The sequence below is a fragment of the Pseudomonas sp. S32 genome (assembly GCF_016648095.1).
Lineage (GTDB): Bacteria > Pseudomonadota > Gammaproteobacteria > Pseudomonadales > Pseudomonadaceae > Aquipseudomonas > Aquipseudomonas parafulva.
On the sequence record NZ_JACVVF010000002.1, the window covers coordinates 1 to 112,464 of the forward strand.

Consider the following 112,464-nt stretch of genomic DNA (forward strand, 5'->3'; position numbering starts at 1 on the left):
CAGGTCGCGATGGGCTGCAACGCAGCCCCGGCGATATCAGCGTTGGGTCACGGGTTGCAGGGGGGCGCTGGGCGCCCCATCGCGAGCTGCGCTCGCTCCTACGGGGGGATGTGTACGCCGGCTACTGTAGGAGCGACCGCAGGTCGCGATGGGCTGCAACGCAGCCCCGGCGATATCAGCGTTGGGTCACAGGTTACAGGGGGTGCTGGGCGCCCTATCGCGAGCTGCGCTCGCTCCTACGGGGGGAATCAATAATACGTCCGGGGCTTCTCGTCGGCCTTGTTCAGCACCGTCCCCAGCAAGTTCACCGTCCCCAGGTGATGCAGGCAATCTTCGATTTCCTTCTTGTTGTTCATGCCATTGGCCACCACCAGCAGCACACAGTCGAACTTCGGCATCACGGTGATGGCGTCGTCCGAACTGAGCAACGGCGGCAGGTCGAAGATGCAAATGCGCGACTCATACCGGTTGCGCAACTCCCCGATCAAATGGTTCACCTTGGGCGAGCACAGCACTTCGGTGGACATCGGCACCGGCACGCGGGTGGGTAATACGACGAACCGGGGCAAGGTGGGGTTGACCAGGCAATCCTGCAGCGGTGCCTGATCGTTCAGAAACTCGTTGAGCGAACGCTCCATGGGCAACCCCAGCGTGCTGCCCACCTTGGGCCGACGCAGGTCGAAGTCCACCAGCAAGGCGGTCCTGGTGGTGTGGTGAGCGATGCTCATCGCCAGGTTGATCGCCAACACCGTCTTGCCCGCTTCCGGCGTGGGCGAGGTGATGGCCAACGTGCGCCAGCCGTTTTCTTCCATCGCCCTGAGCACCTGGGTGCGCAGCAGGTCAATGGGGCCGTTCATCACCGAGTTCTTGTTGTAGGCAACGATACGGTGGCGCTCCAGATGGTCTGCGCGCAACGCGACCACCTGGGTGTTCACGTAATCGAACTGCCCCGGCACCTCGGCCAGGGCGGTACCCGGTGGGGGTGTGATTGCCTGGGGTGTGCCGGGGGTGGCGGGATGCACGTCATTGCCAACAGCGGGCTTGATCCTGTCCATCACTGCTTCCCTATGCAAATTTGGACGTGAATTTGAGCAGCAGTACATCCAGTGGCATGTAGAACAGGTGTATCAGCACCAACAGGATAGCCGCCAGACCCAAGGCTGCCACGATCAGCCCGTTGCGCCAGCGCTTGCGCCGGGCAACGTCGGCCCGCGTATCGATGTATGGCAGGGCCACCAGCACACGCTTGCCCAACAGGTTTTCCAGGGCGCCGACGCCCCGCACCCGCTGGTTGAGCAGTTCAAGCAGCACCACCAACGCCCCACCCCCGGCAGGTGCCAGCACCAGGCCAAGTGCGGCGATTTTCTTGCGGTTGGGTTTGATCGGCTTCTCGGGCATCAGCGGCGGCTCCAGCAGCACGAAGCGCTCGGCCTTGTTTTCCTGCTCCAGGCTTTCGGTGATCTTGGCGCCCATTTCCTTGGCGCGGATTTCCTCGTACTTTTTGCGGGCGTTGTCGTGGTCGCGCATCAAGGTCACCAGCCCACGCTCAACCTGCGGAGCCTCCAGGATCTCAGCTTCGTAGCCTTCCATCTTCTTGGTCAGCTCGCGCTTCTGGTCAGCCAGCGACGTGATGCGCTCCTGAGCTGCGCTCATCTTGGCGCGCACCCGTGCAGCGTCAAGGCTCACAGTGGAGGCCACGGCAGTAGGGTTGCCGCTGGCCTCAAGGGCCTGGATCTTGCGCTTCACCGCCACCACGTCTGGGTGGGCCTCCTTGTAACGCGTCAGCAGGCGCGCGTATTCGGCTTTCAGGCTGGCAAGGTCCTGGGGCTGGTCGGCACTGGCGGGCCGGGCTGCATCACCGGTTTTGGTGGCAAGGCCGGCGTTGGCGGCCGACAGCTCCAGCTCCAGGTAGCGCAGTTCTTCTTGCGCAGCCTTGTAGTCGCGGTCCACTTCACGAAACTCCAGCTCTGAGCGGGACAACATGTTCATGCGCAGGGTCTGGTGTTCGGGCAGGGCATTGGCATGGGCCTGTTTGAAGTCGGCCAGCTGGTTTTCCAGGCTGGCGAGCTCAGCACCCAACTTGTCTGCCTCCTGGGTCAGAAACTCGGTGGTTTCATTGGCCCGCTCTGTGCGCTGCTTGAGGTTTTCGTTGAGGAACAGCGTCACCAGTTCGTCGGTGACCTGCTTGGCCACTTCGCGCTGGCGATGTTCGAAGGACACGTTGAACGCCACGGTGGCCTCGCCGCGCCCCCTCACGAAGGTGGTCAGGGGTTCCACCACAATTGCGTTGCGCAATTGGTCGATCTTGTCGCCTTCACTCAGGCGCTTGTCGGCGAACAGGCCGTACTTGTCGATGATGCGCAGCAGGTTTTCCCGTGTCATCACCCGCTGGCGGATCAACTCGATACGCTCATCGGCAAAGGTGGTGGTGTTGGTGGATACCAGCTCAGGCGAAATCTGCTGCGATTCGACCAGGATGGTGCCGGTCGACTGGTAGATCGGCGGCACCATCAACGCTACCGCTACGGTGGCAGCCAGAATGACCGCTGCACTCACCCCCAGCACCAGGGCCCGTTCCTTGATAATGGCGATGTAATCTCTGAGAGACAGCTCGTAGTCGGACTTCATGGGGCCACCTGCCATGGGTTCAGATGTCGGGGTACCTGTACGTCAACGTCAAACCAACGATCGTGGCGGTGGCATCACCCTGAAGGTCCTGCTGCCGCTCCTTGTACATCAACGATAGACGCAGGTCCCAATAGGGCGAGAATTGCCTGCTGGCCCACACGCTGTACATCTGCAAGGTGTTGGGGATCTGCCCCTTGCTGTCCTGCCAGGCGGCGTCGGCGCCCACCCGGGTCAATTCATCAAGCGCATAACTCCACACGCCTCGGACCTGGTCAAGCTGGGCAAAACCACCTTGGGCGCTGGCTACGGTACTGCGCTCCACCGTCAGGCTGGCGTCGGTCCGGGCGCCGGTATACAGCAGCGACACACCGCCCTCACCGCGGCGGCCGCCCTGAGGGCCGGACACCTTGTTCACGCCCAGGTGGGCATCGGCACTGAAGTTCTCGGAGATCCGGTACTTCACACCCACCGCCGGGCTGTAGCTGTTGGAGGCTGTGGCGGTGAGGTCCTGCTCAGGCTCGTAGCGCCGCACGCCAAAACGGGTATACACATCGGCCCGTTCGCTCCAGGCATACGTCCAGGTCGAAACGTTCGCCAGTTCGTCGTAGCCGGTCAGGCTGCTGATGTCGTAGCGAGCACGGTTGAAGGTGGTTTCGTTGCTGAGGGTGCTGCGCTCGGTGACGGCCTGGCTCCAGTTACCGCTCAGCGTGTAGAGCTTTTGCGTACCGTCGGTGGTCACCACACCGGTATCGAGCACCGTGCCCGACAAGGTGGAGCTTTCGTTGTAGCGGGCCAGTAACCCAAACTGCCCGCGCTCGGTAGTGCGCTGCCAGCCCAGGCTGATGTCCGGGTCCTCGCGGTTGTCGACCACGTTGGTGTTGGATGAGCGCAACACGTGCAGGCCCAGGCCGAATCTCAATTCGTCGCGGTCAAAGTTGCCGATCAAGGTGTAGTCGGGCGCGATGAGCGTGCGGGTCACGCCTTTCTCGCCGGAGGGCAACAATAACGGGTTGCTGTCGTATTCGACCGAGGTGGGTACAACTACGGTGGATTGCCAAGTTGCTGCCAGCGCGCTACCGGTAAGCGGCAACGCCAGGAGTGCCGTTGCAATGCGAGTTGTTTTTAGAAAAGGCATTGAATGTACTTATTTAAAGGCAGGATCAAGGAACGACCAGCGTGTCGCCAGCCTGAAGTTGGAAGTTGGTCGACATGTCACGACCCGACACCAGGTCCTTGTATCGCACGGGCAGGATCCTTTGGGAAGCACCGCTGCCGCGTACCACCTTTATTTCGCTTTCATCGGCAAACTTGTCCAGCCCGCCCGACATGCTCAGCGCCTGTAACACTGCCGTGGGCCCGGCCATCTGCACAGGGCCGGGTTTGATCACCTTGCCCTGTACATACACCAAGTTGCCGGCGATGCTTTTTACCACCACGCTCACATTCGGGTCTGGGAGGAATTTCTCGAGTTTGGTGGCGACCTGTTTTTCCACCGCCGTCACGTCCAGGCCGGCAACATCGATGCGACCGGCGAGGGGGAAGGTAATGCTGCCGTCCGGCAACACCGTGGCTTCCTGGCGCAGGCTGTCTTCCTGCCACACGGAGATCATCACCACATCGCCCGGGCTGAGCAGGTAGGCCGCCGCGCTTTGCGCCGCCATGCCCTGCCCCGACCACGCTACCAGCAAGCCTACGACGGCAATCAATGAACGCACCATGAGGGTCCCTCCGGCCAGATGGCCCGACTTAGAGCACTGAAGAGAACAACACACCGACTCTCGCTCCGCTTCGCGGGTCTACACCCCGCGACGGCCTGTATTTCGTCCTGAAGGCCCTTGCAATACCCTGCGTTACTTGCCCAGTGACCCTGGATTAGCCGGGGGTACTGGCAATATAGCAATGGTTGGCAAATTCACAAGCCAGGTGCCCCAGCACGCCAACCGTGAACATGCAGCCCCGGTACAGCTGTTCAAATCTTTCTTCTATTGGCCACCGCCACGAAGCCCACCACGGCAAAGGCAAAGAACCAGACCGCCGTTGAAACAGGAATGATACTGGTCTGATTAATATACGAATCGGCCGCCCTCGCCGCCCCGCTCAACAGCACCAGCAAGAAGAGAGATTTGATAATCAGTGTCGTGCGCATACGCCCCGTCCTTTTTAACAGGCTATTCAATGAGTTATTGGCGCGATGATGCGGGATTTGCTGCGGTGTTGATCTGAGCTTATGGGCAGGGTGCTATTACGTCAATGATCCGACACCATAATATAAATCAATGGAGGTTGAGCGAATTAGTCAAAAAAACGACACCCGCTTTCGGCGGCCCATGGGCATGGGCCACCTCGCCATCAGGCGTTTGTATCGGGGAGAGCTCAGGGCATTACAGGGGGCACGTATTGCAACGTAGCCCCCAACGCCCAGAGCAAAAACAGCACCAGCGGAACATGCACCAGCAACTGCACGAAGGAGAAACCGATCAGGTCACGTGCCTTTAGCCCCAGTACCCCGAGCAGCGGCAGCATGTAGAACGGGTTGATCAGGTTGGGCAGCGCTTCGGCCGCGTTGTAGATCTGTACCGCCCAGCCCAGGTGGTACTGCAGGTCATTGGCCACCAGCATCACGTAAGGCGCCTCGATGATCCACTTCCCACCCCCGGAAGGGATAAAGAAGCCCAACACCGCCGAATACACGCCCATCAGTACCGCATAGGTGTCGTGGGTGGCAATCTGGGTGAAGAACAGCGAAATGTGGTGGGCCAGGGTCTGCTCGTCCAGGCCTTTCACCTGCGTGAGTATCGCCGCGATTGAGCCATACAGCGGGAACTGGATCAGTACACCCGTGGTGGTGGGTACCGCCCGGGCAACAGCATCCAGGAAACTGCGCGGGCGCCAATGCAGCAGCGCGCCCACCATGATGAACAGCAGGTTATAGGTGTTCAGCCCGGAGATGGCGGTGATCGCCGGTTTGCTGGCGAACTCCTGGTACAGCCAGCCCGCGGCCAGCGCCACCAGCAGCAGAATCAGCAAGGGGCTGTGCTCCAGCCATTCACCCGGCCGGGTGCGCTGGGGGGCAGGCGGTGCGCTGAAGCTGGGGTCGACACCACAGTCGGCGGCGCTGCGGGCGCTGTTGGGGCCGGGCGCGGTGGCATAGGCGATTACCAGCGAGACCAGTACCAGCGCTGCCAGCATGACCCCGGACTGCCACAGGAAGATGGTTTCGGTGAACGGAATGACCCCAGTAATCGACAGGATCGACGGCGGCAGGCTGGCGGGGTTGGCCTGCAGTTGGGCCGCCGAAGATGACAGGCCGAGCGCCCAGACGGCACCCAGGCCCAGGTAGGCGGCGGCGCCTGCGGCTCGGTAGTCCATGTTCAGGTCGGTGCGCCTGGCCAGGGCACGCACCAGCAGCCCACCAAACACCAGTGACAGCCCCCAGTTGAGCAGCGACGCCAACATCGAGATCAGTGCGACCCAGCACACCGCCGTGCGGCCATTGCGCGGGATACGTGCCAACCGGTCGATCAGGCGGGCAGCAGGGGGTGAGCTGGCGACCACATACCCGCCTATCACCACGAAGGCCATCTGCATGGTGAAGGGGATCAGGCTCCAGAACCCGTCACCAAACGCCTTGGCGGTATCCAGTGGCTTGGCCCCCATGGCCAGGGCACCGATGCATACCAGCAATACCGCCAGCGCGGCGAATACCCAGGAGTCGGGGAACCAGCGTTCGGCCCAGTTGGAACAGCGCAAAGCAAAACGGGCGGAGCGGCTGTCTTGAATTTCAGCGGCCACAGTGTCGTTCCTTTTATTGGTTTTATCGGGGTGCAGCATTTTCAGCTAACAACAACCAAACCCCGCAGCAACAGGCGTGCCCGCGCATACACCGGTGCAAATGCCGGATCCTGCGCGGGTGGGCCTGCGGCTGCGGGGTTGCAGGATGTGGTTTAGAAGGTCATTTCCTTCACGTCATCGGCCACGATCAACTTGCCGGCGGTTTTCGCCACGATCTCTTCAACGCTCACGCCAGGCGCTGTCTCGCGCAGGATGAAGGCGCCGTCTTCGATCTCAAGATAGGCAAGGTCGGTGAGCACTTTGCGGATGCAACCCGCACCGGTCAGGGGCAGGCTGCACTGGGGCAGCAACTTGGACTCGCCATCTTTGGAGGCGTGGGTCATGGTGACGATGATGTTCTCGGCACCCGCCACCAGGTCCATGGCGCCGCCCATGCCTTTCACCAGCTTGCCGGGGATCATCCACGAGGCGATGTTGCCGTGCACATCCACCTCGAACGCGCCCAGCACCGTCAGGTCTACATGGCCGCCGCGAATCATGGCGAAGGACTGCGCCGAATCGAAGATCGACGCCCCTACCCTGGCGGTGACGGTTTGTTTGCCAGCGTTGATCATGTCGGCATCGAGCGTGCTCTCGGTGGGGAATTCGCCCATGCCCAGCAGGCCGTTCTCCGACTGCAGCATCACATCCATGTCTGCCGGTACGTAGTTGGCGACCAGGGTGGGGATGCCGATGCCCAGGTTTACGTAGTAGCCATCTTTCAGTTCACGGGCGACGCGTTGCGCCATTTGTTCGCGGGTCAGTGCCATGGTCAGGATCTCATTGTTGTTCTGGAGGGTGGCGCTCAGGCCTTGACGGTGCGCTTTTCGATACGTTTTTCGAAGGTACCGACAATGACCCGGTCCACGTAAATGCCTGGGGTATGGATTTCGCTGGGCAGCAGCACGCCAGGCTCGACGATCTCTTCCACTTCCACCACGGTGACCTTGCCAGCGGTGGCCGCCAGCGGGTTGAAGTTTTGCGCGGTGTTGCGGTACACCACGTTGCCGTAGTGATCGGCCTTCCAGCCTTTGACGATGGCGAAGTCACCGGTGATGGACGCTTCCAGGATGTACTTGCGGCCGTTGAATTCGCGCACCTCCTTACCTTCGGCAACTGGGGTGCCGTAGCCGGTGGCGGTGAAGAAGGCAGGGATGCCAGCGCCGCCGGCGCGCATTTTTTCGGCAAGGGTGCCCTGGGGGGTCAGCTCCACCTCCAGCTCGCCGCTAAGCAGTTGGCGTTCGAACTCGGCGTTTTCACCCACATAAGAGGCAATCATCTTGCGAATCTGATGGCCCTCGAGCAAAACACCCAGGCCAAAGCCATCCACACCGCAGTTGTTGGAAACCACGGTCAGGCCTTTGACGCCGCGGCGCTTGATTTCCTGGATAAGGTTTTCGGGAATACCGCACAGGCCAAACCCACCGGCCAGTACCGTCATGTCATCGGTCAGGCCTTCGAGGGCCTGTTCGTAAGTTGCAACGCGCTTGTCCAGTCCGGCCATGCTGATCCGCCTTTTGTAGTTGTAGAACCGACGAGGCTGTCGGTGAGCGTGTGTACACATCTTCACCGCAAGCAACTGATTTGTTAATTTTGTTTTCGTCATCGATTGATAACGTTTGCAAATCAAAGCATAGGCGAGCCCCATGAATGTCAAACAGCTGCGTGCCTTCGTCACCGTGGCCAAGTTCCAGAGCTTCGCCCAGGCCGGGGAGCACCTGCACATTTCACAACCGGCGCTGAGCCTTACCATCAAAGCCCTGGAAGAAAACCTGGGGGGCGCCCTGCTCACCCGCACCACGCGCAGCGTCAGCCTTACGGCCGAAGGCGAGGTGCTGCTGCCGCTGGCCCGGCGCCTGCTGGCCGACTGGGATGACACCGAAGAAATGCTCCGCCAGCGTTTCACCCTGCAACTGGGCCGGGTGTCCGTTGCGGCCATGCCCTCCTTTGCCGGCAACCTGCTGCCCCACTCCTTGAAGGTATTCCGCCAGCGTTACCCGAAAGTGAACGTGACCGTGCACGACGTGATCAACGAGCAGGTACAGGAACTGGTGCGCCATCGCCGCGTCGAACTGGGCATTGGCTTTGAACCCGACAATGTCGATGGGCTGAATTTCCACCCGCTGTACATGGACCGCTTCGTGGCGGTGGTGCCCGCCGAATCGCCGTTGGCCCGTTTGGCCCAGGTCAGTTGGGCGCAACTGATGGCGGAAGATTTCGTCGCCCTACAACGCCCGTCGGCGGTACGGCTGCTGATGGAGCAGAACGTGGCGGCGCAGCATGGCCGGTTGGCGGTGGCGTTTGAAAGCCACCAACTGTCTACCGTAGGGCGGATGGTGGCCAGCGGCCTGGGGGTGAGTGCGGTGCCGGCGCTGTGCATCAACCAGATGCAGGAGCTGGGCGCCTGTTGTGTGCCATTGGTGCAGCCCACGGTCGAGCGACGTATCGGCGTGATCGCCCTGAGCGAACACAAATTGTCTACCGCAGCGCAAGCGCTGCTCGAGGTGCTGCTTTCCACTACCCAAATACCGGAGGTGACATGCGTAACGTGACACTGGCAGGCCAACAGGTGCCCTGCATTGGCCAAGGCACTTGGTACATGGGGGAAGACCCGGCGCAGAAAACTGCAGAAGTGCGGGCCTTGCAGCAAGGCATCGACTTGGGCATGACCCTGATCGATACCGCTGAAATGTATGCCGAGGGCGGGGCCGAGCAGGTGGTCGGGCAGGCGCTGGTCGGCCGGCGCGACCAAGTGTTTCTGGTCAGCAAGGTGTACCCGCACAACGCCAGCAGGCGCGGCATGGCGGCAGCGTGCGAGCGCAGCCTGGCGCGGCTGGGCACTGACTGCATCGACCTGTACCTGCTGCACTGGGCAGGCCAGCACCCGCTGGAAGAAACGGTCGAAGCCTTCGAGCGCCTGCGCGAGCAAGGCAAGATCCGCCGTTGGGGCGTGTCCAACTTCGATATGAATGACCTTCAGGAACTGCACGGCACGGGCTGCGCTACTGATCAGGTGCTGTACAACCCGGCGCAGCGCGGCATCGAGTTCGACCTGCTGCCATGGTGCGCACAGCACGCCATGCCGATCATGGCCTACTGCCCCTTGGCCCAGGCCGGGCAATTGTTGCAGCACCCGGTACTGCGCCAGGTCGCTGAAAGGCACGGCGCCACACCCGCACAGGTGTGCCTGGCCTGGGTAACGCGGCACGACACGGTTGTGGCCATCCCCAAGGCGGTTGCGCCAGAGCACGTAAGGCTCAATGCCGGTGCCGGGCAACTCGCCTTGACCCAAGAGGATCTACAAGCGATTGACCAGGCCTTCCCGGGCCCGGTACGCAAACAGCGCCTGGCGATGGTGTGAACCCGCGTTGGCGGGCGGCCTGCAGTGGCGGTCAGTGGAAGTCGCGGCTGCGCACATCCAAGCCCTGCAGCAACTGGCTGACATCCTCCAGCCGCCGGGCGACCAGGTGCCGCACGCCATTTTCCTGCTCCAGCCGCCCGCTGACCTTGAGCAGCTGCGAGCCCACCAGGGCCCGCCGCTGCCGTTCGGCCAGGTCGCGCCATACCACCACATTGACCATGCCGTGTTCATCTTCCAGTGTAACGAATGTGACGCCGCTGGCGGTTTGCGGGCGCTGCCGGCCCACCACCAGCCCCGCCATGGCAATGGCATCACCGTGCTCCACACCCGCCAGCTCACCGGAGCTGCGACAGCCCAGTGCGCGTAGCCGTGAACGCAGCAGCGTCAGCGGGTGCGGGCCCAGGGTGGTGCCGAGGGCCTGGTAGTCTGCCACCAGGTCTTCGCCCACCGTTGGCGCGGGCAGCTCAACCCGCGCTTCCGGTGCTGCTTGCACGTTCGCGAACAGGGGTAACTGCGCCTGCACGGCGGCCACTTCCCAACGGGCCTGGTGCCGGTGGCGCGCCAGCGAGCGCAAGGCACCGGCGTCAGCCAGGTGCGCACGGGCGCGGCTGCCCAGTGCAGCGCGCAGGCACAGGTCCTCTACATCTCGCCAAGGTTGCTGTGCCCTCGCCTGCTCCAGCCTCAACGCATCGTCCTCGGCCAGGCCACGGACCAGGCGCAACCCCATGCGGATGGCCAACACGCCCTGCGGGCAAGGCTCAAGGCTGCAATCCCAGTGGCTGTGGCACACATCCACCGGGCGCACGTCGATCCCCTGGCGACGGGCCTCCTGCAGCAACTGGTCGGGGCTGTAGAAGCCCATCGGCCAGCTGTTGACCAGGGCACAGGTGAAAATGGCCGGCTCGTGGCACTTCAGCCAACTGCTGGCGTAACACAGCAGGGCGAAACTGGCGGCGTGGGACTCGGGGAAGCCGTAGCTGCCAAAGCCCTTGATCTGCTCGAAGATGCGTTCGGCAAAGGCCACCTCGTAACCGTTGCGCAACATGCCCTGCAGCAGGCGCTCACGGTGCGGTTCCAGGCCCCCATGGCGCTTCCAGGCGGCCATGCTGCGGCGTAACTGGTCTGCTTCGCCGGGGCTGTAGTCGGCGGCAACCATGGCCAGCTCCATCACCTGCTCCTGGAACAACGGCACACCCAGGGTTCGTTCGAACACTTCCTTCAACTTGGGCGATGGGTAGGTGACAGGCTCCTGTTGCAGCCTGCGGCGCAGGTAGGGGTGCACCATGTCGCCCTGGATCGGGCCGGGGCGCACGATGGCCACTTCGATGACCAGATCGTAGAACGTCTGTGGCCTCAGCCGCGGCAGCATCGCCATTTGCGCACGCGACTCGATCTGGAACACGCCCATGGTCTCCGCCCGGCTGATCATGGCGTAGGTGGCTGGGTCCTCCGGGGGGATGGTGGCCAGGGTAAGCGTGCGGCCCCTGTGCTGGTACAGCAGGTCGAAGCACCGGCGCAGGGCACTGAGCATGCCCAGGGCCAGCACGTCGACCTTGAGCAGGCCGACCATATCCAGGTCGTCCTTGTCCCACTGGATCACCGTGCGCTCGGCCATGGCTGCGTTTTCCACGGGCACCAGCTGGTGCAGTGGCTGCTGGGAGATCACGAAGCCGCCGGGGTGCTGCGACAGATGGCGAGGGAAGCCGATCAGCTCGCCGGCCAGTACCAGTACCCGGCGCAGCGACGGGCTGGCGGCATCGAAACCCGCCTCCGCCAGGCGTTGCGGGTCGGGGATGCGGTCGGTCCAGCGCCCGCAACACTTGGCCAGGGCATCCACCTGGTCGGCGGGCAACCCCAGCACCCGCGCCACATCCCGCACGGCACCGGCTGCATGATAGGTATTGACCACTGCCGTCAACGCCGCGCGGTGCCTGCCGTAGCGACGGAACACGTATTGGATCACTTCCTCGCGGCGGTCGTGCTCGAAATCCACATCGATGTCGGGCGGCTCGTTGCGCTCACGGGACAGGAACCGCTCGAACAGCAGGCGGTGTTCCATCGGGTCCAGCTCGGTGATGCCCAGTACGAAACACACCACCGAGTTGGCCGCCGAACCCCGGCCCTGGCAGAGGATGTGCTGGCTGCGGGCAAAGGCGACGATGTCGTGCACCGTAAGAAAGTAGCTTTCGTAGCCCAGTTCTTCGATCAGGCCCAGCTCCCGCTCCAGCACGGCCCGCACCTTGGCGGTCGGCCCTGTGGGCCAGCGCAGCGGCAAGCCCTGCTCGCACAGGTGGCGCAACCAGCTCGCCGGCGTATGGCCGCCTGGCACCAGTTCCTGGGGGTAGGTGTAGTGCAGTTCGCTCAAGTCAAAGTGGCAGCATTGCGCTATAGCCACGGTATGAGCGAGCAGATCGGCCGGATAGAGCTCAGTGAGCTGCTCTTGAGCACGCAAATGCCGTTCGCCGTTGGCGAATAGGAACCGCCCCGCTTCGGCAACGGTGCAGTGCTGCCGAATGGCCGTCATGCAGTCCTGCAACGCGCGCCGACCGCGTATGTGCATGTGCACATCACCGCAGGCAACCGCAGCGATGCCCAGCATGCGCGCCAGGGCTAGCAGGCGCTGCAGCCGCTGGGCATCGTCGTGGTCGCGGTGCATGTGCACGGCCAGCCACAGGCGCTGGTCGAACAAACCCTGGAGCCACTGCCCGGTGGCTGCGTCGCTGGTTTCATCAGGAACCCACAAGGCAAGCAGGCCGTAGGCGTGCGCTTGCAGGTCGTCACGCAACAGCTGGTACTGGCCTTTGGCGGCTCGCCGCCGCGCGCGTGTAATGAGGGCACACAGGTTCTGGTAGCCGGCCAGGTCCTGCACCAGCAACACCAGCTTGGGGCCGTCGTGCACCTGCACTTCACTCCCCACGATCAGCCGCAATTGATGCTGTTTGGCCGCCTGCCAGGCACGCACGATGCCCGCCAGCGTGCACTCATCGGTGATGGCCAGCGCCTCATAACCTAGCTCACGTGCACGCCTGAACAGCTCATCAGCACTGGAAGCCCCACGCTGGAAGCTGAAGTTGCTCAGGCAGTGCAGTTCGGCATACCCCGTGATGCTCATGCAAACCAGCCTTGCAGCCACAACGGGCCACCCTGGCTGAGGTCACGGTAGGCCCAGCCGCGCAGGCCTTCACGGGTTTCTATGCGGTAATAGTCGCGGCGCACGTCACCCCCATCCCACCAGCCGGACTCTATGCGCTCGGCCTGCCCCTGCACCTGATACGCCAGGCCGTCGAGCACCGTGGGCGTGGCCAGCAGCCAGCCCGGGCGACTGCCCGGTGCGACCGGCATGTTGCCCAGGGCCCCCTGCTCAACCGCCTGCCAGGCATGCTCGGGCCGGTGATCGGCGGCGGCAAGCAGCCCCTTGACGGCTTCATCGCCAAGGCGTGCACGCAGGCGCTCGCGCAGTTGCTCCCAAGGTTGTAGCTGCTGGGCACGGGGGGCGAACAAGGCCTGGTGCTGGGGCACAAATGGGGGTAGGTCATCTGCCACCAGGCGCAGGTTACGCACCGGGGCCGGCAGGCGCAGTGGCTCCAGGCGACCACGGGCCAGCTCCAGGAGCATGCCGGCGTCACGCTCGGCGGCCAGCAGGCCGACGTCGAGCTCGGTATCGGCGCCCTGGGCATGCTCCAGGTACACGCGAAAACGTTGCACACCGCAGTCACGCCCCGCCAGGAAGGCGGCCAGGTCATTGAGCATGCGCCGCAGGGGGAACAGCAGCGCCTGGTGTGACGCCACGTCGAAATTCAGCTCCAGCCGGGTTTCGAAGCGGTCTGGGGGCTGATAAAAGTCCAGCCCCAGGCTGCGCAGGCCCAGTAACTGGTCAAGGTGCAGTTGCACCTGGGCAGGAAAGCGCCTGGCCAGGGTGCTACGGGGCAGCGCCAACACCTGGCCCAGCTGCTTCAGGCCCATGCGGGCGAACGCTTCGGCGGCGTCGGCTGGCAGCCCAAGCCGTTGCACCGGCATGCTCAACAGCGCCATGCGCGTGGCGTCTGCATCGCTGACCGCCAGGCCATCATGAGCATTGGCCAGTATGCGCGCGGCGACCGGGTTGCTGGCCAGCACGATGCGCTGACGCAGGCCCAGCGCGGCCAGTTCCTCGCGCAAGCGTGCCTGAAACGCGGGCCAGGGGCCGAACAGCTTAAGGCTTGACCCCACCTCCAGCAGCAGTGCCCGGGGGTAATGCAGGCTGACCTGGGCGCTGAACCGATAGGCCCAGGCAGCCAGCAACTGCTGCAGGGCATCAATGCGTTTGGCATCCACCTCGAGGCAGGTGAAGGCCTCAGCCAAGGCCCGTGCCGCCGTCAGGGTTTGCCCCGCCCGCAGGCCCAGTGCAGCCGCTGCCGGGTTTACCGCTTGCAGTACCCGCCTTTGGGCGGGGCCGCCCAGCAGCACCAACGGCGTATCAGGGTCGTCGCGCTCGCGCAGGATGCTGTCCAGCGCCAATTGCGGGAACACGATGCAGGCCCAAAGCATGCGGCATCACCCCTGCCCGGGGCAGGCGATGGGCACGGCAGGCGGCATGCCCCCACGGCTTTTGATCACCCGCCATTGCGCTGGCCGTGTGTCGATGGCGATGCGCAAGGCAGCGGGCGATGCATTCAGCTGCGCCTGGTGCGGCCGGCAGGCAAACGCCAGTGCCTGGCCAGTTTCGGCCGCCACCTGCAGGCGCCGCAGGGCCCGATCATCAGCCCGCTCGGGCCAGCACACCACCGCCGCGCAGCTGCCTGAGCGCAGGCATTGTTCGGCCGCCCACAGGGTGTCTGCCTGCTCGGCATCTACCTGTACCAGCCAACGCAAATCAATGCCGGCCGCCTGCCAGGCCGGGGCAAACGGGATGAACGGCGGTGCCACCAACACCACACGCCCACCTTCGGCGGTGAGCCGTGCCATGGCGGGCCACATCAACTGCAACTCACCACAGCCGGGGCTGGCCAACAGCAGCTCGGTAAGGGCCGCAGCCGGCCAGCCACCTTCCGGTAGACGTTCGTCCAGCCGGGCATGCCCGGTTGGCTGCAATGCCCTGGGTTGTACCTGTGCCTGGCGCCCACGCCATACCCGACGCTGGTCGAGCAGCCGGTCCAGATCGACGACAGCGCCCATCAGTCGCGCCTCAGCAGGCCGCAGAAGATGCCTTCGATGAAGAACTCCTGGCCAGGCTGCACGTCGATTGGCGCATAGGCGGGGTTGCGGGGCAGCAGGCGATAGCCCTCACCCAGGCGCTGCAGGCGCTTGATGGTGACCTCGCCGTCCAGCCGGGCGACCACGATCTGCCCGTCGCGGGCGTCGCCCTGCTGGCGAATGCCAACCAGGTCGCCGTCAAAAATCCCGTCGCCGATCATCGAGTCGCCACGCACCTTGAGCAGGTAGTCGGGCGTGCGCCGGAACAGGCTCGGGTCCAGCAGCAGCTGCTCGTGGAAGCCAAGGTCCGGGCCAATGGGCGCACCCGCAGCCACCTGGCCCAATACCGGCAGCTCGAGGATTTCCGGGCGGCGTGCCGGCTGCGCCAGGCGGATGCCCCGGGCCTGGTTGGGGGTGACGTCGATGTAACCGGCCTGGCACAGGGCGGTTATGTGCTTGCGCGCGACACTGCGCGAGGCAAAACCGAAGTGCACGGCAATGTCCGCCAGGCTAGGCGGCTGGCCTTGTTCGGTGATGCGCGCCCGAATGAATTCGAAAATGGCGCGGCGTTTGGGGGTGAGATTGTCCATGGAGCACATTTGTACTCTTTTCGTAGCACACTGAACAGCCCCCTTCGTCGTCAGGTTTGGTTATGATCCTGAAGCTCATGCGTTCACCACTGGATTGCCCATGCTCACCGCCCTGCTGTTCGACCTCGACGGAACCCTGACCGACACCGACACCCTGCACTTGCAGGCTTTTCGCCAGTTGCTGAACGAGCACGATGGCCGCGAACTCACCCAGGCCCAGTTCGATGCCCAGGTCAGCGGCCGCGCCAACGGCCAGCTGTTCGCCGAATTGTTTGCCGGTGCCAGCCCTGAGCAATGCCAAGCGCTGGCCGACCGCAAGGAGGCCCTGTTCCGCAGCCTTTCGCCGGCGCTGCAACCCCTGCCTGGCTTGCTGCGCCTGCTGGATTACGCCAACACGTCAGGCATGGGCATCTGCGTGGTCACCAACGCACCCCGCCTGAATGCGCAGCACATGCTGGGGGCCATGGGCCTGGCCGAACGTTTCCAGCACGTGGTGGTGGCAGACGAACTGGCCCGCCCCAAACCCGACCCCCTGCCCTACCTCACCGGCTTGCAGCACCTGAACGCCGAAGCGGGTCAGGCTCTGGCCTTCGAAGACTCCCTGCCCGGGATCGCGGCGGCACATGCAGCAGGCATTTTCACGGTGGGGGTTGCGACCACGCAGACGCCGGAGCGGTTGATGGCTGCGGGTGCGGGGTTGGTGATTGACGATTTTGAAGCGCCAGCTTTGTGGGCGTTGTTGGCCAAACGCGTTGAGGCGAGCTGACGGATGCGCTGTCTGCCACGCCAAAGGGCCTACGCAAGTTGCCGAACCAGCTGATCGACATCAAGAGCGAGCATGCCAGCGAGCGTATTCTGGCGTTGACTGGCGGCAGTGCTGAAGACGTTGCCATTGAAGCAGTGCGTCACTGGGGCGCGGCATACCGTCAGTGAGTGGGAGCTGCGCAGCCACGCGCGCTCGAATCTCTTAACTGTACTGCGAGAATCCCATGAGTGAACGTGCCTCACCCGCCACCGCGCCACAGCCGCTACGTTTTCCGCCTGGACTGATAGTCGCGGTGCTGGCCATGGTGATCGTACTGTGCCTGCCACTGCCCGAAGCATTACCGGTCGCCGGGCAGCGGATGCTGGCAATACTGGCATTCGCGGTGACGGTGTGGGTGACCGAGGCGGTATCCTACGAAGCCAGTGCCATCATGATCACCTCACTCATGGCGGTCTTGATTGGCATGGCGCCGACCCTGCAGGACCCCACCGTCATCTATGGCTCATCGGCCGGCGTGTCGATGGCCTTGAGCGGTTTTTCCAACCCCGCCCTGGCGCTGGTGGTCGGCGCGCTGTTCATCGCGGCGGCCATGACCCACACAGGCCTGGACAAACGCATCGCCCTGGTCACCCTGACCAAGGTCGGCGCCAGCACCCGGCGCATTCTGTTCGGCGCCATGCTGGTGATCGTGCTGTTGAGCCTGGTGGTGCCCAGCGCAACGGCCCGCAGCGCCTGCGTAGTGCCCATCATGATGGGCGTCATCGCTGCCTTTGGCGTAGCCAAACGCTCGCACATCGCCGCCGGCCTGATGATCATCGTTGCCCAGGGCACCAGCATCTGGAACGTCGGCATTCAGACCGCCGCGGCGCAGAACCTGCTGACCGTAGGCTTCATGGACAAGATGCTCGGCCAGCGCGTGTCGTGGATTGACTGGCTGGTTGCCGGCGCACCCTGGGCAGTGATCATGTCGGTGGTGCTGATCGTGGTGGTGCTGAAACTGCTGCCGCCCGAGAGCGACAGCGTGCCAGGCGGCCTGGACGCCGTGAAACAGAGCCTGGCCGAGCTCGGCCCCATGACCGCCGCGCAGAAGCGCCTGGGCATGGTTTCGCTGCTGCTGTTGCTGGCCTGGGCCACTGAAGGCAGGTTGCATGCGCTGGACACCACGACCACCACCTATGCCGGGCTGGTTATCCTGCTGTTGCCCCGTTTTGGCGTGATGACCTGGAAAGACGTGCAGTCGCGCATCCCGTGGGGCACGGTGATCGTGTTCGGTGTAGGTATCAGCCTGGGCACCGCACTGCTGACCACGCAGGCCGGCCAGTGGCTCGGCGCACAAGTGGTCAGCCACACCGGGCTCGACAGCATTTCACCCCTGGGCGTGTTCGCGATACTCAGCGCCTTCCTGATCGTCATTCACCTGGGCTTTGCCAGCGCCACCGCACTCACCTCGGCGCTGCTGCCGATCCTCATGGCCGTGCTGCTTACACTACCCAGCGAATTCAGCCGGGTCGGCATGACCATGCTGCTCGGCTTTGCCGTGAGCTTTGGTTTCATCCTGCCGATCAACGCCCCGCAGAACATGGTCTGCCTGGGCACCGACACCTTTAACCCCAAGCAATTCGCCCGTGTCGGTATACTCGTCACCCTGGTTGGCTATGTGCTGTTGCTGGTGTTTGCCAGCACGTACTGGAGCTGGCTGGGTTGGATCTGAAGTTCAACGATCCCCTAACGGGTCACATTTCACACCTGGAGCCTTGTCATGAATTCGCTCAAACGCATCTTCGTCACCGTGGGCCTGTGCCTTCTGGCCGGATGCGCAACACCTTCCTCGATGATCCTCAAAGACGGTCGCGAGCTGCAAACACTGGATACGCCGAAGTACGACAAGCAGAGTGGCTTCTTTGAGTTCAAATTGCTGGATGGTAAGCCTCAGAAAATCAACCGGGATTCGGTGTTGACGATTCGCAACCTGAAGTAACCCCTGCATGCTTTAACAACGGCGCCCGCGAAGCCTCTTGCCATCGCGGGCGTTGTCGTATGCACCAACACCCACGAAGGCAAGGGCTGGTACGCGCTTAATCTGCGCAGGGTGGATGCTGTACTCCATCGACTTTACTGGTAACGTAAATTCACCTTACCGCCAAAGACTGCCCCGATGACACCACGCCCCCTCCCCCCTAGCGGTTTCATCCAGGTGCGCGGCGCCCGCGAGCACAACCTCAAGAACATTGATGTAGACATCCCACGTGACGCCCTGGTGGTGTTCACGGGCGTATCTGGCTCGGGCAAGTCGTCGCTGGCATTTTCCACGTTGTACGCCGAAGCCCAGCGCCGTTATTTCGAGTCCGTGGCGCCCTACGCCCGCCGCCTGATCGACCAGGTGGGTGTGCCGGACGTGGATGCCATCGACGGCCTGCCCCCGGCAGTTGCCCTGCAACAGCAACGCGGCACGCCCAGCGCACGGTCTTCGGTCGGCAGCGTGACCACCCTGTCCAGTTCCATCCGCATGCTCTATTCGCGGGCCGGGCAGTATCCGGCCGGGCAGCCGATGCTGTATGCCGAGGATTTTTCTGCCAACACACCCCAGGGCGCCTGCCCTGACTGCCATGGCCTCGGGCGGGTGTACGAGGTCAACGAAGCCACCCTGGTGCCGGACCCGTCGCTGACCATCCGCGAACGGGCCGTGGCCGCCTGGCCCATGGCGTGGCAAGGGCAGAACCTGCGCGACATCCTGGTGACCCTGGGTTATGACGTGGATGTGCCCTGGCGCGACCTGCCACAGGCGCAACGGGACTGGATACTGTTCACCGAAGAAACGCACACCGCGCCGGTGTACGCCGGCCTGACACCTGCACAGACCCGCGCGGCACTGGAACGCAAGCAGGAACCGAGCTACCAGGGCACGTTCATGGGCGCCCGGCGCTATGTGCTACATACGTTCATGCATTCCCAGAGCGCGCAAATGCGTAAACGCGTCGCCCGTTTCATGCGCCCAAGCCCCTGCCCTGCCTGTGGCGGCAAGCGTCTCAAGCGCGAGGCACTGGGTGTGACGTTCGCCGGGCTGGACATCGCCGAGCTGTCGCAACTGCCCTTGCAGGCACTGGCGCACCTGTTGCGCAAGGTGGCTGCGTCCGACTACCTGACACAACACGGCGAACTGACCGTAGAGAAGCGCCTGGCCGCGCAACGGATCGCCCATGAAGTGCTGGAGCGCATCGAAACCCTGCTCGACCTGGGGTTGGGCTACCTGGCACTGGAGCGCAGCACCCCCACGTTGTCGTCTGGCGAGCTGCAACGCCTGCGCCTGGCCACCCAGCTCAACTCACAGCTGTTCGGCGTGGTCTACGTACTGGACGAGCCCTCTGCGGGGTTGCACCCGGCCGACAGCGAAGCCTTGTTCGATGCCCTGGTGCGGCTCAAGCAGGCAGGCAACTCCGTGTATGTGGTAGAGCACGACCTGGATACCATGCGCCGCGCTGACTGGCTGGTGGATGTAGGCCCTGCGGCCGGGGAGAACGGCGGCAATATCCTGTACAGCGGCCCACCACAAGGGCTGGCACAGGTGAAGGCGTCGTGCACGGCGGCCTATCTGTTCGGCGAGCAGACCAAGGCCAGCCCTGAGCGCCGCCAGGCCAAGGACTGGCTGACCCTCGAAGGGGTGACCCGCAACAACCTTGCCGACCTGAGTGCAGCCTTCCCGCTGGGCTGTTTTACCTCGGTGACAGGTATTTCGGGCTCGGGCAAATCGAGCCTGGTGAGCCAGGCGTTGCTGGAGCTGGTGAGCGCACACCTGGGCCAGGGTGAACCTGCCGGCGCCCCCTCGGAACAGAGCCTGGAAGATGAACCGGAACAGGCCAGCAGCGGCCATGTGAGTGCAGGCCTTGGCAGCATCAAGCGCCTGGTGCAGGTGGACCAGAAACCCATCGGCCGCACACCCCGCTCCAACCTCGCGACGTACACCGGTTTGTTCGACAATGTGCGCAAGCTGTTCGCCGCCACTGAACAGGCCAAGGCGCAGGGGTTCGACGCCGGGCGGTTCTCCTTCAATGTGGCCAAGGGCCGTTGCCCCACATGCGAGGGGGAAGGTTTCGTCAGCGTCGAGCTGCTGTTCATGCCCAGCGTGTACGCGCCCTGCCCCACCTGCCATGGGGCCCGCTACAACCCCGAAACCCTGTCAGTGACCTGGCAGGGCATGAACATCGCCCAGGTGTTGCAACTGACGGTAGACCAGGCCCTGCAGGCGTTTGCCGAGCAGCCCCCCGTGCGGCGCTGCTTGCAGGTGTTGCAGGATATCGGCCTGGGCTATCTGCGCCTGGGCCAGCCAGCGACTGAGCTGTCCGGCGGGGAGGCCCAACGGATCAAGCTGGCCACCGAGCTGCAACGCACGGCACGCGGCGCGACGTTGTACGTGCTGGATGAGCCCACCAACGGCCTGCACCCGCAGGACAGCGACCGCCTACTGGTGCAGTTGAACCGGCTGGTGGACGGCGGGCATAGCGTGGTGGTGGTCGAGCATGACATGCGCGTGGTAGCGCAAAGCGATTGGGTGATCGATATCGGGCCGGGTGCCGGCGATGCTGGGGGCAAGGTGGTAGCGTGCGGCACGCCGCAGCACGTAGCCCGCTGCGACGGCAGCCGCACTGCAGCATTTCTGGCCAAGGCGCTGTAACACACCATGGACAAATACGCCCCTCGCGACTGGTTGCCCCACGAAAAGCCCGTGCTGCCCGGCTCGCCCTCCACCCCCCTGCACGCACCGGGCAAACGCCTGGCTTATGGCCTGGTGGGCCTGCTGGTAGCGATCACCGGTGGCCTGGGGAACGCCTTGGTCACCGCCAACCTGGTATTTCTGCAAGGTGCGCTGGGTGCGACCACCGCCGAGATGGCCTGGTTGCCGGCAGCCTATGTGATGACCACGGTGTCCATGAACCTGCTGCTGGTGAAATTTCGCCAGCAGTTCGGCCTGCGGGCATTCACCGAAGTGTTTCTGGTGCTTTATGCAGTGGTCACCTTCGCCCACCTGCTGGTCAACGACCTCAACTCGGCCATCGCCGTGCGGGCGGCCCACGGCATGGTGGGCGCGGCGCTCACCTCGCTGGGGCTGTACTACATGATTCAGGCCTTCCCGGCAAAGTGGCGGCTGAAGTCGATTGTGCTGGGGCTGGGCGCCTCGCAGCTGGCTTTGCCGCTGGCGCGCATCTTCTCGGAAGACCTGCTGCTGATTGGCGAATGGCGCGGGCTGTACCTGTTCGAGCTGGGCCTGGCGCTGGCCGCCCTGGGTTGTGTGCTGCTGTTGAAGCTGCCGCCGGGCGACCGCTTCAAAACCTTTGAACCCCTGGATTTCCTCACCTTTGCCCTGATGGCCAGTGGTACCGCCCTGCTCTGCGCCGCGCTGTCGTTGGGGCGTATCGACTGGTGGCTGGATGCACCGTGGATCGGCATGGCGCTGGCGGGTGCCATTGCCTTGATCTTCAGCGGGCTCGCCATCGAGCACAACCGCCAGAACCCGCTGCTGATGACCCGCTGGCTGGGCAGCGGCGCAATCATCCGCCTGGGGCTGTGCGTTATTCTGATCCGCATGGTCACGTCCGAGCAGTCCACCGGCGCGGTGGGTTTTCTGCAGATGCTCAACATGGGCAGCGAGCAGATGCGCACCCTGTACTGGATCATGCTGCTGGGGGCCGTAGCCGGGCTTGCCACCAGCGCCCTGACCATCTCGCCCAATCACTTGATACTGCCGCTTTTGATATCGCTGCTGGCGATGGCCATTGGCGCCTTCATGGACAGCTCATCCAGTAACCTCACACGGCCGGCACAGATGTATTTCAGCCAGTTCCTGCTGGCGTTCGGCAGTACGTTCTTCCTGGGGCCGTCCATGGTGCTGGGCATCAGCCATGTACGCGCCAACCCGCGCAACCTGGTGAGTTTTTCGGTGCTGTTCGGTATCTGCAACAACCTGGGTGGCCTGATTGGCGCCGCACTGCTGAGCACCTTCCAGATCTGGCGAGAAAAATTCCACTCCAGCCACCTCATGGACCACCTGAGCGCCGTGGAACCGCTGGTGAGCGCGCGGGTTCAAAGCGGTGGCGCCGCCTATGCGCACATCCTCGCCGACCCGGCCCTGCGCACCGAAGCCGGTTTGCGCCAGCTGGCCAGCGCCGCCACCCGTGAAGCCAATGTAATGGCCTACAACGATGTGTTCATGCTGATCGGCAGTATCGCTATTCTGACCATGGTCTGGATTTGCATCCGCGGCACCTGGCTGTGGTACAGCAAGCGCCAGGCCAGCCTTAACGACTCCACCTCCGGCGCAACCACCTGATGACCGACGATACCCGCACCACCACCACCACAGCCATCGCCGAAGCCCCGGAGGGCACCGCCCCGCCCAGTGAACCCACCAGCCCCGGGCGCTCGCGGCGGGTGCGGGTGATGTCGGCGGTTACCTTTGCCTGCGTGGCGCTGGCGGGCGTGCTGGTGGTGCTGTACGCCTGGCGCCTGCCGCCATTCAGCAGCGCCATCGAAAGCACCGAGAACGCCATGGTGCGTGGCCAGGTCACCCTCATCGGGCCACAACTGAGTGGTTACATCGTCGATGTGCCGGTGCAGGACTTCCAGCACGTGAAGGCCGGGCAGTTGCTGGTGCAACTGGACGACCGCATCTATATCCAGCGCCTGGCTCAAGCCATTGCGCAACAGCAGCAGCAAGAGGCGGCGCTGGCCAATAACGCCCAGCAACGCAAAAGTGCCGAAGCCACCATCGCCCAGCGCCAGGCGGCCATCGGCGATGCCGCAGCGCAGGTGACCAAGGCCCGGGCAGACCTTGCCCGCAACCAGGCGCTGGTGACGGATGGTTCGGTATCGCGCCGTGACCTGGACGTTACCCGTGCCAGCGAAGCGGCTGCGGTCGCCAGCCTGGCCCAAGCCAAGGCGGCCCTGGAAATCGCCCGGCAGGACCGCGAGACGGTGGTGGTCAACCGCGCCGCACTGGAGGCTGCGGTGGAAAATGCCAAGGCTGCTGTCGCCCTGGCGCGCATCGACCTGGACAACACCCGGGTCACCGCACCGCGGGACGGCCAGCTGGGGCAGATCGGCACACGGCTAGGGGCCTATGTGAACTCAGGGGCGCAACTGATGGCGCTGGTGCCGGACACCTTGTGGGTCATCGCCAACATGAAAGAAACCCAGATGGCCGACGTGCGTATCGGCCAACCGGCGAGCTTCACCGTCGATGCCTTGAACCACCTCAAGCTGCATGGCCACATCCAGCAGATCTCGCCAGCCACCGGTTCTGAATTCGCCTTGCTGCAGGCGGACAACGCCACCGGTAACTTCGTCAAGATCGCCCAGCGCATCCCGGTACGGATTACCGTCGACCCTGACCAGCCCCAGGCCCGGCACCTGCGCCCGGGCATGTCGGTTGTGGTCAGTATCGATACCAACGGCGACCAGTAGCGCCTACATCCACCAGGCGAGCACCGCCGGCAGCCAGGCAAAGGACAATACCGTGGAACACATCACCAGGTTGGCCACCTGCTCGGGCTCCCGGTTGGCGCGCACCGCCATCAGGTAATTGAACACGGCCACCGGCATGGCCGATTGCACCACCAGCACCGCTCGCTCCAGGCCTTGCAGCCCCAGCAGCGTACCCACCGCCCAACCCATGCCGGCGCCCAGCACGATCCGCAGGCCGCCCAACACCAGCCCGCTGCGCACATGCTGCAGGCGGATGCTGGCCAGCGATACCCCCAACGTGAGCAGCATCAGCGGGATGGTCATGCCACCGAGCAGGTCCGCGGTGTTGGCCAGCCAGCGCGGTAGCTCGACATCCAGAAAGATGATGGGCATTGCCCCCGCCAGGCTGATCACAATGGGGTTGCGCAGCAAGGCCTTGAGCGATGCGGCCGTGCCGGAAATGGCCATGCCGACGGTGAACTGCACGATCGACAAGGTGAGGAAGAAGGCCACCGCCAGCGCCAGGCCATGCTCACCGAAGGCATACAGGCTGATCGGCAGACCCATGTTGCCGGTATTGGGGAACATGAAGGCGGGCGTCAGCACCCGCCAGTGCATGCCAGATAACCGGCACACCAGCAGCGCGGCAATGGCCATGCCCAGTGTGCACAGCAGGCAGGCCAGGGCCATGCTGGTAAACGCGCCGGGGTCCAGTTCGGTGCGGCTAAGGGTGGACAACACCAGGGCCGGGGTACCGACCATCATCACAATGCGGGCGATGAAGGTGGTGGGGTATTCCAGGCCGGCGCGGGCCCAGGCGAAACCGATACCGGCAACGATGAACACCGGGGCCAGAACCGCGAACAGCGAAGCGAACATAAGGGCCTTCCTTGCAGGGGGTGCTGCATTATGCCGCAGCCCGGCAGGTTATCGGCGGCCCGTTAACGGCCGGCGGATGCCTGCCCAAGACATTGACGTGCCCAACCCAGCCTGCGGCATCTCGTCGCAGGCCCTGGCCCCTTGGGCAAAACCGCGCAAGCCCGTAGAATCGCGCTTCCTTTTCGCCCGTCGCCTTGAACGGTGGCAACCGGCAGCAAAGACCGAGTCCGTGCCTGACCACATGAACGCACATGTGAAATAGGCTCAACCCTCCCCGCCCAGCCTTCTCCCTGATGGCCAAGCGGTTGAGTCTTGCCCAGGTCCCATCCGTGCAGCCCTCGCCCCCTTTCGGGCCAGACCGTGCGCGCGTCCGCAAAGGCATACATTCCGCTTATCCAACCTGAGGTACCTATGTCTCCGCGTTTGCTGGCCATGGCGCTGGCGCCCCTGCTCGGGCTGTTCATCATTGCCCTGGGCAACGGCTTCATGTCTTCCCTGACCACCCTGCGGCTGGGCGATGCCGGCGAGTCCGCCACCACCATCGGTATTGTGTCGTCCACCTACTTCATCGGCCTGACCCTGGGCGCCATCTTCAACGACCGGCTGATCCTGCGCATTGGCCACATCCGCGCCTATACCAGCTTCGCCTCGCTGATCGGCGCGACCATCCTGCTGCAGGGCCTGTTCTACGATGTCACCTGGTGGTCGGTGTTGCGCCTGATCAACGGCTGGGCGGCCGTGGGCGTGTTTCTGGTGATTGAAAGCTGGCTGCTGCTGGCCGGTGACGCCAAGATCCGCGGCCGCCTGCTGGCCTTGTACATGATCGCGTTCTACGGGGCGGGCGTGCTGGCCCAGGCGGGGCTTGGCGAAATCACCCGCCTGGGTGACAGCGCACCGTTCATGCTGGCGGGGGTGCTGACTGCCCTGTCGGTGCTGCCTATCGTGATCCTGCCTCGGGTATCGCCGCTGTTGGACCAGGTGGAACCGCTCAAACCGCGGCAGCTGCTGGGTGTCGCGCCCTCCGGGTTGGTCGGCTGTTTTGGCTCTGGCGTGGCCATTGCAGGCATCTACACCCTGCTGCCGCTGTACCTGCAACGCATCGGCCTGGAGGTGGGCGAGGTCGGCAACATGATGGCCTGGGTGATCCTGGGTGCAATGTTGCTGCAGTACCCCGTCGGGCGCTGGTCCGACCGCAAGGATCGCCAGGATGTACTGATTGCCCTGGCAGGGCTGTGCGTAGTGCTGGCGCTGGTCACGGTGTTCCTCCCGTCGGACTCGTTCCTGCTGCCGGCCATGTTGTTCCTGTTGGGTGGCGGGGTGTTCACCCTGTACCCGGTGGCGGTCAGCCACGCCGCCGACCGCGCGCCGTCTGATGCGCTGGTACCCATGATCCAGGGCCTGCTGCTGATCAACTCGCTGGGCTCGGCCATGGCACCGGTGGCGATTTCGCCGATGATGACCGAATTTGGCGAAGCCGGCCTGTTCTGGGCCTTTGCCGTGGTCAACCTGTTCATGGTGGCGTTTTTCCTGTGGCGCCGTGGCAAACGGCCAGCCGCCGAGCATCCTGCCCCGTTCACGGCCTCGACCACCTTCTCGCCTACCGGCGCCGAGCTGCGTGTCACCGAAGACCTCATGCACGCCGCCCAGGAGCACCCACCGCTGGAGCCCGCCGAGGCTGCCCCCAGCGACGCCCGCTGATGCACTAGGGGCCGCAAGCCGGCCCCGCCTTCCACGACCATCCGTCGCCCAAGTGGCACCTCCTGTGCGCAGCCCTGCCCAAGCAAGGACAGATCATCCGCACAGGAGCTTTGCCATGATCCGCATCCGTAGCCTCTCGCTGTCCGTCGCCTTCGCCCTGGCCACCCTGGCCGGTACCAGCTACGCCGCGACCGAAAGCACCAATACCGACATGCACCCGAAAACCGATCAATCCGGTGGTAAAACCGCCGGTGAAGGCAGCAGCGTCAACACCCCCGGCAGCAGCCGCGACAACGACAGCAGCAACGCCGGCGTGCATGACGGCGCCAGTGGTGGCTCCAACAGCACCGGTGAAGCCACGGGGTCTGGTGCAGGCGCCAGCGGCGGTACCGCTGAAGATCAAGACAGCCACTAACCTTGTGCAGGCCGTGATCGTGACTGGCATTTCTACAACTGATCACGGCCATAGCATTTATCCATTGAATCAGCCGCGCCACCTGAAGTAAGCTCGGGCTCATTCACTGGAGCGCAACATGCCATCATCTACCTGCAATCACGCCAACCCCATGGGCCGCACCCTGCGCCCTGTGCTGGCTGTTGCCGGCTGTGTCGCACCTGCCAGCTATTACTTTGGGTATTGGTTTAGCCACTAGGCGCCGATACCCATACGGCGCCCACCTTCGAGGGGCCGCCGAACATGAGAACACTCAACCCCCGGTCGGCTTCCCGACCGGGGGTTTTGCTTTTCAGGCCCTTTTAAATCAGCGATTCACACAGGACAACCCCATGACCTACGTCACCTATTACCGCGCTTGCACCTACGCCTGGCGATTTAGCCATACCCGTTCGGGCCAGCCTGCCGCCTCCGACCGGTCCTGCACAGGTGGCGTCGCTACAGCCAACAACCTATCAACGATCTGTCGAACACCTCGATAGGGCCGACGGCGCGCGCGCCGTCCGCCCAAAGGAACCTACACCATGCAAGCCACCAGCCTCGCCCTGACCCAGCCACACGCCGCCAATACCACCGTCAGCAAGCGCCTGCCCAGCCCGCACCTGCTCAAACAGCAAATGCCGCTGGCCAACACCCTCGCCCAGCAAGTCCAGGCCCACCGCCAAGCCATCGGCGATATCCTGGAAGGCCATGATCAGCGCCTGCTGGTGATCGTCGGGCCCTGCTCCCTGCATGACCCTCGCGCAGCGCTCGAATACGCCGACCGGCTGGCCAACCTCAGCCGCCAGGTGGGCGACCAACTGCTGCTGGTAATGCGTGCGTACGTAGAAAAACCCCGCACCACAGTGGGCTGGAAAGGCCTGGCCTACGACCCGCACCTCGATGGCAGCGATGACATGCACGCCGGTATCGCGCTGTCTCGCGGGTTGATGCTGAGCATGATCGAACGCGGGCTACCGGTGGCCACCGAGTTGCTGCAACCCATGGCCGCCGGCTATTTCGAGGATGTGCTGGCGTGGGCAGCCATTGGTGCGCGCACTACCGAATCGCAGGTGCACCGGGAAATGGTCAGCGGGTTGGAACTGCCTGTGGGCTTCAAGAACGGCACCGATGGCGGCGTTGCTATCGCAACCGATGCCATGCGCAGCGCTGCGCACCCTCACCGCCACTTCGGCATGGACGCTCAAGGCTACCCCGCGATCATCGAGACGTTGGGCAATGCGCATACCCACCTGGTGCTGCGCGGCGGCCATCAAGGCCCCAACTACGATGCCCACAGTATCGCCCTGGCCCGTCAGGGGCTGGCGAAGGCCGGGCTGGCGGCACGCATCATGGTCGACTGCAGCCATGCCAACAGCGGCAAGGACCCGTCACGCCAGCCGGCCGTGTTCAACGATGTGCTGCAGCAACGCCTGGCAGGCGACCATTCGCTGATCGGCATGATGATCGAGGGGCACCTGTTCGACGGCTGCCAGGCACTGGGCAAGGGTGCGCTGAAATACGGCGTGTCGGTCACCGACGCCTGCCTTGGCTGGGCGTGCACCGAAACCCTGTTGCAACAGGCCGCACAGCAACTTCGTGAAACAACGGGCAAGGCTTGCGAGACACAGCCCGGACAAGTGCGCTAGGCTTGCGTTTTTTACCCCGAGGAGCAGTACCCATGGCCCGTGCAACCGCCCGCCACATCCTGGTCAGCAGCGAAGAAAAGTGCAACGAACTCAAGGCCCAGATCGAAGGCGGTGCCGACTTCGCCGAAATCGCCAAAGCCAACTCCACCTGCCCATCCAGCCGTCAGGGCGGTGACCTGGGTTCGTTCGGCCCGGGGCAGATGGTCAAGGAATTCGACACCGTCGTGTTCAGCGCTCCGGTCAATACCGTGCAGGGTCCGGTCAAGACCCAGTTCGGCTACCACCTGCTGGAAGTGACCAGCCGCCAGGACTGATCGCCAGGCGCTGATCATGTGCCCGGTGAAAGCGGGTTTGCCCAAGGCCAGGCCTGTGTCTGCAACCTCGTTGCGTATACAGGCTTGTTCTGGGGCAAACCCGCTTTTGCTTTTTCTGGGGGTCCTGCTGCTGTTGTGCGCAAGCCTTGCAGCGCAGGCCGCACCCAGCCATGCCCTTACCGTTTATGGCGAACCACCGCGTTACGGCGAAAGCTTCCAGCATTTTGACTACGTGAACCCGGAAGCCCCCAAAGGCGGCAGCTTGCGGCGTTCTGCCATCGAGATCGGGCAATTCGACCATATCCTGCCGTACATCGACAAAGGCACCGGCGTGAGCGAAGTCGATGGCTGGCTGTATGCGCCACTCGCCGTCCGCGCCTTCGATGAACCCTATACCGTTTATGGCCTGATCGCCCGGCGCATGGAACGCGGCCCCGCTGACGCCTGGCTGCGCTTCGAGATCGACCCTCGCGCCACCTTCGCGGACGGTAAACCCGTACGCGCCGAAGACGTACGCTTCACCTTCAATCTGCTCATGAGCAAGGGCAGCCTCAAGTACCGCACACAGTTCGCCGCGGTCACCGGCGTTACGGTCGAAGGGCCGCGCTTGGTGCGTTTTGATTTGCAGCCCGATCATGGCCGTACCCTGCCCCTGGACCTGGCCAGCCTGCCGGTACTGCCAGCCCATGACTGGCAGGCCCGCGACTTCGCCAGTGGCGCCGGCTTCGAAAAGCCCGTGGGCAGTGGGCCCTACCGTGTCGGTCGCATCGACAACGGGCGCAGTATCACCTTCGAACGGGACCCCGCCTGGTGGGCCCGCGACCTGCCGGTCAACCGGGGGCGCTACAACTTCGACCAGTTGCGCATCGAGTATTTCGGTGACACCGAAGTGGCCCGCCAGGTGCTCAAGGGTGGCGGTTACGACTACAACCGGGAGTTCTCCGCCACTGCCTACACCCTGGGCTACAACGGCGCCCAACTGGAGGACGGCCGCCTGCAGCGTGCCCATTTGGGCCCCGCCAAACCTCAGGTCGCCCAGGGGTTCGTGTTCAACCTTGACCAACCGCAGTTCCGTGACCGCCGGGTACGTCAGGCACTGGGCATGCTGTGGGACTTCGAATGGAGCAACCGGCAGATGATGCGCAACCTGTACATCCGCCAGCAGAGCTTCTTCTCCAATACCCCCTTGGCCGCCACGCAACTGCCCGACGCCGATGAGCTGAAACTGCTGGCTCCCCTGCGGGGGCAGGTACCTGACGAGGTGTTTACCACGGTCTTCACCGCCCCAGTGACCGACGCCAGTGGCATCGTCCGCAGCCAGCAGTTGCAAGCCTTGAAGCTGCTCGGGCAGGCAGGCTGGACCCCGCAGGGCGACCACCTGGTGAATGCGCAGGGCGTGCCCCTGGCATTCACCTTTCTCAATGGCCAGGCAGGCCTGGAGCGCCTGCTGCTGCCGTGGAAGCGCAACCTGGCGCAGATCGGCATCACCCTGAACATCCGCAACGTGGATGCGGCCCAGTACGTCAACCGGCTGATGGCCCGTGACTACGACATGATCGTGACCGGTTACCCGGTCAGCCTGTCACCCGGCGCTGAGCTCTACAGCTATTTCGGCTCTGCTGCCGCCCACGACCCGGGCTCGAATAACCTCATGGCGTTGCAGGACCCTGCCGTGGACCACCTGATCGATGGCCTGGTGCGTGCCGCTACTGAGGCCGACATGGTGCGGCACGCCCACGCGCTTGACCGTGTGTTGCAATGGAACCACTACTGGATCCCCAACTACTACCCGCCAGGCAGTTCAACCGCCTGGTGGAACCGTTTTGGCCTGCCCAAGGTTCAGGCAACCTATGACGAGGGGCTGGACACCTGGTGGGAGGTCAGCCCCACACCCCTTACCAATGCGCAGATGGCCGAGCGGCTGAGGGCGACACCGTGACCACCTACATCCTGCGCCGGCTATTGCTGATCGTGCCGACGCTGCTGGCCATCCTGCTGGTCAACTTCGCCATCGTCCAGGCGGCGCCGGGTGGGCCAGTGGAGCAGGCTGTGGCTCGCCTGCAGGGGCTGGGCGGTGGTGTACCCGGTGGCCGTGCCGAGGTGGTGAGCGGCGGCTCCCGCGCCACCCGTGGCCTGGACCCCAAGCTGATCGAAGAAATAAGACACCAGTACGGCTTCGACAAACCGGCACCTGAGCGTTTATGGCTGATGCTGAGCCAGTATGCGCGGCTGGACTTTGGCAACAGCTTTTTCCGGGGCGCCAAGGTGACTGACCTGATCGTGCAGAAGTTGCCGGTGACCTTGTCCCTGGGTTTCTGGGCCACGTTGATTACCTACCTGGTATCAATCCCGCTGGGCATCCGCAAGGCAGTGCGTCACGGCAGCCGCTTTGATACCTGGAGCAGCGCCTTGATCGTGATCGGCTACGCCCTGCCCTCGTTCCTGTTCGCCCTGTTGTTGATCGTACTGTTCGCGGGGGGTACCTCGCTTGCCTGGTTCCCGGTGCGGGGCCTGGTGTCGGACAACTTCGACAACCTCAGCCTGCTGGGCAAAGTGGCCGACTATTTCTGGCACCTGGTGTTGCCCGTCAGCGCGCTGGTGATCGGCGGTTTCGCCACCCTGACACTGCTCACCCGCAACGCCTTTCTCGACGAGATCTCCCGGCAGTACGTGGTTACGGCGCGGGCCAAGGGGCTGAGTGAGCACCGCGTGCTGTATGGCCATGTGTTGCGCAACGCCATGCTGCTGGTGGTGGCCGGGCTGCCGCAGGCATTGATTACCGTATTCTTCGCGGGCTCGTTGCTCATCGAGGTGATCTTCTCCCTCGACGGGCTGGGCCGCATGAGCTACGAAGCCGCGGTTTCACGTGATTACCCGGTGGTGTTCGGCACCTTGTTCATCTTCACTTTGGCGGGGCTGTTGATCCGCCTGTTGGGCGACCTGGCCTACACCCTGCTGGACCCGCGCATCGATTTTGACGCGAGGGCGCACTGATGCTGTCGCCGCTGCTACGCCGCCGCCTTCAGCGCTTTCGCCGCCACCGCCTGGGTTGGGTTTCGTTGTGGCTGTTCACCGCCCTGCTGCTGACCAGCCTGCTGGCAGAGCTGGTGGCTAACGACAAGCCACTGCTGTTGGGTTACAAGGGCGAGCTGTACGTGCCGGCACTCAAGCGCTATACCGAGCAGCAGTTTGGGGGCCAGTTGCCGTTTCAGCCCGACTACCGCAGTGCCTACGTGCGCCAGCTGATCGACCAGCAAGGGGGCTGGATGCTGTTCGCCCCCATTGCCTTCAGCGCTGACACACCCAACTACGACCTGCAAGTGCCCACGCCCAGCCCGCCGAGCGCCAGCAACTGGCTGGGCACCGACGATCAGGGCCGCGACGTACTGGCCCGGGTGCTGTACGGCACTCGTGTGTCGCTGCTGTTCGCCTTCGCGCTGACGGCAGCCAGTGTGCTGGTGGGGCTGGCAGCCGGTGCCTTGCAGGGCTATTACGGCGGCTGGGTAGACCTGTTGGGCCAGCGGTTGCTGGAGGTGTGGTCAGGGCTACCGGTGTTGTACCTGCTGATCATCCTCAGTGGCTTCGTCGAGCCTGACTTCTGGTGGTTGCTGGGCATCATGGCGCTGTTCTCCTGGCTGACACTGGTAGACGTGGTGCGCGCCGAGTTCCTGCGCGGGCGCAACCTGGAGTACGTCAAGGCCGCACGGGCGTTGGGGCTGCCGGACAGCCAGGTGATGTTGCGCCACATCCTGCCCAACGCACTGAATGCCACCCTTACCTACGTTCCCTTCATGCTCACCGGTGCGATCACCACCCTCACCGCCCTGGATTTTCTGGGCTTCGGCATGCCGGCAGGCAGCGCGTCGCTGGGGGAACTGGTGACGCAAGGCAAGCAGCACCTCGAGGCCCCCTGGCTAGGCTTTACTGCATTCTTTGCGCTGGCAGTGATCCTGTCGCTGCTGGTGTTCATCGGTGACGGCTTGCGCCAGGCACTTGACCCCAGAAGTTAGCTGCGCCTGGCCGTCGTCTTTTTTACGCAGCGCCCAAGGGGCTGCCAAGGAGTCTGCTATGCCACTCACAGGCAAAACCGCATTGGTCACCGGCTCTACCAGTGGTATCGGGCTTGGTATTGCGCACGTGCTGGCTCGGGCCGGGGCCAATATCGTGCTCAACGGCTTTGGCGAGCCCGCAGCGGCCATCGCCAGCATTGCCCGGCACGGCGTCGATGTAGTCCATCATGCGGCCGACCTGGCCGACGTGGCGCAGATCGAGGCGCTGATGGCCTTTGCCGAACGGCAACTGGGCCCGGTGGACATCCTGGTGAACAATGCCGGCATCCAGCATGTGGCCCCGGTTGAGCAGTTTCCGGTGGAAAGCTGGGACAAGATCATCGCCCTCAACCTGTCGGCGGTTTTCCACGGTACACGCCTGGTGCTGCCAGGCATGCGCGAACGCGACTGGGGGCGCATCGTCAATATCGCGTCGGTGCATGGCCTGGTGGGCTCGACCGGCAAGGCCGCCTACGTGGCGGCCAAGCATGGCGTGGTTGGCCTGACCAAAGTGGTAGGCCTGGAGACGGCCACCAGTAACGTGACCTGCAACGCCATCTGCCCAGGCTTCGTGTTGACGCCCCTGGTGCAGCAGCAGATCGACGCCCGTGCCGCTGCCGGCGTCGACACCCAGCAGGCACAACGCGAACTGCTGGTAGAAAAACAACCGTCACAGGCCTTCGTTACCCCGCAACACCTGGGTGAGCTGGTGCTGTTTCTGTGCAGCGAAGCCGGCAGCCAGGTGCGTGGCGCTGCCTGGAACATGGACGGGGGCTGGTTGGCCCAATGACTGGCGGCGGTTCAGTCGGGCATAATGAATCTTTTTTGCTGCTACACGCACAGGTACATCATGAAAGCCCAAGCTCGCCATATCCTGGTCAAGACCGCTGACGAAGCCGAGAAGCTCAAGCAGCGCATCGCCAACGGTGAAGCGTTCGATGTGCTCGCCAAAAAGTGCTCGATCTGCCCTTCCGGCAAACGCGGGGGCGACCTTGGCGAGGTTCGCCCCGGGCAAATGGTCGGGGCCATTGACCAGGTCATTTTCAAGAAGCCGCTGCGGGTGGTGCACGGGCCCATCAAGAGCAAGTTCGGCTACCACCTGGTGCAGACCTTCTACCGCGACTAACGCAATAGCATTTGGCCACCTAGCATTTTTGCCAGTTGTGCCGCTGATGACGGCTTGTATACAAACCTCCTGACCCTGCGCGGTAGTCAAGGCACGCGGGCAATCTCTGGAGGCTTTGCCGATGCGCCTGCACCTGATCCTCACCCTTGGCTCACTCCCTTTGCTGGGTGCTGCGCTTCCCGCCGCCCACGCCGCATGTGCCTTCACCCCTGGCCCCGGCAACGACAGTTTCGTCTGCGACAGCGGCACGGCCGACGCGCTGGTGGACACCGAGGGTGACAACAGCCTGGTGCTGCCCGCAGGTGGTACCGGCGCCATCACCGGTGACGTCAGCTTCGGCCCAGGGCGCGATCGCATCGACATGGCATCCGGCAGCATCGGCGGCAACGTCAACCAAGGTGCGGGCATCGATGACTTCGTCATGAGCGGCGGCGTTATCGAAGGCAACCTGAACCAGGGTGACGGCCTGGACACCTTCTACATGAACGGTGGCTGGATCAAGGGCACCTTCGACAGTGGCGACTATGCCGAGATGGATGCTGGGCGCATCGGCAACGTGAACATGCGCCTGGACAAGAACACCTTCATCATGCGCGGCGGCAGCGTCGACCGGAACGTCATCACCGCATTCGATACGGACTACATCGAAATCTTCGAGGGCACCATTGGCGGCAATATCAGTGTCAGCGGGGGTGACGACCAGGTGCTTATCCATGGTGGCGAAGTGGGCGGTGACGTGCTGTTGAGCACCGGCAACGACCGCTTCGTCTGGGATGGCGGCCGCATCGGCGGCAAAGTGGATGCAGGCCCTGGGGATGACACCGCCTTGCTTTCCGGGCTGGGGCCGGATGCACTGGTTATCACGCTGGACGGCGGCGAAGGTAACGACAGCCTCACGTTCAATGGCAGCCAGGCCGTGGGCGGGGCCAGTTACGTGAATTGGGAACGCGTGGCCTTGACCGACAGCAGTTCACTCGACCTGGATGACACGCTGGTGCTGGGTGATGCCACCAGCAACACCGGCAGCCTTAACCTCGACAGTAGCAGCACCCTCAGATCCCGGCAGGGAGTGATCACAGCGTTTGGCCCAGGGCAGCGCGCGACGGTGAGCAACGCCGGCACGCTCAACCTTACCGAGGGCAGCGATGCTCTGGGCCGCCTTATCATTCAAGGCAACTACACCGGCGAGAATGGCGTACTGCGCATCAACAGTGTGCTGGCCGGCGATAATGCCGCCTCTGACCGCTTGGTGGTCAGCGGCGGTGCCATCGATGGCTCGACCCGATTGCTGGTGAACAACCTCGGCGGTGCTGGTGCGGCCACCGCGCAAAATGGCATTCAGGTGGTGGAGGCCCGCGAAGGTACTGCCAGTACCTCCACCGCCTTCGTGCAAACCCAGACGCTTTCGGCGGGCGCCTACGACTATCGGTTGTTCAAAGGTGGGGTAACTGCCGGCAGCGAAAACAGCTGGTACTTGCGCTCCGCGCTGGTAGCACCGCCTGTTATCGCTCCGCCCTCCCCACCCACCGAGGTGCCTGAGCAGCCCGGCACACCGCCGGTCGTCACTCCCCCGGTGGCGGCGCCCGTTACGCCTCCCGTCGCGGCACCTGCACCCGGCCAGCCGGACTTGCCTACTCCGGTTCAAGGTACTGAAAGCCTGCCACTCTACCGCCCTGAAGTCCCGGTTTATGCCGCTGCCCCAAGAGGCGCAGCCATCATCGCCCGCCAGGCGCTGGGCACCTTCCACCAACGTCAGGGCGACCAGCAACTGATGGGCGGCGAAGGGGCACTGCCTGCCGCCTGGGGGCAGGCGTATGGCGGCACCCTGCGCCAGCAATGGAGCGGCACGGTCAACCCAAACCTGGATGGCGACCTGTACGGCTTCAAGGTAGGGCAAGACCTTTACGCCACTGTCAGTGAGCGTGGCTACCGCCAGCAAGTGGGCGTGTACGTGAGCCACGCGCGGTTGACTGCAGACGTGAAAGGCTTCGCCCTGGCCCAGCAAGACCGCCGTGTCGGTGACCTGAGGCTTGACGGCGATAGCGTGGGTGCCTACTGGACGCTGGTAGGGCCGCAAGGCGGTTACGTAGACGCTGTAGTCCAGTACACCCGGCTCGATGGCCGGGCCCGTTCTGATCGCGGTGACGCACTGGATATCGACGGCCACGCCTGGACAGGCTCGGTGGAGAGCGGCTACCCAATCGCCCTCTCCGACCGCTGGACCCTAGAGCCACAGGCACAGCTGATCGCGCAGAAGGTACAGCTCGACACGGCCAGCGATAGCGTGGCGCGGGTCAGCCATGATGCCCAAGTCGAGTTGACCGGGCGGGTTGGCCTGCGCCTCGAAGGTGCGTTCAAGGGCAGCAGCGGGCGCTTGCTGCAACCCTATGCCCAGGTGAACCTGTGGCATGGCGACGGGGGGCGCGACACTCTGGTTTTCGACGATACCGACAAGATCAAGACCGATTACCGCTACACCTCGGTGCAGGTTGAAGGCGGCGTGGTGGCGCAAATCAACCAGGCCTTGAGCCTGCACGGCGGCGTGCAGTACACCAGCAACCTGGACAGCCGCCAGCAACAAGCCAGCGGCGTGAACCTAGGTGTGCGCTGGCAATTCTAGCGGCGGGCGGCCAGCAGCCCGATACCGGCGCACCCCAGCAGTGACGCACTCACCCGGTTGAACAGCCGGCGTGGGCGCGGCTGGGCGAACCAGCGCTGCAGGTAGGTGCCCAAGCCCGCGTACAGTGCTATGGCCACCCACTCCAGAAGCAGAAACAACACCCCCAGCCACAGGAACTGTTCGCTCACCGGGGTGGTGCTGCCCACCGACACGAATTGCGGCAGGAAGGCGGTGAAGATCAGGATGGCCTTGGGGTTGCCGGCTGCTACCAGAAACTCCTGCCGTGCAAGCTGCCAGGTCCCCCGCGGCAGCTCAGCCGCTTCTGCCACCTGCCCGACCGGCGCGCGCCACAATTGCCAGGCGATGTAGAACAGGTAAGCGGCCCCGGCCACCTTGATTACCCAGAACAGGTACGCACTGGTATGCAGTACCACCGCCAGGCCCATGGCAGCCAACGCGATCATGGCGCTGAACGCCAGCAAGCGGCCGCCCCCGGCTACACAGGCGGTGCGCAAGCCATAGCGGCTGGCATTGTGCAGAGACAGCAGGTTGTTCGGCCCCGGCGCCATGTTCAGCGCAAAGCAGGCAGGGATGAAAAGCAGGAGGCTTGCAAGGTCCATTATTGTTGTCCTCTGGGTTTCGCCGGTATTGCGCCGCACTCCCCGCTTTCAGGTCAAGGTACAGCCAGCAACGACAACTGTACTGATGCGCGCCAACTGCTACTCTGCTGCGCAAAAGGAGGACTTCGCCATGCCCCGTGCACACACTGCCATCTGGCGCGACCCGGCGTTGCCGCAGGTAGAAAGCCGCCGCGCCTGCCATAGCCGCGCCTGCTACAAGCCCCACAGCCACCCTACTTTCTCCATCGGGGCTGTCGACGTTGGCCACAGCCGTTTCGAAGGGGCAGGCAAAGGCCAGGAGCGCCTTGGGCCCGGCACGCTGGTGATGGTACCGGCGCACAGGGTGCATGCCTGCAACCCTGACCCGGGGCAGGCGTGGAGCTATCAGATGCTGCATGTGGACGCCGGGTGGCTGGACGCCTTGCGCGAGGAGGCGGGGCTTGCAGGGTACGGCAGCGCAGAGCCTGCACGTATCTGCCGTGAGCCGGGGGTGTACCGCCAGTTCACCGCGCTCAATACGCTGCTGTTTTCCCAGGCCACACCTGCCGAAAAACAGGCGGCCTTGGTTGTCTTTCTGTGTGATATCGATGTGCGTGCGTATGCCCCGCTCACCCCCGCCCCGTCCCTCGGGGCGCCAACCCTTCACCGCTTGCTGGCAACGATTGAGGAACAAGGGCCGTCGCAGCTGAGCCTGGACGCCCTGGCCCAGGAGGCAGACCTGGGGCGTTACCAACTGATTCGCGCGTTCCGCGCAGCAACCGGCTTCACGCCCCATGCTTATTTGCTGAACGCCCGGGTTAACCGTGGTCGCCAACTGCTGGGAGAGGGGCAGCCGCTCGCGCAGGTGGCCTATCAGCTGGGTTTCGCTGACCAGAGCCATTTCCAGCGGGTGTTCAAGGCCCATGTGGGCGTTACCCCAGGCCAGTATCGCCAGGGCTGAGCAGCGCAACGCTGCAATATTGTTCAATACGCGCAGTGCAGCGAGGGGCAGACTGCGGCTTTCAACGTCGAGTCCACTGCCCCATGCAAGCGTTCGTGATCATTGCCCTGGCCCATTTTTTGGCCTTGTTGTCCCCCGGCCCGGACTTTTTCCTGGTAGCACGCACCTCCATCAACAGCGGCTGGCGCGTGGCCACAGGTGCGTGCCTGGGCATCGCACTGGCCAATGGTGCGTTCATAGTGCTGGCATTCACCGGCGTTTCCGTGTTGCGCGAGGGCACCCTGCTGTTCGATACCCTGCAACTGGTCGGTGCTGCGTACCTGATGTACATCGGCGTATTGTTCCTGCGGCACGCGGGCAGCACGCCTCTGGGCGCTGTGGCGGGCCGCAGTGCCGGCCACGGCTGGTGGCGCAGCCTGCTGATGGGTGGGTTGTCCGGTATTCTCAACCCTAAAAACGCACTGTTCTATGCCAGCCTGGCCAGCCTGGTGGCGGGCAGCAGTGTGGGTTGGAAGGCCGCCTACGCGCTGTGGATGTTCAGCGTGGTGCTGCTGTGGGACCTGTTGGTAGCGGTGGCAATAGGCAACCCACGGTTGCTGCGGCGCTTTGGGCGCAGCCTGCCATGGTTGGAACGCGCCTCTGGCATCATGTTGATGGCGGTGGCCACAGGGCTGCTGGTGCATGTGGCGCGGGGCTGACCACCTCGAAGGTGTGCATGTCCAGGAGGCTGAAATGGCCATTGGCCCAGCCCCCGGTATCCAGGTGCCAGACATTGCCCAGCTGCTTCACCTGCGGTACTGGCGTATGGCCGACCAGCAGCCCCCGCAAACCGTTCACAGGCCGTGTGTCACCTGCCTTCAGCCGCCGTCGCGACCATTGGCACACCTCCCGCACGTCGGGGTCGTCATCCAGCTCCAGCCACGTGCGCAAGACACCCCAGTCGTCGAATGGGCAGTCCGCATGCAGGAGCCCAATGGGCCCTGCAGCCGTCTCGACTTCCAGGGCGATAGGCAATTGCTCGAACTGCTCGACGAACCGCAGTTGTTCGTTGCGGGGCAACCCTATGAACCATGCCCCGCCTGCGGCGTGGTACATGGCCAGGTCCAGCCGCCCTCCACGCACAAGGGTGATCGCCAGCGCCTCATGGTTGCCCTGCACCGCGTGAAACCACGGTTGCGCCAGCCATTGCAGCACCGCCTGACTGTGCGGGCCGCGGTCTACCAGGTCGCCTACACTAAACAGGCGGTCCTGCTGCGGGTTGAACCCCACTGCGTCCAGGCTCAGTTGCAGGCGGTCGAAGTGGCCATGGATATCACCCACTGCCAGGTCCCGGCCAAGGGGGTTGGCAGCCATGCGTTCGAAACGCCCCATCATCCGGCCCTCTGAGCATGCAATAAATGGGTAACGTGGTTCACGTGGTTCACGTGCGCTCTCCTCTGCTCAGCATGGCACAACGTGCGTGCCGGTAGTATGCTCGGCCTTTCAACCTGCACCAAGGAAGGGCTGTCGATGCTGCTGTGCGCCGTTCAACTTGCGTCGCTCAAAGGTGATGTGCCGGGCAACGTCCAGCGCCATGTGGCCTGTATCGAACAGGCGGCGCACGTGGGCGCCCAACTCGTCGTGTTCCCTGAACTGTCGCTCACAGGTTACCAGCCGACCCTGGCGCGGCAGGCTGCCCTGCCGCTGTCCTCGACCCGCCTTGACCCGCTGCAGGCCGCCTGCGACAGGCTGGGCGTCACGGTGGCAGTGGGTTTGCCGCTGCCCACGCCAAATGGCATCCGCATCGGCATGCCCATCTTCAGCCCTTGCGCACCGCGCCAGGCATATGCCAAACGCCGCCTGCACGATGATGAACTGCCCTATTTCTGCCCTGGCGACGAGGGCCTGTTGCTGCACATAGCCGGGCACAGTGTTGCCCCTGCGATCTGCTTTGAGTCGATGTTCATGGCCCATGCCGCAGCCGCTCACAACCAAGGCGCCGACCTGTATCTGGTCAGTGTCGCCAAAACCGCCAAGGGTATACGCGAGGGCTACACCCACTACCCTCAAGTGGCTCGGGAGCTGGGGATGACCGTACTGATGGCCAATTGTGTTGGCCCTGCCGACACCTTCATCGGCGCAGGTGGCTCTGCAGCATGGGGCAGCGACGGGCGCCTGCTGGCGCACCTTGATGAGCAGCGTGAAGGGCTGCTTCTACTGGACACTGACGCCGCCAGCGCGTCGGTATTTGCCCTGGACACGTTTGCATGATCTACGGGTTTCTGGCCCTGTTGAGCTATGCCCTGACTTACTACGTGGTCGGGCTGCTGTTGAGCGGCCAGCTGGCGGACATTGCCGAAGGGCTGCGTCACCGCCCCGATGCCCCGCCCCCCGGCGAATACCTGCGTGCGGTGCACGTGCGCATGCGCCAGGCTCAAAAGCACTACACCCTCATTGCTGGCACGCCGCTAGCGGCACTGGCCTGCCTGGTGGTGCATTGGCTGGTTTGACACTCACAGGTCAAGTGCCAGGCTCTGGCGGCCCTCCAGCGCTAGCAGAAACTGCTTGGCCGGCAGGCCGCCGGCAAACCCGGTGAGGTGCCCCGACGCCCCAATTACCCGATGGCAGGGGGCGATAATCGAAATCGGGTTGCGGCCATTGGCAGCTCCTACTGCACGCACCGCGCTGGGGCTGCCGATCTGCCGCGCAATCTCGCTGTAACTGCGGGTTTCACCGAAAGGGATGGTCAGCAGCGCGCTCCACACCCGGCGCTGGAAATCGGTGCCAGCGAAGTCCAGTGGCAGCTCGAATCGCTGGCGTTGGCCGCTGAAATACTCGCCCAGCTGACGCGCTGTATCAATCAGTACAGGGCAGTCATCCTGCTGGACCAAGGGGCCCAGACGCACACGGTTTTCGCGTTCTTCTTCCCACAGCACAGCGGCCAGCCGCTGATTCCGGGACACCAGCATCAACTTGCCGACGGGCGAATGCATGTGTGTAAAAACGCTGGTCATTCCTGGGCTCCTGAAGGGCGTACAAGGCCAATGTACGCCAGTGTCGGCCAGTTAACGCGCACATTCTTGCGGCCACTATCCGAATGGCTGCTATTACCAACCGACTAACCCCAATTGAACTGAATTACTTTGATTACCACCCTGTCAACAATTATGAACGTAGCCAATATGACGAGGTGAATCATGACCATTGAAGCCAAGACACTGGCGGAGCTCGCCCAAGCGCTCAAGGCTCAGGGAGCGCGCCTGATCTCGGACCTGACGTTCATCCGAGCACCCTATCGCTGCGGTAAACGCTGGGTGTGCAATGTAGTCCGGCGCAAGGCCCGCAAGCCTGCACTGTTGCAATGACGCTCGGAACCCGCCAGCAGATTAGCGGCCCGGCACGCGGCGAAGGACCGCCTTCCCCTCCCCCTATCTAATTCCGCTACAGGTTGGTGTGATCTTATTGCCCTGAGGCCACGCTAAAACCGCATCAGTCCAGGCACTCTCTGGCCGCCTGCCGAAGTTTGTCTCCAGACAAGAAACTGCCTTTATAAAAGGTTGCCCGGCTACCGTCGCCCGACTCTATCACCTCAAGCACATCATCGGTGGCAACAGCGCTCGGCGCCGTCATGCGCACGCCATGGGGGATGGATTTCTGCGTAGCATTTGGCGTCAGGGCCTGCCATTTGGGCATGACACAGGCGGCATACTGTTGCGGGGATTTGCCGGTCAATTTGCTGGCCGTAGGTTTACCAGGCGTCGCACACCCCGCCAAGGCTAAGACTAACGCCCCGAAAAGCGCGTTACGAAAGATAGGCATATACAGGAGGCCCCTTGAAGTTTGCCGCATTCTACCCAGTGGTACCGAAGGTGGCTAATCAAACCAAAGCAGGGGTATACGCCGACAACTGACAGTTTTACCAGTAGCACGGTACTCACAGGGCTGCGACAGTGGCATTGACCACCCGCACTGATCCACACCCGACTGGGAGTTCGCACCATGCCTAAACAGGACAGCAGCACATTGTTTTTTTATCAAAACGGAAAACTCATCACCCTCAGGGTGGGGGAGCAAGGTCATCAAATCTTCCGACACGCAGAGATGCCCCTGGCTGAAATCAGCGCCCACGGGGGTACGGCGGGCGGGATACTGGCAACGGACGACAAAGGGTCGGTGCTGAACGTACAGGCACCGGACAACTGAGCCATTCGCCCCTCCTTACCCATAGCCGGCAAAGCACAAAATAGTTGCACTCCAGGCGGTACACCAGCGATGCTCTGGGTACCGCTGAAGCCACTATCAATGGAGTGCCTTGCCCTATGGAAACGCTTCACAGCATCAAAGCGGACCTGGTCAGAACCGCAGACCATCTGGATGGGCTGCGGCAGGCCATGAATGGGCACGCCAGGTTCATGCAGGCCCGTGGCAGTGCGCAAGAGCACCTCGATGTAAACGCACATATTGCGTCGATTAGCCACGTAGTGGATGAACTTCGCACCCTTGCGGCCAAACTCGAGGCGGCCGATGCGTTGCCTAACAGCGCTTGAGAGGTAGGGCCGGCAAATAATGGGGCCGGACTTGCTATTGCCGTCAGTCCCTCCGCCCCTCTTGCGGCTCTAGTGCGAAATGACTCATGAACGTTAATTGCTCAATGGCCTGCATATAGGGGGCAAATCGCATATCGCCGGCGTTGAACGCATCCGCTACGCGCCGTGCACTCTCCAGGCTGTCCCATACTGCCAGATCAGCAGATACACGGTCATCACTGATTGGGCAATACGCCCCGTACTGGATCAGCCCAGGGAACGCTTTCAGTACTTCCCTCAGCCCCGCGCGCAACGCGGGCATCTGCGACTCGAACTCCGCTTTGACGGTGAAAATGGCGACTTCCAGTACAGCGTCCGGATAGTACATGGCTTGGGTCCTTCTCAGTTATGGAGAAGGCACAGTGTCCGCCATGCCTACTGACAGCGTACTGTCAGTGAGTGTTTTGGCTTTCCACTGTTTTGCCTGGAACTGCATGTAAGCCTTGAGTCCGATGCCAGCGGGAAGCGCTGCTGGCTGATAGGCCAGCGAAACCGATTCGATGCAGTCCACCCGGAAATCACGATAAGCCGCTTTGCTGCAGCACCAACTGCCAACTGTCCATTTTCCGCCCCAATAAAACAGCCCCAGCGGGTAGATGTTTCGCTGCGAGACGAGGCCGTGCAAGCTCGTGTACACGATCTGCACCGGGCGCTGCTGTTCCGAGGCTGTGCGCAAATCGGCCAAGTGTGCGCGTGTTTTCAATGCCATACCGCCCAGTGCCCGCACCTTGGCATCTGCGGAGTCCATCTTGTGCTGGGTCAACGTTGCCCCCACCTTACTCAGGAGCATGTTCGCTGCTTGCGCCATGGCTGGGTCAGCCGTGCAGGCGAGCATTTCCATCCCCAGCATCAAGGCATCCACTTCCAGGCGATTCAGGGTCAACGGGGGCATCTCAAAATCGGCATCCAACGCGTAGCCAATACCTGGCGTGCCATAGATCGGGATGCCCGAAACGGATACATCGTCTACGTATCGGTAAACGGAACGCACTGAAACACCCATGCGCTCTGCAAGGCGCTCTGCGGAAATAGGCTGATGCACCCTGATCAGGTTCACAAGCTGAAACAGACGGTCAGCTTTACGCACCCTGGTGGCTCGCAGTCATAGGGCTGCCTCCAGCCAACGCGCCATCCTCAGCGAAACCTGAGCTTCACGACTTTGCTCAAGGCCCAGCCGCCGAAGACATAGAACGCGTCCAGGTAAAAGCGCCCTGCATAGTTGGGCAGTGGCTGCTGATTCATAAGCTGCTCTGGCCCGGGCGCTGGCGGCAGAAGCGCATAAATGCCATTGGGGGCCACGGCCAACGCAATCAGCAGCGCGTACGTGATGACCTGTATGAACTTGGCACGCCCCGCCGCTTTACCGGACCACTTGAGCCCATAAAACGCGACCAGGCCGGCAACGGGCAACACCCAGAAGTGCGTCGGTATCCCGATGAACATTTCGGCTACAACGCTTCGTGCCTGCACAACAACCACCTCCGTTAAAAGGGCCGATTATTGCGGGCGCGCAGGGCAAATGCAAAACCTGATCAGTTAGCCATCGCAGGGTGTGCAGCTGCGTTGTCGCGCAGCGCGCTGATTTCGCGAGTAAGCCACGCCCCCGGTGGGAGCGGGTTTACCCGCGAAGGTAACAGCGCGGTGTATGACACCGGCGCCGCCGGTGTTCGCGGCTGAAGCCACTCCCACAGGCCTCTGCTAAATCAACACATTACGTGCAGTTCTATGCCACTGCGGATTAAAGGTCCTTCTTGACCTCTTTATCAATATGCTTGCCCGCCTTATGGCGTTCTTTGTTCAGGTGGCTGGCGCCTTTATCTATTTCCTTGCCATCATGTTTAACGCCTTTGCTGATTTCCTTACCGGCGTGATCGGCGCCCTTATCCACTTCACGGACATCGTGGCGAACACCTTTCGCTACATCCCCTTCTGCTTGCGCGGCGGACATCGTCATGACGGCGGCGAAAGCAATGGCAACAGCGGCAACCGTTTTCTTGAGCATTTCAGCGCTTCCTTCAAAAGAGTGTGGAGGTTCCCACACCCCAAACATAGATGATGGCTTGCGGATAAACCACGATGTGAAAATAGTTTAACGCGCGGTTCGGCGCTGGGTTTGCATCCAGTGTGGATGCAATGCCAGTACCCCGCCTCACTCCAGCATAGTAGCGTTGGCCATTCGACGAACTGTCTCGGTCCGTTGCATCTGCCCACGGACCGGGCCTCTCACGAACTAGGAAGTCAAATGGAACATGTTCAAACCGTCAATCAAGAGGCACTAGACCACGCCCTGATAGCGTTTTCTCGCTACAAAATCGGTGAAATAAAGTTATTCGATTTGGAGTGCGCCATGAGTTTTGAGGCGGGCGAAGCCCTGTCGCGTAGCGGACTGGTGCGGTTCTCGATAAGCAAAATGCCGTCAGGACGCTACCGCATCAGTGACGAAGGTGAGAATGCGATCACCGAGGCGGGCCGCGCCCGCCTTCAAGTTATCAGAGGCTAACCACGTGCCCACGGCCAAATGAGGCGCAAGCAAAAAGGGCGGGCCAGTTCCGCCCCTTTTTCAGGCGCCCTGATTCCAGTGCACGGCGATCGCCAGCACGGTAAACACCAACACCGCTTCGACGACCAGATAAACCCCGTAAAAGTCTTCCGAAAACATGTGACTGAACCTGCTGGCAAGGGTCGATATTCTTTCACCCCGTGCTGGGCACGCGGTGCGAAGATCAGAGCAACTGCCGGGTGAAGAAGTTCACCCATGCTCGGGGGAAACAGGGCAGAAACGCTTCAGCCATCACTCGGCGCCGGGTGGAATACCGTCTTTGTTCTTGTCCTTCAGGCGTGCCTTCTCTTCTTCGGTCGAGTGGGCAGGCACCTGGTTGTCCTGCTGGTCACGTTTTGGCTCGGTCATGTCGCTCTCCTTGGGTTGATGAGCATTGGGCACCCTGGCAGCCCGGCAGTTCGCCAAATCTTCGCGTTCATTACGGGGTAGGCCAGTTCAGCCTCTGATGGTCCACAGCTGATCGATACGTGTCGTGTAAGACTGGCTCATCATTTCTCTTTTCATACCCCAGGCAGGTACCCGCGGCACGCTGGCAACCCGCAGCGTTCCCCTGCCCCACCGCTGATTGATGTCATCCATCACCTGCATCGCCCGGTCACGGGTCGGCGGCTGTCGCGCCGCGAACAGGTCACCTGAAAAGTCGCCAGGGGCTCGCAGGTCCATCAGCAGTACCTCGGCTTTGCTGTAACGAAACCCGGGCCTGAACACCCGCTCGACCGCCTGGCTGGCCAGCCGCGTCATCAACAAGGTGTCACAGGTAGGGTATGGCAGTTCAACCAGCGCGCCCTGTGCGTGATGCGCTTCATTGGGGTTGAACATGCCGGTGCGGATGCTCACGCGCATGCGCTTGCACAGCGAGCCCTGTGCCCGCAGCTTTTGCGCAGCGCGCCCCACATAAGTGGCCACTGCCTGCTTGATCGACGGCAGGTCGCTCAAGCGTTCACCAAACATACGGCTGCTGCAGATCTCATGCTTGGCCATCTCCACATCCTCCAGCTCCAGGCACGGTGTGCCCCCCAGTTCACGGGCGGTCTTTTCCACCACCACACTGAACTTCTGCCGCAGGGTACGGGCGTCGGCCCTGGCAAGGTCCATTGCCGTGTAGATGCCCATGGCCTCCAGGTGGGCGGTCATCTTGCGGCCAATACCCCACACATCACTGGCCTTGGAGTTACGCAACACCCAGTCACGCTTGACCGGGTCGGTGATGTCGATCACACCGTCCGTTTGGCTCAACAGCCTCTTGGCCATGTGATTGGCCAGCTTGGCAAGCGTCTTGGTACCGGCGATGCCTACGCCTACAGGGATGCCGGTGCATTGCAACACGCGAGTACGCAGGCTGTTACCGAACTGCGTGAGGCCTTGCTGAATACCTGACAGGTCGGCAAAGCACTCGTCGATGCTGTAAACCTCCAACGCCGGCACCATGCCCTCGATCAGCGTCATCACACGCTCGCTCATGTCCCCATACAAGGCATAGTTGCTGCTGAACGCGACAACGCCATGCCGACGAAGCTTTTCCCGCGCCTGAAAGTACGGCTCACCCATTTTCACGTAAGGCTTGGCGTCGTATGACCTGGCGATCACACAGCCATCGTTATTGCTCAGGACCACGATCGGCGTCTTGGCCAGGTCTGGCCTGAATACCCGTTCGCAGCTCGCATAGAATGCGTTGCAATCGATCAGTGCGAATACAGGCTCACTGCGCATGGTCGCGAACGCTGTAGCGCACTACGCCCCAGACCACCATATCATCCCCTTCTCCGACATGACGTGGCGGGTAGTTACTGTTCTCGGACTTGAGCATTATCACGCCGTCACGGCGATGAAGACGTTTGCACACCGGCTCGCTGTTCAGGGCGGCAATGACGATATCGCCGTGCTCCGGTTCACGCCCACGGTCCACGATAACGATATCGCCCGAATAGATACCCGCCCCTTGCATGCTGTCCCCTTCCACCCTCACCAGATACACATGAGGGGCGCGGATATCGAACAGCTCATCGAGGGAAATGTGCCCCTCCATATGATCTGCCGCAGGGGATGGAAAACCGGCGGGAACATGGAATGAGTAGAGCGGGAATGGGCCAGTGCTACCGAGCGGCCAACCCAGAAAAGTGATGCTCATGGAAAGAGGTCCAATGCGAACTGTATGCATATACAGTAAATCTCGCATCGGTAGCCTGGTCAATCTGGATAAGCGGATTTCGGACGGACGAGGTCGCGCCGATGGCGTTAACCTGCGAGCGGCAGTTTCAGGTGCGCAACAAGCCCCTCACGGCGCCAGTTCCAGGTGACCTCACCACCCGCGGCCCTGGCCAGCCGCTCGATCATCGTCGTGCCGAAGCCAGCCTCGCCGCTGTCTGCTGACACCTCCGGGCCCCCTGATTCGCGCCAGTGCACTTGCAGCACCTGCTCGTGTATCGACCACTGGAAATGTACCAAGCCCTCCATGGCCCCCAAGGCGCCATACTTGATGGAGTTAGTGGCGAGTTCGTGGATACACAGCGCAAGTGTGTTGCGCAAGCGCGCGGGCAACGGGTGCCCGGGCCCGCTGATTCGGCATTGGGCTACATAAGGGCTCAACACCGAGCCTGCCAAAAGCGCCATGTCGACCGCGGCCCCGTCAGGGTTGTCGAGTATCACGCCATAAGCCCGTGATAGCGCACCCAGCTTGGCATTGACGATGCTGGCGACACTGTCGGTGGCTGCCGTCGCCCTGGCCTCGCGGTCCGCCATGGATACCACAGCCTGCACCACCGACAGCAAGTTCTGGATGCGGTGAAGCATCTCGCGGGACAACAACTGTTCCCGCTCAAGGGCCAGGTCCAGTTCTTTGCGCAGCAAGGTCTGCTCAGTGACGTCCCTGGACACGCAGTGAACCGACACCACCTGCCCCTGCAGATCGGTTACAGGCGTAAGCAGGTTGTCCCAATGGAACACCCGCTGTGCAGAGGCGCTGTGGCCAGAAAACCTGGCTACCTGCCCGGCCAATGCCGCCTGCAAGGACGCTTGGGCGGATGGCTGCACGGGCACTGGCAACAAGGGAACCCACGGTAGGCCTTTAACCTGTTCAGCCGGTATTCCCAGTGCAGCGCAACCTGCCTTGTTCATTGCCAGCAAGGTGCCGTCAGGTGCCAGTATTTTCACGCAGTCGGGGGTTGCGTTGAGCATGGCAGTTTTCACGGCACGTTCGGCAGCGTTGTTACCGTCATCATCAAGTTGCAATTGATCCACCGCTGCGAGCCTGCCCTGTTTACCGGCAGGCTAGAGGAATGCCAAGGCGTTCACAATAGCGCGTTGAGCGCTGCACGGGACCACTCCGGCATGAGTGCGCTATGATTCGGCCATCATCGACGGCGCGTTTTCAAAAGGGGAATGCCATGAAACCATGGATGGGGTGCGCACTGGCAGTAGTGCTGAGCGGGTGCGGCACGGTCGCGACGGTATCCGACAAGTCCAAAGCGGTGGACAACCTGGCGAAGTGGGGATCGGAATGCCAGTCGATTCCCCAAGCCTATAGCGGCGTTGCTTACCAGTTCTGCAACCTGAACAGCCCCGAACGGTCGGGCCCTCACTGGTCGGCAGATACGGTTTTCGTGGACATGGGGTTATCGGCCTTGGCGGACACGCTCTTGCTTCCGTACACCGGTTACCAGCAGCTTCGCTGGGGGAGCACCCCGGTCAGACGGTTGGCGTACTAAGGCCTAGTTGTGGGCTTCGATAAGCTGGGATGAAGAATACGGGACTGTCCATTGCAACAACCGACAGACCGGGATATCGACTCCGCTTATGCAGCACAAATGCCGGCCTCTAGCATCGTCGCGATGATGAAGGGCCCCTTTCGCGCCAGGTACTCGGCCATCCCGCCTGTGTTGCTCGCCTCCAGCTCTAGCTTCAGCGCCTGATAGTGCTGCCGAATGACAACGTTACGTTTGAGCAAGTCTCTGAAACCGAGCATGTGGGCGATCGAAACGTGACCTTGCTCACAGACGTGGAGTTTGTGCGTACGAACACCCTTCACGTTGCGCCTGTAGAAATGGTGGCCCTCCGAGAGGTCACTGCCCCGAACGTATCCCAAACCCAACAATATTTCGTCCCGTGTAAGCACGTTGCGATGCTCGTCTACCTCGATGAGGACGTCGATTTCAGGTTTGGCGGCTAATCCCGGCATATCTGTACTGCCAACGTGATGGATAGCAATCAGTTCGTCGTAGAAAGCCGAAGCAATGAGTGGCTCGTCTTTCAGATATTGGGCTAGCCAGGAAAGGCTGTAGGGCATGATCTTGCTGGTCAGTGCCATGGAAAATCCTTGTTGGTGAAGTGTCGTCCGTGGGATTGGCCCATAGGATGCAAGCCTCCTATCAAGCTGATCCTCGTAGCCTAGGGGATGGTCGATCAGGTTCGCAACGGTTTGGCTATGATCCGCACGTGTAGGATTGGTATTTGTGTTCCAGTGGGCTAAAGGTGGGCTGTGGTTCGGCGAACCAAGTGTTACAATCCGCCGCTTACAAGCAGCATCACTGGCGCTGACTCCATGAACGCCGTCAGTATGAAACCCGCCACGCCCACGCGACCCCATGCCTTATGGCAGGCTGAATTCCGCACTCACGACGAAGCGTCGAGCAATTGCTCTCTATCTACGCGAAATGGATCAGCTCCTCCTCGGACTGGAGGGAGCTGGAGAAGCTGCCGCCACTCGTCGAATTGGCCCTGAATTGGCCTGACATGACGAGAGGGCCTAAATACACCTCTGGAACCCCCGCAGGACAAGCACTTGATCTCCACAGCTAACATCACCATGCAGTTCGGCTCCAAGCCGCTGTTCGAAAACGTTTCGGTAAAATTCAACAATGGCAACCGCTATGGCCTGATTGGCGCCAACGGTTGTGGCAAGTCGACCTTCATGAAGATCCTCGGTGGCGACCTGGAGCCTTCCGGTGGGCAGGTCATGCTTGAGCCGAACACGCGCCTGGGCAAGCTGCGCCAGGACCAGTTCGCCTACGAAGAATTTACCGTGATCGACACGGTCATCATGGGCCACAGCCAACTGTGGAAAGTGAAAGCCGAACGCGACCGCATCTACTCATTGCCAGAAATGTCCGAAGAGGACGGCATGGCCGTCGCGGAGCTGGAAACCGAGTTTGCCGAAATGGACGGCTACACCGCCGAATCCCGCGCCGGTGAACTGCTGCTGGGCCTGGGCATCCCCCTGGAGCAGCATTTCGGCCCCATGAGCGAAGTGGCACCTGGCTGGAAGCTGCGCGTGCTGCTGGCGCAGGCACTGTTCTCGGACCCGGACGTGTTGCTGCTCGACGAGCCGACCAACCACCTGGACATCAACACCATCCGCTGGCTTGAAACCGTGCTCACCGCGCGCAATAGCACCATGGTGATCATTTCCCACGACCGTCACTTCCTGAACAGCGTGTGCACCCACATGGCTGACCTGGACTACGGCGAGTTGCGCCTGTTCCCGGGCAACTACGACGAATACATGACCGCAGCCACCCAGGCGCGCGAGCAGTTGCTGTCGGACAACGCCAAGAAAAAAGCCCAGATTGCCGAACTGCAGACCTTCGTCAGCCGCTTCTCTGCCAACGCCTCCAAGGCCAAGCAGGCCACCTCGCGTGCCAAGCAGATCGACAAGATCCAGCTGGCCGAGGTCAAGCCGTCCAGCCGTGTCAGCCCGTTCATTCGTTTCGAGCAGACCAAAAAGCTGCACCGCCAGGCCGTGACCGTCGAGAAGATGGGCAAGGCATTCGATGACAAGGTGCTGTTCAAGGACCTGGGCTTCACCATCGAAGCCGGCGAGCGTGTTGCCATCATCGGCCCCAACGGCATTGGCAAGACCACCCTGCTGCGTACACTGGTCGGTGAAATGACGCCAGACAAAGGCGAAGTGAAGTGGACCGACAGCGCCGAGGTTGGCTACTACGCCCAGGACCACGCCCACGACTTCGAAGAGGACATGAGCCTGTTCGACTGGATGGGCCAGTGGACATCCGGCGAGCAGGTCATCCGGGGCACCTTGGGCCGCATGCTGTTCTCGAACGATGAAATCCTGAAATCGGTCAAGGTCATCTCCGGGGGTGAGCAGGGCCGCATGCTGTTCGGCAAGCTGATCTTGCAGAAACCGAACGTGCTGGTGATGGACGAGCCGACCAACCACCTGGACATGGAATCGATCGAGGCACTGAACCTGGCGCTGGAAAACTACCCGGGCACCCTGCTGTTCGTCAGCCACGACCGGGAGTTCGTGTCCTCCCTGGCTACCCGCATCATCGAATTGTCTGCCGACGGCGTGGTGGATTTCAGCGGTACCTACGACGATTACCTGCGCAGTCAGGGCGTACTGGGTTGATGCACTGCGGCTGAGCGCTCGGCGGGCTCCGGCACGCCCAGCGCCTGGCCAAAGAACACGGCCGTGTCACGTTGCAGCGAATGGTGGATATGCCGACGGTCTACCCCGTCGGCATCCTTGCACAGCGCCGGCATGCGGGCAGACTGGTCTGCATCGCAGTGGGCCATGAACACGAAATGCCCGGCGCCTGCCAGCAGTCGATAGTCAGGGGATTCCGGCAGCTTGCGGGCCAAGGCTTCTGCGTTGCGGTCTACAGCCACTAGCTGATCGCTGTCACCACTGTAGATCAATGCGGGCACGTGCACATCGGCCAGGGCATGGCGGCCAAACAGCAGGCTGAGCGGTGCCATGAGCATCACCGCCCCCACCCGCCCATCGGCTTGTGGGGTCAATTCGCTTCGGTCAGCAATCAATACCCCATGGGTTTTGCACGCATCGGCATCGTTGGGGCGTTCCAGGCAGTACTGCCGAAGGCGGTCCAGATCGGGGCGAGCGCCCGACAGTATCAACGCGGTCTCACCCCCGGCCGAGTAGCCGATCACGCCTACCTTCCCTTCATTCAAATACGGCCCCAGCAAGGCATCATCACGCGCAGCGGTGATCGCGGCGCTGATTTGCAGAGGCCGGCCGTACAGATTGCTCAGCGTGCCCAAACGGCTATGGTCGCGCGCGTTGTCGCCAGGGTGCACGACCGCAACCACGACGAAACCCTGCCGTGCCAGCGACGTGGCCAGGTAATGCAGGGCCAATGGGCTGCCGGTGTTGCCGTGGGAAAGTACCAACAGTGGAAACCGACCCAAGGCAACCGGTGCTTCGTCTGCAACGTCCAGCGGGTAGCCATCCAGGCGACTTGCGTGCGCCTGACCCGTCGCGGGGTAGAAAGCCAAGGCCTGCATAGGGCGAGCATCCACAGGGTCAGCGAGTGTCATGTGGTGCAACCCGGCTACCCAAGGGCTAGCCTCGGCACGGGCCAGAAGCCCACCGAGCAATGCCAGTGCCATCAAGCAGCGAGTGAGAGTCATCGGCCGCCAGCTCCACGTGCGCCTTACCTGCTCCAGCATAGCCCTGCCGTGGCCTGCTGCAGGTGAAAACTCGATGAAAAAATGACGGTACAAGGTTGCAGCGGCAGGTTGCATTTGTGCCGGCCATCGAACCCGTGGCATACATGCAGGTCAACCTGAAGTTATCGTCACGCGCCCTTGAAGGAGAGTCGCCCATGAGCAAACACGCCTATGTACCGCCCAAGGTCTGGCGCAACGAAGCAGCATCCGGCGGCCAGTTCGCCAGCATCAACCGCCCGGTTGCAGGCCCCACCCACGAAAAGGAACTGCCTGTCGGCAAGCAACCGCTGCAGCTTTACTCGCTCGCTACCCCCAACGGGGTGAAGGTCACGATTGCGCTGGAAGAGTTACTTGCCCTTGGCCACGAAGGTGCCGAGTACGACGCCTGGTTGATCCGCATTGGTGAGGGCGATCAGTTCTCGAGCGGTTTCGTACAGGTCAACCCTAACTCCAAGATCCCCGCCTTGCTCGACCAAAGCGTTGAGCCCCCGGTGCGGGTGTTTGAGTCAGGGTCAATTTTGCTGTACCTGGCCGAAAAATTTGGCGCACTGCTGCCACAGGCACCGGCAGAGCGTACCGAAACCCTCAATTGGCTGTTCTGGCAGATGGGCGCAGCGCCCTACCTGGGTGGCGGCTTTGGCCACTTCTACGTGTACGCCCCGGAAAAAATCGAATATGCCATCAACCGCTTTACCATGGAGGCCAAACGCCAACTGGATGTATTGAATCGCCGCCTGGGCGAAAGCCGCTACCTGGGCAGCGAGCAGTACAGCATCGCCGACATTGCCGTGTGGTCCTGGTATGGGCAGTTGGTACTGGGCACCGTGTACAACGCGGCGGAGTTTCTGGCGGTAGACGAATACCCCCACGTATTGCGCTGGGCCAGGGAGATTGCCGAGCGGCCGGCAGTACAACGTGGTACACGGGTAAACCGTACTTGGGGTGATGAAGGCAGCCAGGTTGCTGAACGCCATTCGGCCAGCGATCTGGACTGATGTAATATCCTAGGTCGACAGGATGGTCAGCGCTCGATAGAGCGCTGCCACTTTGAGATCGACAACGTTCTACTCAAGAGCTGGCTAATAAAAGTCATGAATAAACTCTGACAGGCCTTTGCTCAATTTGAACAAGTGTTCGCCGTTGAGTAGTCAATGGCATGCATGTAATAAAATCCACCTGTAGCACTCTCAAGATCCTCCCTACCCTGCACGCGCCATCTGTCGCCGCGCCTTGCTGCCTAACACTAGTACGCCAGAAACCCTTATTCAAGAAAATATTGATTTACATTTTATCGCTCGCCATAAGCGCTACGAAAAGTGCATCGTTAAAAGCACATGACGCGAACAGGCGGGTTGATTTTTATATCAGGAAAGTTCCTACACTAACTTCCTACAAAAAATTCCTAACGTCGCGCAATATCAGAAGCTTCCTACAAACATTCTCCGGTTATCCGTAGAGCTCAATATAAGATTCATCGGGCTCTTTAAAACTAATACCCTTGGAGTGGCCATGCCAAAGCACAGTGATTTGAGTTACAGCTTTCAAGCGCTGCAAGGGCGTAGTGAGTTCGAGGTGGTTTCATTTGAGTTGGACGAGGCTATCAGCACCCCCTTTCAACTGAAACTCGAACTGGTCAGCTTCGAAGATGATGTGGATTTCGGGCAATTGCTCGACAAGCCGGTGCTGTTTACCCTGTGGCAAGGGGAACGGGCACTGCGTCATGTGCATGGCTTGGTCAGCAGCTTCAGCCAGAGTGAGACGGGTTTCTACCGTACCCGGTACCGCGCATTGGTGGAGCCTACCCTGGCCCGTGCTGCGCTGCGGTCCAACTGGCGGATATTCCAGCAAAAAACTGTGCCGCAGATCATCGAGATCATGCTCAGCCGCCAGGGCATTACGGCTTACGAGTTCAAGTCCGTCGACCAGCATCTGGCGCGGGAGTTCTGCGTCCAGGCGGGTGAAACCGACCTGGACTTCATCGCCCGCCTCGCCGCCGAAGAAGGCTTCGTTTATCGCTTCGAACACACGGCTACAACCCATAAGCTGCTGATCAGCGACAGGGTGCTGGCCTTCGGTCTTATCAGTCAGGGTGTACTCAAAACTGATGAAGCTGATACACGCTACCAGGAGCCGTCGGATAAAAAACCCTACGAGGTTTTGTACCACAGCAACAGCGGTGGCGATCAAGCCAGCCCCTGCCTGCACCATCTTCGTTACAGCGAGCAGGTACGCCCCGCCCGCCAGGTGCAGCGAGACTACACGTTCACCCACCCTGCCTACCGCCAGGAGCACCTTGAATACGGCACCGACCTGAAGCACCAATCCACTCAGTACGAACGCTTCGACTACCCGGGCCGCTACAAGCGCGATGCAGTCGGCAAACCGTTTACCGCAACCCGGATCACTGCATTACGCCATGACGCCCGTATCGCTGAAGTGGCGGGTGACGATGTACGGATCCAGCCAGGCTTGAGCTTTACCCTGACCGAGCATCCGCGAGAGAACCTGAACATGCACTGGCGGGTCACCCGCATTCATCATGAAGGGGCACAACTGACCAGCCTGGAGGACGAAGCGGCCGGGGCTCAACAAGGCACCTGTTACGAACAGCAGGCCGTGCTGGTACCCGGCAGAAGCGAATGGCGGCCGGCGCCCTTGCCCAAACCGCGCATTGACGGCCCGCACATGGCGACAGTAGTAGGCCCCAAAGGCGAAGAAATCTATTGCGACGAATGGGGCCGCGTGAAAGTCAGCTTTCCATGGGACCGCGAGAGCGAGGACAACGAGTTCAGCTCCTGCTGGATACGTGTGTCCCAAGGCTGGGCCGGGGGGAGTTGGGGCTCGATGGCCATTCCACGTATTGGCCAGGATGTGGTGGTGCAGTACGTCAATGCCGACCCGGACCAACCCCTGATCACCGGGCGTACCTACTGCGGCAACCAACTGCCGCCCTATGACCTGCCCAAGCACAAAACCCGCATGACCATCAAAAGCCAGACGCACAAGGGTGACGGCTTTAACGAAATGCGGTTCGAGGATGAGCTGGGTCAGGAAGAAGTGTTCATCCATGCTCAGCGGGATCAGAACAATATCGTCAAGCACGACGAGACAACCCGCATAGGTAATAACCGTGAGGAACAGGTTGAACATGATGAGTCCATCGTCATCGGCAACGACCGCAGTGAGTCGGTGGGCAACGACGAGCGGGTAACCATTGGCCGAGATGCCTTTATCGACGGCAAACGCAATCGGGTGATTAGGGTTGGTAAGGACCACATGCTGGAAGTTGGCAATAATCGCCACGACCGTACTGCTGTGAATCATCTGCATCAGGTAGGCGGTCATCAGCAGACCACCGTGCAGGGGTCTGTGCACTTGGTTGCGGGGCAGGACATTCAGCAGGATGCCAGGCGTCTTCTGGTAAGGATGCAAGACGAGATCCTGCTGGAAAGCGCGGGGGGCACCCTCCTCATCAACGACAGCGGTATCACGCTCAAAGGGGTCGCGCTGCACATCGAAGCCCCGATTGACACGTTGCCCAAAGGTGATGGCAGCGTTCACCCTGCATCAGGTACGCCTGCTCCAGGTGCCGACCTGGACCTCGCATGCGGTATGCGCAGTGATGGCAGTTGCACCCGCACCCCCTGCCCTTGCCGCAAGGTGGGCGCATGATGGACGAAGCGTATGTAAAAGCGGGCTGGCCAAGGCAGCACGTAAAAGTAGTACCACAACCCAATTGGCCTCTGTCGGAAGCTGACACTGCATGGTTGCTGTTGAACGGTAACGATATCCCAGCACTGGCGGATACCATCCGTTCGCTGTCCCCACCTGGCGGGCACCATTGGGTGTGGCGAGGTACCCAGCACGAGTACTCAGGCCGCGGTTACCAGGCAGGCCCTTTGTTGGCGCGCCTCAACTGCGCACTCTTCGAGCAATTTATTGCCTGTTGGGGGCCGGACCAGACTGGTTTGCTGCTGCTGGGGCCAGATCATCACACCCCCCTGTTGCAACAACTTCAGCACGTGAAGCACCTGCGTTCGGCAGACGGCAATACGCTCATGTTCCGCTGGCAAAACCTGCGCAAGCTCGAAGAGCTGTGCGAGGCCTTGCCGCAAACCACGTTGCAGCGACTGTTCAGCCCGATCCGCCAGATGATCTGGCACGGTGGCTTGGCTGCGCACACCTGGCTGCAACAGAGCATTGCGCAGGCGACTGCACCGGGCCTTTCTCCCCCACCCCCGGTGGCATTGACCAGCACAGAGGAGGCAGCCCTCAACAGCGCCTCGCACGCCTTGTTCATGCGCCGCGCCGAGTACCTGCTGAGTGGATACCTGCAGAAGATTGCCGGCGATCGTACGGCCGATGAGATGCGCGAGTACCTCGCCACGCTTGACGAAGAAGGCAGGTACTTCAGGTTTGAGTTTGAAGATGAGCGCATGTACTACCTGCAACTGCGCCTCTTCTACCCCGTTGAACCTTTCATCGAGGATCGAAAGATCCAAGGCCTGTTGCGTGACACTGAACGACAAGGGCGCCAGCGGGGAGTCGAGATCCTCGGGCGGCTGCGAGAAATCTCCACCCCACGGATCAAGGAAACGGCTTGATGGCCCACCACCCTGTTCTCGCGCTACAACCACCCCACCCGAGCGCCCCCCGGGTAGGCCAGGCGATTGCACCACCTCCCTGCGAGCGGGGGATTCCCTTGTACCCCGTTCGCTACGGAGTTGTCGATCAACCCCTGGACAGGGAGGTTTTCCAGACATTGAGCGTGGACCACTATCCGCGCCTGCATTCGGCAAAGCCATACGGCCTGAGGCTGCTGCGCCCCGGTAGCTATGTCTACCTGTTCTATTTTCAGCACGGGCGTATGAAGACACGCCATTATCGGGTGACGGAAGACTTCCGCTTTGCGCACCTGTGGTGGACAGTCTACGACTACAACAGCGACATCCCAGGCAGCTGTGCACGCCCCGATGAGTCACGCGCCTCGCATACCGTACTTGCGCCAGAAACCCACATTGCCGATACGGTCTACCTGCTGGTCAGTGAAACACTGCTCAGCCATGCCACTCTGTGGCAGATCGAGCAAGACCAGGGCGGACTGCGCAGCCAGCTGACAACACAAGTCAAGCCCGCCGAGCCGCCTCAGCAACCACACGTATTCGATTCTGCTTACGCAGGCAATGTACTGCCTGAACTGCAGAACATCGGTACAACCGGCATATTCACGACGTTTTCCGGCGCCTCAGTCCGGCCGGATTTTGCTGCCCGGTACGGCCAGTCGCTGCGCAACCTGGTACGCAACCTGGGGCCGCGCCCGGGGGTCAGCCCACTGGGGGTGGCGCTGCACGATCCGGTCGGCGTGGTCAGCGAATTGCACCACCTGGTAACACTAAGCGTTGAGCGGAAAACCCGCTTCGCCGGCCAGCACGCCCATCGCCTGCAAAGTGCCAAGTTCATTGCCGGTTACTTCCATAGCGCAGAACAAACAGCGAGCACCAACCCTGATATCGCCGGCGCGCTGAATCGCCAGCGCAAGCTGTTGGACTACAACGGCGCAATGCGCTTTCCCACGTGGTACGCCAAGGAGTTGGCTGAATACGACACCACCATCCGAAAACAGGTGATGGACATCATCGCCTGGGTTCGGACCCTCCAGCCAGGTCAGCTATTAAGCCTGGCGTTGAGCACCTTCGACCTAAACGTCAAAGCGGTAGCTGACGCATATGAAGCCGTGGTGTTCGACATCCTAGGTGGCCTGGTTCACTCGGGCGAAGGCCAGCAGCAACTCAACGACGCAGTGATGATGCCGCCCGACACCAGCCCTTTCTGGCTTGCCATCAGCAATGGGAGCCAACTGCTGGCGGACAGAATCAGAGACAAAGGCGGCGAGATCGTCAAGGACACGCTGACGGTACTGGATCAGTACGTGGACGACTATGCAGCAACCCCTGCCACCAACGCCCTGATCGGTCTGCTGCAGGCGCTGCCTGCCAGCCACCCGGCAGATGTGCTGGTTCGGCGCCTGCGGCACGTAGTTGAGGTCCGCTTCAGCGCAACCATCGTGCTGCATGAGATCAGCCTTGCAGAAATGGTGAAGCAGGCTCGGGAGTTTCAGCTGAACCAGGCGCCGGGGAGTGAGTACCTGAAAACATGGGATCTGCCTGAGCCGAAGGTGGGCCGGGTCGATTTTACGGCTCGGGTGAAGGTATATGAGTGGATCAAGGTGGGTGACACCACCTACAAAGAAGTACCAGGCCAGGATGTAAGATCATTGATACATCAAAATCACTCCACTAGTAATATATTCATAAATGCGTGCTCAGCTCTGAGGTCTGCCTTGGGGCCGGCGCTATCAGGGCTGGGAGGATATTTGGCAATAATCGGGTTCGCAAGCGGTATCAGAGGGCTAAAAAATAATAAAGCACCATTACTTGCATACGGAGATTTAGCAGGAGCAACCCTTACCCTCGCAGGAGCCAGCATTGAGTTTGCAGCCGCCATGACATCACTTAGAAGCGTGGCGGACAAAAAAAGCCTTTTACCGAAAGGAATGCGACTGATTTCAAGCCGGTCCGGGACTGCAATGCTGGGCGCTGTCGGAGCCGGACTAGTTTCTATTACTGACGCAGCACGAAGCATATACGCGCTTCGGGAGAGCAACTCGGACCAGGCGGTGATGTACTTGGGGTCAGCTTTGTCAGGTGGAGTGATTGCGCTTGCGACGTGGGCCGGCGGATCCGCTGCCGCCGCCAGTATGGCATTAGGTACAAAAGTCGCCGTGCTTGGACTGACATCGCTGGGCTGGTCCGTGTTAGCCCTAATCGCGCTAGGGGTGGGAATAGCTTTCATGGCTGGCGTAGATGCTACGAAACATGGTCCGATTGACACCTGGCTGAAGCATAGCAACTGGGGAATAAACTACAAAACTTACACCTACAGACAAGAAATTGAAGTAGTTCAAAGGTTATATTATCAGCCACGCCTGTCAGTATTTTGGGAGCACAAGGCAGGCTTTAGGATAGGTACGCTACGTATCCTTTACCAGTTGCCTTTCGTGAAAAAAGAATCTGAATACTTTTTCCAGGCGCGATTAACTTTCATGAGAAATAAACAGCCTCTCACACAGGTCGCAGGCCCTCGAATACACAACAATCTGACCAGCGCTTTCGATCACGAACGAGAATGTCTTGTGACACCTATTTATCATGAAGGCACCTTATCCGGATGGAGTGTGCAATTGCATCAATCCGCCGAGGCTTTTTTCGAGTATTTGTTAATTCCAGACTTAAAGCATCCTAATCTCAGGTTAAGTCAACCCGAGGCGCCCACCCCTCTTCAATTGAAGTTAGACTCTGTGGCATCAGTCCCGCCTAACCTAGCCCTGTTAAACGTCGTCGAAGCACCTAAATGAACATGAAAATAAAACGGCTCCCCGCTCGTTTTCGATTCGGCGGAACGACGCTTGATAAGACAATAGATCTCTCTTCGGGAGCACAACCTGACGGCATTAGACGAGCCAATGAGACGTGCATTGAGCTCGACACCTACGGAAACCTGACGAACGCGCACACTGCTGGCTTCATGGGGGTTTCGATAGTCATTTCCATGCTCATGTCAATGAGCTACTCTGCGGTGTTCTGGAACGATTGGGAAATTTTGTTCGCAATCATAGCTTGGAGTCCAGCCCTGCCATGTTTCGCACTGGCTTTCTACTTAGCTAGCGGAGCGCACCGCTGTCGTGGCACATTTATACGTATCAACCGTATTACCCGAAAAATTTATTACACCCACCCCAAACGTAAAAGTGGATTGCTAGTACTCGACTGGGAAAACATCGAAGCCATTGCAGGCCTAATCCCCGTTGTGACGCCGTACAGCTACACGTCGCGGCATCCTCTCTATCTGGTGGGGGTCGATTACTCGACAGTTCCACCGTCAGAGGTGTGCCTGGCCTGCGGAAACAGCGGCGGATTTGAGGGGAAACGATCGGCCATTGAGCTCTGGCAGTATATCAACCGTTATATGTCGAATGGTCTTGAAGGTTTACCTGCCCCCGCCCCATCACCTGCGCTGTCAAGCAGACAATCATCGGCACTTATGCCGTTTCGACAATGGCTGGCAGACTTTAAAGCTGAGTTGCGCGAACCACGTGACTGGCTCTGGGCGCCGATAATTATACCCTTAAGACTGACTGTGCATTTTTTATGTGCTGTATCTTGCAGTTCGGAAGCTTGGCTCCAATACAACGTCCCCTACGCCTCATTCCCCCATGACAACGATGTACTCTGCGGCTTCGCTAAAAAACGCAAACCTGTCATCCGTGTCAACGGCATCAAAATTGAAGATTGAATCACCTTCTGCCGCTACCGGCGGGGACATCAATGCCCAATACCGCCCTCAACCGAGGCCCCAACAACAATGCCCCCCTGCACGCACCCATTTGCCCCTGCGCAAACCTGCGCCCGTGAACCCCTTCTTGTACACTCCCCGCACTAGCCCCAACCCGCATTTTTGGTGAACGCATGATCGAGGTAACCGAGGTTTCCATTGCCGCACTGCGCGAGGCGCTCGAAGCGGGCCGCACGACAGCAGTCGAATTGGTCAAGGCCTACCTGGCGCGTATCGAGGCATACGATGGCGCAGACACCGCCACTGCCCTCAACGCCGTGGTAGTGCGCAACCCGCAGGCCCTGGCGGAGGCGGAGGCCTCGGACGCCCGGCGTGCGCAGGGCAAGCTGCTTGGCCCGCTCGACGGCATCCCATACACCGCCAAAGACAGCTATTTGGTAAAAGGCCTGACGGCGGCGTCTGGCAGCCCGGCCTTCAAGCACCTGGTAGCACAACGCGACGCCTTTACCATCGAGCGCCTGCGCGCTGCCGGCGCCATTTGCCTGGGCAAGACCAACATGCCGCCCATGGCCAACGGCGGAATGCAGCGTGGCGTCTACGGCCGGGCCGAGAGCCCGTACAATGCCGACTACCTGACCGCCCCGTTTGCATCGGGCTCGTCGAACGGTGCCGGTACTGCTACTGCAGCCAGTTTCAGCGCCTTCGGGCTGGCCGAAGAAACCTGGTCCAGCGGCCGAGGGCCTGCGTCCAACAACGGACTGTGCGCTTATACCCCTTCGCGAGGCGTCATCTCGGTGCGGGGCAACTGGCCGCTCACCCCGACCATGGATGTGGTGGTGCCTTACGCACGGACAATGGCCGACTTGCTGGAAATCCTTGACGTAGTGGTAGCCGACGACGCCGACCGTCGTGGCGACCTGTGGCGCCTACAACCTTGGGTGCCCATTCCGGCCCCATCCGAGGTGCGCCCAGCCTCGTACCCGGCGCTGGCCGCCAAGGCCGATGCACTCAAGGGCAAGCGCTTTGGTGTACCGCGCATGTACATCAATGCCGATGAACAGGCAGGCACCTCGGAGAAGCCCGGCATTGGCGGCCCGACCGGCCAACGCATCCACACCCGCGCCAGCGTCATCGCGCTGTGGCAGCAAGCCCGCAAAGCCCTGGAGGCTGCGGGTGCCGAGGTGGTCGAGGTGGATTTCCCGCTGGTGTCCAATTGCGAGGGCGATCGGCCAGGGGCACCCACCGTGTACAACCGGGGCATCGTCAGCCAGGCATTCTTGCACGACGAACTGTGGGAACTGTCGGGGTGGGCGTTCGATGATTTCCTGCGCGCCAACGACGACCCCGCACTGAATCGCCTGGCCGACGTAGATGGCCCGCAGATCTTCCCGCACGACCCGGGCACCCTGCCCAACCGTGAGGATGACCTGGCGGCGGGCATGGACCAATACGTCGTCATGGCCGAGCGCGGCCTTAAAACCTGGGACCAGATCGACACCTTGCCAGACGGCCTGCGGGGCCTGGAGAAAACCCGCAAGCTGGACCTTGAAGACTGGATGGACAATCTTGGCCTGGATGCGGTCCTGTTCCCAACCGTGGCAGACGTGGGCCCGGCGGATGCCGACGTTAACCTGGCGTCAGCGGACGTCGCCTGGAGCAACGGCGTCTGGGTCGCCAACGGCAACCTGGCTATCCGTCACCTGGGCATCCCCACCGTGACCGTGCCAATGGGCGTGATGGCTGATATAGGTATGCCCGTGGGCCTGACGTTCGCCGGGCGCGCCTACAGCGACAATGCGCTGTTGACCTACGGCGCTGCGTTCGAAGCTACCGGGCTCCGCCGCATGATTCCGCCTCGCACGCCCCCGCTTGGCTGAGCCTCTGGCAACCGTTACCCAAACGGCTATCGCGCAGGTCAACATTTTGTGTAAATATGCACAGATTGTTGACCTGCGTGAAACCAATGCCCCTCGCACCTGAAGACGAACGCCGCATCACCCTGACCGTGCTCAAGGCCGCCTTGCAGGCCATGGGGAGCGTCGCTGCCCGGAACATGGAAATTCTCCTGCATGACCTCGAGCAACCGGAGCAATCCGTCATTGCAATCGTCAACGGTCACTTGTCTGGCCGTCGCATCGGCAGCCCTATCCTGGCAGCCCCCGAGCAGGACCAGGGTTTCAAGGCGCTGATGCAGGCTACGGCCGACCAGCGCGGCAGTGAGCCCATCGTGCTGCCGGACTACCCGACGCAACTGAAGGGTCGAAGCCTGCGAAGCGCGACAGCCATTTTTCGTGACAGCAATGGCCAGGCATTTGCCAGCCTGTGCATCAACACCGACGTCACCGGCCTGGACGCCGCCATGGCGTTTCTGCAGCAGTTCCAGCCACTGGGCGCGGTGCCCGTCACTCAGGAGGCCGCGGACATCGAGGTGTTGATGGCCGACATAATGCAGGCCGCACTGCAGCGCAGCGGCCAAGGCCGCATGACCAAACAAGCCAAGGTCGACGCCGTGCGGGTGATGCAGGAGCGCGGGCTGTTCATCGTCAAAGGCGGCGTGGAAAAAGCCGCCGCCGCCCTGGGTGTGACCCGCTACACCATCTACAACTACCTCGAACAACTGCGCGGAGCCAGCCAGTGACCTTGCACATCCCGACCCCTTTGATCGAATCGCGCCCGTTGTCCCAGGCCTGCGGCAGCAACGTGTGGCTGAAACTCGACGCCCTGCAACCCAGCGGCTCGTTCAAGCTGCGCGGCGTGGGCCATGCCTGCGAAGTGCACCACGCCCGGGGGGCCCGTCGCTTCGTGTCATCGTCTGGGGGCAATGCAGGCCTGGCGGTGGCTTTTGCGGGGCGCAAGCTGGGCGTGCCGGTGACCGTGGTGGTGCCAGAGACCACCACCGCGCGGGCGAGGGAACTGCTGCGCCAGGAAGACGCCGAGGTGATCGTCCACGGCAGCGCCTGGCACGAGGCCAATGCCTTGGCGCAAACGTTGGTAAGCGCCGATGCGGCTTTCATTCACCCGTTCGATGACCCCTTGCTGTGGGCCGGCCATGCCAGCCTGGTGGATGAGGTGGCGCAAACCGGCTTGAAACCTGATGCCGTGGTGCTTTCGGTGGGCGGCGGCGGGCTGTTGAGCGGGGTGGTCGAGGGGCTGCAGCGCAATGGGTGGGTGGATGTGCCTGTAGTGGCCGTAGAAACCGAAGGCGCGGCGTCGCTGCATGCCGCCATGCGCGCCGGCCACTCCGTGGAGTTACAGCAGCTCACCTCTATCGCCACGAGCCTGGGCGCGAAGCGGGTGGCCGATCAGGCGCTGGCCAGCACCCGGCAGCATCCCGTTGTCAGCCAGTTGGTCAGCGACCACCAAGCCGTGCAAGCCTGCCAACAGTTCTTGCACGACCATCGCCTGCTGGTGGAGCCGGCCTGCGGTGCCGCCCTGGCGCTCGCCTACAGCACCCAGGCGCTGGCCGCGTATCGCACTGTACTGATAGTGGTATGCGGCGGCGCCACAGCCACGCTGGCGCAGATACAGGCCTGGGCTGCTTCAACCCGGCCTCAGTGATAAAAAAGCCCGTGGCAAGCACGGGCAACTGAGCAGCAACGCAGTAACCTGTGTTTCACCCCTTCTTTAGCGCCTGTTCCTTGTGCATGGCCAGGTGCCCGGTCTTGTCACTCTTGACCTCGTATTGCGGCTCGTCCTTGGAGCAGTGGCGCTGGAGCCCGCAGAACTCCACATCCTGGGTATGCACTTTGACCACGGTACCGTGGATGGTGCCGGCTTCAGAATTCCACTGCACCTTGTCACCTGCCTTGTATACGTGACTCATCGGTTTCTCCTGACTGCAGGCTTGGGACGATTGAGATCGTCATATCCAGTTGTTTTACTGAGCCCGCTGTCAGCCAAAAAATTCCTTCGCACTGGCCATACCCGGACGAAATGCGATTGCACCCTTTCGGTCTGCAGCAAGTGAAGGCACAATGCGTGTCCTTTTTTTGGCCGGCCTGGCCGGGGGCCTCTAAATGATCAAAACGCCGTACTACCTCATCGACAAAACCAAGCTGCTCGGCAACATGGAGAAGATCGCCTACGTGCGCGAACACTCCGGTGCCAAGGCGCTGCTGGCCCTCAAGTGCTTTGCGACCTGGTCGGTGTTCGACCTGATGCAACAGTACATGGACGGCACCACCTCTTCGTCGCTTTACGAGCTCAAGCTCGGGCGCCAGAAGTTCGCCGGCGAAACACACGCCTACAGCGTGGCGTGGGCAGACGACGAAGTAGAGGAAATGCTGGAGAACTGCGACAAGATCATCTTCAACTCCATCGGCCAGCTGCAGCGTTTTGCTGCTCAGTCCGAAGGCAAGGTGCGCGGGCTTCGCGTGAACCCGCAGGTGAGCAGTTCCGACTACGCGCTGGCCGACCCGGCTCGCCCGTTCAGCCGCCTGGGCGAATGGGACCCGGCGAAGATCGAGCAGGTGATCGAGCAGGTCTCCGGCTTCATGTTCCACAACAACTGCGAGAACGGCGACTTCAGCCTGTTCGACAAGATGCTGTCGCACATCGAACAACGCTTCGGCCACCTGTTGCACAAAGTGCAGTGGGTGAGCCTGGGCGGCGGCGTGCACTTCACCGGTGAAGGCTATGCACTGGACGCGTTTTGCGCACGCCTGAAAGCGTTCTCGGAAACCTACGGTGTACAGGTCTACCTGGAGCCGGGTGAGGCCGCGATCACCCAGAGCGCCTCGCTGGAAGTGACTGTGCTCGACACCTTGTACAACGGCAAGCACCTCGCCGTGGTCGACAGCTCGATCGAAGCACACATGCTCGACCTGCTGATCTACCGCCTCAATGCCAAGATGGCGCCCAACGACGGCGAGCACACCTACATGGTTTGCGGCAAGTCATGCCTGGCCGGCGATATCTTTGGCGAGTACCAGTTCGACCGCCCATTGGCCATCGGCGACCGTCTGTCGTTCGTCGACGCGGCGGGCTACACCATGGTCAAGAAGAACTGGTTCAACGGCCTGAAAATGCCATCCATCGCGGTCAAACAACTCGACGGCAGCGTCGAGGTCGTACGCGAGTTCGGTTTTGAAGATTACGTTTCCAGCCTGTCGTAAGACGGGCACAGCGAGTAAGGAGCAACAGGTAAATTGAAGAAGAACGTTCTTATCATTGGTGCAGGAGGTGTCGCCAAGGTGGTGGCCCACAAGTGCGCGCAGCATAACGACGAACTGGGTCGTATTGCCATCGCGTCACGGAACATCTCCAAATGCCAGGCCATCATCGACAGCGTCAAGGCCAAGGGTAGCCTCAAGGTACCCGCCGACATCCAGGCCTTCTCGCTCAATGCCCTCGATGTCGAGGCCACCAAGGCCCTGATCCGCGAGACCGAATCGCAGATCGTGATCAACGTAGGCTCAGCCTTCCTCAACATGTCGGTGCTGCGTGCCTGTATCGATACGGGTGTGGCCTATCTGGACACCGCCATCCACGAAGAGCCGGGCAAGATCTGCGAAACCCCGCCGTGGTACGGCAACTACGAGTGGAAACACCTCGAAGAGTGCCAGGCCAAGAACATTACAGCCATTCTCGGCGTCGGTTTCGACCCGGGTGTGGTGAACAGCTACGCCAAGCTGGCGCAGCAGCAATACTTCGACCGCATCGACTCGATCGACATTCTCGACGTCAATGCCGGTTCGCATGGCAAGTACTTCGCCACCAACTTCGACCCGGAAATCAACTTCCGCGAGTTCACCGGGCAAGTGTGGAGCTGGCAGAACAGCCAGTGGACCAGCAACACCATGTTCGAAGTCAAGCGCACTGACGACCTGCCGGTGGTAGGTTCGCAGAACCTGTACCTGACCGGTCATGACGAAGTGCACTCGATCTCGAAGAACCTCGACGTGCCAAACGTGCGTTTCTGGATGAGCTTCGGCGAGCACTACATCAATGTGTTCACGGTGCTGAAAAACCTTGGCCTGCTCAGCGAGCAACCCGTCAAAACCGCCGAAGGGCTCGAAGTGGTGCCGCTCAAGGTGGTCAAGGCCGTGCTGCCAGACCCGGCCTCGCTCGCCCCGGGCTACACCGGCAAGACCTGCATCGGTGACCTGGTCAAAGGCACCAAGGATGGCCAGCCGCGGGAAGTCTTCATCTACAACGTGGCCGACCACGAAGAAGCCTACGCCGAAACCGACAGCCAAGGCATTTCCTACACCGCAGGCGTACCGCCGGTGGCCGCTGCCTTGCTGGTGGCCCGTGGGGAGTGGGATGCCAAGCGCATGGTCAACGTCGAAGAGCTACCAGCAGAGCCGTTCCTCAAGGCGCTTGACGTGATGGGCCTGCCAACCCGCGTCAAGGATGAAAAAGGCGACCGTCCATGGGACGCTGAAGCCTGAGCAACACCCAGGGGGCGCCAATAAGGCGCCCCTTTCTTTTGGCCGCCATCAGTGCGCCCCTTCGCACCCGCCTCACCCAGGTCATATTAAGTAAACAACGCTGTGCCATGTTCTGACGGTGTTCTCGCCATGGGGCTGTCAGATGAAAGTGTCGGTGTTCGGTACCGGATACGTTGGCCTTACCCAGGCCGTGTGCCTTGCTCAGGTTGGGCATACGGTAATGTGCATGGATGTGGATACGGACCGGGTTCAAGCCCTCGCCCAAGGCAATTGCCCGCTGTTCGAGCCAGGCCTGCCGGCCATGCTCCAGCACAACCTGGCATGCGGGCGCTTGCAGTTTACTGCCGATGCTGGCCAAGCTACCCACCACGCTGCTGTTCTGTTCATTGCAGTCGGCACCCCTGCCCTGGCCGACGGCAGCGCAGATTTGGCCCAGGTAATCAGCGTTGTCGATAACATCGTCGAGCACGCCGTCGGGCCTAAGGTGATCGTCAACAAATCCACCGTACCGGTCGGGACGGTAGACCTCATCAAAGCGCGCATTGGGCAAGCCGTGAGCGATGCCGGCCGCTTTCAGGTGATAAGCAACCCCGAGTTCCTGAAGGAAGGCTCTGCGGTAGACGACTGCATGCGCCCAGAGCGCATCATCATCGGCGGTGCAGGGCCAAACGCGCTTGCACTGCTGCGCGAGTTGTACCAGCCGTTCAGCCGCAACCGGGAAAAACTGATGGTGATGGACGCACGCAGTGCCGAAATGAGCAAATACGCGGCGAATTGCATGCTGGCCACGAAAATTTCGTTCATGAACGAAATGGCCAGCCTGGCCGAGCACCTGGGTGCCGACATCGAGATGGTGCGGCGCGGCATAGGCTCTGACTCGCGTATCGGCTACGATTTCATCTATGCGGGCTGCGGGTTTGGCGGTTCGTGTTTCCCGAAAGACCTGCAGGCCTTGCGCCACAGTGCAGAGCAGGCAGGCTTGCAACCGCAGATCCTGCAAGCTGTTGAGCAGGTGAATGAACGGCAGAAAGGCCTGCTCTTTGCCAAGATTCAACAACATTATCCGGCAGGTATTGGCGGCAAGGTGTTTGCGGTATGGGGGCTGGCGTTCAAACCCAATACCAATGACATCCGCGAAGCACCTAGCCGCGTGCTGCTGGAGGCACTGTGGGCCGCAGGGGCCCGTGTACAAGCACACGACCCGCAGGCCATGGATGAGATCCAGCGGTTGTACGGCGCTCAACCCCACCTCACCTTGGCAGCCAGCAAGGAGCATGCGTTAGCAGGCGCTGATGCGTTGGTGATCGTCACCGAGTGGCAGGACTATCGGGTCCTCAACCTTGAAACAGTACCCGGGCAACTGGCCGATCGTGTGGTATTCGATGGTCGCAACCTGTACGAACCCGAACACATGGCCAGCGCCGGCTTGACGTATTACGGCATTGGGCGTGGAGAACGGGTGTCTGCATTCGGCTCTTGATGAAAAGCGTCCGTTTCTGACCAATTTTGTCGGATTTCTTACAGGCGGCTGTCAGGACGCTTGCAATCCGCCCCGGCCCTAAATACTGTATGAATAGTCAGTATAAAGGGTCAGCGCCATGCAACTCATTGCCAAACTCGGCATTCTTGCCGATGCCGCCAAATACGATGCGTCCTGCGCCAGCAGCGGTGCGCCCAAGCGAAATTCGCGGGGTGGTGACGGCCTTGGCGCAACCAATGGCATGGGCATCTGCCACAGCTACACGCCCGACGGCCGCTGCGTATCGCTGCTGAAAATATTGCTGACCAATTTTTGCCTGTACGACTGCCAATACTGCGTGAACCGCCGCTCCAGCAACGTGCCCCGCGCACGCTTCAGCCCCGAGGAGGTGGTACGCCTTACTCTGGATTTTTACCGGCGCAACTGCATCAGCGGCTTGTTCCTGAGTTCCGGCATCATTCGCTCCGCAGACTACACCATGGAGCAGCTGATACGTGTTGCGCGGCTGCTGCGCGAGGAACACAACTTTCGCGGCTATATCCACCTCAAGACCATCCCCGACGCCGACCCACTGCTGATTGAAGAAGCCGGCCGCCTGGCGGACCGCCTGAGTGTGAATATCGAACTGCCAACGGACGAAAGCCTCCAGCGCCTGGCGCCAGAAAAGCATGCGCACACCATTCGCCAGGCCATGGGGGTGATCCACCAGGGGCAGCAGGCGGTGGCGAACGAGCCGAAAGCACCGCGCTTTACGCCCGCCGGTCAAAGCACCCAGGTTATCGTGGGAGCAGACAGTACCGATGACAGCACCTTGCTGCGCAATGCCGAATCGCTGTACCAAGGCTATGGGCTCAAGCGTGTGTACTATTCCGCCTTCAGCCCCATCCCCGACAGCCCGGGCAGCGTACCGCTCGCGGCGCCGCCGTTGTTGCGTGAGCATCGGCTGTACCAGGCTGACTTCCTGTTGCGCGGTTATGGTTACAAGGCTGGGGAGCTGCTGGGCCAGGCCGGGAACCTGGCCCTCGATATCGACCCCAAGCTGGCTTGGGCCCTAGCTAACCGGGAGGTATTCCCGTTGGACGTGAACCGTGCCGAACCCGCCCTGCTGGCACGCATCCCGGGTATTGGCCTGCGCAGCGTGCAACGCTTGGTGGCGCTGCGGCGAGAGCGGCGCATTCGTTACGACGACCTCATTCAGCTGCGCTGTGTGCTGGACAAGGCCAGGCCCTTCATCGTCACCAGCGATTACCGCCCAGCCCAGGCCGAATTGCGCAGCGGGCTGTTGCGCGCCCGCCTTCGTGAGCCGCAGGCACCTGTGCAAATGGGGCTCTGGGGGTGATAGCGCTGGATTGCGACAACCTGTTCAGCACCTGGCGCTCGCAGGCGCGGATGCTGTTGAGCCATGGCGTCGATCCTTCACAGGCCACCTGGTCCCAAGGCCCGGTGGCTGATCTGCTGGCAGAGGCAGTGGCGCTACCTGAAGTTCAAGGGCCGTTCCGCGCATCCATCCCCGCTGCCTTGCTTGGCCAGCTGGAGCAGGCCTCCCGTTATCACGGGGAACAACGCTGGAATTTTCTGTACGAGGTGCTGTGGCGCGTGGCCCACGGCGACCGTACCGCGATGCTGGCGGGTGATCGCCTGGGCAGTGAACTGCACCGGCGTATCAAGCAGGTAAGCCGCGAGGCGCACCATCTGCATGCGTTTCTGCGCTTCGTACCCCTGCCAGAATCATTGGTGGGGCCTTTGCAACTGGACCTGGTGGCCTTCCATGAGCCGGCACACGATATTCTGCAAAGCGCCAGTGGGCATTTTGCAGACCGGCTGGGGCGCTTGCGCTGGTTGATCGCAACACCTCGGGACGGCATTCGGTTCGATGGCCAGGCGTTCGATTATCAAAGGCAGTGCCCTGCGCTATGGCAGCAGTGGGCGCGCAATGCTGAAGACCCAGGCGCCGAACTGTGGCGTACGTATTATCGCCACACGTTCAACCCAGCCAGGCTCAACCCGGATGCCCTGCGCTTGCACATGCCAGGCCGGTTCTGGCGGCATCTGCCGGAGGGCATGCTCATTCCCCAGCTCGAAGGCCTGGCGCGGCAAGGTAAACAGCGGGATGGGCAGGCTCAGGAAGTGGCGGCCCAGGGCGGGAAAACGATCAGCGCCATTAAGCGTGAGGTGTTGGCCGCAAAGCCTCCGACTCAGTGACTGGCACCGGCTTCGCCGGTGTTCGCGGGTAAACCCGCTCCCACAGTGATTGCGCCAGCTTTGAGATCTTGTGGAAGACAGGTGCTCCCACAGATTGCCCCGCTGCTAACTCAACACATAAAGCCGGCTGGCTGGCAAGGCAGTGCAGCGCGGCCCGCCAGCCTCAACCGAACAACCGCTCCAGGCAGCCGATACGTTTCTTGTACACGCGGCGCGCTTCCAGTGCCTGGTCCATGGTCACAGCCAGAAACCGTGCCTGTTGGTTGGGTTGCATCTGCCCCACCAGGTCCAGGTCAGCACTGATCACCGTGCCGATCATGGCATAGCCCCCGCCAGACACCGCATCGCGGTGCAGAATGATGGGCTCCAGCCCTGCCGGCACTTGGATCGAACCGATGGGGTAACAGCTGTCGACGATGTTGGACGGGTCAGACCCTGCGCCGAAGGGCTGCTCCCGCGGCTCGAAGCCCAAAGCGCCGCCCCCTTTGTAGCGGTAGCCAATACGGTCAGCCTCGGAGCCTACCGTCCAGGCGTCCGTGAAAAACCGGCGGGCCGCTGCCTCGGTCAACCGGTGGTAGTAGAGCCCCGGCACCACCCGCAGCACCACCTCGCCCCCCAACGCCTGGCGCAGGGCCATGGGCAGGCTGGCATTGACGCGGCCCTTGCCGCTGGGTACGCCCACCGCAAGGCCGTCCCCGGCCATCAGCTTGCGCCCCTGAAAACCGCCCAGGCCACCCAACGCGTAAGTGGAGCGGCTGCCCAGCACTTCGGGTACATCGATGCCACCGGCCACTGCCAGGTACGCCCGGGCGCCCGCCGTCGGGAAGCCAAACCGCAGCACCTGCCCGGCACGCACGGCGAATGAGGTATCGGGGCGCTGCTCACGGCCGTCGACCAGCACGGCCATCTGCGCACCACACACTGCCACCAAGGCATCCTGTACAAACTCAAGTTCAGGCCCCACCAACGCGCATTCGATGCAGGCGGCGCCAGCCGGGTTGCCCACCAGGTGGTTGGCGGTTCGCAGGGCGTACTGGTCAAGCGCGCCCGACGGTGGAATGCCTAGGTGATAGAACCCCTCGCGCCCCAGATCTTGCACAGAGCTGGCCAGGCCGGGTTCGAGAACCTTGATCATGCCAGTGCCTCCTGCAGCGACTTGGGGTACCCCGCAGGGTCTTCCAGAAAGGCATCCAGGGAGAACGCCACCGGGCGGATGCGCAAATCGAAAATCCCTTGCTCCACCTCCGCCACCGCCTGGTCGTAGGCGGCACGGTCCATGGGTTTGAACTGCACGATGTCACCGGGGCGGAAAAACACCATGTGTTCCTTCAAATAGCCAAGCGCTTGCTGAGGGTCATAGATGGGTGCGGGCGTGACGCCAAACATCTGATAACCCCCTGCCCCACGTACCGAATAGATGCAACCGAAGCAGCCACCGTGGCCCAGGGTAAGCCTGGGGGTGTCGGTGCGCGGGCGCAGGTACTTCGGCACCTGTAATTGCCGCTCGCGCTCCACCATCTGGAACATGAACGGCAGGCCCGCCACAAAGCCGACCATGGACACGAACCAGGGCGCACCGCTGTGGGCCTCTATAAATGCATCCACCCCTTGCAGGCCATTGATCCGGGCAGCGTATTCGAGGTCAGTGCTGTCTGGGTCTTGATGGCGGTCGCGAAAGCGCATCAGGGTTTCGTGGGTCCAGGGGTCGTTGTACAGCACCGGAATTTCGATGATGCGGGTGTGCAGCGAGCGTTCGGCAACCGCCTGGGTCTCGGCGCCCTGTACGGCCTGCAGCAGGGCCTGCGGTGCAATGCGGTCCGGGTCGAAGCGGATCTGGAACGAGGCGTTGGCCAGGCAGATGTCCAGCACACCGTCTAGGTCAAGGCGCTCCACCGCACGGGTGATGGCCATGCCTTTGAAAAAGGCCTCGAGCGACATACTGTCGCTCACTTCGGCGAACAGGTGCTCGTCAGCGCCGAAGCTGTAACGGACGGGGGTTGAAGCGAGCGATTCGGCCATGACTGTTCCTTTTTTGGAGTCTTTGTAGAAAGGCAGGCAAAAGCAACTGTGGCAGGCTCCGGCTTGTATGCGCCGGCTAGCCGTGTTTTCTAGCGTGGCGCACGCACTTCGATGCCCGCGACCCTCAGCGCCTCACGGGTAGCTTCAACCAGGTCCAACGCCCCAGGCGTGTCGCTGTGCAGGCAGATGGAATCGAATGCGATTGCCAGGTCCTGGCCCTCGACAGTACGCACAACACCCTGCTGGCAGGCCCGCACCACGCGCTCGGCGACGGCTGCAGGTTGCAATGCCCGAACATTGCGTGTGAACACGATCGAGCCGCTCGCATCGTACTCGCGGTCGGCATAGAACTCGCGAATCACAGGCTGGCCGAGCTGTTGAGCGATACGGCAGATTGCCGAGCCCGGCATGCAGTACAGCAGCAGGGCTGGCTCGACCGCCTGCAGGTTCTGCACCAGTAAACGCGCGGCTTCTTCGTCCCGTGCCAGGTGCATGTACAGCGCCCCATGGGGCTTGACGTGCTGCAGGCTTACGCCTTGGGCGCGGGCGATCTCACGCAGTGCCCCTAGTTGGTAGAGGATGTCGTCTACCAGCTCCTGAGCCGTGGCGTTGATATGGCGGCGCCCAAAGCCAACCAGGTCGCGAAACCCCGGGTGCGCCCCAACCGCCACCCCAAGCGCCTTGGCCCGGGCAACAGTGCGGCGCATGGTGCCTGGGTCTCCGGCATGGAAGCCGGTCGCGATATTGGCCGAGCTGATATGCGTCATCAGTTCGTTGTCCACGCCGTCGCCGATAGTCCAGGGCCCGAACCCTTCACCCATGTCGGAATTGAAGTCCACCACCTGCATAAGCCTGCCTCCCGGCACTTGTGACTGCATGCCTGCCACGGTAGATTCCTGCCACCCCCTTGGGAAGATCTATAAACAGAGGGGGTATCTTCGGAAAATCAGATACCCGTGGAGGTGTAGCGTTGTCCCTTACCTTGCGTCAGGTTCGCTACTTTGTGGCCACCGCCGAAATCGGCCAGATCTCTCAGGCTGCCATCCACCTCAATATCTCGCAGTCCGCCATCACCACCGCCATCAAGGAACTGGAGGCGCTACTGGGTGCCCTGCTGTTTCAGCGCTCTGCCCAGGGCATGAGCCTGACCGAGGCCGGGCGGCACTTTCTCAACCGTGCCTACGGGATTCTGCGCAGCGTCGACGATGCACTCAACAGCCCGTTGCCGGATGGGCGCGCCAGCGGCTTGCTGCGCCTGGCGGCCAGCTACACCGTCATTGGCTACTTTTTGCCCCATCACTTGCAGCGCCTGGAGCACTGGCATCCCGACGTCACCCTGGAGCTCTACGAACAGGAGCGCAGCGCCATCGAGCACGGCCTGCTCGATGGCCGCTTCGACATGGCCGTCGTACTCACGGCCAACCTCACCCACCCGCACATCGTCTCTGAAACCCTGTTCAACTCCGAGCGCAGGCTGTGGTTGCCCGGGCAGCACCCCTTGTGCGAACGCTCGGCGGTTAGCCTGGAAGACGTGGCAGGCGAGCCCTTCATTCTGCTGACGGTCGATGAAGCCGAGCACAGTGCCATGCGTTACTGGAAGCAAGCCGGCCAGCGCCCCAACGTAAGGGTGCGGACCAGCTCGGTAGAGGCCGTGCGCAGCATGGTTGCCAATGGCAGCGGCGTGGCGATTTTGTCGGACCTGGTGCACCGCCCCTGGTCACTGGAAGGCAAGCGCATCGAGACGTTGACCATCAGCAACCCGGTGCCACCCATGAGCGTGGGCCTGGCCTGGCACCGCGAGCGCGCCTTCAGCCCGGCCATGCAGGCTGTGCGTAATTACTTCCGCGACGCCTTCCTGGCACCACAGCAGTTGGCAACGCGGCGCTGAGGGCAAACGCGCATACAGGCCGAACGTTCCGCGTGCGTCGCCGTCATAACCTGAGCCGGTGCCGACACGCAAAGAGGACGCGACATGACCCAACCCGACCCGTCATACGTCAAATGGCTTGAAGAGCGTTCCATGCTCAAGGCTTCCCAGGAACGTGCCAGCCTGTATTCCGGGCAGTCGCGGCTTTGGCAGCAACCCTATGCCGAAGCGCAGCCCCGCCGCGCTACCGAGATCGCCTCGGTGTGGCTGACCGTGTACCCGGACGCGATCATCGCGCCTGAAGGTTGTTCGGTACTGGGCGCACTGGCCCACGAGGCGTTGTGGAAGCGCCTGTCAGAAATCGGCATCCAGGGTGTGCATACCGGCCCCATCAAGCGCTCGGGGGGCATTAACGGCCACGAAGTCACGCCGAGCATCGACGGCAACTTCGACCGCATCAGCTTTGATATCGACCCGCTGTATGGCAGCGAGCAGGAAGTGGTGCAGATGAGCCGCATGGCCGCCGCCCACAATGCCGTGACCATCGACGATCTGATCCCCTCGCACACCGGCAAGGGCGCGGACTTCCGCCTGGCCGAGCTGGGCCTGGCACCCTACCCCGGCCTCTACCATATGGTCGAGGTGCGCGAGGAGGACTGGGACCTGCTGCCGGAAGTACCCGCAGGGCGCGACTCGGTCAACCTGCTGCCAGCGCAATGCGACGAGCTCAAGGCCCGTCACTACATCGTCGGGCAACTGCAGCGGGTGATCTTCTTCGAACCCGGCGTCAAGGAGACCGACTGGAGTGCTACCCCACCCATTACCGGCGTCGACGGCAATACCCGCCGCTGGGTCTACCTGCATTACTTCAAAGACGGCCAGCCCTCGTTGAACTGGCTGGACCCAACCTTCACCGCCCAGCAGATGATCATCGGCGATGCCTTGCATGCACTGGATTGCCTGGGCGCACGGGGTTTGCGCCTGGATGCCAATGGTTTTCTCGGCGTTGAAACCCGCGCCACCGGCACCGCCTGGTCAGAAAGCCACCCCCTGTCGATCGTCGGCAACCAGCTGATCGGCGGCATGATCCGCAAGGCGGGCGGCTTTAGCTTCCAGGAACTCAACCTGACCCTCGACGACATCGCGCAGATGTCCAGCGGCGGGGCCGACCTGTCCTACGACTTCATCACACGGCCCGCCTACCAGCACGCCCTGCTGACCGGCGACACCGAGTTCCTGCGCCTGATGCTCAAGGAAATGCACAGCTTCGGCATCGACCCGGCCTCGCTGATACACGCCCTGCAGAACCACGACGAACTGACGGTGGAGCTGGTGCATTTCTGGACGCTGCATGCTCACGACATGTACCTGTACAAAGGCCAGACGTTGCCTGGCAGCATCCTGCGCGAACACATACGCGAAGAAATCTACGAACGGCTGTCTGGCGAACATGCGCCCTACAACCTGCGCTTTGTCACCAACGGAATTTCCTGCACTACCGCCAGCCTGATCACGGCGGCTCTGGGCATTCGCGACCTTGAAGACCTGAGTGCCGATCAGCTGGAGTGGGTGCAGAAAGTGCACCTGCTGCTGGTGATGTACAACGCCATGCAGCCAGGCGTGGTGGCGATTTCCGGCTGGGACCTGGTGGGTGCACTGCCACTACCGGCAGAAGCTGTTGCTGAACGCATGACCGATGGGGACACGCGCTGGATTCACAGGGGCGCCTACGACCTGGCGGGGCTCGACCCGGAGGCCCAGGCGTCGGTGCGGGGCATGCCGCGTGCCCGTGCCCTCTATGGCAGCCTGGATGAGCAACTTGCACGCGACGACTCCTTTGCCAGCAAGGTCAAGAAACTGCTGGCGGTGCGCCAGGCCTATGGCATCGCCACCAGCCGCCAAGTGCTGGTACCCGACGTCACCACGCCCGGGCTGTTGGTCATGGTGCACGAGCTGCCCGCCGGCCGGGGTATCCAGATAAGCGCCTTGAACTTCAGTCAGCAGGTAATCGCCGAAGAACTTCAGCTGGCCGGTTTCACACCGGGGCCCGTGGTGGACATGATCAATGAGACCGTCGAGGGCGACCTCACCGAAGACGGCCGCCTGATGGTGAACCTGGACCCGTACGAGGCGCTGTGCCTGCGTATCGTCAACAGCACCGGGCACGTCTGAACCCCGGGCAACTTGCTTTTGCGACGCTACAGGCATAGCGTGCGGGGGTTCCCATCCGTGCCCAGGAGCCCCCATGTACACCGGCATCGTCCAGGCCGTGCGCCCTTTGCTTGATGTGACCCGTCACCCAGGCCACAACCAGTTCACCATCGACCTCACCCCTGCACTGCTGGACGACCTCAAGGTCGGCGCCAGCGTGAGCGTCGAGGGCACCTGCCTTTCCGTCACCGAAATCGACGGCACCCAGGTTCGCTTCGATGCCATGACCGCTACCCTCGAACGCACCAACCTGCGCACCTTCGTTTCAGGGCACCAGGTCAATATCGAGCGTTCGGCGAAAATGAACGCGGAGGTTGGCGGCCACTTGATGGCGGGCCATATCGCCACCACTGCCGAAGTGGTCGAGCTCTGTATTGCCGAGAGCGGTGCCTTCGTGCGTTTCCGCATGCCGGCCGAGTGGGGGAAATACGTGTTCGCCCGGGGCTTCATCGGCGTAAATGGTTGCAGCCTGACGGTGGCCGATATCGACGACAACGTAGTCACGATCAATCTGATCCCGGAGACGCTGCGGCAAACCACGTTCGCCCGCTACACGCCCGGCGACCTGCTGAACATCGAGGTGGATCACCACACCATGGTGCTGGTGGATGTGGTTGAACGCACCATCAAAAGCACCCTCGCCCGCGAAAACCTGCTGCCCTGAGGCCTGCCCATGCTGCCTTACGCTCCAACTGCACGCACCGCCAGGCGCCTGCGCTTGCAAGTCTTGCGTGGCCGCGTAGGCCTTGGCCTGGTGGCTGGCCTTTCGGTGCTGGCGGGCATGACCGATGCGATCGGCCTGCTGGCGTTGGGCGACTTCGTGTCGTTCATGAGCGGTAACACGACCCGCCTTGCCGTCGCCATCAGCGAGGCAGACGCGGGCATGGTGCTGCGCCTGAGTGGCGCGGTGCTTGGGTTCGTGGCCGGGAACGCCGTTGGCGTGATGCTGGCGCGCGGATGCCGGCGCCGTGCCTGGCCGGTATTGGTGGTGGTCGCCGGGTTACTGGCGTTTGCCGCAGCCTGGCCGTGGCCGGCTACATTCCCTGCTCTGCTCGCGGCCACCGTGGCCATGGGCATGATCAACGCGGTCGTGGAACAGGTGAACGGGCTGCCCATCGGCCTGACGTATGTGACCGGGGCGCTGTCACGCTTTGGCCGTGGCCTGGGGCGCTGGCTGCTTGGGGAGCGTCGCAACGGCTGGCGGGTGCAACTGGTGCCGTGGGCGGGGATGTTGCTGGGCGCGGCATTGGGGGCATGGCTGCAGAAACACCTGGGCCTGCAGGCCCTGGCAGGCAGTTGTGCCTTGACCTGCCTGCTGGCCCTGGTGTCGCTGTTCATACCGCGTTCATGGCAGCGGGGCTATATGCCCCACTGATCAATCGATGCGCGGATGCTGCTGCACCAGCAGCTTGCGCTTGGCTTCCAGCTCGGCGATCTGGGTGTCGATGTCCTCGATCTTCTGCTCGATATTGTCGTGGTGCTCCTGCAGCAACTCACGGGCTTCACCAATATCCGATGCCGCGGGGGAGGCGCCACGCAGAGGCTTGTTGGCGGTTTCCTTCATGGTGATGCCGGTTACCAAGCCGATCACCGCGATGACCATCAGGTAGTAAGCCGGCATGTACAGGTTACCGGTGCTTTCCACCAGCCAGGCTGCGAGGGTGGGCGTCACGCCCGCAATCAGCACCGAAATGTTGAAGGCGCTTGCCAGGGCGCTGTAGCGGATGTGCGTGGGGAACATCGCCGGCAATGTCGATGCCATTACGCCGATGAAGAAGTTCAGCAATACCGCGATCAACAGCAGGCCTGCGAAGATCAGGCCAAGCACACCACTGGTAATCAGCATGAAGGCCGGGATGGCCAATACGAACAGGCCGATGCTACCCACGATGATGAAGGGACGGCGGCCAACCTTGTCGCTGAGCAGCCCGATGATCGGCTGCACGAACAGCATGCCCACCATGATCGCGATGATGATCAGCACACCGTGGTCTTCGCTGTAATGCAGGTTGTGTGACAGGTAGCTGGGCATGTAGGTGAGCAGCATGTAGTAGGTCACGTTGGTCGCAATCACTACCCCGATGCAGGTAATCAGGCTACGCCAGTGCTTGGTTGCCACCTCCTTGAACGACACCTTCGGCCCCGAGGCCAGGCCTTCACGGTCACCTTGCTCCAGTTTTTCCACGTGTTGCTGGAACGCCGGGGTCTCTTCCAGCGCATGGCGCAGATAGAGGCCGATAATGCCCAGCGGCAGTGCCAGGAAGAACGGCAGGCGCCAGCCCCACTCAAGGAACTTCTCTTCTCCCAGTACTGCGGAGATCATCACGACCACACCGGCACCCAGTACAAAGCCGGCGATGGAACCGAAGTCCAGCCAGCTGCCGAGGAAGCCGCGCTTGCGGTCGGGTGCGTACTCGGCAACGAAGATGGACGCGCCGGTGTACTCACCGCCTACCGAGAAGCCTTGGGCCATCTTGGCCAGCAGCAACAGTATCGGCGCCCATATCCCAATACTGGCGTACGACGGTATAAGGCCGATGGCAAAGGTGCTGAGCGACATGATGACGATGGTCGCTGCCAGCACTTTCTGCCTGCCAAGCCGGTCCCCCAGCGCGCCGAAGAACAGCCCGCCCAGCGGGCGGATCAGGAACGGCACCGAGAAGGTGGCCAGTGCTGCGATCATCTGCACGCTGGGGTCGGCGTTGGGGAAAAACACCTTGCCCAGTGCATAGGCGACAAAGCCATAGACCCCGAAATCGAACCACTCCATCGCGTTGCCGAGTGCTGCGGCCGTAATGGCCTTGCGCATCTTGGCGTCGTCGACGATGGTGATGTCCTTGAGGCCGATTGGCTGGACTTTTTTCTTGCGAGACTTCATTTGTGTATCCCTGACGGTGACTGCTCTATGCCATCAGATACAAAGGGACACTAAATAATTCAGCGCTTAGTGATTTTTTGTGCAGGGGTTGCGGCGCTGGTCTCCCACGCGCCGCACCCGTCAAGAACAACACCTCCCAGCCAAACCGCATAGCCGACGCTTGGGTCAAATACCTTGCAACGCCAAATCCATCGCAAAATACGTAAGGATCACATCCGCACCCGCGCGTTTGATGGCGCCGATGCTCTCGCGCACCACCCGGCCTTCATCGATCGCCCCAGCCAGGCCACCGAACTTGATCATGGCGTACTCCCCGCTCACCTGATAGGCGGCCAACGGCAAGCGTGACGCCGCACGAATGTCGGCGATAACGTCAAGGTAGGCACCGGCTGGCTTGACCATCAGCACATCCGCCCCTTCCTGCTCGTCCAGCAGCGATTCGCGCACCGCCTCACGGCGGTTCATGGGGTTCATCTGGTAGCTCTTGCGGTCGCCCTTCAGCGCCGTGCCGCCTGCCTCGCGGAACGGCCCGTACAGCGAAGAGGCGAACTTGGTGGAGTAGGCCATGATCCCCGTGTCATGGAACCCGGCCCCGTCCAGGGCGCTGCGGATCGCCTGGACCTGCCCGTCCATTGCAGCGGAAGGTGCAATGAAGTCGGCGCCCGCCGCGGCAGCGATGACGGCCTGCCTGCCCAGGTTTGCAATGGTGGCATCGTTGTCCACGCCATGGTCGTGCAGCACACCACAGTGGCCATGGCTGGTGTATTCGCAGAAGCAGGTGTCGGACATCACTACCATTTCCGGCACGGTGTCCTTGCAGATGCGCGACATACGGGCCACCAGGCCGTTCTCGTTCCAGGTGTCGCTGCCAACCTCGTCCAGGTGGTGGGACACGCCAAAGGTCATCACCGAGCGGATGCCGGCGCGGGCATAACGCTCGATTTCCTGGGCCAGCCGTTTTTCAGGGATACGGTTAACCCCTGGCATCGTGCTGATCGGCACGAAGTCATCGATACCTTCTTCAACGAAGATCGGCAGGATCAGGTCTTCGAGACGAAACTCGGTTTCCTGGAATACAGTGCGCAGCGACTCGCTCTGGCGCAGGCGACGGGGGCGAACGGACGGAAAACGGTTGGGCATGACAGCTCCAGGGAATTTGAACGGCGTATACCTTATGCCTGCGGCGGCGCAGTGAAAAGGCCAAATGACGAGTTATTGCCCTGCGTCAAAGGCAATGATCGCAGGGCGCAGTTTCAACGCATCCAGGGTGGGGTTGGCTCTTCGGCCTTGGGCGCGCCCTGCTCGGCCTCGGCACGCGCCTCGCGGCGGCGTGCGTCGTCCAGCCGCGCAGCGTCGATCTCGCGCATCACACCTGCAACGTCTGCCGCCTGTTCCTCATCTTTAAATACCCCGGTCAGCAGGCTGTCCGGGCGCAGTTCGCCGGCTTCGAACAAGGCCCACATTTCCTGCGCATAGCGGGTGGCCTTGAGTTCCGGGGCAAAACGGCCGAAGTAATGGGCCATGTTGGTGACGTCCCGCTCCAGCATGCTGAACGCGTGGTTATTGGCCGCCGCATCTACCGCCTGGGGCAGGTCAATGATCACCGGGCCGTCGGGGCCCAGCAGCACATTGAATTCCGACAGGTCACCGTGCACCAGGCCTGCACACAGCATCAGCACGATCTGACGGATAACGAACCCATGGTAGTCGCGTGCCTGGTCTGCCTCGAGGTGCACATCGTTCAGGCGCGGAGCCGCATCGCCATCGGCATCGGTCACCAGCTCCATTAACAGGACGCCGTCCTGGAAGTCGTAGGGCTTGGGCACCCTTACCCCGGCGCCCGCCAGGCGGAACAACGCGGCCACTTCAGCGTTCTGCCAGGCATCCTCCGCCTCCTTGCGCCCGTACTTGCTGCCCTTGGCCATCGCCCGGGCCTGGCGGCTGTTACGCACCTTGCGGCCTTCCTGGTACTCGGCGGCCTGGCGGAAGCTGCGCTTGTTGGCTTCTTTATAAACCTTGGCACAGCGCACCTGGGTGCCACAGCGCACCACGTACACGGCCGCTTCCTTGCCACTCATCAACGGCCTGAGTACCTCGTCGACCAGGCCATCTTCGATCAGGGGTTCGATTCTTTTAGGGGTCTTCATCAGGCTGTGTTCGGGTCCTGGCTGTATTGCCGTACATCCTCTCACAGCCAGATTCCAGATGCTTGCCTGTGTTCACGAGAGGCAGCGTGCACCTGAGCGTGCCAATGGCGCTAGATGAATTATTCTTAAATCGCCGGCCAGCTATTATTTGGCACAATCATGTCTCTATCTGGATGCCCGGGAACCCGCATGCCTCGCGTACTCACCATCGAAGACGACGCCGTCACCGGCCAGGAAATCGTCGCAGAACTCAACAGCCACGGCCTGGAGGTGGATTGGGCCGACAATGGCCGTGAAGGGCTGGCCAAGGCCATTGCCGGCGGCTATGACCTGATCACGCTGGACCGCATGTTGCCAGAAGTAGACGGCCTGACCATCGTCACCACCTTGCGCAACCTCAAGATCACGACGCCCATTCTGATGATCAGCGCCCTGTCCGATGTGGACGAACGGGTGCGCGGGCTGCGCGCAGGTGGGGACGACTACCTGACCAAGCCGTTCGCCTCCGATGAAATGGCAGCACGGGTCGAGGTGCTGCTGCGCCGCAACAGCGTGCCCCTGACCGAGACCCGCCTGCAGGTCGCCGACCTGCAGCTTGACCTGATCAGCCATGAAGCCCGCCGTGGCGAGCAGGCGCTGAACCTGCTGCCGACCGAGTACAAGCTGCTGGAATACCTGATGCGCCACAGCGGCCAGGTGATTACCCGCATGATGATCTTCGAAGAGGTATGGGGCTATCACTTCGACCCCGGCACCAACCTGATCGACGTGCACATCGGCCGCTTGCGCAAGAAAATCGACATGCCAGGCCAATCGCCACTGATCCGGACCGTACGGGGCTCCGGCTATGCCATTGCTGAACCCGTCTAAAGGCTGGAGCTCGTCCACCAGCCGCCTGCTGGCGCTGTACAGCTTCCTGTTCGTGGCCTGGAGCAGCATCCTCATGGGGGTGCTGTATTTCGAGGTGTCCAGCTACCTGAACAAGCTCACCCGCCACTCGATGCTGCAGCGCCAGCACCTGTTCGCCCACATGAGCGGCAAGCAACTCGACGACGCCCTGATTGCCAGCCAGGCCTTCGAAGAGCGCAGTTTCGATGCCTACGGCCTGTTCGACACCCAGCTCAACCCACTGGGCGGCACCCTTCGCAACCTGCCGCCGGAGCTTGGGCTTGACGGCAGAATCCACGAACTCAAGCGCTGCCTGGATGCCGATGACCCGCGCATGCCCCGCGACAGCTGCGATGCCGTAGCCATCAAGGTGCAGGATGGCCGCTGGCTGGTGCTGGTGCGCGACAACGGCTCGTTGTTCGTGGTCACCCGCATCATCCTTCACGCGTTGCTGTGGGGCATATCGTTAACGCTGATACCAGGTTTTGCTGGCTGGTACCTGCTCAGGCGCCGGCCACTCAAGCGCATCCGCGCCATTCAGGCACAGGCCGAACTGATCGTGGCCGGCGACCTCACCCATCGCCTGCCCCTGTCAGCCAGGCGCGACGAGCTGGACATGCTGGCCGCCATCGTCAATGCCATGCTCGACCGCATCGAACGGCTGATGCATGAGGTGAAGGGCGTGTGCGACAACATCGCCCATGACCTGCGCACCCCCCTCACCCGCCTGCGCGCCCAGCTGTACCGCATCCGCCAGCAGAGCAGCCACGACCCGGCGCAAGCCGAGGCACTGGACCAGGCCATTGGCGAAACCGATACCCTGATGGCGCGCTTTCGGGGGCTGCTGCGCATCAGTGAGCTGGAGGACCGCCAACGCCGTGCCGGCTTCGTCGAACTCGCGCCCCACGACCTGCTGGTGGAGTTGCACGACTTCTACCTGCCGCTTGCCGAAGACGGCGGCATTCGCCTGGAGCTGCAGCAGCCGTCGCGATTGCCGGCGCTGCACGGGGACCGCGAGCTGTTGTTCGAGGCGCTGGCCAACCTGGTGGGCAATGCCATCAAGTTCACCCCCGAAGGCGGCCACGTACGGCTCTGTGCCAGGCACGACGACGAGGGTATTCACTTGGGGGTCGAGGACAGCGGGCCGGGCATCCCGGAAGAGGAGCGCGCCGCCGTGTTGAAGCGCTTCTACCGCAGCGATGAAGGCCATCGCCACGCAGGCTTCGGGCTGGGGTTGTCGATCGTTGCGGCAATCGTCGACTTGCATGGCTTTGGGCTGGAAATCGGCGAAAGCGAGTTGGGCGGTGCCAAGCTGGTGCTGCACTGCCCGCTACCCGGGGTAACCCAGTAAACGGAGGGCCGCCACACGGCGGCCCCCACGCCCCTGTCAGTCAGCCAGGCGCCAGGTGGTGGTGCCCTTGCTGTCTTCCAGCACCACACCCATGGCCGTCAGCTGGTCGCGAATGCGGTCCGACTCTGCCCAGTTCTTGTCCGTACGCGCCTGCAGCCGGGCCTGGATAAGGGCTTCGACCTCAGTTGCATCCACCTTGCCTTCGGCGCCGGCGCGCAGGAAGTCATCGGCCTCCAGCTGCAACACCCCCAGCACATCACCCAGTTCACGCAGGCGCCCGGCCAGGCCAGCGGCTGCTTGTGGGTCGCTTTCGCGCAGGCGGTTGATCTCGCGCACCAGGTCGAACAGCACAGCGCAAGCTTCTGGCGTACCGAAGTCGTCGTTCATGGCCACGCTGAAACGCTCGACGTACGCCTCACCGCCACTGGCTGCCACACGCGGCAAACCGCGCAGGGCGTGGTAGAACCGCTCGAGCGCACCCTTGGCATCACGCAGGCTGTCTTCGGAGTAATTGATCGCACTGCGGTAGTGGCTGGCCACCAACAGATACCGCACTACCTCCGGGTGATACTTCTCCAGCACATCGCGGATGGTGAAGAAGTTGTTCAACGACTTGGACATCTTTTCGCCGTTGATGCGGATCATGCCGCAGTGCATCCACGCGTTGGCGTATTGCTTGCCGGTAGCCGCCTCGCTCTGGGCAATCTCGTTCTCGTGGTGTGGGAACTCCAGGTCGCTGCCGCCGCCGTGAATGTCGAAGCTGTCGCCCAGGCAGCAGGTGGACATCACCGAGCACTCGATGTGCCAACCGGGGCGCCCCGGGCCCCAAGGCGATGCCCAGCTCGGCTCGCCGGGTTTCACGCCTTTCCACAGCACGAAGTCCAACGGGTCCTGCTTGGCTTCATCCACCTCGATGCGGGCACCGATGCGCAGGTCTTCGATTTTCTTGCGCGACAGCTTGCCGTAACCGACGAACTTGCCCACACGGTAATAGACGTCGCCGTTGCCAGGCGCGTAGGCGTAGCCTTTGTCGATCAGGGTCTGGATCATGGCGTGCATACCGGCAATGTGGTCGGTCGCACGGGGCTCCTGGTCGGGCGGCAGGATGTTCAGACGGCGCTCGTCTTCGTGCATGGCGTCGATCATGCGCGCCGTGAGGGCATCGAAGGTTTCGCCGTTCTCGTTGGCACGGTTGATGATTTTGTCATCGATGTCGGTGATGTTGCGCACGTAGGTCAGGTCGTAGCCGCTTTTGCGCAGCCAACGGGTAACCAGGTCGAAGGCCACCATGCTGCGACCATGGCCCAGGTGGCAATAGTCGTAGACGGTCATGCCGCACACGTACATGCGCACCTTGTTGCCATCGAGCGGCTTGAAGGTTTCTTTCGCTTTGCTCAGGGTGTTGTAGATGGTAAGCACGGTGGTTCCTCAGCTGCCCCAGGAGTCACGCAGGGTGACAGTGCGGTTGAACACCGGGCGGCCCGGCTGACTGTCCTTCAGGTCTGCGCAGAAATACCCTTCGCGCTCGAACTGGAAACGGTCCTCAGGCTGGGCCTGGGCCAGGGAGGGCTCAGCACGGCAACCGCTCAGTACGTGCAGCGACTCAGGGTTGATATTGTCGAGGAAGGTGCCGCCCTCTTCGGTTTTTTCCGGGTTGGACGAGCGGAACAGGCGGTCGTACAGGCGCACTTCGCACTCCACGCTGCCTTCGGCCGGTACCCAGTGGATCACGCCTTTGACCTTGCGGCCCTCGGGGTTCTTGCCCAGGGTGTCCGGGTCGTACGAGCAGCGCAGCTCGACGATGTTGCCCTCTGCGTCCTTCACAGCTTCGTCGGCACGGATCACGTAGCTGCCGCGCAGGCGCACCTCGCCATTGGGCTCCAGGCGCTTGTAGCCCTTGGGCGGCTCTTCCATGAAGTCGTCGCGGTCGATGTACAGTTCACGGGCAAACGGCAATACCCGCACGCCCATGTCTTCTTTCGGATGACGCGGCAGCTCCAGCTGTTCGACCTGCCCCTCGGGGTAGTTGGTGATGACCACTTTCAGCGGGCGCAGCACGCACATGGCGCGTGGGGCGGTACGGTCCAGGTCGTCACGGATGCTGAACTCGAGCATGGACATGTCCACCACGCCGTCGGAGCGGTTGGTGCCGATCATCTCGCAGAAATTGCGGATGGAAGCCGGGGTGTAGCCACGGCGGCGGAAGCCCGACAGCGTGGACATGCGCGGGTCGTCCCAGCCATGGACGTGCTGCTCGTCAACCAGTTGCTTGAGCTTGCGCTTGGAGGTGATGGTGTAGTTCAGGTTCAGGCGGCTGAACTCGTACTGACGCGGGTGCGCCGGCACCGGCAGGTGCTCGAGGAACCATTCGTACAGCGGCCGATGGCCTTCGAACTCCAGGGTGCAGATGGAGTGCGTGATGCCTTCGATGGCGTCCGACTGGCCGTGGGTGAAGTCGTAGTTGGGGTAGATGCACCAGGTGTCGCCCGTCTGGTGATGATGGGCGTGGCGGATACGGTACAGGATGGGGTCGCGCAGGTTCATGTTGGGCGACGCCATGTCGATCTTGGCCCGCAGCACGCGCTCACCGTCCTTGAACTCGCCGGCCTTCATGCGTGCGAACAGGTCCAGGTTCTCGTCCACGCTGCGCTCGCGGAACGGGCTGTTCTTGCCCGGTTCCTTGAGGTTGCCGCGGTATTCCTTGGCCTGCTCCGGGGTGAGGTCGCAGACATAGGCGTTGCCCGACTTGATCAGCGCTACCGCCCAGTCGTGCAACTGGTCGAAGTAGCTGGAGGCGTAGCGCACCTCCCCTGCCCAGTCGAAGCCCAGCCACTTCACATCGCGCTGGATGGCGTCGATGTACTCCTGGTCTTCCTTGGCCGGGTTGGTGTCGTCGAAGCGCAGGTGGCAGACGCCGCCGAACTCCTTGGCCAGGCCGAAGTTCACACAGATCGACTTGGCGTGGCCGATGTGCAGGTAGCCGTTGGGCTCTGGCGGGAAGCGGGTGACGATCTGGGTGTGCTTGCCCGAGTCCAGGTCGGCCTGGATGATCGGCCGCAGGAAGTTCGCAGGGACAGCGGGGGCGCCTTTGGCAGCGGCGTTGGGCGCGTTGTCGGCAGTGGGCTTGCTCATAGGATCCTTGAATGCACGTAGCCGGCCTGGGTAGGCCGATTGAATCAAAGGGCCTATCATAGCCGAAGCAGTCAAGCTGCTGACAGTCGGGCCCGGGCAAACTCGCGTGATTTATCACCGCTTTTTTGCCGCGGCCGGGCAAAATGGCCGGTGCGCGCCATGTGTCGTAACCGCCCGAACCAGCGTCAGGTGGTAACGTGCGCCCTGCGTACCCCAATTTTCGATTGCCTTGAAAAAGCGAGTTTCAGCATGTCCAAAGTCAAACTGACCACCAACCACGGCGTAATCGTCCTGCAACTGGACGCTGAAAAAGCGCCAGCGACCACTGAAAACTTCGTTCAGTACGTCAAGGACGGCCACTATGATGGCACCGTGTTCCACCGCGTGATCAAAGGCTTCATGATCCAGGGCGGCGGCTTCGAAGCGGGCATGAACCAGAAAAAAACCCGCGCCACCATCCAGAACGAAGCCGACAACGGCCTGAAGAACAAGAAGTACAGCATTGCCATGGCCCGTACCATGGAGCCGCACTCCGCCTCCGCGCAGTTCTTCATCAACGCCTCCGATAACGACTTCCTCAACCACAGTGGCAAGAACGTGCAGGGCTGGGGCTACGCCGTGTTCGGCGAAGTCACTGAAGGCCGCGAAGTCGTGGATGCCATCGAGAAAGTCGCCACCGGCTCCAACGCCGGCCATCAGGATGTGCCCAAAGACGACGTGATCATCGAGAAAGCCGAGATCATTGAGTGATTCTGCTGATCTCCGATCTGCACCTGCAAGAAGAACGCCCGGACATCACCCGGGCGTTTCTTGATCTGCTCGATGGCCGGGCGCGCCACGCCAAGGCGTTGTACATCCTGGGCGACTTCTTCGAAGCCTGGATCGGCGATGACGCCATGACCCCGTTCCAGCAGCAGATCTGCCAGGCCCTGCGGCAGCTAAGCGACAGCGGCACCGCCGTCTACCTGATGCATGGCAACCGGGACTTCCTCATAGGCCAGGCATTCTGCGACGCTGCCGGGTGTACGCTGCTCAGCGACCCGAGCGTGATCGAGCTGGGGGGTGAGCGGGTATTGCTGATGCATGGCGACACCCTGTGCACCCGCGACCTGGGCTACATGAAGATGCGCCGCTTGCTGCGCAACCGCCTCAGCCTGTGGGTTCTGACCCACCTGCCACTGTCGATGCGCCAACGCCTGGCGCGCAAATTGCGCAGTGAAAGCCGCGCACAGACGCAGATGAAGGCGACCGACATCGTCGATGTCACGCCCGAGGAAGTGCCCAGGGTGATGGCTGCCCAGGGTGTGCTCACCCTGGTGCATGGCCACACCCACCGCCCGGCGATCCACAAGCTGGTGGTCGACGGCCAGCCGGCGCGGCGTATCGTGCTGGGTGACTGGGACCGCCGGGGCTGGGCCTTGCAGGTGGACGAGCAAGGCTTCCAGCTCGCGCCGTTCGAATTTACCTGACAGCAGCGCGCTCGCTGATCACCACCTCTGTGTATGCGGGGTCGGCCTTGATCTGCGCCTCGGTAAACGGAATCGCCGCCAGTTGCTTGGCAGAGAAGGCCTTGGTCTGATCGCTGGCGTGGGGGGATGCCGCTTCGCTGGATTGCGAAAACGCCAACAGCCCCCGCGCCTCAGGCCCCTTGTCGGTGAAGCTGACCAGTTGCAGGTAGCTGGTGCCACTGACCACCAAGCGCTTGCCCGCCCCGTGGGGTACGCTGTACATCGCGTTGTAGATGCCCAAGGCCTGTGGGCCGCCCGGCACCGGCGTGCCATCGAGGGCCTGCTGCACCTGCCCCCACTTCGCCTGCCCTGGGGTACCGCTTTCGCTCAATTGCGCCAGTGACGCCAGTGCAGCTTCGTGCACCCGCTTGCTCACCGCTGCCTGCTCCACCGCCAATCCGCGCGGCGTGTGTTGTGGGTCTTTGGCGTCGAAGGCCACTCGCCAGACCTCCGGGTGCTCCGCCAGGCTGTCGAGCAGGTTTTCGAAGTGCACCAGGCCCATGCCACTGTCCAGGTCGGCCTTGCCATTCCAAGCCGCCAGGCTTTCACAAACCGATTGCACGTCGGCGCTCGCTGCCTTGCACCACTGCAGCAGGTCAGGCAGCATCAGCCGAGCGAGGTACACCTCGTCATCCAGCACCATGTGCTGCAGGTCGTCCACACCCAGCCGCCCCTTGCCCTGCAAGCGCTGCAACGCATAGCGCCCACGCATGCTCAGCGGCTGGTCATTGCGGCTGACCAACGGCGAATAGCCTGTCAGTGGCTGCGCCGGGTTGGTCATCCAGGCTGGGTCGTTGGAGTTTTGTACGTAGTCATCGCGCTCCAGGCTCGGCAGTAGCCGCGCCGGAAAGATGCCTGCCTGAGCCGCCTGCGGGTCGACCTTCCACTGGCAAGCGCTGCGCGAGCCGTCCAGGATAACCAGGGGCCCTTGCTGCCGGGTATCGCCGCAGGTCGCCAGCATGGCTTGGTCGACATAGGGCACAACCGACTTGTTCAGGTACAGCGTGCTACCGGCAGCGTCCACCGCCAAGGTGTTGACCCATGGTATGCCCTGCAGCTGATCCACCGAGCGTTTCAGCCCTTTCAGGCTGTCGGCGCGGTTGATCTGGTACCACTGCTGCAACACCCGGGTGTTGTCGGCGTTGGCGTCACGCAGGCTGTACGCCATGTGCGAGTCCCAATCGAGGCGCCCCGGCCATTGCACGACGGGCCCGAACTGTGAGCTGTAGACCACGTGTTGCACTTCGCCCAGGCTCCCATCCTTGGCTTTGACGGTGACAGAGACGGCGTGTTTGGCGAGCGGTATCGACTTGCCATCGAGCAGGTAGTGGGTCGGGTCCTTGGGGTCCAGCTGCAGGCGATAGAGGGTGAAGTGCCTGGACGTGTCAACCGTGTGGGTCCAGGCCAGGTGATGATTGAAACCGATGTTGATCACTGGCAGCCCTGGCAGCGCAGCGCCCATCACGTCGAGTTTGCCGGGGATAGTCAGCTGCATTTGGTAAAAACGCATGCCACCCATCCAGGGGAAATGCGGGTTGGCCAGCAGCAGCCCGCGCCCATTGGCCGAGCGGTGCGCCCCCACCGCCACGGCGTTGCTCCCGCGTTCGCTGGCAAAGCGTGCCTGCTGGGCCAGTGCCTGGGCGTAATCGGTAGCCGCCTGCGCCTGCTGCCGGGCCTGGCCTGGTGGCTGCGCGCCCGCCAGGGCCTCGACGAATTGCCCTGCACCGCCTTCGGCCAGCAGGCGCCGAGTGAGTTTGACCAAGTCTTGGCTGGTGATGGGGCGCAGCCAAGTGCCGTCGCCGCACTCGGCCGGCAGGCCCTGGCTGCGGCGCTCCGCCAGCGCCCTGTTGTAGCCGCTGGCATACCCGGCAAGCAGCGCCTGAACCGCCGCAGGCTGGGCCTGAAGAAACGCATCAACCGCCTCCGGGCGATTCAGCCAGCTGAAGAACACGTCGCTGGCAAGGTTCTCCCGTTGCTCCAGGGTCTTGCCGTCAGCACCGAAATGGCGGGACCGCTCGCCGCTCACCGTCAGCACCTCGTTGCCCAGCAAGCACAGGTTGTCCTGGGCGTAGGCATACCCCACGCCGTACCCCAACCCGCGCTCATCCTGGGCAACGATATGGGGCACGCCGTAACTGGTGCGACGGATCTGCGCACTGGCATCGGCCACCACGGCCTGCGCCTGCGCGCCAACGCTCACCGCGAGCAGCGCGCAGGCCAGGCCTGCGAAATGGATGGGGCGGGTAAGTGAAAGCACGGGCACTCCTCGGGTTCGGGGTCATCCCGTTCAGACGAGCGGATGTGCCGGATTTTTAGCCAAATCGACCCGCAGGCAATTGTGAAACAAAATTAAGCATTTTTTTAACCGGTTTGGTTGCAGATTTTTATGGCTCATTCGTCCTAATAAGTGAGGCACCCAACTTTCGGGTTCGTCCACGAAAAGGAGCATTCACATGTACAACCCGCAAACCCCGGTTCACGCGGGGAGCCCCCCAGGTAAAGCGCCCAAGGGACAGGACGCGTTTGCCGACGAACGTGTAGGCAATGAGCAGATTCGCGAGCTGCTGCGTAGCTTTGGCCTGCGCACCAGCCTGATCCGGCTGAAGGTGATCGATGCGCTGCATGCCGCCGACCGCAACGGCCGTAGCATAGGCGTGCGCGGGGTCCATGCGCAGCTTGAGCAACTGGACATACCGCTGTCGTTTCTCAGCGTGCGCGAAGTGCTGAAACGGCTGTGCTCAGAAGGCGTTATCGAACTGGGCAGCGACAAATGCTATAGCCTCAACCCCCAGGCGCGGGCGATGCTGGAACAAACGGCATCACGCTGAGGGCGTGGCCGGCCCCGCAGGCCGGCCGGCACGGGTCAGCGCCTGACCTTGCGCCGCAGAATCCCGTTGATTACCACGACCACGACAGCAATGGCGATGGCCAGCAGCTGGAAGGTCTGTTCGCTGATGGTGCCCGCCTTCTGCAAATGGGAGAGCCCAAGCATCAGGCAAAGCACCACCAGAATGATCAGAAGGGAGTATTTGAGGCGCTGCACGTGTGTCATCAGAGGTTCCTTGCAACATCATGGGCAAATGGCTCGCTGCGAGCCGCGGCAATGATACAACGCACACCGGGCCTGGCGCTGTATTTCCTGCTGGCTTAGCCGGCAACGGGCTGAAAGCATGGGGTTTCACAGCACATGCGGAGCCTCTATGTACAAGCCCCTGTTGTTAGCATCGTTGTACCTGACCTCACCCTCCCTCCATGCCCTCGATACCCAACAGCTCCCGGCCGAACAATTGCTTGAGTTGGGGAGCAGGCTGAGCGCGCAGGCGGGTAGCAGCCAATGGCAGCAACTGTGGCGACGTGTGCGTCAGGCTGGCTACCTGCACCCCGGCGGGTCTTCGCTGCGCTTTACCCTACCGGCTGCGCAACTGCCGGCGTTGGCCCGCCAGACCTTGGCCGATGCCGACCAGGCAAGCCCGCTACACGCCACCCAGGTGGTGTACCGGCGCAGCTTTGCAGACCAGGTGATTGGCCAGCGCGATGGCCAGCCACTGCATGCACTGTGCCTGCTGGTGGACTGGCGCACCCTGCCAAACCGCATGCGGGATGCCCCTGACGCCTACCTCAAAAGTGCAGGACTGATCAGTAGCTACCCCTGCGATTGAGGGTAGTGGTACCCAACGGGCAGTAGCCAGCGCGCGGCCAACGCAAATAGCCCGCTGCGGCGGTACCGGGCGTTTATTTCCTACATCGGCAGATATCACTGCCTGCAAAAGCTAATCATCGAAGCTACAACCCCCAGCCTATATACCGCCTAGCGAGCAGCTTGGGCTGTCGCTGAGAATCCGGTCACACCTTCGACATAACGCCGCGGGTGATCGGGTAGCACATTCCATCCATCCCGAAGGAGCGTCATATGGAAATGCCAGACCTCAGCCATATCGATATCAGCCAACTGCCCCACTCACTGCAGGCCCTGATCGACTGCATCGGCATCGACAACGCGTACCAGCTCACCTGTGCCTACGGCGGCAGGCCCAAGTACATCCCCAAGCACCGCGAACGCACCAAGCTTGCCGACGTACTGCCGCCAGCAGCACTGGACGCTCTGATCAAGCGTTTCGCTGGCGTCGCGCTGGAAATTCCCAAGGCCGACCACTTCCTGCGCCAGCTGCGCAATCAGCAAATCCAGGAAGAGAGCGCCAAAGGCCTGTCGCGCAGCCTGCTGGCCAACAAGTACGGCCTTAGCCTGCGCCAGATTGGCAACATCCGCCGCCAGGACTTGCCTGCACGCTAAGTACGACGGCGTGAGCGTCAAGCGCCATTTCACCCCTACCCCCATCAAAAAGAGAATCCAGCATGTCGATAGACAACAGCTTAATTGGATCGGTCATCAACGCCTTGCCCATGGACCGCATGATCGCAGGCCCACTGCAAGCCATGGTCCAGGCCCAGGTTACCGCCAGCAAATCCTATGCAGACTTCCTGATGCAGGTCTGTGTGCAGGATGGCAAGGCGGTGGCCATCCAGTTCGACTATGACGAAACCATCGTTGACGAACAGGGCGAATACAAGGGTGTAGTCAGCAAGACCATGAAGGTGCCCCTGGTGGCGGCCATCACTCATCCAAACATCGCCATCGAACAAGGTACTGTCGAGTTCGAACTGGTCATCAACCAGATGTCCGAAGAAACCTCGGGCAAGGACCTCAACGCCGAGGGTGCTGCATCCCTGGGCTGGGGGCCTTTCAAACTGAACGTCAAAGGCAGCGTGAGCCATAAGGCCGCGCAAACCCGCAAGACCGATACCCGCGCCCGCTACGCGTTCAACACCACGCTCAAACGGCAGGAGCCGCCTGAGGCGATGATGAGGGTGATTGATTTTCTGACCGACGCTGCCACCAAACCCACAGTGGTCAAGAATGCCGCCCTGGAAAGCCAAGAACACATTTCGCAGGCAGACAGGCTCAAGGCCCCTGAAACCAACCCGACACCTCCCAGCACCACGCCCGCTCCGGGCGGAGCAATCACCTGAACCTCACCCTTGATCGCGCCCACAGCCCCCGTACATCGGGGGCCCCCAAGGCCTGAAGAGTCGACCCCTTGAACAAACCCCCTGCCCCCATGACCTCAATCGACCTGCGCGAGATCACCCGCGGCCTGCAGGAAGCGGCCAGCGCAGCCAATAGCCTGATCGCACAGCAGTACATCAACCTGTTCGACCAGTTCTTCGAATGCGACACCGACGCACTGGGCGCCCCCATGAAAGCCAAGATGGTGGAGGTGGCCATGGACGGCCATCACATCATGCGGGTGCCCTTGTTCGCCCTGGTGTCGCCCAAAGGCCTGGCGCTGGAGCGCATGCAAGTGGACTTGTCGGTGCGGGTGAAAGGTACCGAAGCCCGCCAGGCCCTGCGCAGTACCGGGGATGACAAGACGGCAAGCTTCAAGGTCACCATCGGCGGCCAGGGCCGCCAAGGGGACAACCGCGACCCTGACGAGGTGCAGATTCGCATGCAGTTCCAGGCCAGCGAGCCACCCGAGGCGCTCAACCGGTTGATCGAGGAATACACCAGCCTGATCATCCCGGTTCGCGCCCCGGCTGCCCCTCCCGCGCCTGACAGCAACGAGTTCATCGAGGCAGCCACTGTGCGCTGAACAGCGCCCAGGCGCTGCTAGAAGTCTCGCTTGTAGAAGATGTCGAGGGAGCTGGCCAGCCCGCTGGCCGCCTCCACATACACCTTCTTGCTGAGTTTGTAGCGCAGCGCAATAGTGTTGGCCGGCTCGAACACGCCCACCCCGTAACGCAGGCTGAGCTTCTCCGTGAGGTTACCGCTGGCCACCACGCTGGTGGTGTTGCCCGACCCCTCGGTATCGAGCTGGAAGTCATCGATACCCAGCCGGGACGCGACGCCGCCGGTAAACCCGGCACTCCCCGCCAGGCCCAGGCCCAGCGCTGCCTCGGCCAGCATGTTGTTGTCTTCGCCAGACGCCCCCAGCGGCCGGCCCAGCACCAGGTAGGACAGCGCCTGCTCCTGGCTCATGGCAGGTTCCGAGAACACCGTGGAGGTGGGCTGCTCGGCATTGCCGCTCAAGCGAATGCCTGCCACCACGTCATCCACCTGGCGGATCGCCTCGATATCCAGATAGGGCTGATCGATAGGGCCTGCAAACAACAGCCGTGCCCGGCGAATGGTCAACCGCTGGCCATAGGCGCGGTAGCGGCCATCGGCCAGGCTGAGTTCACCACGGGTATCGAGGTTGTCGCCGATATGCACATGGCCCAGCAGGTTGGCCGTGAGGCCGAACCCGCTGAACGACAATTTATCCCGGCCCACTTCCACATCAATGTCCATGGCCATGGCCATTGGCGGCTTGCCTTCTTCGGTCTGGTTGCCGACGATCACGGTGTCGTCCGACACCTTGACTGTAGAAGGCGGTAGCTCACGCACGGTGATCTTGCCCTTGGGCACCTGCACTTTGCCCGTAACCGCCAACTTGTCATCGATCAGTTGCAGAGTCAGGTCGGGGGCGACTTCGAGCGTGGCATAGGGCTCCACCGTGACCGGCAACTGCTGGCCCTGAATGCGCACCTGCATACCCAGCGCCTGCCCCCAGGTCAGGCTACCACCCAACTGGCCGCGCCCTGCCGCACCGCTACGCCAGCTGCCATCAAGCTTCACCTGCTCGCCGGCAATCTGCGCCTGCAGGTTAAGGTCCTCGAAGCTGGTGGGCAGTTCGGCACCGCTCACCTCACCCCCGCTGAGCATCAGGTTACCGTTGACCTGGGGTGTGAGCAGTGTGCCAGACAGCTGGCCACTGCCCTTCAACTGCCCAGCCAGGCGTTCGACCATGGGCACGAACGGGCGAGCGATGGCCACGTCGAGGCCGGCCAGGTTGAAGTCACCCGACAACGGTTTGTTCTGGCCCAATGGATCGATACGGGCATTCACAGTCAGTTGGCCAAGGCGCTCACCGCGAAAGGCCAGGCGTGTGTCGATACGGCGCGGAGCCAGTGTGCTGTCCAGGCGCAAGGCCTGGTACGGGAAATCTACCCAGCGCTCATTGTCACGCACGCGCAGCGTGCCACCGCTTGCGTCCACAGCAACCGTACCTTTCGGGCCACTGGCGGGCAGGTCCAGGTTGATGTCGGCGTTCAGCAAGCCCTGCCAGGCAAAATCCTTGGGCATCCATTGCGCCAGGCTTTCCAGTGGGAAGCGTTTGAGGTGGTAGCGCAGGCGTGGCTCCGGCGCCAGCCGCTGGTCATCACCGCACAGGCTGGCCTGGCCGGAACGCCAGCAGTGGGCACCAAAATCCACCTGCCCGCTGGCCAGGCGCTGTAGCCGCGCTGGTGCTTGCAACTGCCAGTCCTGGCCACCGGCCTGGATGCGCCCGCTTGCCAGGCGTCCACGCCAGTCCTCCTTGTCCAACTGGCCATCCAGGCCCAGGTCGAGCTTGAGCTGCGGCCCGTTCAGGGCCAGTGTAAGGGCCTGCCGACGGGCATCGCCCTTGCCATTGGCCTGCAAGGTGCCCAGTGCGGTATCGCCTGCCTGTATGCCACTCGCCTTGAGGTCGATTACACCGCGCTGTTGGTTGTCCAGGCGGGCATCGAGGTTGAGCTGCTGCAGCCTGTTATCCGCCTGCGCCAGCCGCTGGCCCTGAAGCGTCAGGACACCCTGCGGCGCTTGCAGGGTACCGGCGACGTCCAGGCGCCCTTTGACCTGCCCTTGCAGTTCTGGCCACAACTGGCCCAGGCGTGGCAGGTCGATGTCCACCCTGCCGGCCAGCCGTTGTTGCAGGCTACCGCTGCCGTTGATGCGGTTGTCACCCAGTTGCACGGCCAAGGTGCCCAAGGTCCAGTGTTGCCCAGCGCCGTCGGCCAGCACTTTCAGCGTGGCAGGCTGCCCCCGTAGCCGGCCCTTCAGGTCCAGCTGCGCATCGAGGTTGAGCGCCTCGCCTTTCATCTCCCCTTTACTGCGCAGCGGCCCTGCCAAGGTGCCTGGCAACTCGGCCACCCAATAGGCAGGGTTCAGGGCTGATAACTGCAGGTCGACATCCCAGGCAACACCTTCAGCGAAGCGCACCGCGACACTGCCTGCCGCCTTGCCTTGCCCGGCGCTGAGGGCAAGCTTGGGCAACGACACCTGGCCAAGGTCGCCCTCGAACGGGCTCGCCAGGCTGAACGCACCGGCCGGGCCATCCAGGTCACCCTTGAAGGTGCCCTGGTAATGGCCATCACGATAGTTCACCACCGCATCCAGTCGCTTCAGGCTTACCTGTGGCGGTGCGTCCAGCGGGTACAGGCGCAACCACGGGAAGTCCTGCCAGGCCAGCTGGGCGTCGGCGGCCAGGCCATTCTGCCAGTCGACCGAAGCTTGCAGCTTGACCCTTTGCGTGTCGCTGGCCGTCAGGTCCAGGCCATTGAGCTTCGCCCCTTTGCTGTCGACGATGCCCGATAAAGCCAACGGGATGGGACCCTGCCTGGCCGGCAAGCTGGCGGAGCCGGAAAGCGTGTAACCGTCGTTCAGGTTGCCCTGTGCATCCAGCACCAGTTGATCGAGCTGCAAGGTGTCCGGCAACGTGTCAGCCGGTTTGAACGCCGCGGAGCGGATCTGCAGGGTCGCGGGCAAATGCTCTGCCAGCGCCTGCAACTGACCGGTGAGTGTGGCGTCCAGGTAACCGCTGCTGGTGCCGGTCAGGTTCAGGGTTTTCTGCAGTTCACCTGTGGCATTCAACGCCACTTGCCAGGGCTTGCCCTCTACCGCAGGCAACTGCACCTGACCTTGTAGCTGCACCGGCCAGTCACCTTCCGGCTTCAGGTCACCTTGCAGGTTCAGTTGCAGGTCATCGCGCTGCAGGTGCAGGCTGTCGATGCGCAGCCCATCGCGGGCCCAGTGGGCCGCCAATTGCAGGTCACCCAACAGATCACTGCCATCCAGGCGCAGTTGCCCCACCTTCACCTCGCCCAGTTCGATGGCCAGTGGCAAGCGCAAGGCAGGTAACTGCAACGGGCCTGTTTCGCTGGGTTCGGTTGCAGGCGCAAAGGCCATGTCGATGCGCTGCGCATGCAGGCGGCTGATGCACAGCGTGGCACGCAGCAGACAGGCAGGCGACCAGGCCAGCAGCGGCGCCTGCACCTCCACCCGAGTCTGCCCATCGACGAAGCTCAACTGGCTCGCTTGCCAGGTACCACCCAGCCGGCCCTGAAAGCCCACCACTTCAAGGCCCGGCACTTTATCCAGCACCCAGCGGCTGCCCGCTTGCGTGCCTGCCAGCACACTCACCACCAGCATCACTGTCACCACCAGGCCAAGCAGGCCCAGCACCCCATACGTCATTACACGCTTCACAGCTCAGGCCCCATGGAAAAGTGCAGGCGGATGCCACCGTCTTCGTCCAGTGCCTTGGCCAGATCAAGGCGCAACGGCCCTACTGGCGACACCCAACGCACGCCAAACCCGACACCAGTCTTCAGGCTGGGCAGTTCCAGGTTGTTGAAGGCATTACCTTGGTCGACGAAGGTTGCCAGGCGCCATTTTTCAGTCAGCGAATACTGGTACTCGACACTGCCCGCGACCAGATAGCGCCCGCCAATACGGTCGCCATCACTGTTCTTGGGCGACAGGGTCTGGTAGTCGTACCCACGTACGCTCTGGTCCCCCCCTGCAAAGAAGCGCAGCGAGGGCGGGATGCTGTTCTTGAAGCCATTGCTGGCGCTGCCCCCGAACTGCAAGCGCCCAAGCAGCCGGTGGTTCTGGCCTAGGGTGGTCAGGCCCTTGAGCACCACGTTACCGTGCACCAGGTTGGTGTCCGAGCCCAGCCCCTCCTTGGCTACCTGCGCGTCGAACTGCAATCGGTAACCATTGTGCGGATCGATGCGGTTTTCGCTGCGCAGGAATGAATAGCTGATGCCGGGCATCAGCAGGTTGCTCAAGCCGGAATCGTCACCCAGGCGGTATTCCTCGCGCTGGTACTTGAGCGATATCACCCGTTGCCAGCCACTGGGCAACTTGCTGTGCCACTCGGGGCCAACAGTGAGCAGCTTGCTGAGGGTGTCCGTGCCTGCCAGTTCCTCATTCTGGTAGCCGCCAGCAAAACGCAGCTTGTCGGTGAGTGGGGGATCAAGCGGAATGTCGTACCACAGCCCTACGTTCTGGCGCGGCGCCGAGAGCTCGGTTTCCCAACCATAGCTGTGGCCCTGGGCGTTGACCCAATGCCGGGTCCAGTTGGCCTTGCCGCGTGGGCCAACGTCGGTCGAGTAGCCCAGGCCAAGCCCCAGGGTGCGGGGTTTGCGGGTTTCGAGGCGCACGTCCACCGGGATGTTTTCATCCACTGCGGCGGTAGGTGCGGCATCGACGCGCACACCCTCGAAATAACCGCTCGACTGCAGGTCGTTGTTCAGCTCAGCAATCAGCTCCGAATCGTAGGGGGTACCGGGCTTGAACGCGACCATGCGCTGCAGCAGGTCGTCGTCCAGCGGGGTATCACCGCTGAACGACACCGCGCCGAGGCGATAGCGCGGGCCGCTCTGGTACACCAGGCTGATGTCCGCCACCCCGGCCCGGGGGTCGACCGCCAGGCGCTGCTCGCTGAAGCGCCCGGCGAAGAAACCGTAGCGCGATGCCTGGTTCTGGATCAGCCGCTTGGCGTCTTCATACAGGCCATGGTTGAGCTGCTCGCCCGGGCGCAGGGCCCTGCTGTCTGGCACCCGGAAGGCCGCCATTTCGCTTGCAGGGCCTTCGATGCGCACGTTGACGTTGCGCAGCCGGATCGGCTCGCCGGGGACAATGCTGATGATCAGTTGCGGGGAGCCATCTGCACCACTGGTGGGCTTGACCTCGGTGTTGATCTGGGCCTGGTAGTAACCCAGTGCCTGAGCGGCTTTGCGCGCCTGCTCCTCTGCCCCGCGACTGAAACGCAAAAGCGCTTCTTCGTCGCGGTTACCCAAGGTGCCGATATAGCCTTCGACATTGGCCTTGAGCGCCTTGTTGGCGGGTTTCACTTTGACCAACAGTTCACTCTGGCCCCATGCAGCAAAACTGGCAGCCCAGAACACCAGGCCCCAGCGTAATCTTCCTGAATAAGTCATGCGGCGCATGCTACCAGACCAAAATGTTCAAGGGAGCCGCCCCGTGCACTGCTTACAGCGAAGCGGCGCAGGCAGCGGTCGGGTTGGCGTGCAGGAACACGCGCTGGCGGATCGGCCCCACGGCAACTTCGCCGATCTGCGCAAAGCCCTGGCTCTGGTAGAAGGCAAGGTGGTGCTCGTTTCCGGTATCGACCACTACACCCTCGGTGACTGTGTCTTGCGCGCACCACGCTTGAACAGCTTGTAACAATTGCGCGGGGTAGTGGGTGCCCTGATGCTGTACCTGCACGCCCAGAAGCGGCAACACGTGCAACTGGTCACTGGGCATGCAGGTGGCGATGGCTGCCTGATAGTCCATGAACCGGCGGGTGCAGCGCACACCAGCGCCCAGCATCATGCGCAGCCGCCAGGCCCAGCTGTCGGCTACGCCCAGGCGCCGTAGGGGCGGCACGATCAGCGCCACGCCGATCAGGCGGTCTTCGAGCAGCAGGCCGACGGCCGGCAACTGCAGGTAGAAATGCTGGCGCACCCACTCGCGAATCAGCGTACGCAGGCGCCGCTCAAAGCCTGGGCGCTGGGCATCGAACAGATAGGCAAAAGTAGGGTCGTTGCGGTACACGTTGTACAGCAGCGCGCGCGCCTCACGGCGATAACCACCATCTAGAACACAGACACGAGCCGGGGCGGCAGTAGTGTGGGGCATTGCGGGCAGACCTCCTGGAATGGGCGTACTGTGCCTTGGAGGCGCTACGCCGGGCATCGTTCACCTGGCAACGCACGTTAGCAGCCACACCCCGAAGCCGCCACGCTGGTGATGCACAGCGATGTCCGCTAGCATCGCGCGTTTTACCGGGATCGTCTTGCCATGAAGATCGTCTGTTTCAACATCAACGGCCTGCGCGCACGCCCACACCAGCTTGCCGCACTCATCGAAAAGCATCAGCCGGATGTCATCGGCCTGCAGGAAACCAAAGTCAGCGACGAGCAGTTCCCGCTCGCAGACGTGCAGGCCCTGGGCTATCACGTGCACTACCATGGGCAGAAAGGCCATTACGGCGTGGCGCTGCTGTCGCGCCAGGCGCCACTGAGCCTGCACAAGGGTTTCGCCACCGATGAGGAAGATGCCCAGCGCCGCTTTATCTGGGGTACCTTCGCCGACGCCCAAGGCAACCCGATCACCATCATGAACGGCTACTTCCCGCAGGGTGAAAGCCGCGACCACCCGACCAAGTTCCCAGCCAAGCAGCGCTTCTATGCAGACCTGCAGGCGCTGCTAGAAAGCCAGTTCCAGCAGGACCAGCCGGTGCTGGTGATGGGCGACATGAACATCTCGCCCCAGGACTGCGACATTGGCATTGGCCCGGACAACGCCAAGCGCTGGCTCAAGACCGGCAAGTGCAGCTTCCTGCCAGAGGAGCGCGAGTGGATGGAACGCCTGAAAGGCTGGGGGCTGGTGGACAGCTTCCGCCACCTGCACCCTGAGGTGAACGACCGCTTCAGCTGGTTCGACTACCGCAGCCGTGGGTTTGAGGACGAGCCCAAGCGCGGCTTGCGCATCGACCTGATCATGGCCTCGCAGCAGCTGGTGCCACGGCTGAAGGCGGCGGGTGTGGACTATGACCTGCGGGGGATGGAAAAGCCGTCGGACCATGCGCCGATCTGGCTTGAGCTCAGCTGATCAGCCCGTGCCCTGGCCGGGCGCTGCTACAAGCCCAGGCGCAGGGCCTCACCTACCCCGGCCCCGCGCCTGTCGTCTGCCTGGCTGATCAACGCAAAGTTGTACGCCCCGTGCGACCAGTAGCGGGCCTCCAGTGGGCCGTCGACCCGTTGCCCGGTCGGCATGCGGCGGTAATGCTCGCCGGGTGAACGCAGAAACAGGCTGATACGTCGGCCGCTGCCGTCCTCGAACACCAGCAGTGCAGCCGGCCCCTGCTCATTGCTGAGCAAACGGGCGCCGACCGGGGTGAAACCATAGCCGCTCAGGTCTGGCAGCTGGCCTACCTGGCTGAAGTGCCGCTGCAACCAGCCACGCATCTGCTCTGCGTCGCGGGCCTGAATGTCCAGCACCTGGCTGCCTGCAAACAACCGGTGGGCCTGCACGGCGTCGGCCATGGGCAAATCTGCGCGGGCAAGCGACACGTCACGCACGTGCCAGCCGCCCAGGCCGCCAATACCCAGCGCCACCACCACCATTGCAGCAGCGGCCCAACGTCGCTGCCGGCGTTGCCGCGCCTGGCGCAGCAGGTGCTGCCGGTTAACGGGGGTGCCCGCGTTAGGCTCGGCGTAACCGGCCAGTGCTGCGCGCAGGCGACGGGCATCGGCGCGCCAACCTTCCACGCGCTCGGCTGCCTGCGGGTTGCTGGCCAGCCAGGCTTGCACTTCGGCCCTGCGCACTGCGTCAAGCCGGTCGTCGACATAAGCGTGCAGTTCGTCTTCGCTGGGGATCAGGCGGGTCATTTCAGTCTCCGCAATGCCGGTGGCTGGGGGGCGCCTTCGGTAAGTTCACGCAAGGCGGTGCGCGCGCGCGACAGGCGCGACATCACGGTTCCAATGGGGATGCCCAAGGCCTGGGCGGCTTCCTTGTAGCTCAACCCTTCAATGCTGACCAGCAGCAACAGCGCGCGCTGCTCGTCCTTGAGCTGGGCGAAGGCCTGCAGGTCGGCCTGGGCCAGGACGATGTCCTCCAGATTGTCACCCACAGGCTCGGCGTCCGGCTCAGCGCGCCCGAACCAGGCCAGCCAGCGCGCATGCAGGCGATCCCGGCGCTTGCCGTCGAGGAACAGCCGATAAAGGATGGTGAACAGCCAGGCGCGCAGGGCTTCGCCGTCGCGCTGTTGCTGGCGACGGCTGAGGGCGCGCTCGACGGTGGCCTGGACCAGGTCGTCGGCGCTGCCGGGGTCGCGGGTCAGCCATACGGCAAAGCGCCGCAGGCGGGCAAGCAGTTCGCGCCACTGATGGTCGTCCAGGTCCTGCATGGCTATGGTCCGGCCCTAAAGGCTGTGAGTGTAGAGAACAGACGCCTGGCGGAAAAAACTATTCCTGATCAGGGAATAAATTTTTGCCACCACCGTCGTACCGGCATCTTCACTGAACCGGATGCCCCCATGAACCCACCTTTGCACGGACCGGCAAAAGCCTTGCGCTTCGCCGCCATTGGCGCCGTGATGCTGGCCGCAGGCGCAGGCTTCGCCTACGCGGCCGGCTGGCTCGGCACACCAGCGCTGACGCCCCAGCGCATCATCGACACCTTCGAAGCACAAGCTGGGCACTATGCTGGCTACCGCAAGAACCACGCCAAGGGCCTTTGCGTAAGCGGTTACTTCGAACCCAGCGGGCAGGCTGCAAGCTTGTCCACCGCCCGCGCGTTCAGCCAGCCCCAGGTACCGGTGATCGGCCGCTTCGCCATTGGCGGTGCAAACCCGTTTGCACCCGACACCGCCATCCCCGTGCGCAGCCTGGCGATCCAGCTATCTACCGACGATGGCCAGGTCTGGCGCACCGGCATGAACAACCCGCCAGTGCTCGCAGTGAGCACAGCCGAAGCGTTCTACGAGCAGGTGCTGGCCAACACACCGGACCCTGCAACCGGCAAGCCAGACCCGGCCAAAGTCCAGGCGTTCTTCGCCGCACACCCCGAAAGTGCGCCGTTTCGCCAGTGGGCTGCGGGGTACAAACCTAGCGACAGTTTTGCCAGCACCGCCTACCACAGCATCAATGCCTTTCGCCTGATTGACGCCAAAGGGGGTGAGCACCCAGTGCGCTGGCAGCTTGAACCCCAGAGCCCGTTCGCGGCACTGCCGCCCCAGGTGGATGACAAGCTGTTCCTGCAGCACGACTTGCAGGCACGCCTGGCCAAAGGCCCGTTGCGCTGGACCCTGCGCCTGGTATTGGCAGAGCCCGGTGATGCCGTGGACGACCCTGCCAAACCCTGGCCTGCCGACAGGCCCAGCGTGAATGCTGGCACCCTGGTGCTGCAGGGCGTGGACGCCCCCGAGCAGGGGGCCTGCCGTGACCTCAACTTTGACCCGTTGATTCTGCCGCAAGGCATAAAACCGAGCGCGGACCCGATTCTTGCGGCACGCTCGGCGGCCTATTCGGAGTCGTTCAACCGCCGCAGCCGCGAGTCCCTCAACACCGGAGCCCAGCCATGAGACCCACCGCCTTCCACCCACTTGCTCGCCTGCTGCACTGGATGATGGCCGTGATGATCCTGGTGATGTTGTTCATCGGCGTCAGCATGGTCGGGGACCTGTCCGTACGCCACCCTGTGCTGGTCAGCCTGCACAAGGCGACAGGCCTTGCACTGCTGGTGCTGGTGACCGTACGTATCATCGTGCGGCTGAGCCTGCCGCACCCGCCACTGCCTCGTGACCTGCCGCTGCTACAGCGCTGGGCAGCCGCGGCATCGCATTGGGTGCTGTACGGGTTGATGCTGGCCATGCCGCTGCTGGGCTGGGCCATGTTGTCCGCCGGGGGCTACCCGCGCCCGCTGGGCCTGCCGGCAATCGCCCCGCATGACCTGCAACTGTATGCGGTGTTGCGCCAGGCCCACGGCTGGGCAGGTTACCTGCTGTTCGCCACGGTGCTGGTGCATGTGGGTGCCGCGCTGATGCACGCATGGGTGCGCCGCGATGGCGTGATGCGCAGCATGTGGCCCGGGCCTCTGCGCCGCCGGGGCGCCGCAAAGGGTTCGACAGCCGATAATGGTTCTTACTAATATCGTCGGCCTCTTATCTGCACTGCCTGGACTTCCCCATGATCGCTGCAAAGGACACTGCCTCCCCAGCTGCCGCAAGCACCCTGGACCTCCGCCCACTGCTACTGGCCAACCTGGCCTGCACCATGTCGATGATGGCCTTCGTCGTGCTGGTAGGCCCGCTGGCACGCCAGTTGGGGCTCGCCACCTGGCAGGCGGGCGCCGCGGTGACGGTGGCGGGCGTTGTCTGGGTGCTGCTGGCGCGGCCGTGGGGCCGCGCAGCAGACCGCCTGGGCCGTTGGCGTGTGCTGTTGCTGGGCAGCGCAGGCTTTACCTTGGCGTACTGGGTGTTGTGCCTGTTCGTCGAGGGGGCCTTGCGCTGGTTGCCAGGCCCGACACTGGCGTTCATCGGCCTCATGCTTGCCCGCGGCTGCATCGGGGCGTTCTACGCAGCGATCCCGGTGGGTTGCAACGCACTGATTGCCGACCATATCGAACCCCAACGCCGGGCACGGGCCATGGCATCGCTGGGGGCGGCCAATGCTGTTGGCCTGGTGGTAGGCCCGGCACTCGCGGCGCTGCTGGCCCGTCACAGCCTGAGCCTGCCACTGCACGTCATGTCGGTGCTGCCGGCATTGGCGTTTCTGGTGCTGTTGTTCAACCTCAAGCCCCATGCACCGGCCCAGGGCCACGCGCCCAGCCCGGTCAAGTTGAGCGACCGGCGCCTGCGGCGCCCCCTGCTGGTAGCGTTCAGCGCGATGTTCAGCGTTACCGTGTCACAGATCGTGGTTGGCTTTTTTGCGCTGGATCGCTTGCACCTGGCAGCAGCCGAAGCCGCCCAGGCGGCAGGTATCGCACTGACCACGGTGGGTGTGGCACTGATACTGGCCCAGGTCCTGTTGCGGCAGCTGCAATGGCCGCCACTGAAAATGATCCAGGTGGGTGCAACCGTTTCGGCCCTTGGTTTTGCGGCCGGCGCGCTGGCGACCACAGCGCCTTGGCTGTGGGCTTGCTACTTCGTGGCCGCTGCTGGCATGGGCTTTGTTTTCCCGGCATTTTCAGCGTTGGCGGCCAATGCCATGCAGGCCTCGGAGCAAGGCGCTACGGCAGGCTCGGTGGGCGCTGCACAGGGCATGGGGGCAGTGCTTGGTCCACTGGCAGGTACGCTGGTGTACGCACTGGACCCACGGCTGCCTTTTGTGATGGTGGCGCTGTTGCTGCTGCTGGTGGGGCTGTGGCCGACGCCTCGGGCCAGGCACGCCTAGATGCACTGCGCGTGTGCCCTCAGAGTGTGTTTTAATGCGCGTCGCTCATTATTCTTGACACCTCTGATTACAAGGCGGCTATGGACACGGGGACACGACTCAAACTGGTGCGTGAACGCAACAACCTCTCCCAGCGTGAGCTGGCGCGCCGCAGCGGGCTGACCAACTCGACCATTTCGCAAATCGAGCAAAATCGTGTGAGCCCCTCGGTCAGCTCGTTGAAGAAGCTGCTGGAAGGCATCCCCATGAGCCTGGCAGAGTTCTTCAGCTTCGATGAGCCCGTGCGCGAGGAGCGCTATGTTTTCCGGGCGGGTGAGCAGCCAGACCTGGGGCGCAACGGGCTGCGTATGTTGCTGGTAGGGGCCAGTGTCGAGGGCCGGCAGATGCGCATGCTGCGCGAGCTGTATGCCCCCGGTGCCGATTCGGGCGAGCCGATCGTGCATGCCGAAGGCGAAGAGTGTGGCCTGGTTACCCGGGGCACCGTGGAACTGTGGGTTGATGGCCAGGTGAGTGTACTCAGCTCGGGCGATGGCTATTACATTCCCACCACCCTGCCCCACAGTTTCAAGAACATCGGCCCGGACGAGGCCGAGATCATCAGCGCCAATACGCCCGCCAACTTCTAAGCAGGCCCAGCGGCCCGCGAGCGAGGGCCGCCCGCCTCGTCAGGACGCAGCCTGCACATCCTGTGGCTCATGGGCCCTGCTGGCGTAACGTTGCGCCAGCACCGCGCACACCATCAGCTGAATCTGATGGAACAGCATCAACGGCAGGATCATCGCACCAATCCCGCTGCCCACGAACAACACCTGGGCCATGGGCACACCGGTGGCCAGGCTCTTTTTCGAGCCTGCGAACAGGATGGTGATACGGTCCTCCAGGTTGAAGCCCAGCAGCTTGCCCAACGCGTGTGTACCCAGCAACACCACCGCCAGCAAGATGCCGCAGACTGCAAACAGGCCGGCCAGGTGCTGCGGCGACACGGTGTGCCACAGGCCCGTGACCACCGCCTCGCTGAAGGCGGTATACACCACCAGCAGGATCGAACCTTGGTCCACCACCTTCAACCAGCGAGCGTTGCGCTTGACCCACGCGCCAATCCAGCGCCGGGCAATCTGGCCTGCCACGAACGGCACCAACAGCTGCAGGGTGATCTTCAACACCGCATCAAGGCCCGAACCGGTGTCACCACTGGCCCCCAACAGCAGCATCACCAGCAACGGGGTCAGGAAGATACCCAGCAGGCTTGAAGCGGCCGCGCTGCAGATCGCTGCCGGCACATTACCGCGGGCCAGCGAGGTGAAGGCAATGGCCGACTGTACCGTCGCCGGCAGTGCGCACAGATAGAGCACGCCCAGGTACAGTTCATTGCCAACCAGCGGCAGGAATAACGGCTTGAACGCCAGCCCCAACAGCGGGAACAGCACGAACGTGCAGGAAAACACCAGCAAGTGCAGGCGCCAGTGCCCGGCGCCAGCAATGATCGCCTCACGTGACAGCTTGGCGCCGTGCAGGAAAAACAGCAGCCCGATGGCCAGGTTGGTCAGCCAGCCGAAATACACGGCGCCCTCACCGGAACACGGCAGCACGGTGGCAATGAACACCACCCCAAGCAAAGCGAGGGTGAAATTATCGAAAAGCATACGCAAGTACTTCATCACATTCCCGTCTTGTCATTGTGCAACGCCGAAGGATAGGGGTTTGCGCCCTGCCCTGCTAACGCCGGAACCCCTGGCGGTGTCGCGCAACGGACAACCCCGACCGGCGTTTGGATTCGAACGCATTCAAAGCCGTACTGGCCATGGGTAAATCTGGTCACCTGAAGAGCCTGAAGCGCGCGTGGTGAGGCCCGGCAGATCTGCTTTGTCAGACAAATCTACAAAAATGTAGTGACTAAAAATAATCACTACAAAACGGTTGACGCCGTTCATCCGGCTTGTGCATGATTGAGCCGTCTCCCTGATCGGGAGCGGTGGCAAGGGTATTCCAGACGGCCTGCGCGGTAACGCAGGCCGTTCGTGGAGAGGGATCTGTCCAAAAGGCAGCGTGAGAAAGCCCCTGTTGCGATGCTGCGGTAGCAGCCTTGTCAATGCGCTACATCGAGTTGGCGCCAACTGTGAAAATCACCTGAGAATAGGTAATGGGGGCTTTATGATGAACTTGAATGACAACCCAACCATCGATCAATTGGCTGAGCTGTTCGCCCTGCGCAAGGACAGCCTCGATGACCACTTGCTGTGGGTCAGCCAGAGCGGCGAAGTGCGGCTTGACCGCCTGCCACCTAATACCATCGAAGACGAATTCGAAGAACACCTGCCCAGCATGCGTGCCCGCTTCAAGGTGTACCGCCGCGGTCAGGGTTATGTCGGCAAGAAGGCTGCCGCCGACACGGAGTTTGTCGGCCGGGTACTGCAGACCTTGCAGCAAGAATGGCCCGCTGCTCGCCAGCAGCAAGCAGTCAAGGTCATCGAACCGCTGAACTGAGGGGCTTGCCACAGAGAGCCCGGCCACAGGTGCCGGGCTTTTTCATGCCCGGCGCTTGCGCTGGGTAGGCATAGGCAACGCGCCTGTGGCCATTGCCCGAGCGCGGTCAACCCCCCACACCAAGGCGCGGGTCATGGTTTCACCAGGGCGCGCCGGGTAATATTCCTCCACCAACGCGCGCCCGTCGCGGGCGTACAACCCTAGAAACAGTTGTGTAGCCCCCAGACGCGACAGGCGAACCTGAACGTCCAGCGTCGTGCCGTCACTAAGCGCCTCATCGTGACAGCGACTGTGAAGATGGGCATCTGCCCATCGCCAATACGTCTGTTCCCTGACTCGCATGAGCGTCCAATCCTCCGTTACGCAATGACTGCGTCAGAAGACCATAGCCCACACGAAGACGCGAGCACTACCGGGCAATGCCCTGAGGCGTGTCAATGAATCGCCAGAAAACCCCGCCGTTGGGCGGGGCGCCGTCGGCCGCTCAGCGCTTCAAGGCTCAGCACCGCCGGGCCAGCTCAGCCGCGGGCGGCCAATAGCCGTTGCCCGATGCGTGCGCCGAACACGTTGACCAGCAGCCCAGCCATCACCAGTAACGCGCCCCACCCCTGCATCGTGGTCAGGCGCTCGCCCAGCAGCAACGCGGAAGCGCTCAGGCCAATCACCGGCACCAGCAGCGAAAACGGTGCAACCTTGCCTGCCGGGTGGCGCGACAGCAGCGTGCTCCATAGGCTGTAGCCGATGATAGTGGCGACGAAAGCGAGGTAGGCCAGGGCAAATACCGAACTCCAGCCGATGTTGGCCAAGGCATGGCCGATGCGCTGCGGCCCTTCCAGCCACCACGACAGCAACAGAAACGGCAGCGGTGGGATCAGCCCGCCCCAGATCACCAGGGCCACCAGGTCCACCGAGCCGAACCGCCGGGTGATGATGTTGCCCAACCCCCACATCGCCCCGCCGCACAGGGTCAGCACCAGCGCCAGCACGGGCACATGGCTGCCATCTTCGCTACCGATCAGCGCCAGGCCGCTGGCGGCCACCAGCAGGCCGAGCACACTGGCCACGCGCAAGCGCTCACCCAGAAACAGCGCAGCAAAACCCAGCGTGAAAAACGCTTGCGACTGCAGAATCAGCGATGCCAGGCCAGGCGGCATGCCGCTGTACATGGCCTGAAACAGGAAGGCGAACTGCCCCAGGGAAATCGTCGCGCCGTAGGCGATGAGCCAGCGCCAAGGCAATTTGGGCCGTTTGATCACCAACACGGCCGGGAAGGCTACCAACAGAAAACGCAACGCCCCCAACAGCATGGGTGGCAGGCCGTCCAGGCCCACCTTGATCACCACGAAGTTGACGCCCCACGCGACGATTACCACCAGCGCGATGAGCAGGTCCTTGAGCGGCATTGTGGGTTTTCCTTATGCGAACGAATTAGACATATTTCGTTACAGCATAACGGTATTCCTGTTCCACCGACCACCATGAGGCTGAAACCTGTCGCGCATAGAACTGCCACAGCCAGTACGCCATGCCCACAGTGGCAGCGGGTTCACCCGCCAGGCGCCGCCCCTCAAGCCACAGCAAACAACCCATTGGCAATCTGCGCCTGGGCGGCGTCAATTGCCTGGGTACGCTGCTCAGGCCCATACGCCAGCCCATGGGCGCGCACGATTTGCAAGTCAGTGATACCAATGAAGCCCAGCAGCACCTTCAAGAATTCTTCATGGCCAACGGCAGTCGGCTGCTCGGCGTGCAAGCCGCCTGCCGTGGAGACCAACACCACCTTCTTGTCGCCACACAGGCCCTGCGGGCCGGCCTCGGTGTAGCGGAACGTCTTGCCGGCAACCGCGATGCGGTCGATCCAGGCCTTCAGTTGGGTAGGCACGCTGAAGTTGTACATGGGTGCACCGATCACCACCGCATCGGCAGCCAGGAATTCTTCCAGGGTTTCGGCGCTGAGCTTGGCTTCGAACGCCTGAGCGGCGTCCCGCATATCTTCGGCTGTGCCGGCCGCCATCAGCGTAGCTGCAGAAAAATGGGCGATGGCGTCTGCTGCCAGGTCGCGGTACACCACCTCGACGCTCGGGTCAGCGGCCTGCCAGGCCTGGACCACTTCGCGGCTGAGCTGACGGGAGGCAGAGTTGTCGCCGAGGATGCTGGAATCGATGTGCAACAGTTTCATGGGACGCTCCTTGGAATGAGAACCGCGATGTAGCGCGGCCAGGATGGGAGCATCCTACGTGGAACGACAAACGCTGTTAAGGCGGTGGAATTGTGTCAGTTCGTTCCATAGGTGGGACAATGCCAGCGAATGGACCGTGAAAAACCCTGCTTGCGCGCCTAGGTTTCAAGCAGCGCAAATCGCTCCCCGAGCATATCCAGCAGGGCACGCACCGCTGGCAGCAAGGCCTTGCGTGAGGTGAACACTGCATGAATCAAACCGCTCTGCGGGCGATAGTGGGGCGATAGCTCCACCAGCCGGCCCGCTGCCAGGTCGCCCCGCACCATGATCTCCGGCAGTTGCACTGCACCCACGCCGATCAGCGCAGCATGATGCAGCGCGCTCAGGTCCGAAGTCACCAGCCTGGGTACGTGCTGCACCCTCAAGGCATTGCGCAGCTCGTCGAACAATACCCACTCATGGGTCGGCCTGGCAGGCCAGAGCGCCATGGTGGGCAGTTTCGCCAACGCCTGCAGCGGGTCGCCGTGATCGTACCCCGCAGCCAGGTCAGGGCTCGCGACCAGGCGCTGGCAGCTGTCCCCCAGGCGCTTCACTACCAGGCCATCATCGGCCAACGGCGGAAAACGAACCCGCAACGCAATGTCGACCCCGTCGCTCAACGGGTCCACCACACGGTTGGTGCTTTCAAGGTGCACGAGCACCTTGGGGTACAAGGCAATGAAGTCGGCAATCATGGCGTTGGCGCCGAGGGCCCCCAGCCCCGGTGGGCAGGTAATCCTGATGATGCCCTGGGGCTCGCGCTTGGCCGACAGCACCCTGGCCTCCGCCGCCTCGGCCTCTTCGACCATGGCCTGGCAATGGCGGTAGTAGTCCATACCGATTTCGGTCACGGCAAAACGGCGAGTGGAACGGTGGATCAGTTGCACACCAAGGCGTTCTTCCAGCGCCAGCACCCTGCGGCTGAGCCTGGACTTGGGCACATCGATTTTCCTGGAGGCCGCCGCGAAGCCGCCGTGCTCCACTACCTTGACGAAGATGAACAGGTCGTTGAGGTCAATCACTGGTTACTCGGGTTCAGCGCATGAGGCCTGACTATACCTCAGTGCCAGCACACTGCCTGCCCTACCCCATGGGCCGCAACAAACTGAGCGCCCCATCAGCCCAAGGGCAGATAGCGCCCCTGGAAAAACAGCCAGTCGGCCCAGAACACCTGGTGCAGCAACACGATGGGCCAGAACAGTAACTGGTACGACACCTTGCGTGTCTTGTGCCTGAACAGTTGCTGCGCCACGAGTGCACCCGGCCAGCCGCCCAACAGCTCGCTGGCGTGCAGCAGCTTCTCGGGCGTGCGCCAGCCCTGGCTGATGGCCTGGCGCTTATCGCGCCAGTACAGCAGCAGGCTGATCAGGCTCATGGCCGGGTACAGCGCCAGTGGCCACCAGGTTTGATCGTTCCAGGCCATGCGCGCAGCCCCAAGCCCCGGCAGCAGGCACAATACGCCCAACAGCAGGAGCTTCAGGCGCACATTGCGCACACCCGCCTGAGCGGGGCGGCTTGGCTGCTCACGCATGGGCGGTGGTCCAGTCGACCCAGCCGAACTGCCAACTGGCCAGGATCAGCAGCCCGAACGCGATCCGGTACCAGGCAAAG

General features: G+C 62.4%; 110 protein-coding genes (1 of these 110 only partly in view). 61 read left to right on the top strand and 49 right to left on the bottom strand.

The annotated features are described in order from the left end of the window. Window positions 1–248 precede the first annotated feature (248 nt). The 8 genes from IAE38_RS01055 to IAE38_RS01090 all read right to left on the bottom strand — a co-directional run bounded on the left by IAE38_RS01055 (window position 249) and on the right by IAE38_RS01090 (window position 7,963). Window positions 249–1,055: a CpsD/CapB family tyrosine-protein kinase gene (locus IAE38_RS01055; RefSeq protein WP_201215353.1), complete on the bottom strand. Its 807-nt coding sequence runs from the start codon at window positions 1,053–1,055 to the stop codon at window positions 249–251. 10 nt (window positions 1,056–1,065) lie between these two features. Next, window positions 1,066–2,628 carry a GumC family protein gene (locus IAE38_RS01060; protein WP_201215355.1) on the bottom strand — a complete coding sequence of 521 codons (1,563 nt, stop codon included), beginning with the start codon at window positions 2,626–2,628 and terminating at the stop codon, window positions 1,066–1,068. 19 nt (window positions 2,629–2,647) lie between these two features. After that, window positions 2,648–3,763 carry a hypothetical protein gene (locus tag IAE38_RS01065; protein ID WP_201163457.1) on the bottom strand — a complete coding sequence of 372 codons (1,116 nt, stop codon included), beginning with the start codon at window positions 3,761–3,763 and terminating at the stop codon, window positions 2,648–2,650. Between the two features lie 25 nt (window positions 3,764–3,788). Further along, a complete protein-coding gene (locus IAE38_RS01070) occupies window positions 3,789–4,346 on the bottom strand; it encodes a polysaccharide biosynthesis/export family protein (RefSeq protein ID WP_201215357.1) in 558 nt (185 codons plus the stop codon). Between the two features lie 251 nt (window positions 4,347–4,597). Next, window positions 4,598–4,774, bottom strand: a complete 177-nt coding sequence (eppA, locus tag IAE38_RS01075; protein WP_169338815.1) for an EPS-associated small membrane protein EppA — start codon at window positions 4,772–4,774, stop codon at window positions 4,598–4,600. A gap of 227 nt (window positions 4,775–5,001) precedes the next feature. Next, window positions 5,002–6,459, bottom strand: coding sequence for a short-chain fatty acid transporter (locus IAE38_RS01080; protein WP_201163459.1), 1,458 nt, complete (start codon window positions 6,457–6,459; stop codon window positions 5,002–5,004). A 113-nt stretch (window positions 6,460–6,572) separates the two neighbouring features. Then, complete coding sequence (locus IAE38_RS01085) at window positions 6,573–7,229, bottom strand: CoA transferase subunit B (protein WP_201215359.1); 657 nt, start codon at window positions 7,227–7,229, stop codon at window positions 6,573–6,575. A gap of 35 nt (window positions 7,230–7,264) precedes the next feature. After that, complete coding sequence (locus IAE38_RS01090; RefSeq protein ID WP_028634090.1) at window positions 7,265–7,963, bottom strand: CoA transferase subunit A; 699 nt, start codon at window positions 7,961–7,963, stop codon at window positions 7,265–7,267. A 142-nt stretch (window positions 7,964–8,105) separates the two neighbouring features. Between IAE38_RS01090 and IAE38_RS01095 the strand changes: the two genes are divergently transcribed. Next, window positions 8,106–9,011 (top strand): LysR family transcriptional regulator, encoded by a 906-nt coding sequence (locus IAE38_RS01095; RefSeq protein WP_201215361.1) that lies wholly within the window; start codon window positions 8,106–8,108, stop codon window positions 9,009–9,011. Beyond that, window positions 8,999–9,820, top strand: coding sequence for an aldo/keto reductase (locus tag IAE38_RS01100; RefSeq protein ID WP_201215363.1), 822 nt, complete (start codon window positions 8,999–9,001; stop codon window positions 9,818–9,820). Before IAE38_RS01095 ends, IAE38_RS01100 begins: the two co-directional genes overlap by 13 nt. 31 nt (window positions 9,821–9,851) lie before the next feature. On the opposite strand, the gene IAE38_RS01105 is transcribed toward IAE38_RS01100, so the two are convergent. From IAE38_RS01105 to lexA, 4 genes are read right to left on the bottom strand one after another with little or no spacing between them, the layout of a single operon-like run. After that, a complete protein-coding gene (locus IAE38_RS01105) occupies window positions 9,852–12,932 on the bottom strand; it encodes an error-prone DNA polymerase (protein WP_201215364.1) in 3,081 nt (1,026 codons plus the stop codon). Continuing rightward, window positions 12,929–14,347, bottom strand: coding sequence for a Y-family DNA polymerase (locus IAE38_RS01110; protein ID WP_201215365.1), 1,419 nt, complete (start codon window positions 14,345–14,347; stop codon window positions 12,929–12,931). The genes IAE38_RS01105 and IAE38_RS01110 overlap by 4 nt, the downstream gene beginning before the upstream one ends. A gap of 6 nt (window positions 14,348–14,353) precedes the next feature. After that, window positions 14,354–14,974, bottom strand: coding sequence for a translesion DNA synthesis-associated protein ImuA (gene imuA / locus IAE38_RS01115; protein ID WP_201215366.1), 621 nt, complete (start codon window positions 14,972–14,974; stop codon window positions 14,354–14,356). After that, the gene (gene lexA / locus IAE38_RS01120) at window positions 14,974–15,591 is read right to left on the bottom strand and encodes a transcriptional repressor LexA (RefSeq protein WP_201215367.1); all 618 of its coding nucleotides are present in this window, start codon (window positions 15,589–15,591) and stop codon (window positions 14,974–14,976) included. The genes imuA and lexA overlap by 1 nt, the downstream gene beginning before the upstream one ends. A 91-nt stretch (window positions 15,592–15,682) precedes the next feature. Between lexA and IAE38_RS01125 the strand changes: the two genes are divergently transcribed. The 7 genes from IAE38_RS01125 (at window position 15,683) to IAE38_RS01150 (ending at window position 23,803) form a co-directional block, all read left to right on the top strand. Next, window positions 15,683–16,348 carry an HAD family hydrolase gene (locus tag IAE38_RS01125; RefSeq protein WP_201215368.1) on the top strand — a complete coding sequence of 222 codons (666 nt, stop codon included), beginning with the start codon at window positions 15,683–15,685 and terminating at the stop codon, window positions 16,346–16,348. 38 nt (window positions 16,349–16,386) lie between these two features. Next, window positions 16,387–16,515, top strand: coding sequence for a hypothetical protein (locus IAE38_RS24050; protein WP_256217515.1), 129 nt, complete (start codon window positions 16,387–16,389; stop codon window positions 16,513–16,515). A 56-nt stretch (window positions 16,516–16,571) separates the two neighbouring features. Beyond that, the gene (locus IAE38_RS01130) at window positions 16,572–18,059 is read left to right on the top strand and encodes a DASS family sodium-coupled anion symporter (protein WP_201215369.1); all 1,488 of its coding nucleotides are present in this window, start codon (window positions 16,572–16,574) and stop codon (window positions 18,057–18,059) included. Between the two features lie 48 nt (window positions 18,060–18,107). Further along, entirely contained in the window at window positions 18,108–18,326 is a 219-nt protein-coding gene (locus tag IAE38_RS01135) for a YgdI/YgdR family lipoprotein (protein WP_028634099.1), read from the top strand. Between the two features lie 177 nt (window positions 18,327–18,503). Then, window positions 18,504–21,017 carry an excinuclease ABC subunit UvrA gene (gene uvrA, locus IAE38_RS01140; RefSeq protein ID WP_201215370.1) on the top strand — a complete coding sequence of 838 codons (2,514 nt, stop codon included), beginning with the start codon at window positions 18,504–18,506 and terminating at the stop codon, window positions 21,015–21,017. Window positions 21,018–21,023: 6 nt separating this feature from the next. After that, entirely contained in the window at window positions 21,024–22,670 is a 1,647-nt protein-coding gene (locus IAE38_RS01145; protein WP_060481979.1) for an MFS transporter, read from the top strand. Continuing rightward, a complete protein-coding gene (locus IAE38_RS01150) occupies window positions 22,670–23,803 on the top strand; it encodes an HlyD family secretion protein (protein WP_028634102.1) in 1,134 nt (377 codons plus the stop codon). Before IAE38_RS01145 ends, IAE38_RS01150 begins: the two co-directional genes overlap by 1 nt. A 3-nt stretch (window positions 23,804–23,806) precedes the next feature. Here IAE38_RS01150 and IAE38_RS01155 read toward each other — a convergent pair whose 3' ends face one another. Beyond that, a complete protein-coding gene (locus tag IAE38_RS01155) occupies window positions 23,807–24,682 on the bottom strand; it encodes an AEC family transporter (RefSeq protein WP_201163469.1) in 876 nt (291 codons plus the stop codon). 411 nt (window positions 24,683–25,093) lie between these two features. Between IAE38_RS01155 and IAE38_RS01160 the strand changes: the two genes are divergently transcribed. From IAE38_RS01160 to IAE38_RS01205, 10 genes are all read left to right on the top strand, one after another. Next, a complete protein-coding gene (locus IAE38_RS01160; RefSeq protein ID WP_201215372.1) occupies window positions 25,094–26,380 on the top strand; it encodes an MFS transporter in 1,287 nt (428 codons plus the stop codon). Window positions 26,381–26,495: 115 nt separating this feature from the next. Further along, window positions 26,496–26,795, top strand: a complete 300-nt coding sequence (locus tag IAE38_RS01165; protein ID WP_201215374.1) for a hypothetical protein — start codon at window positions 26,496–26,498, stop codon at window positions 26,793–26,795. A 563-nt stretch (window positions 26,796–27,358) separates the two neighbouring features. Continuing rightward, window positions 27,359–28,462, top strand: a complete 1,104-nt coding sequence (locus tag IAE38_RS01170) for a 3-deoxy-7-phosphoheptulonate synthase (protein WP_201215376.1) — start codon at window positions 27,359–27,361, stop codon at window positions 28,460–28,462. Between the two features lie 32 nt (window positions 28,463–28,494). Then, the gene (locus IAE38_RS01175; RefSeq protein WP_060481974.1) at window positions 28,495–28,776 is read left to right on the top strand and encodes a peptidylprolyl isomerase; all 282 of its coding nucleotides are present in this window, start codon (window positions 28,495–28,497) and stop codon (window positions 28,774–28,776) included. Window positions 28,777–28,786: 10 nt separating this feature from the next. Further along, on the top strand, window positions 28,787–30,715 hold the full coding sequence (locus IAE38_RS01180) for an extracellular solute-binding protein (RefSeq protein WP_236403283.1): 1,929 nt from the start codon (window positions 28,787–28,789) through the stop codon (window positions 30,713–30,715). Then, window positions 30,712–31,770, top strand: coding sequence for a microcin C ABC transporter permease YejB (locus tag IAE38_RS01185; protein ID WP_201215380.1), 1,059 nt, complete (start codon window positions 30,712–30,714; stop codon window positions 31,768–31,770). The genes IAE38_RS01180 and IAE38_RS01185 overlap by 4 nt, the downstream gene beginning before the upstream one ends. Beyond that, a complete protein-coding gene (locus IAE38_RS01190; protein WP_201215382.1) occupies window positions 31,770–32,786 on the top strand; it encodes an ABC transporter permease in 1,017 nt (338 codons plus the stop codon). Before IAE38_RS01185 ends, IAE38_RS01190 begins: the two co-directional genes overlap by 1 nt. A 58-nt stretch (window positions 32,787–32,844) precedes the next feature. Next, window positions 32,845–33,615 carry a 3-hydroxybutyrate dehydrogenase gene (gene hbdH, locus IAE38_RS01195; protein ID WP_201215384.1) on the top strand — a complete coding sequence of 257 codons (771 nt, stop codon included), beginning with the start codon at window positions 32,845–32,847 and terminating at the stop codon, window positions 33,613–33,615. Window positions 33,616–33,675: 60 nt separating this feature from the next. Next, the gene (locus IAE38_RS01200) at window positions 33,676–33,951 is read left to right on the top strand and encodes a peptidylprolyl isomerase (protein WP_201163475.1); all 276 of its coding nucleotides are present in this window, start codon (window positions 33,676–33,678) and stop codon (window positions 33,949–33,951) included. Window positions 33,952–34,072: 121 nt separating this feature from the next. Continuing rightward, entirely contained in the window at window positions 34,073–36,571 is a 2,499-nt protein-coding gene (locus IAE38_RS01205) for an autotransporter family protein (protein ID WP_201215386.1), read from the top strand. On the opposite strand, the gene IAE38_RS01210 is transcribed toward IAE38_RS01205, so the two are convergent. Further along, on the bottom strand, window positions 36,568–37,191 hold the full coding sequence (locus IAE38_RS01210; protein ID WP_201163477.1) for a LysE family translocator: 624 nt from the start codon (window positions 37,189–37,191) through the stop codon (window positions 36,568–36,570). The genes IAE38_RS01205 and IAE38_RS01210 overlap by 4 nt on opposite strands. 130 nt (window positions 37,192–37,321) lie before the next feature. Between IAE38_RS01210 and IAE38_RS01215 the strand changes: the two genes are divergently transcribed. Beyond that, window positions 37,322–38,131, top strand: a complete 810-nt coding sequence (locus IAE38_RS01215) for a helix-turn-helix domain-containing protein (protein WP_201215388.1) — start codon at window positions 37,322–37,324, stop codon at window positions 38,129–38,131. A gap of 83 nt (window positions 38,132–38,214) precedes the next feature. Then, complete coding sequence (locus IAE38_RS01220) at window positions 38,215–38,829, top strand: LysE family translocator (RefSeq protein ID WP_201215390.1); 615 nt, start codon at window positions 38,215–38,217, stop codon at window positions 38,827–38,829. Here IAE38_RS01220 and IAE38_RS01225 read toward each other — a convergent pair. Beyond that, window positions 38,777–39,502 (bottom strand): metallophosphoesterase, encoded by a 726-nt coding sequence (locus IAE38_RS01225; RefSeq protein WP_201215392.1) that lies wholly within the window; start codon window positions 39,500–39,502, stop codon window positions 38,777–38,779. The two genes, IAE38_RS01220 and IAE38_RS01225, sit on opposite strands and share 53 nt — an antisense overlap. A 138-nt stretch (window positions 39,503–39,640) precedes the next feature. Between IAE38_RS01225 and IAE38_RS01230 the strand changes: the two genes are divergently transcribed. Both IAE38_RS01230 and IAE38_RS01235 read left to right on the top strand, forming a co-directional pair. After that, a complete protein-coding gene (locus IAE38_RS01230) occupies window positions 39,641–40,381 on the top strand; it encodes a carbon-nitrogen hydrolase family protein (protein ID WP_201215532.1) in 741 nt (246 codons plus the stop codon). Next, the gene (locus IAE38_RS01235; protein WP_201215394.1) at window positions 40,378–40,620 is read left to right on the top strand and encodes a hypothetical protein; all 243 of its coding nucleotides are present in this window, start codon (window positions 40,378–40,380) and stop codon (window positions 40,618–40,620) included. The genes IAE38_RS01230 and IAE38_RS01235 overlap by 4 nt, the downstream gene beginning before the upstream one ends. 3 nt (window positions 40,621–40,623) lie before the next feature. Here the strand turns inward: IAE38_RS01235 and IAE38_RS01240 are convergent, their stop codons facing one another. Continuing rightward, window positions 40,624–41,124, bottom strand: coding sequence for a methylated-DNA--[protein]-cysteine S-methyltransferase (locus tag IAE38_RS01240; protein WP_201215396.1), 501 nt, complete (start codon window positions 41,122–41,124; stop codon window positions 40,624–40,626). Between the two features lie 183 nt (window positions 41,125–41,307). Here IAE38_RS01240 and IAE38_RS01245 point away from each other — a divergent pair, with 183 nt between their 5' ends. Continuing rightward, the gene (locus IAE38_RS01245; RefSeq protein ID WP_177331169.1) at window positions 41,308–41,475 is read left to right on the top strand and encodes a hypothetical protein; all 168 of its coding nucleotides are present in this window, start codon (window positions 41,308–41,310) and stop codon (window positions 41,473–41,475) included. Between the two features lie 124 nt (window positions 41,476–41,599). Here the strand turns inward: IAE38_RS01245 and IAE38_RS01250 are convergent, their stop codons facing one another. After that, window positions 41,600–41,929 carry a hypothetical protein gene (locus IAE38_RS01250; protein WP_442968248.1) on the bottom strand — a complete coding sequence of 110 codons (330 nt, stop codon included), beginning with the start codon at window positions 41,927–41,929 and terminating at the stop codon, window positions 41,600–41,602. 180 nt (window positions 41,930–42,109) lie between these two features. On the opposite strand from IAE38_RS01250, the gene IAE38_RS01255 reads away from it, so the two are divergent. Beyond that, window positions 42,110–42,313 carry a hypothetical protein gene (locus IAE38_RS01255; protein WP_201215400.1) on the top strand — a complete coding sequence of 68 codons (204 nt, stop codon included), beginning with the start codon at window positions 42,110–42,112 and terminating at the stop codon, window positions 42,311–42,313. 116 nt (window positions 42,314–42,429) lie between these two features. Then, window positions 42,430–42,657 carry a hypothetical protein gene (locus tag IAE38_RS01260; protein ID WP_201163483.1) on the top strand — a complete coding sequence of 76 codons (228 nt, stop codon included), beginning with the start codon at window positions 42,430–42,432 and terminating at the stop codon, window positions 42,655–42,657. A gap of 43 nt (window positions 42,658–42,700) precedes the next feature. Here the strand turns inward: IAE38_RS01260 and IAE38_RS01265 are convergent, their stop codons facing one another. The 4 genes from IAE38_RS01265 to IAE38_RS01280 all read right to left on the bottom strand — a co-directional run bounded on the left by IAE38_RS01265 (window position 42,701) and on the right by IAE38_RS01280 (window position 44,698). Continuing rightward, complete coding sequence (locus tag IAE38_RS01265; RefSeq protein ID WP_201210652.1) at window positions 42,701–43,024, bottom strand: hypothetical protein; 324 nt, start codon at window positions 43,022–43,024, stop codon at window positions 42,701–42,703. Between the two features lie 18 nt (window positions 43,025–43,042). Next, a complete protein-coding gene (locus IAE38_RS01270) occupies window positions 43,043–43,783 on the bottom strand; it encodes a helix-turn-helix transcriptional regulator (RefSeq protein ID WP_201215402.1) in 741 nt (246 codons plus the stop codon). A gap of 47 nt (window positions 43,784–43,830) precedes the next feature. Beyond that, window positions 43,831–44,139, bottom strand: a complete 309-nt coding sequence (locus IAE38_RS01275; protein ID WP_201163527.1) for a hypothetical protein — start codon at window positions 44,137–44,139, stop codon at window positions 43,831–43,833. A gap of 295 nt (window positions 44,140–44,434) precedes the next feature. Continuing rightward, window positions 44,435–44,698, bottom strand: a complete 264-nt coding sequence (locus tag IAE38_RS01280; RefSeq protein WP_060481956.1) for a hypothetical protein — start codon at window positions 44,696–44,698, stop codon at window positions 44,435–44,437. A 240-nt stretch (window positions 44,699–44,938) separates the two neighbouring features. Here IAE38_RS01280 and IAE38_RS01285 point away from each other — a divergent pair, with 240 nt between their 5' ends. Next, a complete protein-coding gene (locus tag IAE38_RS01285) occupies window positions 44,939–45,196 on the top strand; it encodes a hypothetical protein (protein ID WP_201163487.1) in 258 nt (85 codons plus the stop codon). A gap of 495 nt (window positions 45,197–45,691) precedes the next feature. Here the strand turns inward: IAE38_RS01285 and IAE38_RS01290 are convergent, their stop codons facing one another. From IAE38_RS01290 to IAE38_RS01300, 3 genes are all read right to left on the bottom strand, one after another. Beyond that, window positions 45,692–46,966: a Y-family DNA polymerase gene (locus IAE38_RS01290; protein ID WP_201215405.1), complete on the bottom strand. Its 1,275-nt coding sequence runs from the start codon at window positions 46,964–46,966 to the stop codon at window positions 45,692–45,694. Beyond that, window positions 46,956–47,384 carry a LexA family protein gene (locus IAE38_RS01295; RefSeq protein ID WP_201215407.1) on the bottom strand — a complete coding sequence of 143 codons (429 nt, stop codon included), beginning with the start codon at window positions 47,382–47,384 and terminating at the stop codon, window positions 46,956–46,958. Before IAE38_RS01295 ends, IAE38_RS01290 begins: the two co-directional genes overlap by 11 nt. Before the next feature lie 107 nt (window positions 47,385–47,491). Then, the gene (locus IAE38_RS01300) at window positions 47,492–48,493 is read right to left on the bottom strand and encodes a sensor histidine kinase (RefSeq protein ID WP_201215409.1); all 1,002 of its coding nucleotides are present in this window, start codon (window positions 48,491–48,493) and stop codon (window positions 47,492–47,494) included. A 146-nt stretch (window positions 48,494–48,639) separates the two neighbouring features. Between IAE38_RS01300 and IAE38_RS01305 the strand changes: the two genes are divergently transcribed. Beyond that, complete coding sequence (locus tag IAE38_RS01305; RefSeq protein WP_201215411.1) at window positions 48,640–48,960, top strand: YceK/YidQ family lipoprotein; 321 nt, start codon at window positions 48,640–48,642, stop codon at window positions 48,958–48,960. Window positions 48,961–49,046: 86 nt separating this feature from the next. Here the strand turns inward: IAE38_RS01305 and IAE38_RS01310 are convergent, their stop codons facing one another. Next, window positions 49,047–49,559 (bottom strand): GrpB family protein, encoded by a 513-nt coding sequence (locus tag IAE38_RS01310; protein ID WP_201215412.1) that lies wholly within the window; start codon window positions 49,557–49,559, stop codon window positions 49,047–49,049. Between the two features lie 474 nt (window positions 49,560–50,033). Between IAE38_RS01310 and IAE38_RS01315 the strand changes: the two genes are divergently transcribed. Next, on the top strand, window positions 50,034–51,620 hold the full coding sequence (locus tag IAE38_RS01315; protein WP_028634169.1) for an ABC-F family ATPase: 1,587 nt from the start codon (window positions 50,034–50,036) through the stop codon (window positions 51,618–51,620). Here IAE38_RS01315 and IAE38_RS01320 read toward each other — a convergent pair. Beyond that, a complete protein-coding gene (locus IAE38_RS01320) occupies window positions 51,602–52,642 on the bottom strand; it encodes an alpha/beta hydrolase family protein (RefSeq protein ID WP_201215413.1) in 1,041 nt (346 codons plus the stop codon). The two genes, IAE38_RS01315 and IAE38_RS01320, sit on opposite strands and share 19 nt — an antisense overlap. 194 nt (window positions 52,643–52,836) lie before the next feature. Between IAE38_RS01320 and yghU the strand changes: the two genes are divergently transcribed. From yghU to IAE38_RS01360, 8 genes are all read left to right on the top strand, one after another. Further along, entirely contained in the window at window positions 52,837–53,676 is an 840-nt protein-coding gene (gene yghU, locus IAE38_RS01325; protein ID WP_201215414.1) for a glutathione-dependent disulfide-bond oxidoreductase, read from the top strand. A 514-nt stretch (window positions 53,677–54,190) separates the two neighbouring features. After that, window positions 54,191–56,353 (top strand): type VI secretion system Vgr family protein, encoded by a 2,163-nt coding sequence (locus tag IAE38_RS01330; RefSeq protein ID WP_201215415.1) that lies wholly within the window; start codon window positions 54,191–54,193, stop codon window positions 56,351–56,353. After that, on the top strand, window positions 56,350–57,285 hold the full coding sequence (locus tag IAE38_RS01335; RefSeq protein ID WP_201215416.1) for a DUF4123 domain-containing protein: 936 nt from the start codon (window positions 56,350–56,352) through the stop codon (window positions 57,283–57,285). Before IAE38_RS01330 ends, IAE38_RS01335 begins: the two co-directional genes overlap by 4 nt. Continuing rightward, a complete protein-coding gene (locus tag IAE38_RS01340) occupies window positions 57,285–60,095 on the top strand; it encodes a toxin VasX (protein WP_328822882.1) in 2,811 nt (936 codons plus the stop codon). Before IAE38_RS01335 ends, IAE38_RS01340 begins: the two co-directional genes overlap by 1 nt. Then, window positions 60,092–61,033, top strand: a complete 942-nt coding sequence (locus IAE38_RS01345; protein WP_201215419.1) for a DUF6708 domain-containing protein — start codon at window positions 60,092–60,094, stop codon at window positions 61,031–61,033. The genes IAE38_RS01340 and IAE38_RS01345 overlap by 4 nt, the downstream gene beginning before the upstream one ends. A 173-nt stretch (window positions 61,034–61,206) precedes the next feature. Beyond that, on the top strand, window positions 61,207–62,910 hold the full coding sequence (locus IAE38_RS01350) for an amidase (RefSeq protein ID WP_201215420.1): 1,704 nt from the start codon (window positions 61,207–61,209) through the stop codon (window positions 62,908–62,910). Between the two features lie 86 nt (window positions 62,911–62,996). Next, the gene (locus IAE38_RS01355) at window positions 62,997–63,671 is read left to right on the top strand and encodes a helix-turn-helix transcriptional regulator (RefSeq protein ID WP_201215421.1); all 675 of its coding nucleotides are present in this window, start codon (window positions 62,997–62,999) and stop codon (window positions 63,669–63,671) included. Further along, window positions 63,668–64,591, top strand: a complete 924-nt coding sequence (locus IAE38_RS01360; protein ID WP_201215422.1) for a pyridoxal-phosphate dependent enzyme — start codon at window positions 63,668–63,670, stop codon at window positions 64,589–64,591. Before IAE38_RS01355 ends, IAE38_RS01360 begins: the two co-directional genes overlap by 4 nt. Before the next feature lie 55 nt (window positions 64,592–64,646). Here IAE38_RS01360 and IAE38_RS01365 read toward each other — a convergent pair whose 3' ends face one another. Further along, window positions 64,647–64,856 carry a DUF2945 domain-containing protein gene (locus tag IAE38_RS01365; RefSeq protein ID WP_201215423.1) on the bottom strand — a complete coding sequence of 70 codons (210 nt, stop codon included), beginning with the start codon at window positions 64,854–64,856 and terminating at the stop codon, window positions 64,647–64,649. A 193-nt stretch (window positions 64,857–65,049) separates the two neighbouring features. Between IAE38_RS01365 and nspC the strand changes: the two genes are divergently transcribed. From nspC to IAE38_RS01390, 5 genes are all read left to right on the top strand, one after another. Continuing rightward, a complete protein-coding gene (nspC, locus tag IAE38_RS01370; RefSeq protein WP_060483342.1) occupies window positions 65,050–66,147 on the top strand; it encodes a carboxynorspermidine decarboxylase in 1,098 nt (365 codons plus the stop codon). A gap of 33 nt (window positions 66,148–66,180) precedes the next feature. Then, a complete protein-coding gene (locus tag IAE38_RS01375) occupies window positions 66,181–67,425 on the top strand; it encodes a saccharopine dehydrogenase family protein (protein WP_060483341.1) in 1,245 nt (414 codons plus the stop codon). A gap of 142 nt (window positions 67,426–67,567) precedes the next feature. After that, the gene (locus IAE38_RS01380) at window positions 67,568–68,905 is read left to right on the top strand and encodes a UDP-glucose dehydrogenase family protein (RefSeq protein WP_201215424.1); all 1,338 of its coding nucleotides are present in this window, start codon (window positions 67,568–67,570) and stop codon (window positions 68,903–68,905) included. A 118-nt stretch (window positions 68,906–69,023) separates the two neighbouring features. Next, the gene (locus IAE38_RS01385; RefSeq protein ID WP_028634179.1) at window positions 69,024–70,244 is read left to right on the top strand and encodes a putative DNA modification/repair radical SAM protein; all 1,221 of its coding nucleotides are present in this window, start codon (window positions 69,024–69,026) and stop codon (window positions 70,242–70,244) included. Then, complete coding sequence (locus tag IAE38_RS01390) at window positions 70,235–71,107, top strand: TIGR03915 family putative DNA repair protein (protein WP_201163529.1); 873 nt, start codon at window positions 70,235–70,237, stop codon at window positions 71,105–71,107. Before IAE38_RS01385 ends, IAE38_RS01390 begins: the two co-directional genes overlap by 10 nt. A gap of 163 nt (window positions 71,108–71,270) precedes the next feature. Here IAE38_RS01390 and IAE38_RS01395 read toward each other — a convergent pair whose 3' ends face one another. From IAE38_RS01395 to IAE38_RS01405, 3 genes are all read right to left on the bottom strand, one after another. After that, window positions 71,271–72,242 carry a biotin-dependent carboxyltransferase family protein gene (locus IAE38_RS01395; RefSeq protein ID WP_201215425.1) on the bottom strand — a complete coding sequence of 324 codons (972 nt, stop codon included), beginning with the start codon at window positions 72,240–72,242 and terminating at the stop codon, window positions 71,271–71,273. Next, entirely contained in the window at window positions 72,239–73,126 is an 888-nt protein-coding gene (locus IAE38_RS01400; protein ID WP_201163502.1) for a 5-oxoprolinase subunit B family protein, read from the bottom strand. Before IAE38_RS01400 ends, IAE38_RS01395 begins: the two co-directional genes overlap by 4 nt. An 89-nt stretch (window positions 73,127–73,215) precedes the next feature. Beyond that, window positions 73,216–73,974 carry a 5-oxoprolinase subunit PxpA gene (locus tag IAE38_RS01405; protein ID WP_201163503.1) on the bottom strand — a complete coding sequence of 253 codons (759 nt, stop codon included), beginning with the start codon at window positions 73,972–73,974 and terminating at the stop codon, window positions 73,216–73,218. A 122-nt stretch (window positions 73,975–74,096) separates the two neighbouring features. Between IAE38_RS01405 and IAE38_RS01410 the strand changes: the two genes are divergently transcribed. From IAE38_RS01410 to IAE38_RS01425, 4 genes are all read left to right on the top strand, one after another. Beyond that, on the top strand, window positions 74,097–75,014 hold the full coding sequence (locus tag IAE38_RS01410; RefSeq protein WP_201215426.1) for a LysR family transcriptional regulator: 918 nt from the start codon (window positions 74,097–74,099) through the stop codon (window positions 75,012–75,014). Between the two features lie 84 nt (window positions 75,015–75,098). Beyond that, window positions 75,099–77,165 (top strand): maltose alpha-D-glucosyltransferase, encoded by a 2,067-nt coding sequence (gene treS / locus IAE38_RS01415; protein ID WP_201215427.1) that lies wholly within the window; start codon window positions 75,099–75,101, stop codon window positions 77,163–77,165. 73 nt (window positions 77,166–77,238) lie between these two features. Next, window positions 77,239–77,868 (top strand): riboflavin synthase subunit alpha, encoded by a 630-nt coding sequence (locus IAE38_RS01420; RefSeq protein WP_201215428.1) that lies wholly within the window; start codon window positions 77,239–77,241, stop codon window positions 77,866–77,868. A gap of 9 nt (window positions 77,869–77,877) precedes the next feature. Further along, window positions 77,878–78,579: a YoaK family protein gene (locus IAE38_RS01425; RefSeq protein ID WP_028634186.1), complete on the top strand. Its 702-nt coding sequence runs from the start codon at window positions 77,878–77,880 to the stop codon at window positions 78,577–78,579. On the opposite strand, the gene proP is transcribed toward IAE38_RS01425, so the two are convergent. The 3 genes from proP to IAE38_RS01440 form a co-directional block, all read right to left on the bottom strand. After that, window positions 78,580–80,082, bottom strand: coding sequence for a glycine betaine/L-proline transporter ProP (gene proP, locus IAE38_RS01430; protein WP_201215429.1), 1,503 nt, complete (start codon window positions 80,080–80,082; stop codon window positions 78,580–78,582). Between the two features lie 165 nt (window positions 80,083–80,247). After that, window positions 80,248–81,222: a porphobilinogen synthase gene (hemB, locus tag IAE38_RS01435; RefSeq protein WP_201163507.1), complete on the bottom strand. Its 975-nt coding sequence runs from the start codon at window positions 81,220–81,222 to the stop codon at window positions 80,248–80,250. 113 nt (window positions 81,223–81,335) lie between these two features. After that, window positions 81,336–82,229, bottom strand: a complete 894-nt coding sequence (locus IAE38_RS01440; protein WP_201215430.1) for a PA4780 family RIO1-like protein kinase — start codon at window positions 82,227–82,229, stop codon at window positions 81,336–81,338. A gap of 189 nt (window positions 82,230–82,418) precedes the next feature. On the opposite strand from IAE38_RS01440, the gene IAE38_RS01445 reads away from it, so the two are divergent. Continuing rightward, on the top strand, window positions 82,419–83,099 hold the full coding sequence (locus IAE38_RS01445) for a response regulator transcription factor (RefSeq protein WP_028634557.1): 681 nt from the start codon (window positions 82,419–82,421) through the stop codon (window positions 83,097–83,099). Next, entirely contained in the window at window positions 83,077–84,468 is a 1,392-nt protein-coding gene (locus IAE38_RS01450; protein ID WP_201215431.1) for a sensor histidine kinase, read from the top strand. The genes IAE38_RS01445 and IAE38_RS01450 overlap by 23 nt, the downstream gene beginning before the upstream one ends. Window positions 84,469–84,504: 36 nt before the next feature. Here the strand turns inward: IAE38_RS01450 and cysS are convergent, their stop codons facing one another. Together cysS and IAE38_RS01460 are read right to left on the bottom strand one after the other, a co-directional pair. Further along, entirely contained in the window at window positions 84,505–85,887 is a 1,383-nt protein-coding gene (gene cysS / locus IAE38_RS01455) for a cysteine--tRNA ligase (RefSeq protein ID WP_028634191.1), read from the bottom strand. 9 nt (window positions 85,888–85,896) lie between these two features. Then, entirely contained in the window at window positions 85,897–87,600 is a 1,704-nt protein-coding gene (locus IAE38_RS01460) for a glutamine--tRNA ligase/YqeY domain fusion protein (protein WP_201163511.1), read from the bottom strand. A 249-nt stretch (window positions 87,601–87,849) separates the two neighbouring features. Here IAE38_RS01460 and IAE38_RS01465 point away from each other — a divergent pair, with 249 nt between their 5' ends. Further along, window positions 87,850–88,350 (top strand): peptidylprolyl isomerase, encoded by a 501-nt coding sequence (locus IAE38_RS01465; RefSeq protein ID WP_028634193.1) that lies wholly within the window; start codon window positions 87,850–87,852, stop codon window positions 88,348–88,350. Next, on the top strand, window positions 88,347–89,069 hold the full coding sequence (locus IAE38_RS01470) for a UDP-2,3-diacylglucosamine diphosphatase (RefSeq protein WP_201215432.1): 723 nt from the start codon (window positions 88,347–88,349) through the stop codon (window positions 89,067–89,069). The genes IAE38_RS01465 and IAE38_RS01470 overlap by 4 nt, the downstream gene beginning before the upstream one ends. Here the strand turns inward: IAE38_RS01470 and pvdQ are convergent. Continuing rightward, window positions 89,062–91,365, bottom strand: coding sequence for a bifunctional acylase PvdQ (gene pvdQ / locus IAE38_RS01475; RefSeq protein WP_328822883.1), 2,304 nt, complete (start codon window positions 91,363–91,365; stop codon window positions 89,062–89,064). The two genes, IAE38_RS01470 and pvdQ, sit on opposite strands and share 8 nt — an antisense overlap. A gap of 196 nt (window positions 91,366–91,561) precedes the next feature. Between pvdQ and IAE38_RS01480 the strand changes: the two genes are divergently transcribed. Beyond that, window positions 91,562–91,936, top strand: coding sequence for a fe2+ zn2+ uptake regulation protein (locus IAE38_RS01480; protein ID WP_201163513.1), 375 nt, complete (start codon window positions 91,562–91,564; stop codon window positions 91,934–91,936). Between the two features lie 35 nt (window positions 91,937–91,971). Here the strand turns inward: IAE38_RS01480 and IAE38_RS01485 are convergent, their stop codons facing one another. Then, a complete protein-coding gene (locus IAE38_RS01485; RefSeq protein WP_201163514.1) occupies window positions 91,972–92,160 on the bottom strand; it encodes a hypothetical protein in 189 nt (62 codons plus the stop codon). A 148-nt stretch (window positions 92,161–92,308) separates the two neighbouring features. Between IAE38_RS01485 and IAE38_RS01490 the strand changes: the two genes are divergently transcribed. The 4 genes from IAE38_RS01490 to IAE38_RS01505 all read left to right on the top strand — a co-directional run bounded on the left by IAE38_RS01490 (window position 92,309) and on the right by IAE38_RS01505 (window position 94,759). Then, on the top strand, window positions 92,309–92,767 hold the full coding sequence (locus IAE38_RS01490; protein WP_201215433.1) for a hypothetical protein: 459 nt from the start codon (window positions 92,309–92,311) through the stop codon (window positions 92,765–92,767). Window positions 92,768–93,018: 251 nt separating this feature from the next. Then, a complete protein-coding gene (locus IAE38_RS01495) occupies window positions 93,019–93,399 on the top strand; it encodes a Mor transcription activator family protein (protein WP_028634199.1) in 381 nt (126 codons plus the stop codon). Between the two features lie 62 nt (window positions 93,400–93,461). After that, window positions 93,462–94,136, top strand: a complete 675-nt coding sequence (locus tag IAE38_RS01500; RefSeq protein WP_201163516.1) for a DUF2589 domain-containing protein — start codon at window positions 93,462–93,464, stop codon at window positions 94,134–94,136. Between the two features lie 68 nt (window positions 94,137–94,204). Continuing rightward, entirely contained in the window at window positions 94,205–94,759 is a 555-nt protein-coding gene (locus tag IAE38_RS01505) for a DUF2589 domain-containing protein (RefSeq protein WP_201163517.1), read from the top strand. Window positions 94,760–94,776: 17 nt separating this feature from the next. Here IAE38_RS01505 and IAE38_RS01510 read toward each other — a convergent pair whose 3' ends face one another. From IAE38_RS01510 to IAE38_RS01520, 3 genes are read right to left on the bottom strand one after another with little or no spacing between them, the layout of a single operon-like run. Then, window positions 94,777–98,439 carry a translocation/assembly module TamB domain-containing protein gene (locus IAE38_RS01510; protein ID WP_236403329.1) on the bottom strand — a complete coding sequence of 1,221 codons (3,663 nt, stop codon included), beginning with the start codon at window positions 98,437–98,439 and terminating at the stop codon, window positions 94,777–94,779. Window positions 98,440–98,447: 8 nt separating this feature from the next. After that, window positions 98,448–100,190 (bottom strand): autotransporter assembly complex protein TamA, encoded by a 1,743-nt coding sequence (locus IAE38_RS01515; RefSeq protein WP_201215436.1) that lies wholly within the window; start codon window positions 100,188–100,190, stop codon window positions 98,448–98,450. A gap of 52 nt (window positions 100,191–100,242) precedes the next feature. After that, window positions 100,243–100,893: a GNAT family N-acetyltransferase gene (locus IAE38_RS01520; protein ID WP_201163519.1), complete on the bottom strand. Its 651-nt coding sequence runs from the start codon at window positions 100,891–100,893 to the stop codon at window positions 100,243–100,245. Window positions 100,894–101,055: 162 nt separating this feature from the next. Between IAE38_RS01520 and xthA the strand changes: the two genes are divergently transcribed. Continuing rightward, on the top strand, window positions 101,056–101,868 hold the full coding sequence (xthA, locus tag IAE38_RS01525) for an exodeoxyribonuclease III (RefSeq protein ID WP_028634204.1): 813 nt from the start codon (window positions 101,056–101,058) through the stop codon (window positions 101,866–101,868). 26 nt (window positions 101,869–101,894) lie between these two features. Here the strand turns inward: xthA and IAE38_RS01530 are convergent, their stop codons facing one another. Then, a complete protein-coding gene (locus IAE38_RS01530; RefSeq protein ID WP_201163520.1) occupies window positions 101,895–102,647 on the bottom strand; it encodes an anti-sigma factor family protein in 753 nt (250 codons plus the stop codon). Then, entirely contained in the window at window positions 102,644–103,165 is a 522-nt protein-coding gene (locus tag IAE38_RS01535; RefSeq protein WP_201163521.1) for a sigma-70 family RNA polymerase sigma factor, read from the bottom strand. The genes IAE38_RS01530 and IAE38_RS01535 overlap by 4 nt, the downstream gene beginning before the upstream one ends. A 129-nt stretch (window positions 103,166–103,294) precedes the next feature. Between IAE38_RS01535 and IAE38_RS01540 the strand changes: the two genes are divergently transcribed. The 4 genes from IAE38_RS01540 (at window position 103,295) to IAE38_RS01555 (ending at window position 106,777) form a co-directional block, all read left to right on the top strand. After that, window positions 103,295–104,341: a catalase family peroxidase gene (locus tag IAE38_RS01540; protein ID WP_201215438.1), complete on the top strand. Its 1,047-nt coding sequence runs from the start codon at window positions 103,295–103,297 to the stop codon at window positions 104,339–104,341. After that, complete coding sequence (locus tag IAE38_RS01545; protein WP_201215440.1) at window positions 104,338–104,907, top strand: cytochrome b; 570 nt, start codon at window positions 104,338–104,340, stop codon at window positions 104,905–104,907. The genes IAE38_RS01540 and IAE38_RS01545 overlap by 4 nt, the downstream gene beginning before the upstream one ends. A 38-nt stretch (window positions 104,908–104,945) precedes the next feature. Further along, entirely contained in the window at window positions 104,946–106,151 is a 1,206-nt protein-coding gene (locus IAE38_RS01550) for an MFS transporter (RefSeq protein ID WP_201215442.1), read from the top strand. A gap of 80 nt (window positions 106,152–106,231) precedes the next feature. Continuing rightward, entirely contained in the window at window positions 106,232–106,777 is a 546-nt protein-coding gene (locus IAE38_RS01555) for a cupin domain-containing protein (RefSeq protein ID WP_028634209.1), read from the top strand. 39 nt (window positions 106,778–106,816) lie between these two features. On the opposite strand, the gene IAE38_RS01560 is transcribed toward IAE38_RS01555, so the two are convergent. Next, window positions 106,817–107,809: a bile acid:sodium symporter family protein gene (locus IAE38_RS01560; protein ID WP_201215443.1), complete on the bottom strand. Its 993-nt coding sequence runs from the start codon at window positions 107,807–107,809 to the stop codon at window positions 106,817–106,819. A 493-nt stretch (window positions 107,810–108,302) separates the two neighbouring features. Here IAE38_RS01560 and IAE38_RS01565 point away from each other — a divergent pair, with 493 nt between their 5' ends. Continuing rightward, entirely contained in the window at window positions 108,303–108,635 is a 333-nt protein-coding gene (locus tag IAE38_RS01565) for a hypothetical protein (RefSeq protein WP_028634211.1), read from the top strand. Between the two features lie 42 nt (window positions 108,636–108,677). On the opposite strand, the gene IAE38_RS01570 is transcribed toward IAE38_RS01565, so the two are convergent. The 6 genes from IAE38_RS01570 to IAE38_RS01595 all read right to left on the bottom strand — a co-directional run. Further along, a complete protein-coding gene (locus tag IAE38_RS01570) occupies window positions 108,678–108,977 on the bottom strand; it encodes a hypothetical protein (RefSeq protein WP_201215445.1) in 300 nt (99 codons plus the stop codon). Between the two features lie 176 nt (window positions 108,978–109,153). Beyond that, entirely contained in the window at window positions 109,154–110,038 is an 885-nt protein-coding gene (locus IAE38_RS01575; RefSeq protein ID WP_201215447.1) for an EamA family transporter, read from the bottom strand. 164 nt (window positions 110,039–110,202) lie between these two features. Further along, window positions 110,203–110,814, bottom strand: coding sequence for an FMN-dependent NADH-azoreductase (locus IAE38_RS01580; RefSeq protein WP_060483314.1), 612 nt, complete (start codon window positions 110,812–110,814; stop codon window positions 110,203–110,205). Between the two features lie 158 nt (window positions 110,815–110,972). Next, the gene (locus tag IAE38_RS01585; RefSeq protein ID WP_201215448.1) at window positions 110,973–111,875 is read right to left on the bottom strand and encodes a LysR substrate-binding domain-containing protein; all 903 of its coding nucleotides are present in this window, start codon (window positions 111,873–111,875) and stop codon (window positions 110,973–110,975) included. Window positions 111,876–111,970: 95 nt separating this feature from the next. Beyond that, entirely contained in the window at window positions 111,971–112,384 is a 414-nt protein-coding gene (locus tag IAE38_RS01590) for a DUF1294 domain-containing protein (protein ID WP_201215450.1), read from the bottom strand. After that, window positions 112,377–112,464 carry the 3' end of an undecaprenyl-diphosphate phosphatase gene (locus tag IAE38_RS01595; protein WP_201215452.1) on the bottom strand. It continues 743 nt past the right edge of the window, so 88 of the gene's 831 nt are visible here — the last part of the coding sequence; its start codon lies off the right edge, out of view; it ends in the stop codon at window positions 112,377–112,379. Before IAE38_RS01595 ends, IAE38_RS01590 begins: the two co-directional genes overlap by 8 nt.

What these genes read in the sequence shown, in the direction of transcription:
- IAE38_RS01055 (WP_201215353.1), bottom strand. Translation starts at nt 1,055, where the DNA reads ATGGACAGGATCAAGCCCGCTGTTGGCAATGACGTGCATCCCGCCACC.
- IAE38_RS01060 (WP_201215355.1), bottom strand. Translation starts at nt 2,628, where the DNA reads ATGAAGTCCGACTACGAGCTGTCTCTCAGAGATTACATCGCCATTATC.
- IAE38_RS01065 (WP_201163457.1), bottom strand. Translation starts at nt 3,763, where the DNA reads ATGCCTTTTCTAAAAACAACTCGCATTGCAACGGCACTCCTGGCGTTG.
- IAE38_RS01070 (WP_201215357.1), bottom strand. Translation starts at nt 4,346, where the DNA reads ATGGTGCGTTCATTGATTGCCGTCGTAGGCTTGCTGGTAGCGTGGTCG.
- eppA (WP_169338815.1), bottom strand. Translation starts at nt 4,774, where the DNA reads ATGCGCACGACACTGATTATCAAATCTCTCTTCTTGCTGGTGCTGTTG.
- IAE38_RS01080 (WP_201163459.1), bottom strand. Translation starts at nt 6,459, where the DNA reads ATGCTGCACCCCGATAAAACCAATAAAAGGAACGACACTGTGGCCGCT.
- IAE38_RS01085 (WP_201215359.1), bottom strand. Translation starts at nt 7,229, where the DNA reads ATGGCACTGACCCGCGAACAAATGGCGCAACGCGTCGCCCGTGAACTG.
- IAE38_RS01090 (WP_028634090.1), bottom strand. Translation starts at nt 7,963, where the DNA reads ATGGCCGGACTGGACAAGCGCGTTGCAACTTACGAACAGGCCCTCGAA.
- IAE38_RS01095 (WP_201215361.1), top strand. Translation starts at nt 8,106, where the DNA reads ATGAATGTCAAACAGCTGCGTGCCTTCGTCACCGTGGCCAAGTTCCAG.
- IAE38_RS01100 (WP_201215363.1), top strand. Translation starts at nt 8,999, where the DNA reads ATGCGTAACGTGACACTGGCAGGCCAACAGGTGCCCTGCATTGGCCAA.
- IAE38_RS01105 (WP_201215364.1), bottom strand. Translation starts at nt 12,932, where the DNA reads ATGAGCATCACGGGGTATGCCGAACTGCACTGCCTGAGCAACTTCAGC.
- IAE38_RS01110 (WP_201215365.1), bottom strand. Translation starts at nt 14,347, where the DNA reads ATGCTTTGGGCCTGCATCGTGTTCCCGCAATTGGCGCTGGACAGCATC.
- imuA (WP_201215366.1), bottom strand. Translation starts at nt 14,974, where the DNA reads ATGGGCGCTGTCGTCGATCTGGACCGGCTGCTCGACCAGCGTCGGGTA.
- lexA (WP_201215367.1), bottom strand. Translation starts at nt 15,591, where the DNA reads ATGTGCTCCATGGACAATCTCACCCCCAAACGCCGCGCCATTTTCGAA.
- IAE38_RS01125 (WP_201215368.1), top strand. Translation starts at nt 15,683, where the DNA reads ATGCTCACCGCCCTGCTGTTCGACCTCGACGGAACCCTGACCGACACC.
- IAE38_RS01130 (WP_201215369.1), top strand. Translation starts at nt 16,572, where the DNA reads ATGAGTGAACGTGCCTCACCCGCCACCGCGCCACAGCCGCTACGTTTT.
- IAE38_RS01135 (WP_028634099.1), top strand. Translation starts at nt 18,108, where the DNA reads ATGAATTCGCTCAAACGCATCTTCGTCACCGTGGGCCTGTGCCTTCTG.
- uvrA (WP_201215370.1), top strand. Translation starts at nt 18,504, where the DNA reads ATGACACCACGCCCCCTCCCCCCTAGCGGTTTCATCCAGGTGCGCGGC.
- IAE38_RS01145 (WP_060481979.1), top strand. Translation starts at nt 21,024, where the DNA reads ATGGACAAATACGCCCCTCGCGACTGGTTGCCCCACGAAAAGCCCGTG.
- IAE38_RS01150 (WP_028634102.1), top strand. Translation starts at nt 22,670, where the DNA reads ATGACCGACGATACCCGCACCACCACCACCACAGCCATCGCCGAAGCC.
- IAE38_RS01155 (WP_201163469.1), bottom strand. Translation starts at nt 24,682, where the DNA reads ATGTTCGCTTCGCTGTTCGCGGTTCTGGCCCCGGTGTTCATCGTTGCC.
- IAE38_RS01160 (WP_201215372.1), top strand. Translation starts at nt 25,094, where the DNA reads ATGTCTCCGCGTTTGCTGGCCATGGCGCTGGCGCCCCTGCTCGGGCTG.
- IAE38_RS01165 (WP_201215374.1), top strand. Translation starts at nt 26,496, where the DNA reads ATGATCCGCATCCGTAGCCTCTCGCTGTCCGTCGCCTTCGCCCTGGCC.
- IAE38_RS01170 (WP_201215376.1), top strand. Translation starts at nt 27,359, where the DNA reads ATGCAAGCCACCAGCCTCGCCCTGACCCAGCCACACGCCGCCAATACC.
- IAE38_RS01175 (WP_060481974.1), top strand. Translation starts at nt 28,495, where the DNA reads ATGGCCCGTGCAACCGCCCGCCACATCCTGGTCAGCAGCGAAGAAAAG.
- IAE38_RS01190 (WP_201215382.1), top strand. Translation starts at nt 31,770, where the DNA reads ATGCTGTCGCCGCTGCTACGCCGCCGCCTTCAGCGCTTTCGCCGCCAC.
- hbdH (WP_201215384.1), top strand. Translation starts at nt 32,845, where the DNA reads ATGCCACTCACAGGCAAAACCGCATTGGTCACCGGCTCTACCAGTGGT.
- IAE38_RS01200 (WP_201163475.1), top strand. Translation starts at nt 33,676, where the DNA reads ATGAAAGCCCAAGCTCGCCATATCCTGGTCAAGACCGCTGACGAAGCC.
- IAE38_RS01205 (WP_201215386.1), top strand. Translation starts at nt 34,073, where the DNA reads ATGCGCCTGCACCTGATCCTCACCCTTGGCTCACTCCCTTTGCTGGGT.
- IAE38_RS01210 (WP_201163477.1), bottom strand. Translation starts at nt 37,191, where the DNA reads ATGGACCTTGCAAGCCTCCTGCTTTTCATCCCTGCCTGCTTTGCGCTG.
- IAE38_RS01215 (WP_201215388.1), top strand. Translation starts at nt 37,322, where the DNA reads ATGCCCCGTGCACACACTGCCATCTGGCGCGACCCGGCGTTGCCGCAG.
- IAE38_RS01220 (WP_201215390.1), top strand. Translation starts at nt 38,215, where the DNA reads ATGCAAGCGTTCGTGATCATTGCCCTGGCCCATTTTTTGGCCTTGTTG.
- IAE38_RS01225 (WP_201215392.1), bottom strand. Translation starts at nt 39,502, where the DNA reads ATGGGGCGTTTCGAACGCATGGCTGCCAACCCCCTTGGCCGGGACCTG.
- IAE38_RS01230 (WP_201215532.1), top strand. Translation starts at nt 39,641, where the DNA reads ATGCTGCTGTGCGCCGTTCAACTTGCGTCGCTCAAAGGTGATGTGCCG.
- IAE38_RS01235 (WP_201215394.1), top strand. Translation starts at nt 40,378, where the DNA reads ATGATCTACGGGTTTCTGGCCCTGTTGAGCTATGCCCTGACTTACTAC.
- IAE38_RS01240 (WP_201215396.1), bottom strand. Translation starts at nt 41,124, where the DNA reads ATGACCAGCGTTTTTACACACATGCATTCGCCCGTCGGCAAGTTGATG.
- IAE38_RS01245 (WP_177331169.1), top strand. Translation starts at nt 41,308, where the DNA reads ATGACCATTGAAGCCAAGACACTGGCGGAGCTCGCCCAAGCGCTCAAG.
- IAE38_RS01250 (WP_442968248.1), bottom strand. Translation starts at nt 41,929, where the DNA reads ATGCCTATCTTTCGTAACGCGCTTTTCGGGGCGTTAGTCTTAGCCTTG.
- IAE38_RS01255 (WP_201215400.1), top strand. Translation starts at nt 42,110, where the DNA reads ATGCCTAAACAGGACAGCAGCACATTGTTTTTTTATCAAAACGGAAAA.
- IAE38_RS01260 (WP_201163483.1), top strand. Translation starts at nt 42,430, where the DNA reads ATGGAAACGCTTCACAGCATCAAAGCGGACCTGGTCAGAACCGCAGAC.
- IAE38_RS01265 (WP_201210652.1), bottom strand. Translation starts at nt 43,024, where the DNA reads ATGTACTATCCGGACGCTGTACTGGAAGTCGCCATTTTCACCGTCAAA.
- IAE38_RS01275 (WP_201163527.1), bottom strand. Translation starts at nt 44,139, where the DNA reads ATGTTCATCGGGATACCGACGCACTTCTGGGTGTTGCCCGTTGCCGGC.
- IAE38_RS01280 (WP_060481956.1), bottom strand. Translation starts at nt 44,698, where the DNA reads ATGCTCAAGAAAACGGTTGCCGCTGTTGCCATTGCTTTCGCCGCCGTC.
- IAE38_RS01285 (WP_201163487.1), top strand. Translation starts at nt 44,939, where the DNA reads ATGGAACATGTTCAAACCGTCAATCAAGAGGCACTAGACCACGCCCTG.
- IAE38_RS01290 (WP_201215405.1), bottom strand. Translation starts at nt 46,966, where the DNA reads ATGCGCAGTGAGCCTGTATTCGCACTGATCGATTGCAACGCATTCTAT.
- IAE38_RS01295 (WP_201215407.1), bottom strand. Translation starts at nt 47,384, where the DNA reads ATGAGCATCACTTTTCTGGGTTGGCCGCTCGGTAGCACTGGCCCATTC.
- IAE38_RS01305 (WP_201215411.1), top strand. Translation starts at nt 48,640, where the DNA reads ATGAAACCATGGATGGGGTGCGCACTGGCAGTAGTGCTGAGCGGGTGC.
- IAE38_RS01310 (WP_201215412.1), bottom strand. Translation starts at nt 49,559, where the DNA reads ATGGCACTGACCAGCAAGATCATGCCCTACAGCCTTTCCTGGCTAGCC.
- IAE38_RS01320 (WP_201215413.1), bottom strand. Translation starts at nt 52,642, where the DNA reads ATGACTCTCACTCGCTGCTTGATGGCACTGGCATTGCTCGGTGGGCTT.
- yghU (WP_201215414.1), top strand. Translation starts at nt 52,837, where the DNA reads ATGAGCAAACACGCCTATGTACCGCCCAAGGTCTGGCGCAACGAAGCA.
- IAE38_RS01330 (WP_201215415.1), top strand. Translation starts at nt 54,191, where the DNA reads ATGCCAAAGCACAGTGATTTGAGTTACAGCTTTCAAGCGCTGCAAGGG.
- IAE38_RS01335 (WP_201215416.1), top strand. Translation starts at nt 56,350, where the DNA reads ATGATGGACGAAGCGTATGTAAAAGCGGGCTGGCCAAGGCAGCACGTA.
- IAE38_RS01340 (WP_328822882.1), top strand. Translation starts at nt 57,285, where the DNA reads ATGGCCCACCACCCTGTTCTCGCGCTACAACCACCCCACCCGAGCGCC.
- IAE38_RS01345 (WP_201215419.1), top strand. Translation starts at nt 60,092, where the DNA reads ATGAACATGAAAATAAAACGGCTCCCCGCTCGTTTTCGATTCGGCGGA.
- IAE38_RS01350 (WP_201215420.1), top strand. Translation starts at nt 61,207, where the DNA reads ATGATCGAGGTAACCGAGGTTTCCATTGCCGCACTGCGCGAGGCGCTC.
- IAE38_RS01355 (WP_201215421.1), top strand. Translation starts at nt 62,997, where the DNA reads ATGCCCCTCGCACCTGAAGACGAACGCCGCATCACCCTGACCGTGCTC.
- IAE38_RS01365 (WP_201215423.1), bottom strand. Translation starts at nt 64,856, where the DNA reads ATGAGTCACGTATACAAGGCAGGTGACAAGGTGCAGTGGAATTCTGAA.
- nspC (WP_060483342.1), top strand. Translation starts at nt 65,050, where the DNA reads ATGATCAAAACGCCGTACTACCTCATCGACAAAACCAAGCTGCTCGGC.
- IAE38_RS01380 (WP_201215424.1), top strand. Translation starts at nt 67,568, where the DNA reads ATGAAAGTGTCGGTGTTCGGTACCGGATACGTTGGCCTTACCCAGGCC.
- IAE38_RS01385 (WP_028634179.1), top strand. Translation starts at nt 69,024, where the DNA reads ATGCAACTCATTGCCAAACTCGGCATTCTTGCCGATGCCGCCAAATAC.
- IAE38_RS01395 (WP_201215425.1), bottom strand. Translation starts at nt 72,242, where the DNA reads ATGATCAAGGTTCTCGAACCCGGCCTGGCCAGCTCTGTGCAAGATCTG.
- IAE38_RS01400 (WP_201163502.1), bottom strand. Translation starts at nt 73,126, where the DNA reads ATGGCCGAATCGCTCGCTTCAACCCCCGTCCGTTACAGCTTCGGCGCT.
- IAE38_RS01405 (WP_201163503.1), bottom strand. Translation starts at nt 73,974, where the DNA reads ATGCAGGTGGTGGACTTCAATTCCGACATGGGTGAAGGGTTCGGGCCC.
- treS (WP_201215427.1), top strand. Translation starts at nt 75,099, where the DNA reads ATGACCCAACCCGACCCGTCATACGTCAAATGGCTTGAAGAGCGTTCC.
- IAE38_RS01420 (WP_201215428.1), top strand. Translation starts at nt 77,239, where the DNA reads ATGTACACCGGCATCGTCCAGGCCGTGCGCCCTTTGCTTGATGTGACC.
- IAE38_RS01425 (WP_028634186.1), top strand. Translation starts at nt 77,878, where the DNA reads ATGCTGCCTTACGCTCCAACTGCACGCACCGCCAGGCGCCTGCGCTTG.
- proP (WP_201215429.1), bottom strand. Translation starts at nt 80,082, where the DNA reads ATGAAGTCTCGCAAGAAAAAAGTCCAGCCAATCGGCCTCAAGGACATC.
- hemB (WP_201163507.1), bottom strand. Translation starts at nt 81,222, where the DNA reads ATGCCCAACCGTTTTCCGTCCGTTCGCCCCCGTCGCCTGCGCCAGAGC.
- IAE38_RS01440 (WP_201215430.1), bottom strand. Translation starts at nt 82,229, where the DNA reads ATGAAGACCCCTAAAAGAATCGAACCCCTGATCGAAGATGGCCTGGTC.
- IAE38_RS01445 (WP_028634557.1), top strand. Translation starts at nt 82,419, where the DNA reads ATGCCTCGCGTACTCACCATCGAAGACGACGCCGTCACCGGCCAGGAA.
- IAE38_RS01450 (WP_201215431.1), top strand. Translation starts at nt 83,077, where the DNA reads ATGCCATTGCTGAACCCGTCTAAAGGCTGGAGCTCGTCCACCAGCCGC.
- IAE38_RS01460 (WP_201163511.1), bottom strand. Translation starts at nt 87,600, where the DNA reads ATGAGCAAGCCCACTGCCGACAACGCGCCCAACGCCGCTGCCAAAGGC.
- IAE38_RS01465 (WP_028634193.1), top strand. Translation starts at nt 87,850, where the DNA reads ATGTCCAAAGTCAAACTGACCACCAACCACGGCGTAATCGTCCTGCAA.
- IAE38_RS01480 (WP_201163513.1), top strand. Translation starts at nt 91,562, where the DNA reads ATGTACAACCCGCAAACCCCGGTTCACGCGGGGAGCCCCCCAGGTAAA.
- IAE38_RS01485 (WP_201163514.1), bottom strand. Translation starts at nt 92,160, where the DNA reads ATGACACACGTGCAGCGCCTCAAATACTCCCTTCTGATCATTCTGGTG.
- IAE38_RS01490 (WP_201215433.1), top strand. Translation starts at nt 92,309, where the DNA reads ATGTACAAGCCCCTGTTGTTAGCATCGTTGTACCTGACCTCACCCTCC.
- IAE38_RS01495 (WP_028634199.1), top strand. Translation starts at nt 93,019, where the DNA reads ATGGAAATGCCAGACCTCAGCCATATCGATATCAGCCAACTGCCCCAC.
- IAE38_RS01500 (WP_201163516.1), top strand. Translation starts at nt 93,462, where the DNA reads ATGTCGATAGACAACAGCTTAATTGGATCGGTCATCAACGCCTTGCCC.
- IAE38_RS01510 (WP_236403329.1), bottom strand. Translation starts at nt 98,439, where the DNA reads ATGACGTATGGGGTGCTGGGCCTGCTTGGCCTGGTGGTGACAGTGATG.
- IAE38_RS01515 (WP_201215436.1), bottom strand. Translation starts at nt 100,190, where the DNA reads ATGACTTATTCAGGAAGATTACGCTGGGGCCTGGTGTTCTGGGCTGCC.
- IAE38_RS01520 (WP_201163519.1), bottom strand. Translation starts at nt 100,893, where the DNA reads ATGCCCCACACTACTGCCGCCCCGGCTCGTGTCTGTGTTCTAGATGGT.
- xthA (WP_028634204.1), top strand. Translation starts at nt 101,056, where the DNA reads ATGAAGATCGTCTGTTTCAACATCAACGGCCTGCGCGCACGCCCACAC.
- IAE38_RS01530 (WP_201163520.1), bottom strand. Translation starts at nt 102,647, where the DNA reads ATGACCCGCCTGATCCCCAGCGAAGACGAACTGCACGCTTATGTCGAC.
- IAE38_RS01535 (WP_201163521.1), bottom strand. Translation starts at nt 103,165, where the DNA reads ATGCAGGACCTGGACGACCATCAGTGGCGCGAACTGCTTGCCCGCCTG.
- IAE38_RS01540 (WP_201215438.1), top strand. Translation starts at nt 103,295, where the DNA reads ATGAACCCACCTTTGCACGGACCGGCAAAAGCCTTGCGCTTCGCCGCC.
- IAE38_RS01545 (WP_201215440.1), top strand. Translation starts at nt 104,338, where the DNA reads ATGAGACCCACCGCCTTCCACCCACTTGCTCGCCTGCTGCACTGGATG.
- IAE38_RS01550 (WP_201215442.1), top strand. Translation starts at nt 104,946, where the DNA reads ATGATCGCTGCAAAGGACACTGCCTCCCCAGCTGCCGCAAGCACCCTG.
- IAE38_RS01555 (WP_028634209.1), top strand. Translation starts at nt 106,232, where the DNA reads ATGGACACGGGGACACGACTCAAACTGGTGCGTGAACGCAACAACCTC.
- IAE38_RS01560 (WP_201215443.1), bottom strand. Translation starts at nt 107,809, where the DNA reads ATGAAGTACTTGCGTATGCTTTTCGATAATTTCACCCTCGCTTTGCTT.
- IAE38_RS01565 (WP_028634211.1), top strand. Translation starts at nt 108,303, where the DNA reads ATGATGAACTTGAATGACAACCCAACCATCGATCAATTGGCTGAGCTG.
- IAE38_RS01570 (WP_201215445.1), bottom strand. Translation starts at nt 108,977, where the DNA reads ATGCGAGTCAGGGAACAGACGTATTGGCGATGGGCAGATGCCCATCTT.
- IAE38_RS01575 (WP_201215447.1), bottom strand. Translation starts at nt 110,038, where the DNA reads ATGCCGCTCAAGGACCTGCTCATCGCGCTGGTGGTAATCGTCGCGTGG.
- IAE38_RS01580 (WP_060483314.1), bottom strand. Translation starts at nt 110,814, where the DNA reads ATGAAACTGTTGCACATCGATTCCAGCATCCTCGGCGACAACTCTGCC.
- IAE38_RS01590 (WP_201215450.1), bottom strand. Translation starts at nt 112,384, where the DNA reads ATGCGTGAGCAGCCAAGCCGCCCCGCTCAGGCGGGTGTGCGCAATGTG.